Genomic DNA, 115,343 nt, shown 5'->3' on the forward strand with positions numbered 1-115,343 from the left:
AGAAACAAATTGATATCAAGCAAAAGATTATAAATAAATTTCATGAAGTCCAAAAACAAGGTGCGATATCCTTAGTTGAAGAAAATAAGGAAGATGATACATTATATGCTTTACAGCAACAATTAAATTCTCTTAATAATACTATCATAGAAAAAAAATTAGATTTAGAAAAGTTTCATAAATTAGATGAAGATACGAAAATTGATCTTCAATTAAAGAAAAATGAATCAGATAAAGAAACATTAATGTTATTACAACAGTTTAATAATTATATTGCAAGAAAAGAAGATATTATTTATGCACCTTTTGATGGAAAGGTTATTAATTTTGTAAAAAAGAATAATGATTTTATTAATGCTGATGAAGAAATTATGACTTTAAGTTATAAACAGTCACATAACCAAATTATTGCTTTTTTACCTATTACAAAAGCAGGAAGAGTAAAACTGAATAGTCAGGTAACAATTTATTTTAGCTCTTATAATTTTCACCGTTATGGTGTTGGAAGAGGGATTGTTAAAGAAATATCAATGTATCCTTATTCACCTGAAAGTATCTATCAAAAATACCATTTAAAAAACTCAGAACCAATATATGAAGTAATTATTAAGCCAACTAAAATACCAGAATCTATTTCAATTATTCCCGGTATGAATCTTAGTGTTGCCATTCCAGAAGAAACAAGAACATTAATTCAATGGTTTTTCTCCTCTTTATTTGAAACTAATTTGCAATTGACGCTTTAATCATTATATGAAAGAAAATAAGAATCTATCATTATCCCTTTTCCGTTCAGTCCCTATGATTTTTCAAAATAGTGCTGCTGATTGTGCTATTTCTTGTGTTATGATGATTGCGAATTATTATCAGAAATATATTACTTATGAACGAATAAAACAAATTATTCCTAATTATAAACAAGGTTGTTCGATTAATGATATTATTCAATTACTTGAAAAATTAGAATTAACAGCTTTTCCTTTTAGTTTAGAACAAGAAGAAGTCCAACAACTGAATTTACCCACTATCTTACATTGGGATCACAATCATTTTGTGGTTTTGGTTGCGATAAAAAATAAAAAATATATTATCCATGATCCAGATAAAGGAATATTAAAATTAAATAAATCTAAGTTTAATCAACATTTCTCTGGTGTTGCAATTAATATTACTAATAATACGCATTTAAAATTTATTGAAGATAAGAAAGAAAAAACACGATCTGTATTTCATTTTCTAAAAGGGATAAAAAATATTAAACCAACATTATCCTTTATACTTATTCTTCTTTTTATGCTTGAATTTATTAATTTAACTTTACCGCAATTAACACAAATAACTATTGATCAAGTACTGACAACTAATGATGAAAATTTACTTTATGTCGTAACCATAGCTTATTTTTTATTACTTTGTTTCCAATTATTATTTACAATTACCAGAGATTGGGGAGTAATATGGATAAGTGCCAATATTAATCTTGATTGGAGTATAAGTATATTTCGTCATATTCATTCTCTCTATGCAAGTTTTTTTAATACTAGAAGTATTGGAGATATAATCTCACGCATAAACTCTCTAGAGAAAATTAAAGATATAATTACAACACAATTTGTATCAGCAATCTTAGATAGCCTTATTGTTGTAATATCATTGATTATTATGTTTGCTTACAGTAAATTTTTATCTTTGGTGATCATATTAATTACAATAACATATTTTATTCTTAAGTTATTATATCTAAATTTACTAAGATCATTAAATGTTAGTGTGATAAGAAGTAAATCTAGACAGCAAAGTTTGTTAATTGAGAGTATAAAGAATAATTTAATATTTAGATTATATTCAAATCATACGACATTACATAATAATTATATCAATGCAACGACAGAACTGGTTAATCAGCAATCTCGCTTAGAATTGATGAATATATTTACCCGCAGTATAAATTTATTTCTTGCTGGTATAAGAAATATTGCTATTCTTTTTATTGGAGGAAAAATAGTTATCCATCAAGGTTTAACCATAGGTATGTTTGTTGCTTTTATAGCTTATTCAGAACAATTCTCTGTTCGTGCATCGAAACTTGTTGATTATTGGTTAAAAATAAAAATGATATCAGCCCATATCACACGAATAGATGATATATTAACTTCACCACAAGAGAAAAATAAAACAGGAAATAATAGAATTATTGAACATATTTCAGAAATAGAATTGAGGAATATATATTTTACCAGTGATAATGAACAAAAAAGTATATTGAAAAATATAAATTTACGTATTACATCAGGGCAAACTGTTCTTATCAAAGGATATAGTGGTAGTGGGAAAAGTTCTTTAATTAAACTTATTTTAGGCTTAGTAGAACCGTCCCATGGAGAATTACTTTTTAATGGTTTGGATTATTCCCAGATAGGTAAGGATCAAATTAGAAAAATAGCAGGTGTAGTTTTACAAGAAAATGGATTATTAACAGGCAATATTTTATATAATATCACTTTAGATACATCATCTACGATTGAAGACGTCATAGAGTTAACTCAAAAATTAGGGATACATTCAATTATTGACAAACTTCCTATGGGATATTTTACTTATATTAGTGATGCGGGAAATATTTTATCTGGAGGACAAATTCAGAAAATAATTATTGCAAGGGCATTATTTAAACAACCTAGCTTACTTATTTTTGATGAAGCAACTAGTAATTTGGATCATCAATCAGAATTACAGGTTAATAATGTCATTATGCAATCTCCAGCAATAAAAATTATTATCAGCCATAAAAATGAAATTGGGATTAAACCAGATATTGTTATTATTATGCACGAAGGGCAGATTGTTAAACTATTCGATAATAATAAAGATAATAGTACAGTAGAATAAGAAAATTAATTAGCTACAAGTAGTATTATTAATAAGATAATAATTTTTGCTTAATAGCTTTTATTTTTTTAAAATCTGTAATTCTAATTTTAAGATCATCTTCAATTGAATTGCCCATAATGACAGGAGAAATCCGTTTCATTTGGCTATTTCGATATTTTTTACCTGATAAATGTAATTCATTTACACCAGTGGTAGTGATTATTTCAACTGCATTTTCGGCATTAACACCTGCTCCAGCCATAATACTAATTCTTCCCTGAGCTTGTTTGACCAATTCAGTTAACATTTTTCGTCCTTTAAATGCATTAATTGCTTGTCCTGATGTTAAGACACGATGACAACCTAAATTAATTAAGTCTTCTAAAGCTTGTTTTGGATCAGCACAAAGATCAAATGCCCGATGGAAAGTGATCCCCATACCGTTAGCGGCTTGAATCAGATGACGACAAACGGTCAAATCTATTTCAGCATTTGATGTTAAAGCACCAATAACAACACCATTCGCACCAAGTTGTTTGGCAATCTGAATATCTTCAAGCATCATTTGAACCTCTAATCGATTAAATAGAAAATCGCCTGATCTTGGGCGAATCATGACATAACTTTCAACCGAAAGGTTTTTTACAACGTATTTAATGAGAGAATAAGCAGGCGTAATTCCACCAACATCTAAAGATCCACAAAGTTCCAGTCGATCAGCACCAGCTTTAACTGCGGTTAAAGCAGATTCAATATTATCAACGCACACTTCAATTTTCATTTTATTTCTCTGTTTTTAAAGACGGTTTAAAAGAGGAATAGAATTGTCATTTTTTGGCAAAAATTACAAGAAAAATTTTATTTCCATGCTACACTTTCCACTATTTTATGCTATTTATGGTTTGAAGGTAGAAGATGGTACGCCGAATTTTTGTGCTTTTAGCATTAGTTTTGTTTTATTCTAATCCAGCGGTATCTGGGCTTTTCTCAAATAAAAGAACAGATTATTTGCCCGTAGAGCAAGCTTTTCAGCTTTCAGCTGAAAGAAATGAAAAAATAGTACAGTTTAATTGGTATATTGCTGAAGGTTACTATTTATATCAAAAAGAGTTAAAAATCACTGAAAATGGTAAAATATTACCTTTAAAAATTCTTTCAAATAGTCAGGAACATCAAGATCCTTACTTTGGAAAAACAGAAATTTTTACACAGCAATTACAGCTACAAGTAGTTCCGACTAATTTATCGCCAAATTCAATACTTGAAGTAAGTTATCAAGGTTGTACGGAAGGATTATGCTATCCCCCTCAAACTGATGTGATAAAAATAACTGATCTACCACAAATATCTAATAAAACACAAAGTAGCAATGAACAAAATAATTTCCAAGATCGTTTTACCACAGAACAACAGAATTTAGCATATAAACTGTTTCAGCATAAATATGCGATTTTATGGTTCTTTTTACTTGGGCTTGGTTTGGCTTTTACGCCTTGTGTCCTGCCAATGTTACCACTGCTATCTGCGATTGTTATTGGTCGCCAAATTCGACCAAATAGTTGGCGAGCCTTGAGTTTAAGTTTTGTTTATGTGCAAGGTATGGCACTTACTTACACCATACTTGGTTTAGTTGTTGCGACTGTTGGCTTACCGCTACAAATTGCATTGCAAAGCCCTTATGTATTAGTGTCACTTGCAATTCTGTTTGTAATTTTATCGCTTTCAATGTTTGGGGTATTTACGCTCCAGTTACCAACTCGCTTACAAACAAAATTAACTCTATTAAGTCAAAAACAACAAAGTGGTGCATATGGTGGTGTATTTTTAATGGGAATGATTGCAGGATTAGTCGCTTCTCCTTGTACGTCTGCCCCACTTTCTGGCGTTTTGCTTTATGTTGCACAAAGCGGAAATTTATTGATTGGTGCGATAACGTTATATTTATTGGCATTAGGAATGGGAACACCACTCATTTTAGTGACTTTGTTTGGGAATAAAATTCTACCTAAATCAGGTGTTTGGCTCAATAATGTTAAAATTTCCTTTGGTTTTGTGATGTTAGCTGTACCTATTTTCTTACTTTCTCGGATTCTTCCATTTGAATGGGAAGCGTTATTATGGTCTGGCTTAGCAGTGGCTTTTTTTAGTTGGGTAACCTTAAAAGTATGTAGAGATAAATGGTGGTTACAAATAATAGGATTAATCTTAATAATAATGAGTAGTAAACCTTTATTAGATTGGTTTTGGCAACCGCAACCTAATCAAGTGATTTCCCATCTTCAATTTGAGAAAATCAACAATTATGACCAGTTACAACGTACTTTAACACATAATTCTAAGCCTTATGCAATGGTAGATTTTTATGCTGATTGGTGTGTCGCTTGTAAAGAATTTGAAAAATATACTTTCAGTGATCCTAAGGTACAACTAGCTTTAACTGATTTTAAAGTCATTCAAATTGATATGACAAAAAATTCATTAGCAAATAAAGAGATTAGTGAAAAATTAAAAATATTAGGTTTACCAACTATTTTATTTTTTGATCGAGATGGAAAAGAAATCCCTAATAGTCGTATTACAGGTTTTTTAGATGCGAAAGAATTTTTACAAAAATTGAAACAACTACAGTAGCCAGATTATAAGTATAAAACTTACGACTTAATATAGAATTTTTGATGGTGCCAGTGGTCGGACTCGAACCGACACGCTTTTAAGGGCGGCGGATTTTGAATCCGCTACGTCTACCAATTTCGTCACACTGGCAAAAGATTGGTTAGGCAATTATACGAGAGTTTTAGTTGTATGCAAGTAAAAATCAAATAACCCTGTTTTATTCGTTGCTATTTTAAACAGATACTTGGTGAATAAAAATAAAAGATTACCACGTGACTTTCAATGGTAATCTTTTTACGAAGAAGTTTATATTTTTTACTTTTTATGTCGAAATAACCATAAGGTAATAGTTAGAAATAACACGCTAGGGAGTAATGCACCGAGTAATGGGGGAAGGTTATAAACAAGGCTGAGAGGGCCAAATATTTCATTGGTAATATAGAAAATAAATCCAAAACAGATGCCAGTGACTATTCTTGCTCCCATAGTGACACTGCGTAAAGGTCCGAAAATAAAAGAGAGGGCTAGTAACATCATAACGCCAACTGAGAGTGGTTCGAAAATTTTTCGCCAGAAATTGAGTTGAAAACGGCGAGCATCTTGTCCTGTTTCTTGTAGGAAACTAATGTAATCGGCTAAACCTGTAATAGATAAGGTTGAAGGTTCTGTTGCAACTATACCTAGTTTATCTGGGGTTAAATTTGTTTTCCACGGAAAGTTAAAATAGTTATTGGTTTCAATATGATCTTTATTAATGGTGGATTGTGACATTTGGCTAAACCACCACTGTTTGTTGCGATATTCAGCTGAATCTGCATGTAATTGGGTAATTAATTGGCGTTTTTGATTAAATTGGTAAACATAGATATTTTGTAATTTATCTTTATCAGTAACCTTTTGGATATAGATAAAATTATTGCCATCTTTTGCCCATACACCATTTTGAACAGACAGGAGTGATGTACCACGAATGGCTTTATAGCGAATTTCTTTAGCGGTTTGTTCGCTATGAGGAACTAACCATTCCCCAGCTATCATCATTAAGATAATAAGAGGGATTGACGTTTTCATTACTGCAAGTCCAATGCGTAAGCGTGAAAATCCTGCCGCTTGCATTGAGATAAGTTCGCTTCCTGAGGCTAATGATCCTAATCCAATTAAAGCTCCAATTAATGCAGCCATAGGAAACATGATTTCAATATCTTTTGGGATTGAAAATAAGGTATAGGCAATGGCTTGCCATATATCATAGGTTCCACGCCCAATAGAACGGAATTGTTCAACAAAGCGAATAGTGGTAGATAAGCCAGCTAATAATAACAGTGTGAAAAAAATGGCAATAACAATGGTTTTACCGATATAGCGGTCTAATACCTTAAACATTAGAGGATCTCCTGTTGTTTATTTAGACGACGATTAAACCACCATTGACGGATACGTAAGTGGTATTGTTGGCTATTTAAGCCGATTGCTATCAGTAAGAAGATAACATTGACAAGTGGTAATAACCATTGTGTATCTGCACGACCATTAACACCAGCCGATTTTAATGAGCTTTGGAGTAAGAAAAAGATCAAATAGAGCAATAATGCTGGTAACAGTTTTGCGAAACGCCCTTGACGAGGATTAACTCGACTGAGTGGTACGGCAATTAATGCCATAATAGGTACTACCAGAATTAGTGTTATCCGCCATTGTAATGCGGCTCTTGCGATTGGTGAGTGATCTTGTAGGAGTTTATCAATCGGCAGTAGTGTTGGATCATCATGAGTAACTTGTTGATTTTTAAAACCTATATTCGCTTGATATTGGTCGAAATGGGTGATTTTAAACTCGGGTAAAATTGAATTACCTTCGAAACGTTGACTATTATTTAAGGTTAAGCGTTGGTTACCATTATCTTGTGCTGTTACCGTTCCATTTTCTGATACCATAACAGAAGGTTTGACATTACCTCGTTGGCGAGTTTGAAAAAGATAAATGCCTTCAATACGATTGCCTGTAATTTTATCAATGAATAAAACAAAGTTACCATCTTCTGCTGAAATAAATTGCCCACTACTAAGGGCAGCAACATTCGGATTAGCTTGAGCATTGGTGAGAATTTCAATTTGTTTATTTAAAGCCCAAGGGTTAATCCAAATTGAGTTAATACTGGCTAAAATTGTTGTTAATAAAGAGAGAATTAAGACAATTTTGATTAATAATCGTTGCCCAACACCACAGGCTTGCATTACTGTAATTTCACTTTCAGCATAGAGTCGTCCAAAGGTAAGCAAAATGGCTAAAAAAAGACTTAAGGGTAACATCAGTTCTGCCATTGTCGGCATTCCAAGAGCGAGTAATGGCAGAATTAAATCTGTTGGGACATTACCATTTACCGCTGAACCTAGCACACGTACTAATTGTTGGGCAAAAAAGATAATAAGGAGAATAAAAAGAATCGCTAATTGGCTTTTAAATACTTCTCGTGTTAAATATTTGGTTAAAATCACTCTGTCAACCTATGTTTTACTTGCTTTAGCTTGCTTTTTTTGTAAAAAACGCTAGTTTAGCAGCATTAAAGAATTAGACTGCCTAGCGGATTAAATTAGAGATTAATGAAAAAGACTTTATTTATTTTGGGGCGTATCATACCTTGATTTCCCCGATCATACCAATAGAAATCATAGAGGAATTGAAAATGCAATTTAACATTATTCAGGCTAAACAAAATGTTGTGCCTAGCTTTGAGTTACAACCAAATGCGGTTATTGTTGTTGGTATTTGGCAAGATCGTCAATTATCTAGCGTAGCGAGAGAATTAGATCAACTCAGTGGTGGTGTTTTAAGCCAGATAGTTACACAAGGGAGTATTGAAGGGAAAGAAGGTGAAAGCCTTTATTTACCATTAGTTCCAAATTTACCTGTTAAAGGTGTTTTGTTAGTTGGTTGCGGAAAAGAAGATGAACTGACAGAAAGACAATATAAAAATATTATTCAAGCCACAGTAAAATGTTTGACTAAAAGTAATGTTGAAAGTGCAATCTATGCCTTAACTGAAGTGAAACTGAAAGCAAGAAGTAATTATTGGAATATTCGTTTTGCAATAGAAACAATTGCTGAAAATGTATATTGCTTTGACCAGTTTAAAAGCAAAAAAACACCCGTTGTAAAACTTGAAAATATTTTCTTTTGTCAGGCAGAAAGTGGTGTTGAACAGGCTAAACTAGCAGTGGCTCATGCTCAGGCAATTATCAAAGGTATCAAAGAAACAAAAGATGTGGCAAATTGCCCGCCAAATGTTTGTAATCCTGCATATTTAGCGGCGAAAGCACAAGAGTTAGCGGAGACTTATACTCATATTGAGACAACGGTTGTCGATGAAAAGCAGATGGCGGCATTAGGCATGAATGCCTATTTAGCGGTATCTCGAGGGGCTGAAAATCCTGCCTTTATGTCGATTATTGAATTTAAAAATAATCCAAATCCAGAGGCGAAACCAATAGTATTAGTCGGCAAAGGATTAACCTTTGATTCAGGTGGTATTTCAATTAAACCATCAGCTGCTATGGACGAAATGAAATATGATATGGGTGGTGCAGCAGCCGTTTATGGGGTGATGAAAGCGGTCGCTGAATTAAATCTTCCGTTAAATATTATCGGTGTTTTAGCTGGTTGTGAGAATATGCCAGATGGTAATGCTTATCGTCCCGGTGATATTTTAACTACAATGTCAGGATTAACTGTTGAAGTGTTGAATACTGATGCGGAAGGGCGTTTAGTTTTATGTGATGCTTTAACTTATGTTGAGCGTTTTGATCCTGAATTAGTGATTGATGTAGCAACATTAACTGGCGCTTGTGTGGTTGCATTAGGAGCACACAATAGTGGTTTAATTTCTCCAGATGATCAGTTAGCAATTGAATTACAACGTGCTTCAGAACAAGCAGCGGATCGAGTATGGCGTTTACCTATGGGAGAAGAATATCAAGAACAGCTACATTCTAACTTTGCAGATCTTGCCAATATTGGCGGACGTTGGGGCGGAGCAATTACTGCAGGTTGCTTCTTATCTAATTTTACCCAAAAATATACTTGGGCTCATCTTGATATTGCGGGTACAGCTTGGAGAGAGGGGGCGGCTAAAGGTGCAACTGGTCGTCCTGTTGCTTGTTTAGTCCAATTCTTACTACAACAAGCTAAGCAAAATATTGCATAGTTGACTATTATTTTTTTAGTATTGCCATTAGAGATTGAAGATCAATCTTTAATGGCATTTTAATGTTGATTACATTTCAAAATATTTAAAATGAAATTTGAGATGTTCTTCAATGAAACTGGCAATAAAGTAATAACTATGATCGTAACCTTGTTGCATTCGTAGCTGAATTGGATAGTTATTTCTTTTTGCTGCTTGAATCAAATTTTCAGGAAGTAGTTGCTTTTCAAGATAAAAGTTATCATCAGAACCTTGATCAATCAGAATGGGTAAAGGTTGACTTGTGTCTGCTTTTTGAATTAATTGGCAGCTATCATATTCCTCCCATAATTTTGGATTATTTCCTAAATAGCCAATAAAAGCCTTTTTTCCCCAAGCACAATTAATTGGATTAGTAATAGGACTAAAAGCTGATACCGAGCTAAACATCGTTGGGTTTTTCAGTGCAATAGTTAAAGCACCATGTCCTCCCATTGAATGTCCTGCTATTGCTCGTTGTGTTGTGACTGGAAAATTATTTTCTATTAACTGTGGTAGTTCCTTCACAATATAATCATACATGTGATAGTGCTGATCCCAAGGTGATTGAGTGGCATTGAGATAAAATCCAGCCCCTATTCCGAAATCATAACTATTATTTGGATCATCAGGAATATTGTCACCACGAGGACTAGTATCTGGTGCAACGAGAGCCATACCTAACTCACTTGCTATACGGCAAGCCCCGGCTTTTTGCATAAAATTTTCATCAGTACAAGTTAATCCAGAAAGCCAATAGAGGACAGGTACTTTTTGATTCATCTGGATTTGAGGCGGTAAATAAATTGCAAATCGCATATAACAATTTAATGTGTTTGAATAGTGGTGATATTGTTGATGCCAGCCATCGAAACATTTATTACTACTAATTTTTTTTAAATTCATTTTATATCCTACCTGTAAAGCATTAATATAAAAAAACAGTGTGTTTTCACACTGTTTATGTTGCTGAATAAGTTTATTTATTGTAATGAATCACTGTTCTAATACTTTCACCTTGATGCATTAATTCAAATGCTTGATTAATATTCTCTAAGGGCATTGTATGAGTGATAAATTGTTGTAGCTCAAACTCACCAGCCATATAACGTTCAACTATTTCAGGCAGTTCAGAGCGACCTTTTACGCCGCCAAATGCTGAACCACGCCATATACGCCCTGTTACTAGTTGAAATGGACGAGTTGATATTTCTTGACCTGCTCCAGCAACACCAATAATAATAGATTCACCCCAACCTTTGTGGCAGCATTCCAATGCAGAACGCATGACATTGACATTACCGATACATTCAAATGAATAATCAACACCTCCATTAGTCATTTCAATGATCACTTCTTGGATCGGTTTATTATATTTTTGTGGATTAATAAGATTTGTTGCACCAAGTTGTTGTGCTAATTTGAATTTTTCTTCGTTAATATCTATCCCTATAATCTGACTTGCTCCAGCCATTTTAGCACCGATAATGGCTGAAAGCCCAATACCACCTAAACCAAAGATAGCGACAGTACTGCCTTTTTCAACTTTAGCCGTATTTAAAACTGCCCCCATACCAGTTGTAACACCGCAACCTAATAGACAAATTTCTTCTAAAGGCGCTTCTTTGTTAACTTTTGCTAAAGAAATTTCAGGAAGAACCGTGTACTCAGAGAAAGTAGAACACCCCATATAGTGGTAGATAGGTTTTCCATCTTTATAAAATCTTGTTGTACCATCGGGCATTAATCCTTTTCCTTGAGTTTCTCGTATTGCCTGACATAAGTTGGTTTTACCTGAAAGACAGAATTTACATTTTCCGCATTCTGGAGTGTAAAGAGGGATAACATGATCGCCTACAGCAACACTTGTTACGCCTTCCCCTACCATTTCAACAATACCAGCACCCTCATGTCCTAATATTGCTGGAAAAATCCCTTCAGGATCATTACCAGATAGTGTAAAAGCATCAGTATGGCAAACTCCAGTAGTAATAATTCGAACGAGAACTTCCCCTTTTTTGGGTAACATTACATCAATTTCTTCAATTGACAGTGGTTGATTGGCTTCCCAAGCAACAGCGGCTTTAGATTTAATAAATTTATCTGACATGATGATTTCCTATTTATAATAAAATCAAAGGTTGTGATATTATATTTATTTCTTATTTGGTGATAATTGCCTATTTATGTAAATTACTTTTTCTATATAGTAATAATTGGAGGGGTATGTATTTGTGGGAAGGAATCAATGAGTTTGTTGCGGTAGTTGAAAAAGAAAGTTTTACTTTAGCTGCAAAACAATTAGGTATTTCAGTGGCTCAAGTTAGCCGACAGATTAATATGTTAGAAAATCGTTTAAATACTAAACTTTTTTATCGTACAACCAGACGAGTGTCTTTAACTGCAGAGGGAAGTATTTATTATCGCCATTGTCGTCAGTTGGTGGACGGGTTAGAAGAAGCTGAAAGAGCTATTTCAAATTTACGTGATATTCCCCAAGGTTTGATAAAAATGACAGCACCAGTTACTTATGGTGAGAAGTATATTGTGCCTTTGGTAAATGATTTTATGCAACAGTATTCAGAGGTAAAGGTGATAGTGAATTTAACCAATCTTCAATTAGATCTTGTTGAAGGGGGGTATGATCTTGCAATTCGCTTAGGACGATTAGAAAATTCTTCAATGATTGCTAAGCGTTTGAGAAACAGAACTATGTATCTTTGTGCAGCACCTAAGTATTTAGATCGGTTTGGAACACCGAGTAGTTTAGAAGAATTATCTAATCACAATTGCCTAGTTGGTAATAATCCATATTGGCGTTTTCAAGTTCAAGGAAAGGAACGAATGATTAAACTCTCAGGTAGCTTTGTGTGTAATAGTGGGTATGGATTAAGAGATGCCGTATTGAAAGGACTTGGTATTGCTCAATTACCTGAATATTATGTTGATCAAGATTTAATGAATGGAAAGTTAGTTTCATTATTAGAGCAATATCAAGAACCAGAGGAAGGTATTTGGGCGTTATATCCACATAATCGTCATTTATCTCCTAAAATTCGTCTGTTAGTCGATTTATTTGCAAAAGAATTACCACAAAAATATTTATCTTCTAATTAGTTTTTCATTTTTCGTTCTAGATAAAGCAGCATTTGTAGAGCAAGATCGAGCTTAGTGGTTTGTTCAATTAATTCTAATCCCGGACTGGCGTTGACTTCTAAAACGAAGGAACCCATATTCGAACGAATCAGATCGACACCTGCAATATCTAATCCAATCGCTTTAGTTGCTTTGATTGCTAGTTGTATTTCTTCGGAAGTGAGTTGTACGTTAGTAGCCGTGCCGCCTCGATGAAAGTTAGCTCGAAATTCTCCATTTTGTCCGTGGCGTTGCATCGCAGTGATCACTTTTTCTCCAATCACAAAACACCGTAGATCTGTCCCTCGAGCTTCACTGATAAATTGTTGTAATAAAACAGGCACTTCAGCCTGTTGCAAGGTTTCTAGCATACTAATTGCACTGTCAGTTTGTTCAGCCAGAATAACACCAACTCCCTGAGAACCATTTAAGGTTTTTAAAATGGTAGGAGAACCACAATAATGTACGGCTATTTTGCTAGAAGTGTCACAACCATTGAATAGGCTTTCAGGAACAGGAATACCACAGCGTTTGAGTTGATATAGGCTTTTCCATTTGTTACGTGCCAGTTCAATACTATCGGCAGAATTGAGGACTGGGATACCGAGATCTTCAAAGTAACGTAAAAGTCGGCAACCTTGTTCAGTGCTGGTTGTTCCAAAACGAGGAATAACTCCAGCAATATCAAGAGGAAAAGGAATAGCTTGGTGGTGATTAGGGGCTTGGTAAAACAGTCTTGGTTCTTGGTTTAAACGTAAGATAAAGCGATTAGGATCAACAATATCAAGTTGGTAGCCTGATATTTCCGCAACCTCTTTGAGACGTGTGCAACTATATAACCAAGGTGCTCGGCATAATAGTAAAAGTTTCTTTTTCGACATGGAAGCCGAGCTGTTATTTAACATTTTGCAAATCCTTGTTGTAAATAGGCTAAAACATCTGGACGGATAGGTTTAGTCATAATTTTTACCAATGTATTTTGTTGTGTTGCTAGATTATTAATATTCATAGTAGTGAAAAATTAGGTAAATTAATATAGCATAAGCGGTGATAGTAATGCACTGTTCCTTTGGTATCTGCTGGTAAAAGTGTAATACTTTGGATAGAATGTTTCAGTTTTTAAGGTATTTTATAAACTAAGAGGAATAAGATGTTTGTTGTAATTTTTGGTCGTGCGAGTTGCCCATATTGTGTACACGCAAAAGCATTAGCGAAAAAGTTAAAACAGAATTTGGACGGAATGGATTATCGTTATATTGATATAGTGGAAGAAGGAATTAGTAAAGCTGATTTATCTATTTCTGTGGGGAAGCCCGTTGAAACTGTACCGCAAATTTTCATTGATGAACAACCTATTGGTGGTTTTACTGATTTTGCGGCATTAGTCAAAGAAAAATATAATATTGTTCTCTAAATTTTGTCGTGTTTAATGTTTTAATGCAAAAGTAAAAGATTTAGCGGTCGTATGACCGCTTTTTTTATCTTAACTTCATTGAAGTCGTTTATTCTTCAACAATAAAACAGGCAATTTTAGTACCATTTGGATAAGTCTTTAATTGGGGTTGTTCACTACGACATTTTTCAGTAGCAAAACGGCAGCGAGCATTAAAAGCACAGCCGAGAGGTGGATTAAGCGGGCTAGGTAATTCACCACTTAACTTAATTCTTTCTCGTCTTAGATGAGGAGAAAGACGAGGTGTCGCAGAGAGTAACGCTTGAGTATAAGGATGGCGAGGATTAGTAAAGATTTGTTCGGTTGTGCCTTGTTCAACGCAACGTCCTAAATACATGACCATCACTTCATCTGCAATATGTTCTACCACTGAGAGATCGTGAGAAATAAAAACATAAGACAAGCCTAGTTCTTGTTGGAGATCCATCATTAAATTCAGCACTTGTGCTCGGACTGAAACATCTAAGGCGGATACGGGTTCATCAGCGATGACAATATCGGGATTTAGCATTAAGCCTCGAGCAATTGCAATTCGTTGTCTTTGCCCACCAGAGAACATATGTGGATAACGATCATAAAACTCTGCTCGCAAACCAACTTTTGCCATCATATCTAATACTTTTTGTTTCCGTTCTTGTTTTGTCAGCTTAGTATTGATTAGTAACGGTTCTTCTAAAATTGTGCCAATTTTTTTACGAGGATTTAATGAAGCATAAGGGTTTTGAAAGACAATCTGAATTTTTTGTCGGCGTAATTTTTGTATTTCCTTATTCTGTTGGAGAAAATTTTGTCCTTGATAGTAGAGTTCACCACTAGTTGGCGTTTCAATCATAGTGAGTAAACGCCCTAGAGTCGATTTACCACAACCAGATTCTCCAACAACAGCTAATGTTTTTCCACGTTCTAAACGGAAAGAAACACCGTCTAATGCTTTGACCATTTGGGTTGGTGAAAAAAGACTTTTTTTCACTGGGTAATATTTTTTTAAGTTTAACGCATCAAGTAATACTGTTTGATCGTTTGCTGATGCTTGAGAATTTAACTTAGACATTACTAGGTTTTCCTTCTGCGTTAAGTGGTGTGTGGCATTTTACTTGCCGATTCCCAAGAGTGCGGAGTTCAGGTTCTTGTTGACGACATAATTCTGTTGCATAAGGACAACGAGGATTTAATAAGCAACCTGTCGGGCGATCATATTTGCCGGGTACAACACCGGGTAGGGATTGTAAACGGGATTTTCCTTCAGCAAATTCAGGAAGAGAACGTAATAGTGCTTGAGTATAAGGGTGTTTAGGTTGGCTGAAAAGTTCTGCAGCTTTTGCTTCTTCAACTATCTGTCCCGCATACATCACAATAATCCGATCAGCCGATTCAGCCACTAACGCCAGATCGTGAGTGATGAGGATTAATGCCATATTTTCTTTTTTTTGTAAGGTTAGCAACAAATCAATGATTTGTGCTTGAATGGTAACGTCTAACGCAGTGGTCGGTTCATCTGCAATTAAAAGTTTGGGTTTGCAGGCAATTGCCATTGCGATCATAACTCGTTGACTCATACCACCTGAAAGTTGATGAGGATAGACATCAAGGCGAGATTCAGGATCTGGAATACCCACTAAACGTAATAATTCAATGGTGCGTTGACGGCGTGTTTTTCGATTACCACCTTGATGAACTTTTAATGCTTCCATAATTTGAAAGCCGACAGTATAGCAAGGATTGAGGCTAGTCATTGGATCTTGAAAGATCATTGAGATTTCTGCGCCCACTAAATGTTGTTTTTCTTTTTCATCAAGTTTTTGCAGATCGATATGGTTAAATTCTAATTTTTCAGCTTGGACACGTCCCGGATAATCAATTAATCCCATCACTGCTAATGAGCTGACTGATTTGCCTGAACCAGATTCTCCTACAATACCTAAGACTTCACCTTGTTCAATTTGGTAACTAATGCGATCAACCGCTTTAAATGGTGTTTCTTCATTCCCAAAGTGGACTGATAATTGATTGATTTCAAGTAATGCCATAATGTCCTCTTTATTGTTTTAATTTTGGATCAAGGGCATCGCGTAAACCGTCCCCCATAAGATTAAAGGCTAAAACAGTGAATAAGATTGCCAGCCCCGGAAATGTTACCACCCACCAAGCACGTTGTATAAATTGTAATGAATCTGCCAACATTGCTCCCCATTCTGGTGTTGGGGGTTGTGCACCTATACCTAAAAAGCCTAATGCTGCAAGATCCAAAATAGCATTAGAAAATCCCATTGAAGTTTGTACGATGAGTGGTGCAAGGCAGTTTGGTAAGATGGTAATTAACATTAGTCGTAACGCACTCGCACCAGCGACTCGGGAAGAGGTAACATATTCTCGGTTGACTTCATTTAAAACAGAAGCACGAGTTAAACGCACATAGCTCGGGAGGGAGACAAATGCAACAGCAAAAGACGCATTAATTAAAGAAGGACCGAGAATAGCCACAACTGCAATGGCTAAGAGTAAACTTGGCAATGCGAGCATAATATCAATAATTCGCATAATAAAAATATCAATAGCACCACCGAAGTATCCAGAAATTAATCCAAGAGTTACGCCCAGAATAAAAGAGAGTGTTACGACTAACAGCCCTGTGAAGAGAGATAATCTGGCACCGTAAATTAAGCGTGATAGGATATCCCGTCCGATATCATCGGTACCAAGAATATAATGCCAAGATCCACCTTCTATCCAAGCGGGTGGTAATAAAAGTGCATCACGATTTTGTTCAATTGGATTATGAGGGGCGATGACGTTTGCAAAAATACTAATGATTAAAATAAAAACGATGTAAGCCAAACCTATTACCGCACCTTTATTCTGGCTAAAATTATGCCAAAATTCTTGAATTGGGGTTTTCGGAATGGGTGGAGAAATCACATTAGACATAAATTTATTCCCACATTTAAAATTTAATTTATAAAACTAAAAAAATAAATAGATAAATCAATTATTTATGATGTCTTATCCGAGGGTTTACAATACCATATAATAGATCAACACAGAGATTAATCACGATAATAATCGTTGCGATAATTAATACGGCTCCTTGGACAACAGGGTAATCTCGCTGCCGAATGGCTTCAATGATCCATTTGCCGATACCCGGCCAAGAGAAAATGGTTTCAGTTAAAATTGCACCTGATAAAAGTTGCCCTACAATTAAACCTACAACAGTAATGACGGGAATTAAGGCGTTGCGTAATGCGTGAACAATGATAATTCGCATTGGTGCAAGCCCTTTGGCTCGGGCGGTACGAATATAGTCCTCACCTAAAACTTCTAGCATTGATGAGCGTGTCATACGAGATATAACCGCTAAAGGGATAGTTCCTAGTACAATAGAAGGTAAGATTAAATGGGATACAGCAGATTTGAATGCACCGGGATCGTCAGAATACCAGCTATCGATCAACATAAATCCAGTGGTATTGTCGATCCAATATTGCACATCAATTCTCCCATCAATCGGTAGTAATCCCCATTTGGCTGAGATGAGAAGAACTAACAACGATCCCCACCAAAAAATCGGCATTGAGTAACCGGTTAATGAAATCGCCATTACGGAATGATCGAATATCGAACCTCGCTTTACTGCAGCAATAATCCCTATTGGAATACCTATTACCACCGCAAATAAGATAGCAAAAAAGGCTAATTCAACTGTGGCAGGAAAAAGGGCTAAAAATTGATCTATAACAGGGATATTATCTTTATAAGAATTGCCAAGATCCCCTTGAACTATTCCTTTCATATAATCTAAATATTGGGTAGATAAAGGTTTATCTAACCCTAATTGGTGCATCATTTGTTGATGTAATTCTGGGCTAAGTCCCCGTTCTCCCATCCGAATTTCAATCGGATCGCCCGGAATAAGATGAATTAAAGCAAAAGTTAGTAAAGTAATACCTATAAAAGTAGGAATAACCATTGCCACACGTTTTAAAATAAATTGAAACATAAAAAGCTCGCTAATAATTATTATTCCCGACCAATATTATGATTGATCGGGGGAATTATGTTTTGCAATTTGCAAATTATTTTTGTAGATCAACTCCATAGAAAGAATGTAATCCAAATGGACTAACGATATAATTTTTTACTTCTTTACGAATTGGTAAATAAGTAGTGGAGTGAGCTATTGTGACCCAAGGAGCTTGTTCTTTAAATACCTCTTGAGCTTGTTTATAAAGTGCAACTCGTTGGTCGTAATCGGTAGTTTGAGCTGCTTCTTTTACTAATTTATCAAATGGTGCATAGCAGAATTTAGCATAATTTGAACCTTGATCTTTTGCTGCACAGCTTAATAAGGCTGCTAGGAAATTATCAGGATCGCCATTATCACCAGTCCATCCCATTAAGCCTGTTGGACTCTCTCCATTTTTCATTCGTTGTAAATATTCGCCCCATTCGTAACTGACTATTTTAGCATTAACCCCTACTTTCGCCCAGTCTGCTTGAATGATTTCTGCCATTCGTCTTGCATTAGGGTTATAAGGCCGAGCAACAGGCATTGCCCAGATCTCTGTGGTAAATCCATTAGGATAACCTGCTTTTTTTAATAATTCTTTTGCTTTTTCTGGATTATATTCATAGTCTTTTACGTCATCGTTATAACTCCACATTGTTGGTGGAATAGGATTTTTAGCAACTTGTCCACCACCTTGATAAACAGCATTGAGAATAGCTTTTTTATCAATCGCATAACTTAATGCTTTGCGAACATCCAGATTATCAAATGGTTTTTTCTCTAGGTTAAAAGATAAGTAGCCAATATTTAACCCCGGTTTGGTTAAGATCTCAATATTAGGATCTTTTCGCATTTGATTAATATCCGCTGGATTTGGATAAGGAATGATTTGGCACTCATTTTTCTTCAGTTTTGCATAGCGAATAGTTGCATCTGGTGTGATCGAGAAAACTAAACGATCAATTTTAGCTGGACCTCGCCAATAATTTTTAAAGGCTTTATAACGTAAATTGGCGTCTTTTTGATAAGAAATAAACTCAAAAGGACCAGTGCCAATAATCTCTGTATCTAATTTAGTTGGTGTGCCAGCTTTTAATAGTTGATCTGCATATTCTTTTGAATAAATCGAGGCAAAATCCATTGCTAAATTAGCGAGAAAAGGAGCATTAGGTTGTTTAAGTGTTATTTTTACTGTGTAATCATCAACTTTCTCAATTTTATCTATGATATTTGGCATATCCATACCAATAAAATATTCATAATGTCCCCCAGAAACTTTATGGTATGGGTGATGAGGATCGAGTTGTCGATTAAATGAAAAAATAACATCATCAGCATTCATATTTCGAGTTGGTTTAAAAATTTTATTAGTATGAAACTGTACGCCTTGACGTAAATGAAAGAGATAGGTTTTTCCATCAGGTGAAATATCCCAACTTTCTGCTAAAGAAGGAATAATTTCTGTTGAACCCGGCTTAAATGCTATTAAACGATCAAAAACTTGAGCACCACCAGCATCCAAAGATGCACCATCTGTTGCTAGAACAGGACTAAGATAAGAAGGAGAAGCTTCAGAGCAGTAAACTAAAGTTTTTGGACTAGCTAAAGCTGATGTTGAAATAATCAAGCCTAAAGTGGCAAGTGAAAAACGCAAAGTCGATTTCATACTATACTCCATACTATGTTGTGTTTAAATAGATTGTTGTTGTAATTATTCGTTAGATTGAGGAATAGCTCTATAATTTGCGGATAGAATCAGTTTCTGTCAATATTTTTTGTATAAGAAAAAATTAATGATTTTCTTTATATTCATAATTTTGATTGCTTTACAGGTGACTTAGAAAAAACTCTGAAAGCTATTTTATCCGCCACTTTGTTAATTAGTTCATTAATTTACTTTTTATTGTTGACTTTGATACTTGGCATTTATATTATTTTCTCAAGCTATCAGAAAGCGATAACGTAACTTCCTACCTGAAAAGGTTTGATACTTTAATATTGTGATATTAAGCTAGTATCACTGATAGCCCACCAAATTATTCCATTCTTTAACTCTAAATAATCTACACATTTCCTTTCCATTGTTGACTTTAATGCTCAGCATTTATATTATTTCCTCAAGCTATCAGAAAGTGAAGGTGTATATCGCCCTACCTGAAAAGGTTTGATACCTTAATATTTTGATATTAAGCAAGTATCACTGATAGCTCGCCAAATTATTCCATTCTTTAACTCTAAATAATCTACACATTTCCTTTTCGTTGTTGGCTTTAATAGTCGATATTTTTATTATTTCCTTGTGCGGTTAGAAAAGCGATGAACTCTGCCGATCGCAGCCTGCTAATTTTTGAATTAGTGTCCGAGAGCGTGTGTGGCTTGGCAGTACCACCTAACCGTTTCACCCCCATTGTTTTTCACTAACCAACCTCAAAGACTGAATAAAAATTTCTTTTCTCAATATTTTTATCATTAATTAATTTATAGATCTGATATGTGTTTTCAGTATGCTGAATAATCTTAGATTGCGAGCTTTGCTTAAAGCGTTATTTTTAACTCGTCTTTTAATTCATTTAAAATTGGAATTAATGGTGTGGGTAATAAATTAGCACCTTAGGTTAGCTTAATGTATATCTTTATGATAGTTAATCTAACCTAAGGTGCTTCATTGAATTAGCTGTTCTGAGTATAAATTTCAATGGTTTGATCAAATTTTTCAGCTATTTTGGGATCTGTAGGTGAGAAAATTGAAGAGGTTAAGGTAACAAATGAGCAAGCTAAAAACCCCGGGATTATTTCATAAAGATTTTTTAAATCTGTCCAATTCCAATAGGTCATTAGCGGTTTCCAGACGACAACAGTAACTGCACCCGTAATCATTCCGCATAATGCAGCATTTGCACTGATATTACGGTTAAATAGGGACAAAATAACAAGAGGACCAAAAGCAGCGCCAAAACCAGCCCACGCATAGGAAACTAACCCCATCACTCGAGACTCTGGATCTTGTGCAATGATAATAGCAATAATAGCAATCGCTAACACCATAAAACGCCCTAACCAAACTAATTCCGTAGTTGATGCTTGTTTACGAATAAAGCCACGGTAAAAGTCTTCTGTCAGTACCGCAGAACACATTAAAAGTTGTGCAGATAAAGTACTCATAATAGCGGCTAAAATACCTGAAAGAACGATACCAACAACCCACGGGTTAAAAATCATTTTTGATACTTCAATAAAGACTGATTCTGGGTTAGCTAAAGTTAAGTGATGGGCTTCAAAATACGCCAAACCAAAATACCCTACTGCACAAGCCCCCGCCAAGCAAAGCAGCATCCAAGTAATGCCTATACGGCGAGCTTGATTGAGTGCGGAAACAGAATCCGCAGCCATAAAGCGTATTAAAATATGAGGTTGACCAAAATAACCTAATCCCCAAGCAAGTGCTGAGATAACACCAATGCCAGAGACATTATATAACCAATTTGAATATGGGATACCAGTGATGGCTGATTTAGTGGCTAAAACCGTTGTGATTTCTCCCCATCCTAGATGCAATAAGATAATTATAGGTGCTAGTAATAGTGCAAAAATCATTAATGTTGCTTGGATAGTATCACTCCAAGAAACGGCTAAATAACCGCCAATAAAAGTATAGGTAATAGTTGCTAACGCCCCTAACCATAAAGCTTGTTGATATTCTAATCCTAATAAACTTTGGAATAACTTTGCACCAGCCACGACGCCCGAAGCACAATAGATGGTGAAGAAAAAGAGGATAACAGCTGATGAAAGTACTTTTAATTTTGTTTTCTGCTGTGGAAAACGTTCAGCAAAAAAGTCTGGTAAAGTTAATGCGTTATTATACTGCTCGGTAAATATACGTAATCTGCCTGCAACAATGCGATAATTTAAGTATGCACCAACGGTTAAACCAACCGCAATCCAAGCTTCAGATAGCCCAGTAATAAAGATTGCACCGGGTAAACCAAGTAATAACCAGCCTGACATATCCGAGGCACCCGCTGACATTGCAGTAACAAAACTGCCCATTTTTCGCCCACCTAAAATATAATCATCAAAGTTTTTAGTTGAACGATAGGCATAAATACCGATACCTAAAATAATGAGTAGATAGAAAATAAATGCCACATAAATTTGGTATGTTTGCATAAATTAACCCCTTGTTATAGTTAAAATTATCCCTTCATTAACTACGACCAATGAAGGCTTACCACCTGTGGCGGTTATATTTTCACTACACGAAAATATATGAAATAGTTGATTAAGTTTTAATTCTTTCACCCAACTGCATAAAAATAAATTATTATTGGGTGTGTTTAATTTAATTTTTTGCGTAAAGATTTTGACCTTTCTCTATTTAGAGAAGGTCGGTAAGTCTATCATCATTACATATAATCCTCCAGTTTCTACAACCAAATTTGTATTTTATTGCTTAAACTGCCTGTGCGGCAGTGAAGTATCAATAACAACATAAAAACCGATCTCCTGATTTCTAAGCTGCCTGTGCGGCAGTGAAGCGCAGAATTAGAGCAAAAGAGCTAGATAGTGCTTTCTAAGCTGCCTGTGCGGCAGTGAAGCTGAAGTAATGTCTGGTAACTCATCTAAAAAATTTCTAAGCTGCCTGTGCGGCAGTGAAGCTGTTGCTCAAGTAGTCGAAATGGCGAAATCTTTTCTAAGCTGCCTGTGCGGCAGTGAAGTGGATATACGGACTCGCATATATTATGTGCATTTTCTAAGCTGCCTGTGCGGCAGTGAAGAGCGTTAGTTGAAGCTGCAGATCGAGGCGATTTTTCTAAGCTGCCTGTGCGGCAGTGAAGAATTGATTAATAAATTCACTTTCTATGGAACTTTTCTAAGCTGCCTGTGCGGCAGTGAAGCGTGCAGCTTTAGCTATTGTTGCTCCTCCTAATTTCTAAGCTGCCTGTGCGGCAGTGAAGCCGCCAAAATCAGAAAAACTATTTGGCTCTAATTTCTAAGCTGCCTGTGCGGCAGTGAAGGTTAGATGCTATGTTTCCTGAGTTGAACCCGTTTTCTAAGCTGCCTGTGCGGCAGTGAAGTTTTTAACATTTCTACTATTCCTTTATCCGTATTTCTAAGCTGCCTGTGCGGCAGTGAAGTAACAGTAAAGGAAATTGTAAAAGTGGTTAAATTTCTAAGCTGCCTGTGCGGCAGTGAAGATCATACAAAAGCTAGAGTATGTGCTGTATGCTTTCTAAGCTGCCTGTGCGGCAGTGAAGAGTGGTATAGTTTGCCGTACTCAAAACGGTAATTTCTAAGCTGCCTGTGCGGCAGTGAAGTAAGTATAACATTAAAGATAGCAAATGGACGTTTTCTAAGCTGCCTGTGCGGCAGTGAAGTATCAGTACAGTTTTTTATAGTTTCATCTAACTTTCTAAGCTGCCTGTGCGGCAGTGAAGAAATCCCACTGTACTAACAACAGTCAGTACAGTTTCTAAGCTGCCTGTGCGGCAGTGAAGTGTTACGAAAAAATGAATGGTAAAATGAATACTTTCTAAGCTGCCTGTGCGGCAGTGAAGTCTCACCACCATTGCAAACTAAATACCCGTCTTTTCTAAGCTGCCTGTGCGGCAGTGAAGTGGGTAAAAGCTCTAAGTTAGCGAAATTTAACTTTCTAAGCTGCCTGTGCGGCAGTGAAGGTCGACCAAAATTAGGATCTTTGCAATCTAAATTTCTAAGCTGCCTGTGCGGCAGTGAAGTGGCTTGTCTTGCTGTAATTTGCCCTCAATCTTTTCTAAGCTGCCTGTGCGGCAGTGAAGAAGTCATCTACAACGAACATAGATCTAGTAAATTTCTAAGCTGCCTGTGCGGCAGTGAAGTTAATTCACCGCCAAAATCAGAAAAACTATTTTTTCTAAGCTGCCTGTGCGGCAGTGAAGATCGTGTCCCGAACTTTTTTGTTCCCGAGCATTTTCTAAGCTGCCTGTGCGGCAGTGAAGTAGTAGTGTTAATACCATTTTCAACCTTAACATTTCTAAGCTGCCTGTGCGGCAGTGAAGTTGAAACGAGGTATTAAATGAAAAAAGATAAATTTCTAAGCTGCCTGTGCGGCAGTGAAGTTCCGAAGCAATGGAGCATTTGACAGGTAAATTTTCTAAGCTGCCTGTGCGGCAGTGAAGAAAACATTTAAACCTCAAAAGTGGAAAACTATTTTCTAAGCTGCCTGTGCGGCAGTGAAGTAAAAATGCTGATCTATGGCGGGGCTGGAACATTTCTAAGCTGCCTGTGCGGCAGTGAAGTATGTTACGAAAAGAGCGTTTTGATTGTGTATTTTCTAAGCTGCCTGTGCGGCAGTGAAGTTACCTTTTTCTTTTCGTAATCATCGTTATGCTTTCTAAGCTGCCTGTGCGGCAGTGAAGTCCTTCTTCTAATCGTAGAGAGCCACGTAAGTTTTCTAAGCTGCCTGTGCGGCAGTGAAGTAAAAAACGTGGAAATATCTTGTTCTTGGACTTTTCTAAGCTGCCTGTGCGGCAGTGAAGTTTATGACGCCTTAAGTTTTTTGGGTACCTCTTTTCTAAGCTGCCTGTGCGGCAGTGAAGCAAGATAGTGATTATTGGTCTTATCACGGACATTTCTAAGCTGCCTGTGCGGCAGTGAAGTTCACCTCTAAAAACTAACTGATTTAACTTCTTTTCTAAGCTGCCTGTGCGGCAGTGAAGAAAGTAGTGGTTATACGATTACTGGTGCAAGTTTTCTAAGCTGCCTGTGCGGCAGTGAAGGGGAACAAGCACCGTTAGGGATTTTTTCTGCTTTTCTAAGCTGCCTGTGCGGCAGTGAAGCCTTGTTCCGCACCCTGTCAAGTACAGGCTTATTTCTAAGCTGCCTGTGCGGCAGTGAAGTAAGCCGTGCTGCAGTAGTTAAATGGCTAAACTTTCTAAGCTGCCTGTGCGGCAGTGAAGACGCAGCACTAAACTTATTAGAGGTGATATCCTTTCTAAGCTGCCTGTGCGGCAGTGAAGGAGAATGATAGAAAATCACAATTTCAGAATCATTTCTAAGCTGCCTGTGCGGCAGTGAAGATCGTGTCCCGAATTTTTTTGTTCCGGAGCATTTTCTAAGCTGCCTGTGCGGCAGTGAAGTGTAATAGTTTATATAATAAATCCATATTTTTAAAGAACTTAGATAAAATTTATTAGATTTCCCCTTTTTTCTTGGCTGAAAATTTATCATTTAAAATCAATAGGTTAAAAATAGCCTCAAAAAAAAGGGGTGAGGGCTAGAACCACGGGATTGTGGTAGTGCGACTAAGTCCATAACTGGAGAATTTTCCTGGTGTTGGAGTTGAGGAAAGCTCACCAAGTTGGATATAAAGTCGTATAACTTGTTTAGTCGAGAGACTTTGCAACTGAATAAAAGGTAAGTTAAGAAACTCTTGACTTTCATCAGGGAATTTTTTTAGGGCTTCCTCTGTATTCATTTTACCTTTGTTAATGACCCGTTTGCGTAGGTTATGTGGGCTTTTTTTCTGTACACGATATACGTTACGGTAGTGAGTAGGGTTTGGAATAGCTCGAATTGGACTGACTTGCGTGTAATCACGTAAGCCTTTAAGCCAAGTTTGTTCCATTAATCGTGATAAAGCTTGTTCACTGCCGTGTAGGCGCAAAATTTTACCGAGATATTTACCATATTGTGGAAAGCTGACCCCAATTTCACCTGTACAATGTTGGGAGATAGCTCGATGTAATTTTGCAAAGAGGTTATTTAATAAAGTTTGGGCTGATATTTCAAGATCTGGCTCAACTTTAATTTCAAGGTAGTAGTCCATATTATTTTTCTCTAGATTTTTATTTTTTAGATTTTCCAAATATACCACCACGGATTAACATTGCGATGACATAATGTAATTGTTCGTCTTCTAAATCTCGATCTTTTAATAGCCAACTATCAAGTAGAGTATAGAAGTCAGATTTGTTTGCAGGTTTACGGTAGGCTATTCCACGATTAGTTACACTACCATAAGGTTCTATTGCGATTGGACCATATTGTTCAGCATCTGGATACCAAGTATCAATAGTGCGTAATGCGTTACCGATTTTTTGTGAGTGCATTGCAGCTTGTTCATTTAATTGATAGAGGTATTTACTTTTACCATTTTTTTTATCATTTTTTTTATCATCTTTTTCGTTATCTTTTTCGTTATCTTTTTCGTTATCTGTTTGAACGAATTCTTGTGATGGGAAGACAGTTTGCCCTTCACCAAGTTGAACAAAGGCTTCAACAGTTAATAGTGTTGGTTTTTCACCTTTTAAGCCTTGTGCAATAATTTCAGCAATAGGTTTGATTTGTTCTATTTGATCAAAATTTCTTAATGAATAATCTAGAGCATTGAAAACCCAGACTTGGTCTTTGTGTCGAATACGAGTGGTAATTTGTTCTGCTCCTACTCGGTTACGCCATAGAAAGCGCCCATTAACTAAGTTTAACGCATAGCGTTGGGATAATTCTTGAAAGCCATATTGGTCAATATAATTATTAATTTTAGTCGCTAAAGCTTGTTGGTATTCAGGGCTATTACAGGTTGATGGAGTAGTAAGGTTGCCTAATACTCTTAAAGAGAATGTGACTTTTAGGGTATCGGTATCAAAACTTAATGCAGCGTTATCGACGGTTTGTAAATTGGCTTGTTCAATTTTAATATCGGTGCGACTTGAGTGTGTTCCTCGTATTCCTTTTTCTTTCACCTTGATTGGTTGCCATTTGCGGTTATCATCGAGGTCTTGCCAGTTACCAGCAAACATAATTGCATCTGAACAAGCTAACTTTGCTTCAAAAGCTAATACTGAAGGGGTTTGTAATTTCGACATGATTATTTCCTTGAGTTAATTAATAAGTATCATCAGCATTTTCTAATACTGTGGTGGGTGGGGGTAAGTCTTGTTTACAGCAATGACAGACATAAAATGGTGCAGCATAGTGATACGTCCATAAAATTTGTGCCATTGAAGTAATTCGACTTGGTGAACCAACCCATTCAGCTATGCTATGAATTGCTTCGACAAAGGTTACTGGGGTGGTTTGATCTCGACTATTGGCAACTTGATTAGCGGCATAAGTTTGGCTAATTGCTTTATAGCCGATTTGAATTGGTACAAGATAACCTTGTTTTTGTTCTTGTCGCCATTCAATTTTTTTCTTTTTTTCTTTTTTCTCACTCTCTTGTTCGGTCGTATTATTTTCCTCAATAATTTTGTGGGCATTAAATTTCAATGCTGAAAAAGAGAGCCACTGCTTAAGTTTATCGGTTTGTGAAGTTTGGGCTAGCAGATCGGAACGATCAACAAGGATAAATCCCGGTAGCAATGAACGTAAGATTTTTGTAGGTTGATCGTTGGTGATATGTGAACAAAATTGAATCGAATTGATAGTACCACCTGCAAGTTTTTGTTGTTCTGCTAATGCTTTAATTTCTTTACATTTTTCTTTAACTCCTTCTTCAGAAGCGGCATTAATTCCAGTTACTTTAATAATTAAAGAAACTTCTAAATACATCTTCCCTTCTTCATTAATTGAATCTGGTTTTCCATCTTTTTTTAATGGATTACGAGTTAAGGCAAAACGGTATGGTTTATAATTATTCTCACGATAAGCATGAATTTGGGCTTGGTGGCATAGAATGGCAGTATCTGATAGGGTTATTCCTTGACCTTGAAGTTTACGAGATAAGGCATGAACATAACCTAAAAAGTGTGTAACAGCGGGAAAACCATAGGTAAAACCAGCAATTGCATTGGCATTGCTTACTTTAATCCGCTTTAAAATTAAATATTCCATTATGTCATCTCCCATATATTATATTCCGCAAAACGATTTTAAATTTTGAACTACAAAAATCTCTCATCTTTTTATCAAGGGTTAATTTATTTTTTGTTTTGGTATTGATTTGATACACCAGCCAACAGCCAAAATCTTGACTAACAGCTTGTATCCAACCATCTTTATAGATTTCTTTTGGGCTAAAATTATTATTTGGGTCTAGCCAATAGCGTTGATGAACTGGTAATTCTGAGTTTTCACTCCAACCAGCTGGTAATTCCTGCCATAACCCAGCTTGATTAAGTACATGGTCGATAACTTCTTGTAATAGTTTAATGGTTCGTTTTGTTATTTTCCTTGAGGTTGGTGTTTTTTTTTCATTTAATTTGATTAGATGTTCGACTATCGCCTGAATGGTCTTTTTTGCTGCCCTATTTATTTTATAATGGTTAAATATGTTCTCTGTATTTAATGGGGGTTTTACGACGTCTTGCCATTGTGGTGGTGCCGCACGGAAAAAATAAGTAATTCCGTTACGGTGAGATTTAGTATTAAGCAGTGAAACATTTTGAGGCTGAATACCACCAGCAACAGTAATGGCTAAATTTGGATAAGAAACGAGAGTCTCTTCACAAAACTGCTTATTTTTTCTTGCATCACGAATTTGCTTCATCTCTTGGCTATAATGGCAGCGTTGGATTTCGTTATAAATTTCTTGAGAAAGAGAAGATGAATAAAGTGGGATTAATAGGTGGTATTGATTTTCTGCAATTGGAAAATAAATTTGTTTACCCAGCGTATGGCTACTTGGATTACTGGTTGTTAACGCTTGGCTTAAACCATTGTGCCATTCTTCTAGTTGTGCATGGTTTGTGGCTAAAGGTGCCAGAGGGCTAAGATCATTTTGTTCTAAATAGCTAAGTAAAGATTTATTATTTTGATCAGTTAATTGAAGAAATCTTGCGACATCAAGAGCCGCTGCATTACCAACCGCATCAAAAGTGATATTTTCTAGACTTTGGGTATCCAAATAATGCGTAGACGTTCCCAATTTTTGATCAATTAAATTTGTTCCTTTGGCTGAACTGTGGATAAATTTAACTGCGTGAGATGCCATGCTAATTTGATTAGCTCGAGTAGCGGCATTATCGATCCAGTTAGGAATTTTATATTGATGATTAAGTTTGACAAGTTTTTCAGTATGGGTTTGTTGCAATAGATCAAGTCGCTTTTGATCGGTAGTTTGATTTTTACTTTTTTCAAACTCTTTATTTAAGGTTGCAAGTTTATCTTGATAACGCTCTTGAATAAATGTTTGAATGTTTTCAGTGAGAGTTATAGGCATAAATTTTTCTTATCTATTTAAAGCTACCTTACGGTAGTGTAAAAAGAAAAATTTCTTAACTAAAATAATTTCTAAACTACAATAAGGTATGTAGTGTTTATATATTCTACTAATGTAGAATTAAAGATCAACAAATTAGTGAAAAAATAATCTGTTGATCGCTGATTATTTATTTTTATTTCCGATAAAAACCTAAATGGGGGTGGTAATACCACAAATAGTTTCCTTCAGGTAAGCTGATCTGTGCAAAACGCAGATAAGTTTCTTCTAAACTTAAATTAAATTGATCGGCAAGTTGTTCAATTTCTTGTTCTAACAGAGGGCTTCCCCAGATTGAAATCCGTTTAGCTAGAGGTAAATTATCTGGTTCTTGATAAGTTAAATTAATACTACTTTCAATCCATTCTTGAGATGCAGGTTCCCACTCTTTCAGTGTTAGGTCATCATCAAGGAGTTCTACTATATAGTTTCGAGTTGGCCTACTTTGGCGAAATTCAGTTTGCTTTTGAAATTCGGCAAAAAGGTGGGCGTAATTTGATTTCCACCAATTTCTTAAATAATAGCTTAAATAATTTTTTAAAGCTCGATGCTCAATGTCAATTAATCCTTGATCTTCTACCTCTTGAATTCGTGGTATAGCGTTGATAGGTTGGAAATAGTCAGCTAAAGCAGATAAAGATAAGTCATGGTTAGGTAGTTTGACTTCTTCCCTTTTTTCAGTTTCTTTACATTCAAAGCCTGGATCAGTATAACAAATAACTTCTCCTTTTATTGCTTTGATATTTTTGTTTAAAATGAGAATGTTATCTAACTGTGGTGGTAATTGGCGGTGGCGTTGAACTCGTCCAACAAGCTGAATGATGGATCGCATTGAGCTTGGTTCAATGATTGCCCAATCATAATCGTGATCTCGTCCAACTTCTGCAACAGGTGTAGCAAGAACCACAAAAATATGATGTTGTTCAGGAAATTGTTGTAGGCGTTCAACCACTAATTCTTTCTCAAAAATATCTTGTGGATTTTGTCGATCTCGTTGTAACAAGGCATCAAGTTGATTTTCGATTGCTGAACGTGTCGCAAGTGGGTGTTGGCTATGGTAGATACAGTAGTGAATGCATGTATTTTCAGCTGCAGGGAGATTAAAGAGTGCTTTAGCAACAGCAACCAGAGGATTGATATTGGCGATACGGATAATACCAGTGGAAACACTTTTTCCCTGATAGCGAGTTTGAGTGGATACAGTACGGTGTTGTGTAGCGAGTTGAGTGATACCTTGATAAAGGGTTTGAGCTAATGCAGGATAAAGATCTTTTTTCGAGATATGATTAACCATTAGCCAGTTGCCTAAATGTAAATTTAGGTTCTCTTTTTTTAAATTCTCTACTCGTTTTTGGATAAATTGCTTGTGTTGCTCCTCAAATTGTTTTAAATCACAATTTATAGCTTGCGAGCTAAATTCATCAAACCATGCACAACAAATATCCGTTTCTGCTCGCTGTCCTGTTACTTGATTAAATTGTTTTCGACCAGTGTAATAACTCGAAAAAAGTTGTTGAACAAGATAAGGTGGTAGTGTGGCAGATGAGAGCAAGACTCTTGAACCTAATAAACCCGCAAAATAGACTAAACGCCCTAATGCAGGCAGATCTTCTAATGAAAAGTCATCGGGTTCATCTAGCACTAAATCACTGGTGAGTAAGCGTAGCATTGGTGCAATTTGCTGACCGCCTGATGTGCCTTCGCTCGCAGGTATTAGGTGGTCAATGGTGCTGACTGAAATTGGTGAACTTACCAGTTTTAGGATTTTATTTTGGTTTTTTAACCAGCGATTTAGGTAGTTATTTTCAATTTCACCTTCATAGCGAACATAATAGTGTTCAGCAAAATGTTGTTCGGACTCACTGCCTGTATTTTTATCATGAGTAGCCGGTATTTTTTGTTGGCTTTCAAACAAAGCTTTAATTTCTTGTGAACCGATTTGTACGGCAACATCATCGTTATCTAAATGAAGGCGGTGTTGTAATGCTTCACCAGTTTGTAATGTAAGAGTACGTAAACCTAGTGCAATACTAAAACGACAACCTAATTGTGGGTTTGCTAAGGCATAGCAGATCCGAGCATTAGCAAAGGTTTTTCCTTTTCCTGTTGATGCCATATTGATCCCAAAAAAGCCTTGTTCTTGGCTCTGTTCTGTAAGATTATAAGCACAATCATAAGCTTTATCTTGCCAGCGGAATTTATCATTCTTACTCCGCCGTTTAAAATCTTTATGCTGTGTAATTGCTGGCATTGATTGGCGTAACTTAGGAATCGTTAAGGCGAGAAGATAGGCATTATGTGCGACACCGATACAGTGTTCATCTAAATGTTGTTTCGGTTCTTTCGTTGTTTTATCCGTATTCGCAATAGCTTTATAATGTGGATCTTGCCAATGTGGGTGAGGCTGATCGGCTGAATAGTTATGATCGGCAAGCATTAATGCTAAGCGAGCAATGTGCAAGGGAAATGCCATTTCTAAATGAGCATATTCACTAAAATTATGTAATTTTAATGCCCTTTTAGCGATTTCTTTTGCTTTCTTTTGCCACGTTTTACTGCGAATAGGGGTCCCTAATTTAAAGGTGAGATTGAGAGGAATTTTGTTACTTTCGCAATTTTCGTGGTTTAACGCATTCCATTCAACACCAAGTTGTGTCAGCCAAGATGTGATGGAATTTGAATCTAATGTTATATCGGAATTAAGTTTTTTAGGTAAACGGTGGTGCGATAAAATTAACCAAGCAATACATTGTGCAATCGGTGGTAATTGTGTGAAATCGAAGGTTTTTTTCTCTGTTAATTGTTTTTCAATGAGATCTGGCGATTTATCAGAGATATTTGCTAACCGAGTCAACCACGTTTGATCATCAAGGTAAACGACCTGTTCGGAGCTTGATTTTTCTTGATCTTTAATAAATTCAGCAAAGAGTAATAGAGATAACCATTCGTGGCGGTAGGGTTCAAAATTCGAGGTTTTAGTCTTAGGAGTTAATTTATTTTGAAAAAGTTGATTTGCTTTACCAAAATCGTGAAATAGTCCAGCTAAACCAGCCAAAATTGCAGAAGTATGAATGCTGTTAAAATTATTTTCATCTTGGCTGCGTAAAATATCTCGTTGGGTCATATTAGTTGGTACGCTACCTTCTAAATTAAATTTACGTCTGTTGCCGACAATCCAAAGTAATTCCGTTTGATTTTTAGCTCTAATCCAATAGCAGGCGACTGCGGTATTTTTACGGGCAGTTTTCTTCAGCAACATTCTTAGTGTTTTTAGCCCTTCAAATGTAATAGGTGTTTGCCAAGTCCGTTGTCCTTTACGTTCAGCGAATTGATCTAGTACACGGCGAGTTTCGACTAACGCTTGTTTGCTACATTCTGAAATTAACAATATGTTCATTTATTTTCTCGCTAAAGTGGTTGCTGTAGTTTGTAGAGTTTCAATCATTGTATCTAAGGCATTAGTTTTTCTAAATTGTTGTAAGCACTGTTGGCGAAATTCTTGTTCATCATCACCTGCCATTGCTGAAAGAAAAGCCTGTGGGAGGATAACCGCATCTTTAACAATATCTGCGACATCAAAAACTAAGCCACCACGACGAGTTTTACCGTGTAATACCGCTAAGCCATGCGGTAAACCTAATACCCAGCAAGCGGTGGCTGCTAAGCCATAAGCCAGATAATTACCGTGATCTAAATAACGGTTAGCAATATCATTACTATTTCCTCGTTCAGAGCGAGTGAAATCACCATAATTAGTTGCATTACAAGCAAGTTTATACAGGCTTTTTGTGGTTGTCGCCTCAAGTGATAATAGATCTTGGGTGGTATTACAATCCGCTAGTTTTTTTCTAAAGCGTTCTAAGGTTGAAGTTAATTGTTCAGCATTATAGTTAAACGCTTGTTGTTGGCTGAGCTTTTGCCATTGGTTTTCAATTTGTTGTAGACGTTGTTGCTGAAAATGTTTAGCGGCTTCAAGTCGTTGTTGATCGTCAAACCAAAAGCTTACCCATTGTTGTAAATACTGTGTGGGACGGTATTCAGATTGAGGTTGAAACCACGAGACAGCGAGTTCAGCTTCGTTGCCAGCAAATAGAGGCGTTCCACCACCGCCACAAAAGCCAATTAAGACTCCAGCTTTGGCTAGTTCTCGTACGGCGGCTTGAGTAATTGAAGTGCCAGTTCCAAGCATAATTGCAGTGGTGTTCGCAATGGGAATATTCCAGTAGAGGCTTTCTTTGCCTTGATCGGTAACATATTCAACCCGTCCATTATTTACTAATACTCGGCAATGTTGTAGATAATAGAGATTGGCTCGCTTGGAATGAATGATAGTTTTTAGGTCAGTTGGTGAGAAAACATCAGGCATAAGACACTCCTTTGTAGAAGTTAGACGGCTAGGAATCAATTTTAGATAAAATGCTTTTTCGGTGGTAAAGGGGAAGTTGTGAATTTTTCAGCTTCCCTATTTATTGCAAGTTGTTATACCTAATTCTTTAAAGGCGGTTAGAGTCTAACCGCTTTTTTAAAAGTCGATTAAAGTAAGTTTAAAAGACTTTTTTAAAGGGTTTAATAATCACTTCCGCATAAACACCAGCTTCTACATAAGGATCAGCATCAGCCCATTCACGAGCCTGTGCAAGTGAGTCAAATTGAGCAATAACTGTAGAGCCTGTAAAGCCTGCTTCCCCCGGATTTTCATCATCAATTGCAGGATTTGGACCTGCAGTTAATAATCTGCCTTCATCAGCGAGTTGTTGTAAACGAGCGAGATGTTTTTCTCGAACAGCTAAACGTTGTGCTAAGGTATTTGGTATATCTTGAGCAAAAAGAACATAGTACATTATGCACCCCTTATCAATTGGTTGTCAGTGATATTTGAACGGTGAAGTTTATTGTGAAAGAGTAGGTGAGTGATGTCAATCTTGTTCTTGCAGAATTAGTTGATATTTAACAATGAGATATTGATAACTAAAAGCCCTAGTCAATTCTAGGGCTTTTAACGATGTTTAACAATTTTGAGAGGAATAATCTGCTAACGCTCGTTCTAATTCGTGATTATTTTCCTGAGGAATTGGACGAGGACGACCATTTTGATCGACTGCAACGAAGGTAAAAATAGCATCAGTTACACAATATTTTTCACCGATAGGCTCTTTAGAGACTTTTTTTGCCCATACTTCAACGTGAATTTTTATTGAAGTGCGACCGACAGCTAAACATCGTCCATAGCAGCAAACAACATCTCCAACACTGACGGGACGTAAAAAATTAATTTTATCTACACTGGCAGTAACGACACGTCCGTGAGCAATTTCTTTTGCTAGAATAGCTCCACCCATATCCATTTGAGACATAATCCAACCGCCAAAAATATCACCGTTTGCGTTGGTATCTGAAGGCATGGCAAGTGTCCGCAGTAATAGACTTCCTTTATTAGGAGGTTGTTGTGTTCTATTGTCAGTTTTGTTCATTGTTATCCTTTTTTTGTTCTTGTTGAGAAATATAGGGGTAGAGATAAACACCAGTGATTAGTGTAGCAATTAGTGTTAAACCAAAAAAGCCAAAAGATTTAAAATCAACCCAAATATTATCAGAGAGATAAGTACTAACATATAAGTTAATCACTAAACAGAGCAGAAAAAATATTGCCCAACCTAGGTTTAAACGTTGCCAAACTTGTTCTGGCAAGTGTAATTCTTTTGCAAGCAGATGTTTAATAATAGGTTTATTAAAGCCATATTGGCTAACTAAAAGAATGATGGCGAATAATCCATAAATTAAGGTTACTTTCCATTTTAAAAATTGAAGATCGTTAAAATAAGCGGTTAAACTGCCAAAAAAGATCACGCTAATTGCAATAACCCATTGAGATTTCTCAATTTTTCCATACATTATTTTGACAATAATAAATTGAATAATGGTGGCAATAACGAGCGTAATGGAGGCAATTTGTACGCCATAGAGTTTATATGCCGCAAAAAATAGAATAAGCGGGATAAATTCAAGTAGTTGTTTCATGCTTTACTCCAATTAGCTTGTTGGCGAAATAAAGTATAAAAACGGTAGGTAAGGACTAATGAAAATAACTCTAACCCATTGATAACAGGAATAATAATTAGTGTAGGAATACCACTTTTAGCTAAACTAAAATTTAAGGCGTTTGGTAAGAAAAACGCAAGAATAAAAAATAAAAAAAGTGATGAAAAATGTCCTTTACTATGTTCCCATAATTTTTTAAATAATTGACTAAGCCGTTCATTTTCAATTAGATAAGCGTATGGAAATAAGCAGAGGCGAATTAAAAAGAATAGCGTGAAAATTAAACCAATAATAAGAAAAAAAGAAAGTTGCCCTGTAGATGATGTAACCACTAAGCTTGATGAGGCAAATAATGTAACAGGGAAAAAAGTGATGAGATATATTAATAAGAATGTCGGTAATTTTTTTAATGCTGTCAAAAATAATTGTTGAAAAGTATGTTGACGACCAACACTAGTATTATCAACACTTAAGAAAAAACAAAGATTAAGCAATAGTGAAAATAAACCAGAAAATAGGGAAAGATAGAGTATGCCTAAAGCAGGGCTTTGCATTTCTTGAGAATTAGTCAGCTGTTGTTGTAATTCAGTAATTGAGCTATCACCGAAAAATTGTTGCATTATAAATGATGTACCAAGTTGAACAAGGCTAGTTAAAATCAGAAAAAAGAGAAATTGTTGTTTTTGATTGCGAATGAAGTTCCAACTATCTGTTAAAATTTGAACAAAATTGAATGGCATAACTGTTCCTAAAATGAAAGTTAATCAAAATGGTATAGAGTATAGCAATTCTTGGGTATAAATTCAGTAAAGAAAGTGATGAGAAAGAAAAAACCTATCCTTGATTTAAGATAGGTTTTTTCTTTTTAATTAAAGTTTGAATTAAAGTGATAAAACACTAAATTCCCAGTTTTTATCTTTATTCAAAATAAGTCGATGCGTATGATGAGACAGTAAGGTTGAACGATGCCCGACACTAATAATGGTGCTGTTTGGCAATTGTTGATTAATCAGTTGATACATTTCATATTCTAACCCTTCGTCCATACTAGCGGTTGCTTCATCAAGGAAGGCTACTGCAGGTTTGCGTAACAGTAAGCGAGCAATAGCAAGACGTTGTTGTTCTCCCGGTGATAAGGTGCGATTCCAGTCGTTTGACTCTAGAAGATTTTCTGTTAGATGAGCAAGATGAACCTGTTGTAAAGTTTGTTTCGCTGATGAGATCAGATTGTCATCAGTTGGAATTTCTTGTGGATAATATAGTGCTTCAAGTAAGCTGCCTTGTGGTAGGTAAGGTCGTTGAGAAAGGAAAAGGCGATCTTCAGGACAGTAGATGGTACCATCTGCATATTGCCATAATCCAGCAATCGCTCTTAACAGTGTTGTTTTTCCAGCTCCAGAAGGACCTTGGATTAAGACTTTTTCACTTGCTTGAATAGTTAAATTTAATGGTGTTAATAGTTTTGAACCATCAGGTTTTCTTAATTGAACCTGTTCAAAAATAATGGCATCAGTATTTGGGTGGTGTTCTAAATTCCCTGTTTGGTGTGAATCATTGATTGCATTTACGAAGCCAGCTAGACGGTGTAATGTTGCACGGTAGGCGGTAAATTCATCATAACTATTACGAAAGAAGGAGAGTGATGAATGTACTTGTCCGAAGGCTTGGGCAGTTTGTACCATATCCCCTAGGGTAATTTGTTTTGAGAAAAAACGGTTTGCCTGAATAAGGAATGGAAAAATAACGGAGATTTGCGAAACAATAACGTTAAAGCCTGAAAGTTTCAGGGTTCGGAACACTAATTTCCAAACGTTATCAATAATTTTAGCAAATTGAGAATTAAGCAAAACTCGTTCTACTTTTTCCCCTCGATAAAATGAAATACTTTCAGCGTATTCTTTCAAACGAATGAGTGAGTAACGGTAGTTAGCGTTAAATTTTTCATTATCAAAATTTAATTGAATCAGTGGACGACCTAGTTTGAAAGCAAAAACGCTGGTAATTAACACATAGATAAAGACTAAAAAGACGAGTAAGTGCGGAATTTCAATTCCTGCAATTTGCATTGAGCCTGATAAGTTCCAAAGAATCACGGTAAACGCAACTAGAGAGACAAGGGAGGAAATCACACCAGTCGAAAGACTGAGAGAGTTATTTACATAACTTTGGATATCTTGTTGAATACGTTGATCTGGATTATCAAGCTGATCGTTACTGTATTGAATTTTATAATAGGCATTATTTTCTAACCATTTATCTAATAAATTATCATTTAACCATTGTCGCCACTGAATGAGAAAACGTTGTTTAATATAATAAATAAACAGAACATTGGCTAAATTAATACCTGCGATAATGGCAAACCAGATCATTTGTTCCCAAAATTTATTTTCATCAAGTTTTTGGAGTGCATCATACATTGTGTTGTACCATTGAGAGAAAATAACATCAATGCGAACTGAAAATAAAGTGAGAATTAAAATAAAGCTGAAACCTAATAATGGGCGTAAACTACGTTTAGGCGAAAAATAATCTTTTCCTAATCACCAAAATTGTTTTCCCCAATCGGTAAGTTTAATTACAAAATAACCTGCAATACCACTACAAATTAGGGTAATAATAAAGGCTTTTGCAACCCAGATGGTAGATGTTAGTGCTTCTTGTGTTAAATTCATCGTATTTCCTTGAATTATACTTGAGTAAATCACTTAGGTATTCTTTTTATCATAAAATTTTTTATAAAGATAATCTTTTTATAAAAAATTATCATTCTTAATAATGTAAATATATGTAACATAATAATTGAGCTAATCTGTTTCAGGCGAAGATAAATATTAAGAATATATCTAAAATTTAAGTGTTCGATATTTTGTTCGAATAATTCCTAAAGTCTAAATAATTGAGTAAATTTAATTATTTTCTAAATCAAAGAATGGGTGGTGAGTATAATGTAAAATATAATAGAGATTATAGGTTTTGGATAGTAAAATTTTATTATTGTTTATTTGATGAGTTTTTTTAAATTATTTTCTTTTCACCTTATAAATTTAAAATATAAATAAATGCTTTACATAATTTTCAAATAAATTTTTAAATGATTTGGTTTTTATGAAATTTAATGAAATAGTATTGCTCAAATTAGTTAAAGAATATTAATAGCTTCAATATGATTGAAAATCAGAAAGCGTAACTTTACTTTTTAATGCTTTCTTTGCCCTTAGCGTAAAGAGATTTTACGGCGTATTCCTCTTAAAATTAAGAAAACCCACGGCCAAACAGAACCACTGACGATTGAGCCTATTAATTCTTGAGAGTGAAATTTGGCATTATGTACAAATAATTCAACTAGAAATAAGCCAAAACGAATGACAGCAATAAATAAGATGACTAGCAAACTTTGTTGCCATAAAGATAAATTTCTGAGGATTAAATAGTTATTATGGGTTGCGAGGAGATAGACAAAAACAGATAAAATCAGTGCGTGAAGCCCTAATAAGGAACCAGAAACCAGATCCCAGCTTAAACCAAGGAGAAATGCTGTACCGATATTTACTTTGTTAGGTATAGCCATAACCCAATACATTAACACCATAATTAACCACGCTGGGCGGTAGCCTTGTAATTCGACTGGCCAAGGAAAAACTTCACAAACTAAAGCAAGAAGGAAGGTTAAAAATACCACAAAATATTGAAAGAGAGAGTGAATTTTCATTGTATTTTTGTCCCTTTGAGTTGAGATTTTGGTGCTAGCGGTGTAGCAATTTCTTCTGGGGTATCATCTTGGCTGTCATTAATTGGATTTTCATTGAGTAAAGGGATATTTTGTAGATTTTCTTCAATGTTATCAATCTCTGCTTCACTATTTTGTAAGTTAAGTGGCTGTTTGGTATCAATCTTAGGTTTAGATAAACGTTGTTTGACGGCTTCTCTAACCGCTTGAGGAGAGAGAGTACCAGCTTGATGTAATTCTTCGTTGGTTGGCCATAAAAGCAGTAAATAGCGTAACCGATCGAGAGAAGCGAGTGGTTTGGCTGTAATGGTTGCAAAATAGTTATTATTATTTCGGCTGATCTTATCAACTATTGCAACTGGATAGCCTTCAGGGTAACGTCCCCCTAAGCCTGAAGTAACGAGGAGATCGCCTTGTTTTACATCAATTGTACGAGGGACATTATCTAAAGTTAATTCATCATAACGTCCAGTACCTGATGCAATAAGACGAACGTCATTGCGTAATATTTGTAGTGGAATAGAGCTACTGCTGTCAGTTATTAGTAGCACACGGGCAGAGTGTAACCCTACCGCAATGATTTGCCCAACAATGCCTTTTTCATCAATAATAGGTTGACCAATATAAGCACCGTCTTTTTCACCTTGATTAATTACGACTTGCAGACGATAAGGGTCGGTATCCGCTGAGAGGACTTCTGCCACTTTTTTATATTCATCTTGGCGTAGGGGCGAATTTAATAACAGGCGTAAGCGTTGATTTTCAACTTTCAGTTGATCAAGCAACAATAAATCCGCATTTTTTTCTCTTAGTTGATCTTTCAATACTTTGTTTTCAATTTGTAGTTTTGTGGTATCTACAAGATTTTCTGAAACGCTATCAAGTAAAGTACTGGGGGTATTTGCTAGATAGTATATACTACCAGCAGCAGTTTCAAAGAAAGAACGGACTTTGCCTAGAGTAGGGTTTTGTTCATCAGTGAAGATGAGTGCCATTGATAGAAAAACAGCAATAACTAGCCTTATGCCTAATGGTGGTGGACGATTAAAAATTGGTTTCATCGTATCCACCAACTGGCTTGATTTGAGTGAAGTAAAAAGTGTGAAAAGTGTTTTCAGTGGTAGTGTTACTACCACTGTATTGTGTTTGAAAATGAGGATTTTTTTGCGGTACTACAATACTTTTCACAGTTAACCCAGATTAAGACGAGGGTTAAAGATCATCGCTACAAATATCGTTACCATGGCGATCGATCATATCTAATGCTTCACCACCACCACGAGCAACACAAGTGAGAGGATCTTCAGCGATAATAACTGGAACCCCTGATTCTTGTGAAAGTAGAATATCAATATTTTTCATTAATGCCCCACCTCCTGTTAGCACCATACCACGTTCAAAAATATCAGCGGCTAATTCAGGAGGGCATTGTTCTAGTGCTGTACGTACAGCAGCAACGATACCATTTAATGGTTGTTGAATTGCTTCTAATACATCTTTGGTATTGAGTGTGAAACTACGTGGGGCTCCTTCAGCTATATTATGACCGTGTACTTCCATTTCCATAATTTCATCGCCTTCTGCAATGTAAGCACAGCCTAATTCTTTTTTAATGCGTTCTGCGGTGGTTTCTCCAATTGCTGAACCAAAAGTGCGACGTACATAAGCAATAATCGCTTCATCAAAACGATCTCCCCCAATACGTACAGAGGAAGAATAAACTACACCATTGAGAGAAATAACGGCAACTTCGGTGGTACCTCCTCCAATATCAATAACCATTGAGGCAATAGGTTCAGAAACGGGTAAGCCCGCACCAATTGCAGCAGCCATTGGTTCTTCAATTAAATAAACTTCTCTTGCACCAGCACCATAAGCAGATTCTTTGATAGCTCGACGTTCAACTTGAGTTGCACCAGCGGGTACACAAACTAAAACTCGAGGGCTTGGACGAATGAAATTATTTTTATGTACTTGTTTAATGAAATATTGCAACATTTTTTCTGTAACAAAAAAGTCTGCAATAACACCGTCTTTCATTGGTCGGATTGCAACAATGCTTTTAGGGGTTCGACCTAACATCATTTTTGCTTCTTGCCCAACAGAGGCGATACTTTTTAATGCTCCACTACGGTCTTGACGTATTGCGACAACAGAAGGTTCATCAAGTACAATACCTTTTCCTTTAACATAGATTAGGGTATTCGCTGTACCGAGATCGATTGAAAGGTCATTTGAAAAAAGGCCACGAATTTTCTTAAACATAATAGTGCTGCTCACCTAGGTTGAATACTGTTCAATTTAATATTTGAATTTTAGCCAAAAAATTTGGCTAAATTTATCAAAAAAATTGCCTTTTTAACAGTAAAGAAACGGCTTTTTTCTTGAATTTACTCGAAAGAGGGAGAACAGAGAGAAAAAAGGCGAGGTATATCTCGCCTTTTCGTATTATTTAATCAGAAGGTTAGCTTATTTACTGCCATCTTCAAGGGGTGTTTTTTCTATAAATTCTGGTAATGGTTTATGTTCACTTGCAAGCATTTCATAAATTACTGGCAAGATTAATAACGTAAATAAGGTACCAATTGCCAAGCCAGCAACAATGACTACTCCAATACTGAAGCGAGATACTGCACCAGCCCCTGTGGCATAAAGCATAGGAATAAGACCCGCAATCATTGCAGCGGTTGTCATTAAAATTGGACGTAAACGAATTACCGCTGCATGGAAGATGGCTTCACGGCGATTTTGCCCATAATGGAGTTGTTGTTCTTTCGCAACTTCACACATCAGAATACCGTGTTTGGTAATTAAGCCTACGAGGGTGATTAAGCCTACTTGTGAGTAAATGTTTAAGGTACTTCCTGTTACACCGAAGAAAGCGAGTAGATTAAGAACAAGTAAAGCACCACTGACAGCTAATGGAACAGCAATAATAATCACCATTGGATCACGGAAGGATTCAAATTGGATTGCAAGCACTAAGAAAATTACGATAACTGCTAATGCAAAGGTAATGGTTAGGCTATTTCCTTCTTGTACAAATTGACGAGATTCGCCTTTGAAGTCAAAGTTATAGCCTTTTGGTAATAAGGTATTAGCCGTATTTTCAAACCAGTGAACCGCATCACCCACTGAGCTTCCCGGTGCAGGAATAGCGCTTATAACCGCAGAATTTAGCTGATTAAAACGGTTTAAAGAGGAGGGTTGCACTGTTAATTTCATTGTAATCAGGTTACCAAGTGGAACTGGTGTACCATTTGCAGCAATAACATAGAATTTATCTAGATCGTTTGGATTAAGGCGTAAATCTCTCGGTACTTGTGAGATCAATTTGTATGAGCGACCATCGATCCCAGCCCAAGAAATCGTACCACCTGAGAGGTAACTACCTAGGACGGTACTGATTTGTTGCATATCAATACCATAGGTACCTGCTTTTTCTTTATCCACTGTAATTTCCATTTGTGGAGTATTAAATTTTAGATCTAAGCTGTTAAAGACAAATTTCCCCGATTTTTGTGCTTTTTCTAACACTTGTTGTGCAATATCGGCTAATTTAGCTGGATTGTCTGCCGTAGTGATAACAAAAGCGACTGGCGTACCTTGTTCACCCGTATCAATCGGTGAAAAACCAAAGCCATTGATATTCGCTTCAGGAATATTTTTGGCTGCTTTATTTAGTATATCTGTAATTTCAGCTTGGCTACGATTTCGTTTACTCCAATCCACTAAGGTGGCGATAACTAAAGATTTATTAGTACTAGGTACACCAGAGAGTACCAGTGAAAACTCTACTTCAGGTATTGTTTTCAATATTTTATTGTATTCTTGCATCGCTTCTTGGATATAGTCCACATTCGTATTTTCAGGTCCAGAACCTAAAGATAAGATCGCTCCTTGGTCTTCTTGTGGGATTAATTCACTTGAGAGATCTTTGATTAGAAACGGTAAGCTACAAAAGATCAGTAATGAAAAGGTTAAGACTGATTTTTTATTATTGAGCATAATAGTTAACACTTTGCTGTAAAAATTAGTAACTTTTGTTAAGCTATTTTCAATAATAGTTTCAAATTTTGTTGGGTTAGCGTGAGGTTTGAGTAGTTTACTACACATCATCGGCGATAGAGTTAGAGCAATAATCCCAGAGATAAAGACAGCCCCTGCAAGTGTTAAGGCAAATTCTTTAAATAATGCCCCTGTGATTCCACCAATGAGTCCCATCGGTGCGTAAACAGCACAAAGCGCTATTGTCATTGAAATAACGGGAACGGCAATTTCTCGTGTGCCGATAATCGCTGCTCTAAATGGGGTTTCACCTTCTTTAATATGGCGGTCAACATTTTCTAATACGACAATAGCATCATCAACTACTAAACCAATCGCAAGGATGATAGCGAGTAAAGTCATTAAGTTGATTGAAAAATCAAAAAGTTGTAAGAGTAATACCACCCCGATAAGTGAAATTGGAATAGTAATAATAGGCACAATAACCGCACGTAATGATCCTAAAAAGAGTGTGATCACTACTAATACAATGACCGTTGCTTCAACAATTGTTTTGATAACATCGTGGATAGAGCTATTGATAGCGATTGTTTTATCATATAGCACTTTAGCATCGATATCAGCAGGTAAATTTTTGACGATATTATCAAAAAGAGGGTAGATATTTTTAACTACGGTTAAAGGATTTGCATCTGATGCAGGTTCTATTGAAACGATAACCGCATTTTCACCATTAGCAGTGGCACGAACATTATCGCTGGCTTTCCCGAGATCGACTTTTGCGATATCGCCTAAACGCACAAGGTTGCCATTTTGATTGCGAATAACTATATCACGTAATTCTTCGGCAGAACGAGCCGTGCCTTCTACTTTATTTTTATAAACAACATAGTAGCCATTAACATTACCAGCAGCAGTTTGCACGTTATTGCGTGATAAAGCACCAATAACTTCGGTTGCGGATAATCCTTGAGCCGCCATCTTGGCAGGATCTAACCAGATGCGTAGTGCATAAGGTGAACCATAAACATCAACTTTAGCAATACCATTAATGGTATAGAATTGTGGTTTGATGACTCGTTCGATGTAATCTGTTACTTGGCTAGAATCAAGGGCATCAGAGGTAAATCCCATATACATAATACCTGAACCACCACTGGAGGAAGTAATGGTTGGATCTTCAATCCCTTTTGGTAAATCAGAACGAACAGAGTTTACCTTTGCCAAAATATTTGCTAGTGCTTCATTTGGGTTGGTGTTTAGCTTCATCTTAACTGTAATTGTTGATGAGCTTTCCTGACTAGATGAAGACATATAGTCAATATTATCAGCTTGAGCCACTGCTTCTTCAAGTTTAGACGTGATAAAGGCTTGAATCAGGTTTGCATCAGCACCGGGATAAACAGTGGTGATATTAATAACAGTGGTTACGAGTTTTGGATATTCTCGTACAGGTAATTTAGTGATCGCTTGTAATCCAAGGATAACTAACATTAAGCTAATAGAAATTGCCAATACTGGACGGCGAATAAAAATATCGGTAAATCGCATTGTTTTGCTCTCCGTTTAGTAATTGGAAGTCTCAGCTGGTACGTTAGCACCAATAATTGGTTTATCTATGACTTCAACATAAGTACCATTACTTACATTTTGTAATCCCCCTGTGAGGAAGTAACTACCAGCGGTTAAGTGTTTATTTGCTTTTAATAAAGCATCGGTACCTCGCCGTTTAAGGGTTTCTACGCTAATTTGTTTTGCTTTAAAAAGGCGTGAAAGATTAACTTCTTGCTGGCTAAACAGTTGTTTTTCTTGTTCTGTTAACGGCTCAAGAATATACGCACTTTGTCCATACATATTGTAAGTAATACCAATTTGAGGAACGACAATTTGGTTATGTAAGGTTGGTAATTCAACTTGTAAGCGGGTGAACATTCCTGATAGAAGTTTATTTTCTGGATTATCAAAAGTGGCTTCTAGTTCAATTAACCCTGTATTGCGATTAATTGCAGGTTCAATCGCACTAACAGTCGCAACAAAGGTTTCATCTGGATAAATATCTGTGGTTGCCAGTACTTTTTGTCCTAATGCAAGTTTTGGTAATTCATCTTGTGAAAGTGCAAAGGTAACTTTCATCGTACTGTGGTCTTCAATTCTGACCATTTCAGTACCTACATTGACATATTGCCCAACGTTAACCCGTACAATCCCAGCAATACCATCAAAAGGTGCATAGATTTGGCGACGAGCAATACTGGCTTTTAAGGCTTCGATATTGGCGACTAATGATTGATAGTTTGCGGTAGCGTTATTTAGTTCAACTTGAGAAACACTTTTAGTTTTATACAGTGCTTGATAGCGTTGATAAATATTTTTAACGCTAGGCAGTTTTGCTTCAGAGGCTTGTAATTGTGCTTTTTCGACACTGCTATCTAATTCAATTAACAGATCCCCTTTTTTGACTTGTTGTCCTGAAACGACATTAATTTTTTTTACCACTCCCGAGGCTTGAGAGCTAAGTACCGCACCTTGTTGTGGGCGAATTAAACCTGTACTACTTAAGGTTGGAGTCCAATCAGTTGGCTGAATTTGGATTGCTGTTACTTTATAAACAGTAGGTGGTAAGTGGGCAAGATATTGGTTGATTTTATCTTGTTTAAACCACTGTAAAAACAGCACTCCTCCAAATGCAAGTAAAAATATGATTAGCACGACTTTCATCATAATATTTGATGATCTAGACGTTTCTTGCATTGCTTTCATATAAAAATCTCCATATAAAATAATCAGTTATTGTTATTTTAAGGTAAAATAAGGTTAATTATCGTAAGGTTTTGAGATACTAAAATCTGAACGTATTCTATCCTCTTAAATTAATAAGTCAATAAAGTAACTTGCGTGATAATTTAAAAATTTATCAAATAAGAGAATGTTCTAGGATTAATTAGCTTATTTATCAATCGGATAGTAATTTTATCGTAAAAATTGACTAGATATTGTTGGTTTTATCGTTAAAGTATTCTTTTTCTCTTCTTTTTTCTGAATGAAGATTAGCTCAAATAGCGTTGCCAAATTTGTTGAATAAATTGACGTTCAGCGACAAATTGTTGATCTGGAATAATTGCTTTTTTGTCATCTAAATTTAAGTGATGAATTTGATTGCGTAGTGCAATGTAGCTGGTTTTTAATCTTTCTCCTATATCTTGAGGTAAGATCTGATACTTCACCATATCATCAAAAATTCTGACATTATCAGACCACTGAGTTAAAGCGGGTTGTTGTGGGGCATAAGCAAGGACTAAATATTGGGCGATAAATTCAATATCGGTGATTCCACCTTTGTCTGTTTTAAGGTTAAAATAGCCAGATTGTGTATGGGGAAGATGTTGATACATTTTTTCTCGCATTTGGCGGACGTCATCTTTAAGTTGAGTTTGAGCTTGAGGGGAGGATAAAACGTGCTGGCGAATGTGATTAAATTGTTGTTGCATTGAAGGATCACCAAAAATGGCTCTCGCTCGCACTAAAGCTTGTCGTTCCCAAGTCCATGCTTCATTATGTTGATAGTCATTAAAAGCTTTGACTGTACTCACGAGTAAACCTGCACTTCCTGAAGGGCGTAAACGCATATCAATTTCGTATAAAATACCAGAGCTTGTTTTGATATTAAAAATACTGATAATTTTTTGGGCAAGACGTAAATAGAACTGACTGCTATCAATACTGCGTTTACCACCGATAGTTTGCCCTTGAGGTGGTGCATTATGCAGGAATACGAGATCTAAATCGGAATGATATCCCAACTCAATACCACCTAATTTTCCATAGCCAATTACAAGAAAACCTTGTGGGTACAGGCTTGATTCTAAATGATCGGGCGTACCATAACGTTGAGTTAATTGTTGCCACGCTAAGGTTACAACAACCTCAATAATCGCTTCTGCAAGATAAGTGAGATGATCACTAACTTTCATTACTGGTAATGCCCCTAGAATATCTGCACTAGCAATCCTTAATTGGGTTGCTAATTTAAATTGCCGTAAGGTGTCGATATGATGTTCTTCATCATCTTGTGGTATTCGCATTAGATAGCGTTGTAATTCAGCTTTGTATTCGGTGAATGGTGGTGGATTGAGTAAGGTATAAGGGTTAAGTAATTCATCTAATAAAAGCGGATAACGTGCAATTTGTTCAGCAATAAAAGGGGAGGCGGAACAGAGTTTAAAGAGTAATGCTAGAGAGTTTGGATTTTCATAGAGTAGTTCTAAATAGGCAGTACGAGTTGCAATTTTTTCTAAAATATTAAAAATGCGTGGAAGTAAAATACTCGCATTAGGTTGGATAAGTAGCTGATCTATTGTGGTTGGTATCAGCCGTTCTAATACATCTTTTCCCCTTACTCCGATTGATTTTTTCAGCATAACTTGCCGAAATTGAATAAGCTCGGTTAATAATGTCTTTTGTTGCTCAGGATCGTTTAAATGAGGAATAGCTTGTAACAGTTTTTGCATATCGTCTAAATTAAAATCTACGCCAAAGAAATCTTGCCATTCAGACAGGCTAGGCTTAGTTTGTTCCTCTTTTTCACCGATCAGATGCTGAAAAATATGGTGGACTTGTTGTTGTAGCTGGTGTAGATATTGATAAAAATCTTGCCAATTTTTGATCGGTAGCTTGATTAGTTGCTCTTGGTTATTTTTATTAAGAATCTTAAAGGTTTGGCTTGCAATTACCAGTCGTGTTTGATCTAACGGATCGGTTGGTAGTAATTGCGTTTGTTTATCATCTATTGCTTGTAAGATATTTTCAATTCGTCTGAGAAAGAGATAAGCAAAATGGAGTTGTTGGCATTCTGCCTCAGTCAAAAGATTTAATGATGAGAGCTGTGGGAGTATGTTTAATAATGATTGTTGTTGTAAATTTCTTTCTCGCCCACCACGAATGAGTTGAAAAATCTGTACAATAAATTCAATTTCTCTAATTCCACCTGTACCGAGTTTTATATTATCAACAATCCCACGCCGCCGTACTTCAATCGTAATTTTTTGTTTCATTTCACGCAATGCTTGAATAGAACTAAAGTCTAGATAACGGCGATAGATAAAAGGGTGGAGTAATTGGCGAAGATAAGCTTGATGCGGATCATTGTCGTCTTGTCCTAGAATACGTGCTTTGATCATCGCATAACGTTCCCAATCTCGCCCTTGTTCTTGATAATAATCTTCCATTGCTGAAAAACTTAAAACTAAAGCCCCCGCTTCTCCAAAAGGACGGAGTCGCATATCGACTCGATAAACAAAACCATCAATGGTAGATTGAGTTAATGCCTTAATGAGTTGTTGGGCGAGACGAGTAAAAAATTGGGCGTTATCAATCGAACGCCTTGCACCTTGGGTTTGCCCGTGTTCAGGATAGGTAAAAATCAGATCAATATCTGAAGAAAAATTGAGTTCAAAGCCACCTAATTTTCCCATTCCTAATATTAAGAGTGTCTGTTTTTCACCTTTTGTATTGACTGGTGTGCCTAGTTCTGAACAGAGTCTAGGATAAAGCCAATCTCTCGCTTCGATCACTAAGGCTTCAGCCAGTTCTGATAAATGCCTAAAGACTTGTTCGACAGTCATTAAATTTAAACTTTGACAAAGGCTAAGTTTTGCCATTTCTTGATGACGAAAATGTCGTAGTATTGCATAGAAAGTTTGCTCTTGTTCAATACTCTTTAAATGGGAATGTAGCTGTTGACGATAAGGCGTGGACAATGGAATAGAATTCGCACTGGTTTTATCGTTACAAGCAAGCCAACATTCTGCAAAAAAAGCAGGAGATTTTTGCCAAAAATTAAGCACAAAATCTGACAAGTAGCTTGAAATTGTTATTGATTTTAATGGCTCGGGGTGTTGTGCAAGAGGTTGCTTGAGTAATTGCTGATAGGTTGCCTTTTCTGGAATTGAAAGAGAGTGAATTAATTCAGTTAATATTTCAATTTGGCGAGAGGATAGGTATAGATTTTTTAGGGAAATATCAGCAATATTCGTCATAGCAAGCCCCATCTGAGAAAAAATTATCAAATAACCTTATCATAAGGTGGTGATTTTGTGAATGCTATGGGTATGTATATATAAGAATACTAGAAAATGAAAAAAATTAGATATTAAGTGGTGGGCGATACCGGGTTCGAACCAGTGACCCCCTCCTTGTAAGGGAGGTGCTCTCCCAACTGAGCTAATCGCCCACTTAATTTATTTGAGAGATAATCTTCTAATCAGAAATTGGTGGGCGATACCGGGTTCGAACCAGTGACCCCCTCCTTGTAAGGGAGGTGCTCTCCCAACTGAGCTAATCGCCCAATTAATGATTAAGATTAACAGACGGTTACCTTAAGAATTGGTGGGCGATACCGGGTTCGAACCAGTGACCCCCTCCTTGTAAGGGAGGTGCTCTCCCAACTGAGCTAATCGCCCGTCTGTTGTGTGGTGGCATTATAATTATAATCTTCTAACGGTCAACTCTTTTTTACACCTTTTTGCTTGGTTGCGGCAAAAATAAACATTATTACGGATTTTTCACTGTAAATTAGAGAAAGTCATAGTAGAATAACCGTTTATCAAAATAATAATGGGCGTTAAATTTTATTGCTATCTTATTAGTTAAAGGCAACATAATGAACAAAATTGAAACTTTATTTCCAATCGATCCAACTATAAAAGTGCGTACTCGTTTTGCACCAAGTCCAACGGGATATTTACATGTAGGTGGTGCAAGAACAGCACTTTATTCGTGGCTTTATGCTAAACACCATCAAGGTGAGTTTGTTTTGCGAATTGAAGATACCGATTTAGAACGTTCAACGCAACAAGCTGTTGATGCGATTTTAGAGAGTATGGCGTGGTTAAAATTGGAACATAATCACGATGTGTACTATCAAACAAAACGTTTTGATCGTTATAACCAAGTGATAGATCAGATGTTAGGACAGGGATTAGCTTACCGCTGTTATTGTACGAAAGAACGTTTAGAAAATTTACGTCAGCAACAAGAAGAAAATAAAGAGAAACCACGTTACGATCGCCATTGTTTGGAAAATCACCAGCACGATCCAAGTCAACCGCATGTGGTGCGTTTTAAAAATCCAACAGAAGGTTCGGTGGTATTTCATGATGCTATTCGTGGCAAAATTGAAATTAGTAATAGTGAGTTAGATGATTTAATTATCCGCCGTACAGATGGTTCACCAACTTATAATTTTTGTGTGGTCATTGATGATTGGGATATGGCAATCACGCATGTTATTCGTGGAGAGGATCATATTAATAATACGCCACGTCAAATTAACATCTTAAAAGCATTAAATGCACCAGTCCCTGTGTATGCTCACGTTTCTATGATTCTAGGTGATGATGGTCAGAAATTATCAAAACGTCATGGTGCAGTAAATGTGATGCAGTATCGTGATGAAGGTTATTTGCCAGAAGCCTTATTAAATTATTTAGTTCGTTTGGGCTGGGGACATGGGGATCAAGAGATTTTTTCACTTGAAGAAATGATTCAATTGTTTGATCTCAGTTCTGTGAGTCGTTCGGCGAGTACGTTTAATACAGAAAAATTACTATGGTTAAATCACCATTATATTCGAGAATTGTCGGTTGATTATATCGCACAACAACTCCAATGGCATATGGAACAGCAACAGATTAATTACCATCAAGGTCCAAAATTAACTGAAATTGTTACTCTATTAAGAGAACGTTGTAAAACTTTAAAAGAAATGGCACAAGCAAGCAGATATTTCTATCAAGATTTTGATTCTTATGAAGAAAATGCTGCGAAAAAACACTTAAAAGAGGCAGCATTAGCACCGTTATCTACTGTATTAGCTAAATTAAGTGCATTATCTGAATGGCAAGCAGAAGCTATTCATCAAGCAATTGAGCAAACAGCGACTGAATTAGAGATTGGTATGGGTAAAATTGGTATGCCGTTGCGTGTTGCGGTAACGGGTGGTGGACAATCCCCATCATTAGATGTAACACTTGCTGCAATTGGACGTGAAAGAAGTTTAGCTCGAATTGAAAAAGCAATTCTTTATCTTAAACAACAAGCAGCATAAGTGTTCTAAAATTAAGCAGTTAAACTAAAAGCCTTGCTTTTTTTCAGTTTAATATTGACATCATAAGTGGCGATAATTAATATTACCGCCACTTAAAGCCAGTCTTTGGGGATATAGCTCAGTTGGGAGAGCGCTTGCATGGCATGCAAGAGGTCGTCGGTTCGATCCCGTCTATCTCCACCAAATTTTTTAATCTTATCAATTATTTAGTGTTGATAAGATTTTTTGTATTTAGTGCTGTGCCAATTTTGTGCCAGAAAGTTGAACATTGTTAACGTGACTATGTAAATGCTCAATAGATAGGTGTGCATATTTTCGTACAGTATCTGTTTTGCTCCATCCGCCAAGTTCTTGCAGTACATATAAAGGTGTTCCCAATGCTATTTCCTGTCTTTGATTCGTCCGAGTTTACCCAAGCAAGTTTTTTCGGCAAATCAATTTGCGACCACTTTAATTGAGTTATATTCGACATCCTTAACCCAGTTAAAATTGCAAATTGTACGATGGTTTTTAAATGCTCTGGCAGTTCCTGCATTAACCTCATTTCTTCGATTTCCGTCAGCCAGCGAATGCGTCTCTTAGGTTCAGGCAAGAGTTTTATTGCAGGGCATTTATCTAGCCAATCCCATTCGACCGCAGCTCTAAGTATCACTCTAATCTGTTGCAAAATCGCATTAATAGTTCTATTTTTAACCCCCTCTTTTCTTGAGAGAGATGATTTGACGTGACATAAATTCTCCTTATGTCCCATCTCTTGTTCGGGGCGATTTTGACTATTTTTTACAAAAAATTCAAGCTCTTTAGGATCAAACTTCCAATACTTACCAATTTTATAAGCAGGTATTTCTTTCTTACCAGCTCTTTCCCTCACTGTTGTTGGATGCATATTAAGGGTTTTGATAAAATGTTCCGCTTTTTTTCTGGGTAACTGTTCAATGCTTTGAACACCATAGTATGCAAACGCTTTTTGGATATCGGTATTTGTTAGTTCAATGAGCTTATAAAGATTTTCGATTTGCTCTGTTGTGGCTAATTCTGTTACTTGAACTTCAATCACATTTGGCTTTGGCGTAACATTAATTGGTTGGCTATTCTCGGTAATACGCTCTGCTTCATCTTGATCGTAAATACCTGTGAAACCAAATGCTAGCCTTGCACATTGGATCATTGCCTTGTGGCGTAGCATTCGTTTTGGGTGAGATTTCCAAGCTGGTGAGTTATCCCTAAAACATTCCGTCATATATTCTGTCACTTGAATAGCTCGTGAGCGGTCTTTGCGATAAATTTTACAAGTGCATTTTTCATCATCAAGATCAAACTCAATGCCATCAAACTGTGGATTTTCGTTTAAGATACGAGACCAGCCGTCCACGCCGACAATTGGCACAATGCCGTTGTTGCGATCTGGGAAAGCGTAAATCTCTTTCGTCCATGGGTTGAGTGAATACTGATTTGCTACAATCAGTAAGGCGGTCATTTGGCTATCGGTTACATTACCTTTAAAGGCGGTTTGTTTTAAGGTTTCAATAAGATTTGAGCCGTCGCTAATTTCAAAGCGATTAGCGAGTTTTTGGGTTAAGGTTTGAAGTGCTGTTGTCATTTTATTTTCCTTTGTTTGCGATTAAATCTGTTGTTGTTCTGCAATAATTCCTGTCACAGTCTGGACTTAAATCTAATTCGTAAGCACACCGCAACAAGCTGATAATCATTAAAATTCTGAACATAATTTCATCTTTTTGCTGAATTTAAGGTAAGAAAAACCGCCACACGGTTCTCGGGGAAGTGCGGTCGGTTTTTGTTAGAATTTTAAACGTCGATTTTTACGGCTTTTGGATCGAATTGGCATAGGTGCTTTAATACACGCCAGTTGGTCATTGGGTCAGCTTCAAATTTTTGAGTAATGCGGTTTAGTGTTTGGTTTGTGGCACGTAGTACACTGAGATAGTCATAAGCTTGTCCGTAGATTTGCCCTGCCATATCTGACCTTAACATTTTAAAGATTTTGTGAATATGTTGGGATATTCCCACGCCACGTTTGAAAGCAAACCACAGCCAAGCCATTTGTTGGAGTTCGTACTCGGTGAATTCAAAAGTATATTTTTTCTCTGGTTCGGGTAGGGCGAGTTGTTTTGGTTGTTGTAAGGCTTTGCGTTCGCACTCGATGAAGTATTTGCGAACTTGTCGCCCTTTTTCGTTGCGTTCGACCATTGCAAGTTCTTTGCCCATATCAAGGGTGATGTGATATTCCTTGCGAGGTCTGCCGTTAGTGCGTTGGGTGACGATGATGTAGTCTTCGTCTTGAACAAAGCCGTAGTCGGTTATGCGATCTTTGATCCAGTCGCCATATTGTCGTTTACTTCCTACAAATGCGTGTAGTTCACGAGCATTACAGAGTTGTACTGTTTGATTTGCAATTAAACCGTTGAAGACTGGAATTAAATTTGAATTTGTCTTACCGCTCTTTGAGGATTACGGCGTCCTTTCGGACTTCCACCTAGCTCATCATTGGGCTTTTTGATAAATTTGTCAAAAAGGTTGATTTAGGCTTTTCGTAAAATTTTACGAAAACTTGATTTGCTGGGTTTCGGCTATAAAAAAGCCACCATTTAGGCAGCCACTTATTTACCGCCTCAAAGATATTCAGGAGACCAATCCCGACTTTCGTTTGAAAGTAAAGGTATCCTAATCCGTGTTAGCGGTTTTTGTCAAATAAAAAAGCCTGTTGTGTGAACAGCTTTGAATTTTATGCATCTTCTTTTTTATTTTTTATAGGACATAATTTTTCAAGTACTGTTTCAAATGGAGAGTTTTTTACATTTTTATCAAATAAACGAACAGGATCGTCCCCCATATTTTTAATAGATAATTCCAATAAGAGTTTTTTCAAATCTCTATCTTCTGTTTCGTCAACTTTGCGTTGATACCCTTCAAATGCAGTAGCAACTGCAGCTTTATATGCATATTCTTCCTGCACTCTAACTAAGTGATTGTTGCGTTGGGCATTCGTCCAAACTAACCAGATAAGAGGTAAAGACAATGGTAGGCGAGATAGAAACCTTATGTAGTCAAAAGTATTAGAAAATTCGAAATATAAAAGAGCGCTAATACCAGAAAATAAAAGGATTAGGCCTAGGTTTCTCCAAAAGGCAGACCAATAGATTGGTTTATATAGCTCTTTTTTTCTATCTAGGAAAGCTTTCGCCATACTCGCCATATTGGCTAGCCCTAAAATATCTTTTATTTTTTCTTTTTCAGTCTCTAATTCTTCCCGTAACTCTTCTAATTCATTTGAGTTATTAGTTTTTATCTCTCTTATTTCACTTTTTAATTTTTCAATTTCTTGCTCTTTTTTTGTTATGGATAATATGAGTTCATCATATTTTGTTTTTTGTTCTGTGTAATTATTTTTTGCTGTTTTATATTCAGCCTCCATTGTAGTAATGGAGTTGCCTAAAGTTGTTGCATTTTTATGTATGGTTTCAATGGCACTAGAATTTGTTTGAGCCTGACCTAGAGCAGTTTGAAGAGATGTTAATTTATTAGAAAACTCAGTATTTTTTTTATTAAATGCTTCATCATATTCTTCGATTTTTTCGTTAAATGAATCAGTTAGATTTTGTTCTAACTTTTTAAATAATGGGGTTTTTGATACGAATGAGTGATATAAGGTTTCACATGAAGAATATAAGTCCACAAAATCACCGAAACACTTTTCTAAATTGATATTACCATCATTAGAATCAATTTTATTTTTTATTCTCTTTAGTAGGGGAGCTATTTTTTTATTTTCATAGGTTCTACATAGTAATGACTCAAAGTCGGATAAATGCTCTAGTTGAGATATTGTGTGATTAAGTAGTATGGATAAATATTCATCAGTTTTGATTTCATCTACAATTACTTTTAGGTCCTTTGCAAGTTCAACAGCACTCATTACTTTCACCTCTAATTAAAATTAGAGCGATATTTTATCAATTTACTTTCTGAAGTTCTCCTGTTTTTTTATCCATATTACAATAGCTCCAGCTCTCCATTTGGCACTAAGACAGTTATCCTCCTTGATTACAGGAATTGGGAAATCAGGTGCTGAGGCTATTTTTGTGATAAAATCAGAGAGTGGTATTTGCATAAATTTGCTTATATCGTGTCCATTCCAAAGCTCATTAGATTCTTCATTAATATAAGCAAATCGAATATTTTGGTTCTGCACAATGATTGATCAAATTTCTTCGATTTTAGTTAGTTTGTTGATTATTAGTTTTTCCATTTACGTTACCCTTATAAAAAAGCCCACCTATTACAGTGGGCAACCTTAGGAGTATGTCTGCACGGGGTTTAACGCCTTCCGTGTGGGCGTAATGAGTTTCTCCTATTTCTCATTCAGAATCGCACTCAAAGCTGATAAAAAAGGTTATAGACTGAAAAAAACATTTGCTAAGAATGCAGTTTTGAATGATGACTGTGATTATTTATGCTTGCCACAGTCAGCAAGTTAACTTCAGTTACTCACTTGTGTCTCAATGTACACGACCAGTTTTCGCCTAAACATACTGCTAGTTCACGTCTGATCCCATTATTTTGGGCGTGATCTGTTGTAGCGACGGGTCTATATGGTCTTCCGTACTTTTACTAACTACTCACCATTGGTAGCAGTATGTTTTATTCAAATTGTTAAAGAGCGTTGAGATGTGTATCTCGTTTTGATGGATATAATTTAGTAAATACTAAATATTTAGTAAATGGCTTGTTTAGTTTTATTTAGTAAAAATCTTTATTTATTTAGTAAATAACTGTTTTTTAAAAGGTATTTAATTTTAGGGGAGGTGTTTAATTGATTATTTTTTATTCATTCAAGGGTGGCAATGCGTTATATTTCTGAAAGTTAATAGGAGATGAATAGATAAAGCAGATATAGCTATTACAGTTAACAAAATAGCTGTATTCAAGATAATGTTTTAGGTTATTTGTTGTGGTTTCAATAAGTTAGTGTTAGAAATTCAGTTTTTATTAGATGAGAATTCAAGATAATTAGTGTTGTTTGATGCCATTTTCGTGGTTTCATGAAAATGATTAGGGGATTTTAGGTAAAAGAAAACCACCTCTATGGGTGGTTTAATTGATATAACAATATGATTGTGGTGGCGTCCCTGATGGCAATATTTCTGATATTTTTAATGGCTCGTCATATAGATGAAACGAATCAATCTCAAATGCGTGAGCCAAGGTTCTTGACGAAAAATACTCATCAAAAAATTTTTTACTAATTCCCGAAAAATCTTTTGTTTTTTCCCACAATGATTCAGGTTCATGTGTGTAAGTTGCTTTTACTTTAAATTCCCCGATTACCTTTCCGACTGGCATTGTGGAATAAACTACAACTGTAGTTATACCTTTCTTCTTCGGTAAAGACTTTCTAAACTCAAATTTTTTTTCACCAGAGATTATTTTCTCCACAAACTCAGGTTTAATTGACAATAAAACTTTCATTAGCTTGAGATAACCTTAATATAGATTGAAATACATTATCAGAGATTGGCTCTAACACTATTCTAGTGTGATCTCCGATTAAGTTATTGTCAAGGAGTTCGCGTCTATTTATTCTTTTTGGCAAAGCCATATTATAAGTAAATCGAATAACGTAAGGGTATCGTCTTTCTCGATAAAATGAGGATAATTCTGATGAGGTGAAAACACTAAATTTGGTGCAATATTGCAAATATTCATCTTCGGATAGGAACTCAGAGGTATGTTTTACCTCTTCAACGAGACATATAGAAGATACGACCGCTCGGTGGTATGCTGGTCCATTACCGTCTCCAGTTCGATATATAACAAGAATATCCCCTCTTCTTAATATATTGGCATTGTAAGCCGCGGAGATATAGATTTTATGAATGCTATTGGAATGAGACACATCTTGAACTATGTCCGGTGATTCATTAAATAATCTAGATTCAGGAAATAGCCTTGTGTGATATGAAGGATGGATCGCCAACAAGAATTTATTTGTTGTAGAAGGAATATAAGGGTAATCAAGTAGGATATCTCCAACCGTAAGACGCATATTTCTTGCATAAACATATTCTACACCATTAGATGTTTGCTTTTGACCTGCTTCAGAAAACCTATATTTCGTAAATAAATTAATCAGGTAAGTATGTTTTTTAAAGACGGTTAAATAAACTAGTTCTACACGATTTGCAATGGCTATATCAAGAATCTTTTTGATAAAACGCTGACCTCTTAATGTGCCTTTAGGGTTAAATTTAAATGTCCCCACTTTTAAAATATGTTTGTTATAGATTGGCGGAACAATATCTGTTACTTCATTCTCAAATTTGAGATATAAAAAACCATCTATACCATCTTGCCCGTATAGAACATAAGCATAATCATTATTCTTTCGGTGAAACCAAGCAGAAAACTCTTCGTAATCTGATTTTAGACTGTCAAAGAAAAGGTCATCTAAATTAATATTTTCAAATTTAGTATAAATCAAATTTTCCATAAGGACTCCTGTTTTAGAACAATAATATCTACATCGTCGCCTATATTTAAAGGATTTTTTTAGTTAAATGTTTCTATTAATTGTGTAGCAGTTTCTTTTCCTTTAGGGAGATATAAGGTTTTTTTTAGTATATATTTAGGAAATTTGGTTTTTAAATAGCAATTTCGGAACCATTGTCTAAATTCTGACAAACTATTTTCTGGATATGCGTTGATTTGTTGAGGGTTCGATTTAAATTGAGAGAAGTCTTCTGGATAATAATGCGAACAAAACACAGACTTACCAAATTTACTTTCAAGATTATTATCTTTCCAATATTTAGACCAAGCAATTCCGACACTTATGTCAGGAACGGTATGTTGATTTATTAATAACCCAGCATTAATTAGATCAACAATCATACCCGCTATTTCATTGAATATAATAAAGTAGCCTTCTGGAACACTTCCCATATTTTTTAGAATGGATACTCTATTATGATAATGTTTCCAAGGATCATCAGGAATATATCCTGTAGTTTTGTAGATGTATTCTTTCAGTCCAAATTTGGCGAGTTCTCTAAAAGATTGTAGAGCAATTGTATTATCAATACGCTTAGATTCAAAAGCATAAAATTCAATAATGGCCATACAAACAACATCTGGATAGGCATAATGTATACTTCCATTTTTTATTACTTGTATAAACAGCTTGGTCTCATTAAATCCTTGAGCAGAAAGATAATTAGAAAGAAAAATAGTCCGTTCTGTAGAATACACCCCTTTTTGGGCAGACTCTTCCCACTCAGTAGATAATGCTTGAAGTGTAATTCTAGAGATACCACAGGCATTTGCTAAGCCTGTTTGGGTGAGATATGGTACGCCATTTCCTAGTACTCCCATACCGATGCCATTTACTTCAATTTCTTTTTCAATTGATATATCTAATACCCCTTGACTAGGTGCTATCAAATAGTTTTTATTCATAATTAACTCCTTGATTAATAAGGGTAAATAGGGTGCTACATGTCTGTTCTACAATGTGGGATTATTATCCCCTACAACCACTACCTACTCTTAATCCCTAAAGCAAAACTGAGTACCAAAACACTTTCCCTAAAACTGAGATTTCTTGTAAATTGGTGATTTCATCGTCGTATTCTTCGCTGTTGTAACTTCTTATTCTTACTTGATTGTTTGGGAGATTATAAAGTAGTTTTATTCTTAATAATCCGCCGTGATTAATTGCATATATCTTCCCATCACGGATAACTTTATTTCCTAAATCTATCCCTACGGTTGTTCCATCTGGAATAACGGGTTCCATAGAGTTACCATCAGCAACCACACAAACCGCATTTTCATATTGAACACCTTGACGTTTTAGTGTTGCTTTAGAAAAACGTAATTTAAAGTTATTGTAATCATTAATATCATCAGCAAAACCATTTCCTGCAGCAAATCGAATATCACGATAAAAAGGTACGGCAAATTCATCATCACTTATCGGAGTATTGCGATCCCACAAATCAAATGACCCAATCTCTTTTATATTAGAATCTAATTTTGACTCTTCATTATGAGATGAATCTAAATAAAACTTTGGCATGCCATTTTCTGACTCTAGTCGTCTAGCTGCTTTTTCACCAAATGATGGTGTTTTCCCGCTGATTAGCTGAGATACGTAACTTCTATCTTTTTCAGGCACAACTTTATCTGAAAACCAACGTTTCAAATTTTCTCTTCTAATTTTTGTAAGCGTTTCTCTGTCTAGACTCATAAAAACTCCTTAAATTTTATCAATGATATTTAGTAATGGCTAAACTGGCAAAAACTAAATATATTTACTTTTGTTTTTAGTCAATACTAAACTATGTTTAGTTTTTAATTGGAGGCGTAATGAATCTAAAAAAATATTTATCCAATCGTCCCCGTGGGTTTAAGTCTGAATTTGCTAAAAAGTTAGGTATTTCAAAGTCTTTTTTACGACAAGTAGAAACTGGTTATTCAAAAGCACCAATTTATTTGGCTAAGAAAATTGAAAAACTAACCAACAAGGAAATAAAAAAATCAGACATTCGCCCTGATGTATGGGGTTAATTTATCAGTATTTTATGTAAGAAAAACCATAAAAAACCAAAGGAAATTATGATTATGAAAAAAATCATTATTGGAATGATAGAGAAATGTCAAGGCGGTAAGTCAGCTGTTGCGGGCTTTCTTGGAATGACAGAGCAAGCATTAAACAACCGCTTATATCAAACAAAAGGACAACGTTTTACTTGTGAAGAGTTGATCGCTATTGAGGTTGAATACGGTGTGAGTGATTGGTCCGACGAAATTAATCGCCGTTTAGGGAAAGTAAGTTTTAGTGTACCTAAATCAACAGATACTGATCTTGTTGAACTTTCACAGTTACAACTACAAGAACTTGCTGAACGTGGAATTTTGTTTGCCAAACTGAATGAATTTTTAAGTGATGGCGTGCTAACTGAGGAAGAACAAGACGTGCTGCATAAGTTATTACACAAATCTCAGCAAACAACAGCAAAAGCGATTGAAGTCGCTATTGCGATTCATAAGCAATAAAAAACCACCGTTACAGCGATGGTTAATTAATATCGGAATAAAGTATGGATAAATTATCAATTATTTCAGGACAAAATGCAGGCATAAAAATCGACAGTGGTGAGATTGCAGAATTGCGCGGGAAACGACACGGCAATGTATTAAAGCTCGTGTGTGATTTGATTAAAGATGAAGTGTTGATGAAAGCAAATTGGAATAGTGAATTTACACAAGATAAGGTGGTGGGCTATGAGTTTTAATGCAGTTGCAAAAGCGGTTGATATTCCGTTATCAGGTAATCTCAAACTTGTATTTATTTTAATGGCAAACTACGCCGATGAAAAAGATTGCTGTTATCCAAGTCAGCAAACTTTGGCAAGACAAGCTGGATTATCAGTAAAAACGATTCAGCATGTTATCGAAAAATTAGAAGAACTTGGTTTTGTTAAAACCTTGAGAAGAGGCACGGGGAATATGCTTATTACGAAAAAGTGAACCAGTTATTTAATCGGAAATTCTCATTTAAAACACCGTGTCCGCATTGCATAGCGGAAAAAATCTCAAAATTGGAAAGTGATATTCAAGCTGTAAAATCCATTGAAACTGAGCATTTAAAAAAGTTTCAAATGTTCCTGTGCGTTTTTCTCATTGTGCTTTAAGTAACTATGAACCAGTAAACGGTATGCAGACAAATGGCTTGATCGTTTTGCAAAAGGGAGCGGGCTTGTATTTTGTGGTAAACCGGGTACGGGGAAAAATCATTTAGCTTGTGCGATTGCTAATAGCATCATTGAAAATCATCAGGCGAAAGTTTTTATTTCAACGGCTTTGCAGATTGCTCGAGATATAAAAAACTCTTGGAGTAAAGACAGCCAGATTAGCGAAGAAAAAGTAATTAAATTCTATACGGATAAAGATTTGCTGATTATTGATGAAATTGGCGTTCAGTTTGGCAGTGAAGCAGAGAAAATCATTCTTTTTGAAATCATCAATACATGTTATGAGCAGATGAAACCCACTATTTTAATCAGTAATTTATCTGAACAAGAGCTAGGGGATTATATTGGTGAACGAGTATTAGATCGGATGATGGAAGGGCAAGGTGCAATTATTGCATTTGATTGGGAGAGTTACAGAAAATGACCGTGCAACAATTTGATAGAGATATTTGGAAGTGCGATGGGTATAGAAACTAAACAACGCTTTTTCTTGCGTAACGCACGCATACAAGCAAAATGCGATTAGGGTAATACATTCCCTTGTCTTAGATGAAAAAAGCCCCGTAGTGGTCGAAATAAAGCCTTTAACGCATACGTTAGCACAGAATGCCAAATTACACGCAATATTAAGTGATATTGCAAGACAATGCGAATTTCAGGGGAAAAAAGCGAGATATTGAAAAGTGGAAAATGATTATGGTATCCGCTCATAAAATCGCAACGGGTGGACAAGCAGAAATGGCAATCGGGCTAGAGGGTGAAGTGATTAACTTGCGTGAAAGCACGGCACAAATGGGTGTAAAGCGGTTAGCTAGTTTAATTGATTATATTGAAGTGTGGGCGGTTAATCAGGGCGTGAGGTTTTCCGACCGTACGGGATTTTATGGATATTAAAAAACCGCACTTCGGTGCGGTTGGTTTTGGGAGATTTTTAGCGGTCGATTTTTACGGCTTTTGGATCGAATTGGCGTAGGTGCTTCAATACACGCCAGTTTGTCATTGGGTCGGCTTCAAATTCTTGAATAATGCGGTTTAATATTTGGTTTGTGGCACGCAGTACACTGAGATAGTCATAAGCTTGTCCGTAGATTTGCCCAGCCATATCTGACCTTAACATTTTAAAGATTTTGTGAATATGTTGGGATATTCCGGCGCCACATTTAAAAGCAAACCATAACCAAGCCATTTGTTGGAGTTCGTACTCGGTGAATTCAAAAGTATATTTTTTCTCTGGTTCGGGTAGGGTGAGTTGTTGGGGTTGTGAGCTAATACCGTTAATGATGAGCGTAAAGATAAATAAAGGCAAGGACTGCAACGCTACAGGCTATGGTTAATCGTTGGTAAGTTGGATCAAAAATATAATTTCTTATTAGCCAAGCTGCTGTGAAAGGTAATAAACATTGAATGGAGGTGAGTGTGAGAAAGATCAATTCTTCTTTTTCGTATTTTTTGTTGGTGGCGTATGTGGTGTTTTTTCTTTCACTTTAAAGAAATGCCTACGCTTGACAAAGGAGAATGTCAAGCACAGGGGGAATTAAAGTGCAAAGGCAACGTTATTTGCGATTTGTACTTTCTCAAGGCTTTGTTGAAAGCGTGGGTTGTTGTTGAGTTCCCATAAATCCACGTTGTTTTGCAAGTTGAGCCAGAACTCAGGTGTTGTGCCAAAGGCTTTAGAGAGTTTTACCGCCATTTCAAGGGTAACACGAGAGCTATTATTGACAAGGCTACTTGCGGTATTGCGATGAACATTAAGAATTATCGCTAAATCACCAATTTTAAGGTTTAACGGCTCAAGAAATTCAGCTTGTAAGATTTCTCCTACTGGGGTGGGTTTGCGTTGCATAGCTAACATAATGAACTCCTATACATCATAACGATGGGGATCTAAATATAAATCGGCAATCTCGCCGTTTTCAAATTTGAAAATCAGGCGGTATTGCTTATTAACACGAATTGAATAGCGTTTGTTGTCTTTGGGCTCAAGCAAATCAAGTCGATTTGCAGGTGGCACACGTAAATCGTTGAGATTTTCAGCCACATTGATCATATCCAGTTTGCGTGCCAGCACATTAGTTAAATTTGAGGGAATTTTACTGTGTGCCTCACCATATTGGAAAAAACGATACAGGTAATTATCACGAAAATGTGCTTGTGTAAGGTTAAACATTGTCTGTTCTTATGTATCAATATGGAGCTATTTTATTGTAAATATCTGCACAGTGCAAGTGTGTAATTGAGGGGTAATGAAAAAAAAGTTTAAGAGAAAATGTAAGATTTGTGGTGAACGTTTTGAAACCTACGACAGTTTTCGCCAATGGTGTAGCCCTGAATGTGGGGTAACACTAGCAAAGCAGAAGCAAGCAAAACAGCGTGAAAAAGCTGAACGTGAAAAAGTGCGATCGGAAAAAGCGAGAATTCGAGCGGTGAAAGAGGGGTTGAAAACACATAATCAGTTTATCAAAGAGGCACAAAGTGCGGTGAATAAATATATTCGTGTACGAGATGAGAATAAAGAATGTATTTCTTGTGGCACGCCATTGATTAGTGAGAAGTTGGGTGGTGGTTTTGACGCAGGGCATTTTCGTAGTCGAGGTTCAGCCCCGCATTTGCGGTTTTATACGTTAAATATTCACGGTCAATGCAAACGCTGTAATCGGTGGTTAAGCGGAAACTATCACGAATATCGCATTGGATTAATTGAACGCTTGGGGATTGAAAAGGTGCAAACTATCGAAAGCGACCAACGCCCACGGCATTATAGCGATGATGATTTAAGGCGGATTAAAAGAATTTTTGAGCGCAAAACGAAGTGGTTAGAAAAGCGAGGTAAGTAATGGAAGTAGTTTTCAATGATATTAAAAAAATCTGCATACAATGGGGTTATTGGGCCACCACACCACGATTAGGTACAGAATATCCTTGCCTTTCGGTAAGCATACCTGTACCACCTGATGAGAGTAAAAGACGGGTTGATCCAATCAGTGAGCTACTCGCTGAAGAAATTGAGCGTTGCGTGCTAGTGATGCGTAAAATTACACCTGAGCTTTATGAGTTATTTATGGCAACCTATGCTTATCGATTGCCAGTTTATACCGAATATGATCGTAATCGTGTACCAGTCAGAATCGGAATATTGGAAAGGTTTGGGATAAGCAAGGCTCAATATTTTAATCAAATTAAGATTGCTGAAATGTCATTAAAATTAATGTTAAGCCAGAATAAATGCCTCTTTTTAGCTTAGTATTAAAATTAGTTACAAAAGGTATTGAAACATTCTATTTTAGTAACTATGATTAGTACCATAAAATAAGGGAAAGACATATATAATGGGCAAATCAGAAAAATTATTAGAAAAACTCGCAAATGCAAAAACAACCTTTGTATGGGGTGATTTGCTTACTTTACTGGCTCGTTTAGGCTATGAGAAAAAAGAGATGGCTGGTTCCCGAGTGCGTTTTTATAATGTGGAAAAAGATCATTTAATTTTATTACATAAACCGCATCCTGAAAATTATATTAATTAAAGGTGGTGCATTAAAATCAGTTAAAGATGGTTTGAAAGGAGTTGGCTTATTATGACATTTCTAAAATATAAAGGGTATGTTGGCACAATAGAGGCAGATTTAGAAAATAATGTTCTTTTTGGTAAATTGGCGTATTTACGTGATCTGATTACCTATGAGGCGGAAACATTGCCTGAGTTAGAAAAAGAGTTTAGGACCTCAGTAGATATGTATTTACAAGATTGTGAGGAGTTGGGTCGCACACCTGATAAACCGTTTAAAGGTGTATTTAATGTACGTATCAGTGAAGAGCTTCATCGTAATGCAGTGCTCGCAGTGGGTGAATTAAGTTTAAATGCTTTCGTGAGTGAGGCTATTAAGGAAAAAGTCGAACGTTCTCAATTAATTCATAAAACTACTTGATTTGTCTAGACTAAAATACTACCATACTATTTATAGTGCGGTTTTGCATGTTTAAAACGCACGAATGAATTTTTTATAGCCCTGACTGGAAACGGTCGGGGCTTTTTTGTTGCCTCAAAAAGAGGATGCGGAGTATAAAAGTTATGAAGGATATGGGAACGCAAAGTTATATTTGGTCTAGCTTCGGGGGATTTATTGCGTGGCTGGGTGATCAGCAAAATCTAATGATATTAAGCCTTTCAATCGGTATCGTTACTGCACTTACTAATTTATATCAACGTTACTGGGAAGGACGAATAAAAAAACGTGATGAAGAGAGAAAAGAGGAAATTCATCAGCTTACTGTAGCAAGGTTAAAAAAAGGATTGGATATTAAATGAAGCATTTTAAGAAAGTTGCAAACATCTTACATTACAAGGGCATTTTATCTGTCCAAAACTAAGAAAAAGGCAGGAAAAGAATTATTGTTAGCTAATATTTTTGCAATCCCAAACGTACCTGTTGGTGGTAAGGTTAAACAGTGAATTTAATAGATAAGATAGATGGCCGCACAAAAGTGCGGTCATTTTTTAGTGGATTATGATAATTGTATTGTGCACAATTTTGTGACAGAACGTATTTTCTATATTTATTTAATTTCAATCACCAAATCTTCAACTGGGCGTCTAACTTTTTTCATATTAGCAATCCAATCTTTTTTTTCATCGGCATAACCGATATACATTAATGAAACACTTTTTAAGCCTTTTTGTGGCAGTTCAAGAACACGATCAACCAAATCATGGTCAAAACCTTCCACTGGGGTGGTATCAATTTTTAATTCTGCAGCTTGTGCTAAAGCAAGTCCAAGTGCTATGTATGTTTGATGTGCGGCATGAGCGAAATTACTTTCAGGCGATTGAACGAGTACACTTTTTTTCAATTTATCGGTGTAACTATTAAACCTTCCTCTTGGCAAGTCTCTTTCATCTGTGATGTAATTAAACATATCATCAATACGCTTTTCTGTATAATTATCCCACGCAGCAAAAATCATCACGTGAGAACAATCACGCATACAATCAGGATTCAGTGCTGATTCACTTAATTTATCTTTAATCGATTGATTTTCTACTAGGATAATTTTGAAAGGCTGTAAGCCAGATGAGGTTGGAGCAAGTCTCGCAGCCTCAATAATTTTATTGATATGTTCTTGAGAGACTTTTTTCCCTGCTTGATACGCTTTTACTGCATGGCGCCATTGTAAGTTTTTGATTAAATTTGACATATACTTTCCTTTTTTTATTTCTATTATTGAGCTAATTCAAGAATTTGTCTTGATACGGATAAATCATTCTTTTTATGTTCTCCTAAAGCAACCATATTATGTGCTTTTAGTTGATAAATAACATTATCAATATCCATCTCTCCTATATTTAAATTGCTAAAACGAATAGGAAGATCTAATTGAACGAAAAATTCCTCAGTTTTATTAATTGCTTGCATAATACGTTCATCTTCATTTCCATTAGAAATATGCCAAACATTTTTTGCATATTGGAGAAGCTTTTCTCTTTTATCTGCTTTTAGCACTTTCATTAAAGCAGGTAATATAATGGTAAGTGTTCTAGCATGATCGATTTTGTACAAAGAGGTTAATTCATGCCCAATTGCATGAGTGGACCAGTCTTGAGGGACACCAGTACCGATTAATCCATTTAATGCCATTGTTGCCGACCACATAATATTTTTACGTATTTCCATATTATCTGGTTGTGTTCTCACCGCTAATCCTTCTTCTATTAGAATTTTCAGCAAACTTTCAGCATAATGATCTTGTACTTTTGCATTTACTGGGTAGGTTAAATATTGTTCTATTACGTGAACAAATGCATCAGCGATACCATTCATTACCTGTTTCATTGGTAACGTTAAGGTTTTAGTTGGATCTAGTATAGAAAATATTGGATATGCTTTAGGATTACTAAATGAGAGTTTGGCTTTTTTCTCACTATTGTTAATAACACCACCTGCATTCATTTCTGAACCCGTTGCAGGAATGGTCAGAACGGTACCGATTGGAATGGCAGAATGGATCTCTTTTGTTCTATTTAAAAGTGCTTCCCAAGCTTTTGAATGATTGGCATTATCATCTAGCGTTGAAGTTAAAGCAATAAATTTTGTACCATCTAAAACAGAACCACCACCAACGGCAAGTAAGAAATTGATCTTTTCTTTATGTACGATCTCAACGGCTTTCATTAGAGTATCGAATTCAGGGTTTGGCTCAATGCCTCCAAACTCTAAAATATATCTTGATCCATTTTGTTTTAATGCGGTTTTAACTTCATCTAAGGTTCCAGTACGTTTTGCTGAACCACCACCAAAAGTGATTAAGACTCGGGCATCTTTAGGGACTAATTCTGATAATTTTTTGATTTGTCCTTCACCAAAAATGATTTTAACTGGATTGTAATATTCAAAATTATTCATATGGTTACCTACTATAAATTAAACACTGCGAGGCTAACGAGAGCTTTAAGTATATCAAAAATAGACCGTTCGTCTAGTTTTTTTTATTGCGTGATAAGAGGATGAATTGTTTCATGCCAGATATCTTCAAGGGGATGATTAGAATTACTTAATTTCGCTATGATACCTGCACCAAGCCAAGCATAATACCAATGACACGCCATCTTATAGGCATCAATATTGGTCGATATATCTCCAGATTCTTGTGCTTCTTTTATTCTATTAGTGATCCATTGAATAATTTCTTGATAACCAAGGTAAAGGGCGGTTCTCATTGTTTCTGATAGATCAGAGATTTCAGCACTGAGTTTAACAACTAAGCATCTGTTTGTATTGTTTTCAATGGTTTGATTATTTTTCCAAGAGGTAAAATAGTGAATAATTTTCTCTTTGGCACTGAGATCTTGTACTTCTATTTTTGATAGATTTTCTTTATACTTTTTAAAATAATATTCAATGAGCGACTTCCCAAATTCTTCCTTTGATGAAAAATAATGATAAAAAGATCCTTTAGGAATATTGGCTTCTTTTAATAATTGGGTTAGTCCAGTACAAGTAAAACCATTTTTTGAGATTAACTGATAACCAACAGATAAAATATGTATTTTGGTATCAGCAGATTTTTTATGTTTCATCGAAATACTCCAATATAAAATTTTATTTTATAGCATAGATGAATTTATTTGAAAAATAAAGAATTTACTATAGATACGTTTATTTATTGAAAAGTAAGAATAAGATAAGAAAAGATAAATTTAATTTTTTCAGTTAAGTATAATATTAATAAATTACTCACCTAATATTTGTAAAATTTTATAGGAAATAATTACAATAAAATCATTTAATAATATCAGTGTGATTAGAATATAAGGGTATTTCTATATGCTATCTTTGGTACTTTCGTTGAAGCGTGATGAAGAAAGAAGAGAGAAATTTTTTCAGCAGCCTGATGCTAAATCATTTCACGTCTTTTATGCGATAGATGCAAAAACAGAAAAAGGAAAGGAATGTATTCTTAACTATTTTGATTTTGAACAGGCGAAACAATTATATTATCGTGAGATTACATTAGGTGAAGCAGCGTGTACGCTTTCCCATTTATTGATGTATCGTTATTTTTTAGAATATTCACAGGAAGATTATTTAATTGTCTGTGAAGATGATGCCGTATTTAGTCCTGATTACCCCATTTTACACCAAATTATTCAACAACAATCTGAGTTTGATATTATTTTATTTGGTGAATCTAAAACAAATTGTTATCAAAAAGCTTGGGATTATCCATTTATTCAGCCAATACAACAAATTGATCGGTATAAATTAGGGCAATTACATTTTGATTATACAGCAGGTACAGTTGGGTATGTAGTAAGTCGTCGATTTATTGAAAATATCTTAAAACAAAATTTTGTTTATTGGCTGGCTGATGATTTTCAAATTATGATTGATAAAATTACAACGGAGAAGGAGAAATTTAACTTGGGCTATTTATATCCTAAGTTGGTGCTTGAAGATCCTGAAAATAGATCTAATTTAGAGCAAGAGCGATTATTAGCTCAGAAAAAGAATGAAAATTGTATTAGTGAGTTTTATCGTTATCGTAGTGAAAAATTTCTTAAAAAAATTAGCATTATTATTCCTATTTATAAGGCAGAAGATTTTATTGAGTTTACGCTTGAAAGTTGTATTCATCAAACATATAAAAATATAGAAGTCATTTTAGTTGATGATGGTTGTATAGATAATTCACTAAAATTAATTCAGCCTTATCTTACAGATCCTCGTATCAAGTTAATTCATCATCAATATAATCAAGGAACATTTCTAGCAAGAAAAACAGGTATTTTAGCCGCTACTGGTGATAATATTTTATTTTTAGATGCAGATGATATTTTGTTATTAAATGCTTGCGAAGAGTTAATTAAATTTGCTGATAATGATCTCGTTTTATTTAGAATATATTATGAAAGGTATAGGCGACATAATCCAATGAGATATAGCTATAACCTTAATGATTCTATTACAAAATTTTTTATGAATAATCGCTTACATATTGATTATTCATCAGCAGGAAAGTTATATAAACGAGAACTGCTACAAAAAACGATTTTGGAACTAGATTTTATTCAGACAAAATTTACTCTCGCAGAAGATGCTGTCTTATTTTTAGCGGCTATTCAAAAAATTAATAGCATATATTTTCATCAAAAAACTTTATATTTTTATCGGTTTAATCTTAATTCTGAAACAGTAAAAGATAATTTAGACGATAAATTGAAACAATATAGCTTAGCATTAAGCTATATTTTATTGATAAAGAATAAACAAGATAATCCTCAATTAAAAAAAGTATGTGATTTATTTTATTTACATATGGTAAAAGATTCTTATCGAATGAAATTAGGTGTAGAGCGTTATAGACATCGGTTAAATAGATTTTTTATGCGATTATTAAAAAATATAAATTTACCTTACTTAAGCCTAAAGTAAACTATCTTTAATAGCTGATTTTTTATGTTAAAAAACACGCTTAATCATATTATTTAAGCGTGTTTAATCTGTTAATTGAATTGAAGATCTTGGTTCTATTTTTGATATTTTAATTCTCCACCAACCCAACAAGCGGTCACTTCAAACTGATGATTAAATGCAGTGAGATTTGCGACTTTTCCTGCACTAATACTGCCCATTTGCGCATCGACTTTTATTGCTTTAGCAGGGTAGAGATTAGCCATACGTAAGGCTTCATCAAGTGGAATGTTTGCTTCATTGACACAATTTTTGATAGATTCAATCATTGTTACTGACGAACCACCAAGGGTGCCGTTAGCATCATAGCATTTGCCATTTTCTACATAGACTGTTTTGCCGACAAATTGGAAGTGATCAATTTCAGCACCAGCAGCGGCAGTGGCATCAGTAACTAAGCAGAGTTTTTCTTTTTTCGCTGCTTTATCAATCCGTAAGTTAGCATAATCAACGTGCATACCATCGGCGATAATACCGCAATAAATTTCACTTTCTAACACCGCACCAACAACGCCTAACTCACGTCCTGAAGAAATTGGCGACATAGCATTGTGTAAATGGGTGGCAAAACTTGCACCAGCCTTGATCGCCGCTTTCGCAGTAGCATAATCCGCATCGCTATGCCCAATTGAAACAATAATGCCTTGTTCAACAAATTGTGGAATATGGCGAGCCGTAGGGTTTTCAGCGGCTAACGTGATTTTAGTGATAATATCTGCATTTTGGCAGAGAAATTCTAACATTTCGGCTGAGATTTCACGAATATATTCTGGACGGTGTACACCTTTACGAGTAAGGCTTAAATAGGGACCTTCTAAGTGTAGTCCCAACGCTTGATTTTTAAACTGTTTACCTGTGTGATGTTTTGCGGCAAATTCTCGCATCACCTTAATTGCTTGTTTCATTTCTATATCTGGTGCAGTGATGAAGGTGGGTAGAAATGCAGTAGTACCAGATTTGAGATTTGTTTCCTGCATAATTTCTAATGTTTCAACTGATGTTTGATCGTTAAACATTACTCCACCACACCCATTTAATTGAAGGTCAATAAAACCAGCGGTTAAGTTTGCACCTTGTAAGTCAATTTGGTGTAAGGTTGGTGGTAGTTGTGATTGCCGAATGATTGCTTTGATTTGTTCTTGTTCAATAATCACAGCGTGATCGTAGAGAATTTTTTCTCCTGTATAGATAACAGCATTAGTAAGTGCAAAGGTTTTCATTGGATTATACATACTTGAGCCTATTTTATATTAGGATTAATCTTGAATATGAACACTATGAATTGCTCTTTTTTCTAATTCTTTGAAATATTTTACTGTTTTAACTTTTAATTCTTGTGTGGCTGCTTCATCACAGACAAAAATAGCACGCCGATGCATTTGCAATGCACTGATCGTCCATAAATGATTTACTGCACCTTCAACGCCAGCTTGTAGGGCTAGAGCTTTACGGTGGCCTGTAACTAGTAGCATTACCTCTTCCGCATCAAGTAAGGTTCCAACACCAATAGTAAGTGCATATTTAGGTACTTGATTAATATCATTATCAAAGAAACGTGAATTAGCAATTAAGGTATCTTCAGTTAACGTTTTTATGCGAGTTCTGGATGAGAGTGAGGAACCCGGTTCATTGAAAGCAATATGCCCGTCTTCACCAACCCCTCCCATAAATAAATGGATTTTACCGTATTGACGAATTTTATTTTCATAGCGTTGGCATTCTGCATCGTGATCTGCTGTATTTCCATCTAGTATATTAATGTTTTGTGGCTGAATATCGATATGGTTAAAGAAATTGTTATGCATAAAACTATGATAACTTTCTGGGTGTTCTTTAGGTAAACCAACATATTCATCCATATTAAAAGTAACGACATATTGAAAGCTGACATTACCATTTTGGTAATGCTGAATTAATTCACGATAGGTGTCTAATGGTGTACCACCTGTTGGTAAACCTAAAACAAAAGGGTTTTCTGCGGTTGGCTGGAATTGATTAATTTTATCAACGATATATTGAGCCGCCCATTTCGCTACTTGTTTTGCATTATCTAATGGAATTAAACGCATTTTATATCTCTCCTCTAAGATGAGTTTTGATTGATACTATATTATTGTTATTGTTGAATACTTTTTCGCTATTATAGTCTTCTAACATAAAAAGTCTAACAAAAATGAAGTGTTTTTATCATTTTGTTTATTTTTATTGAAGTTTTTCTTGATTTTAATTCTCTAACATTCACAGATTGAGAAGATTAGTGATAGAATACCGCTATTTTTTAATTAGAATTTATTGAGAAAACACGAATAGAAAATATGTCAGTAGGAAATCTTTATATCATCTCAGCACCAAGTGGTGCAGGAAAATCTTCTTTAATTTCCGCATTATTACAGCAACATCCTAGCTATGAAATGCAGGTATCTATTTCACATACCACCCGCCAACCTCGTCCGGGAGAAGAAGACGGCAAACATTATTATTTTGTTACTCATCAACAATTTAAACAATTAATTGCTGAAGGGGCATTTCTAGAATATGCAGAAGTTTTTGGTAATTATTATGGAACATCATTGCCTATGATTAAACGATCTTTGCAGCAAGGCATTGATGTTTTTTTAGATATTGATTGGCAAGGAGCAAGACAGATACGTAAGCAGTTACCACAGGCAAAAAGTATTTTTATCTTACCTCCTTCATTACCTGAATTAGAAAGGCGTTTAATTGGACGAGGACAGGATCAGCCAGAGGTAATTGCTAGCCGTATGGAAAAAGCGATCAGTGAAATTAGTCATTATGATGAATATGATTATTTAATCATTAATGATGATTTTGATCAGGCTTTAACCGAAATTAAGGTGATTTTAAAAGCAGAAAAGTTAAAAGCAGCGAGACAAAAACTTCGCCATCAATTATTAATTGAGCAACTACTAGCGAAAGGGACGAACCTTTAGTATCATATCAACCTTTTAACATTAATAAAATTTACATATTAGACAATATCAACGGAGAAGAAAATGGCAAGAGTTACAGTACAAGATGCTGTTGAAAAAGTGGGAAATCGTTTTGATTTGATTTTAACAGCCGCTCGTCGTGCAAGAGAATTACAATTACATGTTCGTGAACCTTTAGTTGCAGAAGAAAATGATAAGCCAACTGTGATTGCATTACGTGAAATTGAAGCAGGCTTAATTAATAATGAAATTATGGATAATCAAGAACGCCATGATGCTTTAGAAGTTGAAAATAACGAATTACATGCAGTTTCTTTACTTTCAGAAATTGAATAATTGAATTTAGTGATCAGTAATAGTTTTGCTACCACGCCTTTGGGGAATAGTATGTATTTATTTGAACCTTTAAATGTGATAATTCAGGGCTATTTACCTGCCAAACAGATTGAGTTGGTCAAACGTGCATTTGTTGTAGCTCGTGATGCTCATGAAGGGCAAACACGTTCAAGTGGTGAACCTTACATTACTCACCCTGTTGCGGTAGCATCTATTTTGGCTGAAATGAAATTAGATCACGAAGCAATAATGGCTGCATTATTGCATGATGTGATTGAAGATACGCCTTATACAGAAGCCCAGCTTACGGCAGAATTTGGTAAAAGCGTGGCTGAAATTGTAGAAGGGGTTTCTAAATTAGATAAATTAAAATTCCGTACACGTAAAGAAGCGGAAGCAGAGAATTTTCGCAAGATGATTTTAGCTATGACTCAGGATATTCGAGTTGTGCTAATTAAACTGGCAGATCGTACGCATAATATGCGGACGTTAGGTGCATTACGTCCGGATAAACGGCGTAGAATAGCAAAAGAGACATTGGAAATTTATAGTCCTTTAGCTCATCGTCTAGGTATAGAACATATTAAGAATGAACTTGAAGATTTAGGTTTTGAAGCACTCTACCCAAATCGTTATCATGTTTTACAAAAAGTCATTCAAACTGCTCGGGGTAATCGTAAAGAGATGATCCAACGTATTACTGACGAGATTAAAGGGCGGTTAGATGATATCAATATTAACGCAAGGGTTTTTGGTAGAGAAAAGCACCTGTATTCAATTTATCAGAAAATGCGTTTAAAAGAACAACGCTTTTATTCCATTATGGATATTTATGCGTTTCGGGTTGTCGTACAAGATTTAGATACTTGTTATCGCTGTTTAGGACAAATGCACGCTTTGTATAAGCCACGTCCGGGACGGGTAAAAGATTATATTGCCGTACCAAAAGCAAATGGCTATCAGTCATTACATACTTCAATGATAGGCCCGCATGGTGTACCAGTTGAAGTGCAAATTCGCACTGAAGATATGGATCAAATGGCAGAGATGGGGGTTGCAGCACATTGGGCATATAAACAAGGTGGGAAGAATGATCATACTACCGTTCAGATCCGAGCTCAACGCTGGTTACAAAGTATTATTGAATTACAGCAAAGTGCTGGTAATTCTTTTGAGTTTATTGAGAATGTAAAATCAGATCTTTTCCCAGATGAAATTTATGTTTTTACGCCTAAAGGTCGTATTGTTGAATTACCTGCAGGTGCAACACCAGTCGATTTTGCTTATGCCGTGCATACCGATATAGGGCAAACTTGTATTGGTGCTAGAGTTGATCGAGAACCTTATGCACTTTCTCAACCACTACAAAATGGGCAAACGGTTGATATTATAACTGCACCAGCAGCACGTCCGAGTGCCTCTTGGTTAAATTTTGTTGTAACCGCCAAAGCTCGTTCTAAAATTAGGCAAATGTTAAAGTCATTGAAACGTGAAGAAGCGGTAATGTTAGGGCGGCGGCAGTTAGCTCATACTTTATCACCAACTAAATTAGAAGATATTGATCCAAAAATTATTGCGGGATTATTAGAGGATTTAAAACTGCAATCATTAGAGGATTTGTTAGCTGAAATTGGGTTGGGAAATCATCTCGGTGGTGTTATCGCTCATCGTTTATTGGGCGGTATTTTAGAAATAAACACTGACAAGCAAGATAATCATATTGAGACAGAACAAATATTACCAATTAAAGGTAGTGATGGTCTTTTAACTAGCTTTGCGAAATGTTGTCATCCAATTCCCGGGGATTTGATCATCGCTCATGTTAGCCCGGGAAAAGGATTAGTTATTCATCACGAAAATTGTGCTAACTTACGTCATCGCCGAGAAATGTCAGAGCATTATATGGCGGTAGAATGGGATAAAACCGAAGCTAAACTTGATTTTGAAGCAGAATTAAGAGTAGAGATGCTTAATCAACATGGTGTTTTTGCAAATTTAACTTCAGTGATTACCTCGGCAGAGAGTAATATTCGTAGTATCTGGACTGATGAAAGAGAAGGGCGAATTTATCAAGTATTTATTTTATTGACTGTGCGAGATTGCGAACATTTGGCAACTATTATGCGTAAAATTAAAGCAATACAAGGTGTGCTAGAGGTTGTACGCAATATCAATGAATAAGTATGAAAGGACAATGGTTAGATGCTGTACCTCTGACAAGTTTATCTGGTATAGGAGCAAGTACAGCTGAAAAGTTAGCTCGCTTAGGCATTAATAATATTCAAGATCTACTATTTCATCTTCCCTCTCGTTATGAAGATCGAACTTCCGTTACGCCACTAATCCAATTACGCCCAGAAAGTTACGCAACGATTGAAGGGGTTGTACAAATGAGTGAAACACATTTTGGACGCCGACCGATGTTAATCGTGGCACTTTCAGATGGCACTTCTAAAATCACCTTACGATTTTTTAATTTTAATGCAGGTATAAAAAATAGTTTGAGTGTTGGAACGAGGATTAAAGCATTTGGTGAAATTAAACGTGGGCGTTTTATGCTTGAAATGCACCACCCAGAATATCACATCATCAGAAATAATACCCCTTTAAAATTAGAAGAAACATTAACGCCCATTTATCCTACAACGGAAGGATTAAAGCAATCATCTTGGCGAAAATTAACAGATCAAGCATTGCAGTTATTAGAGAAATTACCAGTCGAAGAACTAATATCTTATCAGGCTGATTTTGGGCAATATAGTTTAAAGCAGGCATTAAAATGTTTACATCGACCACCACCTGATATTTCATTAGCATTATTGGAAAAAGGTCAGCATCCAGCACAAAAGCGTTTAATTTTTGAAGAGTTAGTCGCATATAATATTTCAATGCTAAAAGTACGATCAGATACGCAAAAATTTCGTGCAGTACCTTTGAAAACAGATATTGAATTAAAGAAACGTTTTTTAGCGACACTCCCTTTTCAACCAACACAGGCACAAAGTAGAGTTGTGAGTGAAATAGAACAGGATTTGGCTCGATCTTATCCGATGATGAGGTTAGTGCAAGGCGATGTTGGTTCAGGCAAAACTTTGGTAGCGGCTTTAGTTGCACTTACCGCACTTTCTCACTCTAAACAGGTGGCATTAATGGCACCAACAGAGATTTTAGCCGAACAACATGCCTCAAATTTTCAAGGCTGGTTTGAATCATTAGGGATTAAAGTCGGTTGGTTAGCTGGTAAGGTAAAAGGAAAAGCTAAAGAGAGAGAATTAGCACGTATTAAAAGTGGTGAAGTTCAAATGATTGTTGGAACTCACGCACTTTTTCAAGAGAGTGTTGAGTTTGCCGATTTAGGGCTAATTATTATTGATGAACAACACCGTTTTGGCGTACAACAACGTTTAATGTTACGTGAAAAAGGTGCGAAAGCTCAACAATATCCCCATCAGTTGATTATGACAGCAACACCGATTCCTAGAACGTTAGCGATGACAACCTATGCTGATTTAGATATCTCAATTATTGATCAGCTTCCACCTGGCAGAACCCCGATTAAAACGGTTGCAATAGCTGAAGATCGTCGAGGTGAAATTGTTCAACGTGTCCAACACGCTTGTCAACAACAGCATCGCCAAGTTTATTGGGTTTGTACCTTAATTGATGAATCTGAAGTATTGGAAGCTCAAGCTGCTGAAGCAACAGCTGAAGATTTACGCCGAGCATTACCTAGCCTAAATATAGGCTTAGTACACGGTAGAATGAAAGCAAATGAAAAACAAGCCGTGATGGCAGAATTTAAAGATGGCAAGATTGACTTACTGGTAGCAACAACAGTCATTGAAGTTGGGGTTGATGTGCCAAATGCAAGTTTAATGATTATTGAAAATGCAGAACGTTTAGGTTTGTCTCAGTTACATCAGCTTCGTGGACGAGTTGGTCGAGGTAGTACAGCTTCTTTTTGTGTCTTAATGTATAAATCTCCCTTAGGGAAAGTTTCACAAAAACGTTTACAAGTGTTACGTGATAGCCAAGATGGTTTTGTGATTGCTGAAAAGGATCTAGAAATTAGAGGACCCGGAGAGGTATTAGGGATTAAACAAACAGGAATGGTGGAATTCAAAATTGCAAATTTGGTTAGAGATCGCAAATTGATTCCAGCAGTGAAATACTATGCTGAACAATTATTCCAAGAAAATCCTCACCTAGCGGATCAGCTAGTTGCTCGCTGGTTAGCACAAAGGACAATATATAGTAATGCTTAGAAAAGAACTTGAACTGGATTATTATAGAACTTGGTTACAACAAGATGATTGGCAGAGAGAGTTTTCATTTTTGCCCCAAAAGATCAGAGTATGGTTAGAAGAACAAAATTCACTCACGGCGAAATTAAAACTTTATTTTCCTGAATTACAGGTTCACTTGATTTCAGAAGGATGGATTAAAGCCGAAAAAATAAATGCTGATGGTTGGTTAAGAGAAGTGATATTAAAACATCGTGCGAGAAAATTAGTTTTTGCACAAACTTTTATTCCTGAAAAAACAGCAAATTCTGTTGCTAAACCTTTATTAAGTATCGGAGCAAAACCAATAGGTGAATGGTTATTTAAGCAAAAGTTAAGAAGAGAAGATTTGAAATGGAAACAAGATCCCATTAGTGGTAATTATGCGAGAAAATCAAGACTAAAGATATTGGGGCAGCCATTAGAAGTATCAGAAATGTTTTTTAATCTAGAAGATTATTAGGATTATCACACTGAATGATAATATTTAGTGTTTAATTTAAACATAAAGTTTGAAAATTAAACAAAGAAAACAAAATTTTAAAAAATTTATAAAAAAGCCTTGCAAGACAAATAAAAATCTCTATAATGCCGCCTCACGCAACGACGGTAGGAAAACAGTAAAAAAGATTAATTGAAAAATCTTGATTATTGTTTAACTTAGAAAAAGTTTTTATTTTTTTAATTAAACGTTGTTGACAGTGGTAAGGTAAGCAAGTAGAATATGCAACCTTATCTCTCAAGCGAGGCTTGAGATAATGTTCTTTAAAAAGTCATCAGACAATCTGTGTGGGCACTTGGAGGCGTTGAGGCGTCCGAGAGTGCTGAAGAAGAAGTCAGTAAGAGCGGATGTCGATTCAAGAATTGAAAGATTAAAAAGATTAAATTGAAGAGTTTGATCATGGCTCAGATTGAACGCTGGCGGCAGGCTTAACACATGCAAGTCGAACGGTAGCAGGTAAGTACTTGTACTTACGCTGACGAGTGGCGGACGGGTGAGTAAAGCTTGGGAATCTGGCTTATGGAGGGGGATAACCATTGGAAACGATGGCTAATACCGCATAGTATCGAGAGATTAAAGGGTGGGACTTTTAGCCACCTGCCATAAGATGAGCCCAAGTGAGATTAGGTAGTTGGTGGGGTAAGAGCCTACCAAGCCGACGATCTCTAGCTGGTCTGAGAGGATGACCAGCCACACTGGGACTGAGACACGGCCCAGACTCCTACGGGAGGCAGCAGTGGGGAATATTGCGCAATGGGGGGAACCCTGACGCAGCCATGCCGCGTGAATGAAGAAGGCCTTCGGGTTGTAAAGTTCTTTCGGTGATGAGGAAGGTGTATTGTTTAATAGATAATGCAATTGACGTTAGTCACAGAAGAAGCACCGGCTAACTCCGTGCCAGCAGCCGCGGTAATACGGAGGGTGCGAGCGTTAATCGGAATAACTGGGCGTAAAGGGCACGCAGGCGGATGGATAAGTGAGATGTGAAAGCCCTGGGCTTAACCTGGGAACTGCATTTCAGACTGTTCATCTAGAGTTTTGTAGAGAGGGGTAGAATTCCACGTGTAGCGGTGAAATGCGTAGAGATGTGGAGGAATACCGGAGGCGAAGGCGGCCCCTTGGACAAGAACTGACGCTCATGTGCGAAAGCGTGGGGAGCAAACAGGATTAGATACCCTGGTAGTCCACGCTGTAAACGATGTCGATTTGGGGGTTGGACATAGTTCTGGCTCTCGTAGCTAACGTGATAAATCGACCGCCTGGGGAGTACGGCCGCAAGGTTAAAACTCAAATGAATTGACGGGGGCCCGCACAAGCGGTGGAGCATGTGGTTTAATTCGATGCAACGCGAAGAACCTTACCTACTCTTGACATCCTAAGAAGGTCTTAGAGATAAGACTGTGCCTTCGGGAGCTTAGAGACAGGTGCTGCATGGCTGTCGTCAGCTCGTGTTGTGAAATGTTGGGTTAAGTCCCGCAACGAGCGCAACCCTTATCCTTTGTTGCCAGCGATTAGGTCGGGAACTCAAAGGAGACTGCCGGTGACAAACCGGAGGAAGGTGGGGATGACGTCAAGTCATCATGGCCCTTACGAGTAGGGCTACACACGTGCTACAATGGCGTATACAGAGGGAGGCGAAGCTGCGAAGTGGAGCGAACCCCAGAAAGTGCGTCGTAGTCCGGATTGGAGTCTGCAACTCGACTCCATGAAGTCGGAATCGCTAGTAATCGCGAATCAGAATGTCGCGGTGAATACGTTCCCGGGCCTTGTACACACCGCCCGTCACACCATGGGAGTGGGTTGTACCAGAAGTAGATAGCTTAACCGCGAGGGGGGCGTTTACCACGGTATGATTCATGACTGGGGTGAAGTCGTAACAAGGTAACCGTAGGGGAACCTGCGGTTGGATCACCTCCTTACCGAAAAGAGGTCTTTGGGTGCTCACACAGATTGTTTGATGGGAAGTAAAGATAACGATAACCAACACATTGGGTCTGTAGCTCAGGTGGTTAGAGCGCACCCCTGATAAGGGTGAGGTCGGTGGTTCAAGTCCACTCAGACCCACCACTGAGACATTCAGTGAGGAAGCAATGTGGGAATTGGGGATATAGCTCAGCTGGGAGAGCGCCTGCCTTGCACGCAGGAGGTCAGCGGTTCGATCCCGCTTATCTCCACCAATTTAGTTATTGCTAAGCATTTTTGTATTCTATGGTTTTCTTTTTTATGTTTTTCTTTTTTGTGTTTTTTCTAGAAAGAGAAGAAAAAACAAAAAGGTAAAAACAAAAAAATAAAGAAAGAAAACTGAAATTGAAAAAATGAAAAAAGAAGAAAAAGCTTAGCAATAATTAAATGATACGTTGTTATTGTTTAACCTGTTCTTTAAAAATTTAGACACAAGCAAAGAAACGAGAAGAGTACTCAAGCGACCGAGAGGTTGTGAAGTATTTGAGAGAAGAAGTGTTGAAGCGAAAGGCGATACTTCTGATAAGCATCAACCACAAAGGCAAAGTAAATCAAAGCATTTGAGGTTGTATGGTTAAGTGACAAAGCGTACACGGTGGATGCCTAGGCAATCAGAGGCGAAGAAGGACGTGCAAATCTGCGAAAAGCGTGGGAGAGTCGATAAGAGGCGCTATCATCCCACGATATCCGAATGGGGAAACCCGATAGATGAAGAATCTATCATTCCTTTGTGAATCCATAGCAAAGGAAGGCAAACCGGGAGAACTGAAACATCTAAGTACCCCGAGGAAAAGAAATCAACCGAGATTCCGTCAGTAGCGGCGAGCGAACGCGGAAGAGCCGTTAGAGATAATAATAAAGCTAAAAGAAGTGGCTGGAAAGCCAAACCAAAGAGGGTGATAGTCCCGTATTTGAAAGCGTTATTATGGTACTAAGCTAACAACAAGTAGAGCGGGACACGTGATATCCTGTTTGAAGATGGGGGGACCATCCTCCAAGGCTAAATACTCCTGATTGACCGATAGTGAACCAGTACCGTGAGGGAAAGGCGAAAAGAACCGTGGCGAACGGAGTGAAATAGAACCTGAAACCGTGTACGTACAAGCAGTGGGAGCCCCTTTTAGGGGTGACTGCGTACCTTTTGTATAATGGGTCAGCGACTTATATTTTGTAGCAAGGTTAACTGAATAAGGGAGCCGAAGGGAAACCGAGTCTTAACTGGGCGATAAGTTGCAAGGTATAGACCCGAAACCCGGTGATCTAGCCATGGGCAGGTTGAAGGTTGGGTAACACTAACTGGAGGACCGAACCGACTACTGTTGAAAAAGTAGCGGATGACTTGTGGCTGGGGGTGAAAGGCCAATCAAACCGGGAGATAGCTGGTTCTCCCCGAAATCTATTTAGGTAGAGCCTTGAATGAATACCTTTGGGGGTAGAGCACTGTTTCGGCTAGGGGGCCATCCCGGCTTACCAACCCGATGCAAACTCCGAATACCAAAGAGTAATGTTCAGGAGACACACGGCGGGTGCTAACGTCCGTCGTGGAGAGGGAAACAACCCAGACCGCCAGCTAAGGTCCCCAAGTCTATATTAAGTGGGAAACGAAGTGGGAAGGCTTAGACAGCTAGGATGTTGGCTTAGAAGCAGCCACCATTTAAAGAAAGCGTAATAGCTCACTAGTCGAGTCGGCCTGCGCGGAAGATGTAACGGGGCTAAATATAGCACCGAAGCTGCGGCATCAGACGTCTGTCTGTTGGGTAGGGGAGCGTTGTGTAAGCCGTTGAAGGTGAATCGAGAGGTTTGCTGGAGGTATCACAAGTGCGAATGCTGACATAAGTAACGATAAAGGGGGTGAAAAACCCCCTCGCCGGAAGACCAAGGGTTCCTGTCCAACGTTAATCGGGGCAGGGTGAGTCGGCCCCTAAGGCGAGGCTGAAAAGCGTAGTCGATGGGAAACGGGTTAATATTCCCGTACTTGGATAAACTGCGATGTGGGGACGGAGTAGGTTAGGTTAGCGTACTGCTGGATATGTACGTTTAAGTTGGTAGGTGGGTGAACTAGGCAAATCCGGTTCACCGCTAACACTGAGAAATGATGACGAGACACTAAGGTGTTGAAGTAACTGATACCACACTTCCAGGAAAAGCCACTAAGCTTCAGGTTTATCTAAACCGTACTGAAAACCGACACAGGTGGTCAGGTAGAGAATACTCAGGCGCTTGAGAGAACTCGGGTGAAGGAACTAGGCAAAATAGCACCGTAACTTCGGGAGAAGGTGCGCTGGCGTAGTGTGAAGTTCTTCGCGAATGGAGCATGAACCAGTCGAAGTGACCAGCTGGCTGCAACTGTTTATTAAAAACACAGCACTCTGCAAACACGAAAGTGGACGTATAGGGTGTGACGCCTGCCCGGTGCTGGAAGGTTAATTGATGATGTTATCGCAAGAGACGCATCTGATCGAAGCCCCAGTAAACGGCGGCCGTAACTATAACGGTCCTAAGGTAGCGAAATTCCTTGTCGGGTAAGTTCCGACCTGCACGAATGGCGTAATGATGGCCAGGCTGTCTCCACCCGAGACTCAGTGAAATTGAAATCGCCGTGAAGATGCGGTGTACCCGCGGCTAGACGGAAAGACCCCGTGAACCTTTACTATAGCTTGACACTGAACATTGAATTTTAATGTGTAGGATAGGTGGGAGACAATGAAGATGAGACGCCAGTCTTGTTGGAGTCAACCTTGAAATACCACCCTTTAACGTTTGATGTTCTAACGAAGCACCCGCACAGGTGCTCGGACAGTGTCTGGTGGGTAGTTTGACTGGGGCGGTCTCCTCCCAAAGTGTAACGGAGGAGTACGAAGGTTTGCTAATCACGGTCGGACATCGTGAGGTTAGTACAATGGTATAAGCAAGCTTGACTGCGAGACAGACACGTCGAGCAGGTGCGAAAGCAGGTCATAGTGATCCGGTGGTTCTGCATGGAAGGGCCATCGCTCAACGGATAAAAGGTACTCCGGGGATAACAGGCTGATACCGCCCAAGAGTTCATATCGACGGCGGTGTTTGGCACCTCGATGTCGGCTCATCACATCCTGGGGCTGAAGTAGGTCCCAAGGGTATGGCTGTTCGCCATTTAAAGTGGTACGCGAGCTGGGTTTAGAACGTCGTGAGACAGTTCGGTCCCTATCTGCCGTGGGCGTTGGAGAATTGATTGGGGTTGCTCCTAGTACGAGAGGACCGGAGTGAACGCACCGCTGGTGTTCGGGTTGTGTCGCCAGACGCATTGCCCGGTAGCTAAGTGCGGAAGAGATAAGTGCTGAAAGCATCTAAGCACGAAACTTGCCAAGAGATGAGTTCTCCCAGTCTATAAGACTGTAAGGGTTGTTTAAGACTAAGACGTAGATAGGCGGGGTGTGTAAGTGTAGTGATACATTGAGCTAACCCGTACTAATTGCCCGAGAGGCTTAACCATACAACGCTCAAATGTTTTGGGGAGTGGGTACTCTTGAGTAGCTTGTGGCTAAATAACTTAACGAATGTTAAGCCGTTAACTGGTGAGTTTAACGTTATCTTTATCAATAAATAAAGAAAATTAACAAACTCACGACAGAACGAAACAAACAGAGAACAACGAATAACAAACAACAAGATAAAAAGAATTTTCCCGGCGGTCATAATGCAGTGGTACCACCTGATACCTTGCCGAACTCAGAAGTGAAACGCTGTGATGCCGATGGTAGTGTAGGGTCTCCCTATGTGAGAGTAGGGTACCGCCGGGGTTAATCAAATTAGAGAGAAAAAGCACAAACGTAAGTTTGTGCTTTTTTTATAGCTAGTGAATATAATAGAAAGTATTTAATGTAGTTTAATCCAGATTATTTTTATAAATTAGAATAGATCTCTAATATCTTCAATATATCCTTTCTTTTCTCATTTTGTTCAGCTGTGTCTGTTTTTAATTATTTCTTTCCATTCATTTTTAAGTGTTGATTAATCTTTAAGAGTATTCTTTTTAAAATTTAGGTATAATTTTATCTATCTCAATCATTATTTTAAAATACTTTTTCTAGCCATAAAATATTTAAATCTTGGTATTTGTTATGTTAATAAGTACATCAATTCGAAAATTACGCCTTTTTTTACACCACAAAGAACAGCAGACTCGGCGAATTTCTCGTAAGAGTATAGAGTTTATTTGTTTATTGATTGGAACTGGGCTAGTTGCTTCAGGAACTTATACTTTTGCTAAATTGGCAGATTTTGGTTTAGAGTTAAATCGTACTTGGGTACATACATATCCTTATTTAGTTTGGATTGTTTTACCTTTAGGTTTAGCGATATTAGCTTGGTTTACCCAAAAATTTACTCCTTATGTTGCTGGCAGTGGTATTCCACAAGTGATAGCTTCTATTTCTTTACCTTATGGTAATACTAAAGAACGTTTAGTGATGTTAGGGCAGGCTATTTGGAAGATCCCTTTAACTTTTTTAGCAATGTGTATAGGGGGATCGGTTGGGCGTGAAGGACCATCAGTACAAGTAGGTGCTGCTGTGATGCTGGCTTGGGGTAAATTTTGTCGTAAATATAATTTAGCTTTTAAAGGATTAAGTTCAAATGAATTGATGGCAACAGGTGCTGCTGGAGGACTAGCAGCGGCATTTAATGCACCATTAGCTGGTGTGATTTTTGCGATTGAAGAATTAGGTCGAGGAACTGCATTGCGTTGGGAAGGTAGGGTCTTACTGGGGGTAATGACAACGGGGTTTATTTTAGTATTATTACAAGGCAATAACCCTTATTTCCCACGTTATACTGGTGTCAGTATTGTCCCAAATATTTTACTTTGGGTTGCTATATGTGCGGTTATCTGTGGTATTTTGGGTGGTTTTTTTGCACGTTTATTATCAAAAGGATTAGCCGCATATACGCCTTCTAGGTGGCGAGGTTGGGTGCGTAAACATCCTGTGATTATCTCTTTATTTTTAGGATTATTATTAGCAGCATTAGGTACATTTACTCATCATTCTACCTATGGTACGGGTTATCCTGTAGTTACTCAAGCTTTAGATGGACAAGACGTTGCAGCCAATATTGGGTTAAGTAAATTATTTGCGACAGTTTTCACTTATTGGTCAGGAATTGCAGGGGGAATTTTTACACCTGCATTAACAACTGGTGCAGCTATAGGTACGAATATTTGGCAAATTAGTGGCGGATTAGTTGATCAACGTTTTTTAGTTTTATTGTGTATGGCCGCATTTTTAGCTGCTGCAACACAAGCTCCTGTTACTGCAAGTGTGATTGTTATGGAAATGACTGGTGCTCAAACTGAATTAGTGTGGATTTTAGCGACTAGTCTTGTTGCTTCAATTGTATCCCGTCAAATTTGCCCTAAGCCATTTTACCATTTTGCAGCATCACGTTATCGTCAACGGATACAAGAAGAAGCAAAAGAAGAAAGTGATTTAAGTACACAAACCGTAACTCAAGTAGGAAATAAAGTTGGATAAGTTTTATCGAGGGCGTTTTTCAGTAGCCCCTATGTTAGATTGGACGACACGTCATTGTCGTTATTTTCATCGGCAGTTTAGTCGCCATGCTCTACTTTATACTGAAATGGTAACAACAGGGGCAATATTGCATGCTAAATATGATCATTTATATTTTGATCCAGCTGAACATCCTGTTGCATTACAGTTAGGTGGTAGTGATTTGAAGCAATTAGTTGAATGTACAAAATTAGCAGAACAACGAGGTTATGCAGAAGTCAATTTAAATGTTGGCTGTCCTTCTGATCGTGTACAAAATGGTTTGTTTGGGGCTTGTTTAATGGCAAAAGCAGATTTAGTTGCTGAAGCTGTATCAGCTATGCAAGCGGCAGTTAATATTCCTGTTACGGTTAAAACTCGGATTGGGATTGATCATCTAGATAGTTATCAATTTTTATCCCAATTTATTGAAAAATTAGATCAAGCTGGCTGTCAAGAATTTATTATACATGCACGAAAGGCTTGGCTATCAGGTTTAAGTCCAAAAGAGAATCGAGAAATTCCACCACTAGATTATGAGCGAGTTTATCAGCTAAAACGAGACTTTCCACACTTATGGATTAGTATTAATGGTGGTATTAAAACGTTATCAGATATTCAACAACATCTAAAATTTGTTGATGGCGTGATGGTTGGTAGAGAAGCTTATCAAAATCCACAGCTTTTGGGTGAAATTGATCGTGCTTTATTTGATCCCACAGTACCAGTGGTCACCTCAGTAGAAGCAGTCGAAAGAATGTTTCCTTATATAGAACAACAGTTGACCCAAGGTATATACCTTAATCATATCGTAAGGCATATGTTAGGGGCATTCCAATCGTGTCGAGGTGCAAGACAATGGCGACGCTATTTAAGTGAGAATGCACATAAAGTTGGAGCAGGTTTGGAAGTGGTTGAAAAAGCATTATCTTTTGTACGTTAATTCTTTTTAAATTTGTTTTAACGCAGGTTCTAGGTGATTAAACACTTTTTTGAATAAAAAATAGTGTAGAATGAACGAATAATTTTTATCTAACTGATTAGGAGAATGGTAATGGTTTCACGCAGAGATTTAGCTAATGCGATCCGAGTGTTAAGTATGGACGCAGTACAAAAAGCAAATTCAGGGCATCCAGGTGCACCAATGGGAATGGCAGATATTGCAGAAGTATTATGGCGAGATTATATGGTACATAATCCAACCAATCCAAGCTGGGCAAATCGAGATCGTTTTGTGCTTTCAAATGGGCATGGATCAATGTTGATATATAGCTTATTACATTTATCTGGCTATGATCTGTCAATTGAAGATTTAAAACAGTTCCGTCAATTACATTCTAAAACCCCTGGCCACCCTGAATATGGGTATGCACCAGGCGTTGAAACTACTACTGGACCATTAGGTCAAGGAATTACTAATGCGGTTGGTATGGCAATTGCAGAAAAAACTTTAGCGGGGCAATTTAATCGTCCAGGTCATCAAATTATCGATCATCATACATATGTTTTCTTAGGTGATGGTTGTTTAATGGAAGGGATTTCTCACGAAGCGTGTTCATTAGCAGGAACATTAGGTTTAGGTAAATTAATCGCATTTTATGATGATAATAATATTTCGATTGATGGACATGTTGATGGTTGGTTTACTGATGATACTCAAAAACGCTTTGAAGCTTATGGTTGGCAGGTTATTCCTGCAGTAGATGGGCATAACAGTGAAGCGATTAAAGCCGCTATTGAGAGTGCAAAAGCTGAAACTCAAAAACCAACTCTAATTATTTGTAAAACAATTATTGGTTATGGCTCTCCAAACAAATCAAATTCACATGATTGTCATGGTGCTCCATTAGGTGAAACAGAAATAGCGGCGACACGTAAAGCATTAAATTGGGCATTTGCACCATTTGAAATTCCTGCAGAAATTTATGCGCAGTGGAGTGCGAAACAACGTGGTCAAATAGCAGAAGAAAAATGGAATCAGCAATTTAACGCTTATGCACAAGATTATCCTGAATTAGCGGCAGAATTAGCTCGCCGATTAAAAGGTGAGTTACCTGCTAATTGGGCGACTGAATCACAAGCTTTTATTGAAAAATTACAAGCTAATCCTGCAACAATTGCGAGCCGTAAAGCATCACAAAATGCAATTGAAGCATATGCACAGTTGTTACCTGAATTCTTAGGTGGTTCTGCAGATTTAGCAAGTTCTAATTTAACGTTATGGTCAGGTTCAAAACCACTACGTGCAAATGTTGTTGATGGTAATTACATCAATTATGGTGTGCGTGAGTTTGGTATGTCAGCTATTATGAATGGTATTGCTTTACATGGTGGATTCATTCCTTATGGGGCAACATTCTTAATGTTTATGGAATATGCACATAATGCGGTGCGTATGGCAGCATTAATGAAACAACGTACTTTATTTGTTTATACTCATGATTCAATTGGTTTAGGAGAAGATGGTCCAACTCATCAGCCAGTTGAACAAACAAGTGCATTACGTTTAATTCCAAATTTAGAGACTTGGCGACCTTGCGATCAGGTTGAGTCAGCCGTAGCTTGGAAAGTAGCAATTGAACGCCAAGATGGACCAAGTGCATTGATCTTTACTCGCCAAAATTTAACGCAAATGGATCGTAGTACAGAACAATTGGCGAATATTTCACGTGGTGGGTATATCTTAAAAGATAGTGCTGGTACACCAGATTTAATCTTAATTGCTACGGGTTCAGAAGTTGAGTTAGCGATGAAGGCGGCAGCTCAATTAGAAACAGAGGGGCATCAACTACGGGTTGTTTCTATGCCAAGTACAAATGTATTTGATAAACAAGATGATGCTTATCGGGAAGCAGTATTACCAAGTCAAGTGACTAAACGTGTAGCAATTGAGGCTGGTATTGCTGATTTCTGGTATAAATATGTTGGTTTTAATGGACGTATTGTTGGAATGAATAGCTTTGGTGAATCTGCACCAGCAAATCAACTATTTGAATTATTTGGTTTTACTGTTGAGAATGTAGTCGCAAAAGCAAAAGAAATTTTATAATTATTTTAAAACTCAAAACCTGACTTTATTTTTAATATAGAGTCAGGTTTTTTTGCTTAGAGTCCATTCATTAATCGTTGTAATAAACGATCCATTGCACGATAACCGAGAGCTTCAGCTAGATGTTGACGTGAAATTTGTTCTTCTCCAGCAAGATCTGCGATAGTTCGAGCAACTTTTAAAATTCGGTGGTAGGCTCGAACAGATAATCCTAAACAGGTTAACGTTTTTTCGAGAAATTCCGCATCACTCGTTTCTAACTGACAGTATTGATCAATCTCTTTGCTTGTTAAATAAGCATTAATTTTTCCAGCTCTGCTAAGCTGTTTTTCTCGTGTTACTAATACTTTTTGTCGAACTTGTTGTGTTGTTTCACCACGTTCAGCTTGATTGTTTTGTTGTAATGCCCCTTGTGGTAATAGTGGGACTTCAATTGAGAGATCGAAACGGTCTAAAAAAGGACCTGATAAGCGATTGAGGTAACGCATGATTTGTTGTGGTGAAGTGCGATTATGAGCTCCTTGATAATGACCAGTTGGACTAGGATTCATTGCTGCAATGAGTTGAAAACGTGCAGGAAAACGTACTTTAGCATTGGCACGAGAGATAATAATCTCCCCACTTTCTAGCGGTTCTCGCAAGGCATCAAGGACTTTACGTTCAAATTCAGGGAGCTCATCTAAGAAAAGTACACCATTATGTGCTAATGAAATTTCACCCGGTTTAGGGATACTACCACCACCAACTAAAGCCACCATAGATGCACTATGATGTGGCGAGCGAAACGGGCGTTGTTTCCAATTATGTAGATCTAGTCTATTTTGTACTAGACTATTGATTGCGACAGTTTCGATTGCTTCTTGCTCATTCATTTCAGGTAGTAATGAAGTTAAACGGCTTGCAAGCATAGTCTTTCCTGTTCCCGGAGGACCCAAAAAGAGTAGATTATGTTGCCCTGCTGCTGCAATGGTTAAGGCTCGTTTAGCGTGTTGTTGCCCAATAATATCCGTTAATTCGAGGTGTTGTTCAGGTTTAGCTTGGGAGATGGCGTTTTGTTGCTGTGCGATAGGCAGATTATTATCTTGATTGAGAAAATTAATAACCTCTAATAAAGAGGAGGCAATATAAGTTTTTGTATCAGCAACTAGAGTCGCTTCTTTGGCATTTTGTTGTGAAATAATGAGTTCCCTTTGGGCTTTCTTGCCTGCTAAAATCGCTGGAATAATGCCGTGAACGCCACGTAATGATCCTGTTAAAGCAAGTTCTCCAACAAATTCAAAATGGCGTAGGTGATCACTTTTAATTTGCCCTGATGCGGCAAGGATTCCAATTGCTAAAGGTAAATCAAAACGTCCACCTTCTTTCGGTAGATCTGCAGGTGCAAGGTTAATGGTAATCCGTTTAGCTGGGTATTGAAAATTCGCATTAATTAAAGCACTACGGACTCTATCTCTTGCTTCTTTGACGGTGGTTTCAGGTAATCCAACCAGTGTTAATCCGGGTGTACCATTGCTGATATGTACTTCAATAGTAACGAGTGGTGCTTGTACGCCAATCGAAGCTCGGCTAAAAACTACCGCTAATGACATAATAAATTCCTTATATGATTGAAATATAAGTAGTATAGGAAAAAGAGAGTTAGCGTAGGGGGAGATTTAACAGATTTGCGAGTCAGATCGTAAAAGTAAAGTTTTACGATCTGAACAATAGTATTCAATTAAGTGGTAATGTTATTTGATGTAATAAAATGAGGGCTAAACCAGTCATCTAATTTAGAGGCTAGTTTTTCGATACCTATTTTGTTTAAAGAGGAGAAGGCTTCAACTTGAATATTACCTTGGAATGGTAAGATTGCTTCTTTCACCATTTTTACCTGTTTACTACGATTACTTTGGCTTAATTTATCTGCTTTAGTTAGGAGTAAAAGTACAGGAAGATGAGATATTACCGCCCATTCTATCATTTGCTGGTCCAAATCTTTTAAGGGATGGCGAATATCCATTAAAATAATCACACCGCGTAAACATTGCCGTTTTTGCAGATACTCTCCCAAGGCTTTTTGCCATTGTAATTTCATTTTCTCTGGAACTGCTGCATAACCATAACCGGGTAAGTCAACTAATTTACACCCTTCTTCTACTTCAAATAGATTGATTAGTTGTGTTCTTCCCGGGGTTTTAGATGTACGAGCAAGGTTTTTTTGATGAGTTAAGGCATTTAGCGCCGTTGATTTTCCTGCATTTGAGCGACCAGCAAAAGCAATTTCAATACCTTGATCTGCGGGTAGTTGATGGATATTTGCTGCACTTGTGAGAAAATGCGTTTTATGGTAATTCAGTTTTATTGACACATTATTTTCCTTGAATAAATTTAATCGTTTCACCTTTCTTGCCGTAGCAATTTGCTTCTTTACCCGCAAATACACCCCATTCTAGACATAACATTGTTGCTATAAAGACGGGAAAGATAGTCCCTAAGATAAGATGCATTGTGCCTTCAATTTGATGTCCAATAAAATAACATATAATTGGCACAATGAGGATCGATAATGCCATTGCTGAACGTCCACGATCGTGAAGTCGTTTAACGATAATTGCAAGCTGACAATAGGTGATGAGAAGTAAGGGAAGATATAGCCAGAAATTAGTTCCATTTGGTAACTCAAAAGGTAATAGATTTGCAATCAGCAATAGAAGTAGTGAGCAAATTCCTGTCCCAATCCAAAATCCTTGTCGGTTAAGGCGACCTTGAAAACTAAATAGTGCTTGCCAGATGGACATAATGTTTTGTTATTCTCCTTAAAGACTTGGTGGTAGATTAGCGTGATGAAATAAGTTGTTCATATTGCCATAAGTCTGCAATATTTTCTCGCCGTTTAATGAGATAAGTAAGATCACCATCAACAAGTACTTCTGCTGCTTTAGGATGGGAATTATAGTGTGATGCCATACTGGCACCATAGGCTCCAGCAGAGCGTTGTGCTAAAAGATCTCCTTCTGCAATAGCCAGTTGACGTTGTTTTCCTAAGAAGTCGGAGGTTTCACAAATCGGACCAACAACATCATAAAGATGGCTTTCTCGAGTTAGATTACGATCTACTTCAATTATTTCCATATAGGCTTGGTATAGTGCTGGACGGATCATATCATTCATACCTGTATCAACGATAGCAAAATTAATATGTTGATTAAATTTGAGATATTCTACTTTAGTAACCAAAATGCCAGCATTGGCAGCAATGGCTCGTCCTGGTTCAAGAATAATTTCTAAATCTGGATATTGTGCGAATTTTGCCAATAATGCTTGGGCATATTCTTGAGGATGGGGTGGTGTTTCTTGGTGATAGCAAACGCCTAAACCACCACCGAGATCAAGATGTTTTAATTGAATACCGTCTTGTTTGAGTTGATTAAGTAGCACTAATAAACGATCTGCTGAATCTAAAAATGGTTGTAATTCGGTAAGTTGAGAACCAATATGACAGTCAAGACCAACAATTTCGATACCCGTTAAGGTTGAGGCTAGGTGGTAGGTTGCACGAGCTTGTTCAACATTAATACCAAATTTATTATTTTTTAATCCTGTTGAAATATAAGGGTGCGTTTTGGCATCAACATCTGGGTTCACTCGCAAAGAAATAGGTGCTTTTTTTCCCAATTCAGTTGCAATATGGTTGATACGTCGTAATTCCGCTTCAGATTCAACATTAAAACAGCGAATTCCAACTTCTAATGCTCGGCGAATTTCCGCATGGGATTTTGCGACCCCAGAGAAAACAACTTTTTTCGGATCACCACCAGCAACTAATACTCGTTCTAATTCACCACCAGAGACAATATCAAAGCCAGAACCAAGTTGAGCTAATAATTGTAATAGTGCAATATTGGAATTAGCTTTGACGGCATAACAGATTAAGTGAGGGTGATTGCCTAATGCACGATCAAAAGCATGCCAATGGCGTTCTAAGGTTGCACGAGAATAAATATAAAGAGGTGTGCCATATTGTTTCGCTAATGCTGTTACTGCAACATCTTCTGCATATAACTGATTGTTTTTATAGTTAAAGTAATCCATGGTTTGCATCCTGTTATTGTTAGAAAAATTCTTAAGTAAGAATTATTTGATTGTTGAGAGTGAGTTATCGGAGGTTGGTTGAAAAAGTGGTCCTTTTACGCCACAAGCGGTCAGTGAAATAGCAAGTAAACAAAGCACAAATAGTTTTTTCATTGGAAAATCCTTTTCTAGATTAGCATTATTTTAGGTTTGCCCTATTTTTTACCATTAAAATTGCCTTTGTGCTATCACAATCAATCGAAAGTTACTATAATCAGGGCATTTTTTGCGGAGGCTTTTATGAATGTAACAGAATTTCATCAACAGGTTGAAACGGTATGGCAGCATATCGAAAATGAATTAGATCGACAAGATAGTGATATTGATTGTGAAATTAATGGTGCGGTGATGACCTTAACTTTTGCAGATGATAGTCAAATTGTCATTAATAAACAGGAACCATTACTTGAATTATGGTTAGCTAGCCGTTTAGGTGGTCTGCATTTTAAAATTATAAATGGTGAATGGATCAATACCTCAGGTCAAACTTTTTGGCAAGCACTTGAACAAGCTTGTACGGCTCACGGGGAATGTATTTGTTTTGGGTGATAATTTAAACCTACATTTTTAGTAAACACTATTATGCCTGCTTTGATAGAAAATCAACCAATAACATCGGCTTTATCTGTATTGAAGCAGGTTTTCGGCTATCAACATTTTCGTCAAGGACAACAAGAAGTTATTGAGGCAGTTTTACAAGGCAAAGATTGTTTAACCGTGATGGCAACAGGAAATGGCAAATCACTTTGCTATCAGATCCCAGCACTTTGTTTTGATGGAATGACTCTAGTTATTTCTCCTTTGATCGCCTTGATGCAAGATCAAGTTGATCAATTGGCGGCGAATGGGATTGAAGCAGCTTATCTTAATTCCACCCAAGATTTTGCGACTAGACAAGCAGTAGAAAATAGGGCGATTAGTGGACAGTTAAAACTACTTTATCTTTCACCTGAAAAAGTGATGACAACCGCTTTCTTCCATTTTATTCATCAATGTAAAGTGAGTTTTATTGCTATTGATGAAGCACATTGTGTGTCACAATGGGGGCATGATTTTCGTCCTGAATATAGTCAATTAGGTAAGTTGAAGAGCTATTTTACTAATATTCCTGTGATGGCATTAACTGCGACTGCAGATGAAACAACTCGTCTTGATATTTTACATCACTTAAAACTACATCAGCCTTATCAATATATCGGGAGTTTTGATCGTTCGAATATTCGTTATACGTTGGTTGAGAAAGTCAAACCGTTTGAACAGCTAATTAGTTTTGTAAAGTCCCAAAAAGGGAAAAGTGGCATTATTTATTGTAATAGTCGTAGTAAAGTAGAAAAAATCACAGAATTACTCGCTAAAAAAGGAGTTAATGCCGCAGGTTATCATGCGGGTATGGATGCTGTATTGCGTGAGAAAATTCAACGGGATTTTCAACGAGATAATTTGCAGATAGTGGTGGCAACGGTTGCTTTCGGTATGGGAATTAATAAATCAAATGTTCGCTTTGTGTTGCATTTTGATCTTCCCCGTAGTATTGAGGCTTATTACCAAGAAACAGGCCGAGCAGGGCGTGATGATCTGCCTGCTCAAGCGGTACTTTTTTATAATCCTGCCGATTATCTCTGGTTAAAACAAGTTTTAGAAGAAAAGCCTAAGAGTGAACAACAACGGATTGAACAGCATAAATTACAATTAATGGGGGAGTTTGCAGAAGCTCAAACATGTCGCCGTTTAGTCTTATTAAATTATTTTGGTGAATACCGGCAAACACCTTGTGGCAATTGTGATATTTGTTTAGATCCCCCGAAAAAATATGATGCACTGGTTGATGCTCAAAAATTTTTATCTGTGGTATATCGTACTGGGCAACGGTTTGGTTTGCATTATGTCATTGGTGTATTGCGTGGTTTAAATAATCAAAAAATTAAAGACTATCAACATGATAAATTATCTGTTTATGGTATAGGGAAAGAGAAATCAGCGGAGCATTGGATCAGTATTAGTCGTCAGCTAGTTCATTTAGGTTATCTGGTACAAAATATTACTAACCATTCCGCATTACAGTTGACTGAAGCAGCTCGCCCATTATTACGTGGTGATATTAGTTTACAACTTGCGATACCACGTTTTTCTTTAGTAGCAACACCGAAAGTTGTGCGTAAAGGTGGGAATTATGATAAAGATCTATTTGCACGTTTGCGATTTTTACGCAAACAAATCGCAGATAAAGAGAATATCCCTCCTTACGTTATTTTTAATGATGCGGCGTTACAAGAAATGGCTCAATATCATCCAACCTCCAATGCTGAAATGTTAGAAATTAATGGGGTAGGGGAACGTAAATTAGAACGTTTTGCACCAGCATTTTTACAGATAATTAGAGAATATCAGGCAAGATAAATAGGTTGTGTCTATAAGCTAAGATGTTATTTAACTAATTTGGGTTGCTATAACTTATCTCATTGATATTTAACATTATTTTAGATTATAAAAGCATAAAAAAATAGCGAGATAAACTCGCTACTTAGGTTTTTTAATGAACTGCTTTTAACTGTTTAATCATTTCTGCGGTAAAAATATATTTAGCACCACAACATTCACATTGCATATCTAAACTGCTTTTCTCGGCGAAAATCTCTTCAAGCTCTTGATCTGATAGTAGCAGTAATGCTGCTTCTGAACGTTGTTGTGAACAACCACAGAAAAAATGGGTTTCTTGTGCTGGATAGATTTCAACAGTTTCTTCGTGATAGAGGCGATACAGCAATTCTTGTGCAGTTAAACCGAATAATTCATCATCTTTTACTGTTGCCGTAAGCGTTGCTAAATGTTCAAAATCTCCTTCATTGCCAGAACCATCAGGCATTATTTGGACTAGCATCCCCGCAGCAACTGCCTGTCCTTGATATTGACCACTACGAATAACTAATTGGGTTTGGAGTTGTTCTGAACGAAGAAAATAATCTTCTAAGCATTCAGCAAGGGTTGGTTTATCTAGTGCAATAATACCTTGATAGCGTTCTCCAACAGTAGGGTTAATCGAGATGACTAACACGGCTTTTCCCACTAATTGACTGAAAGTTGCGTGTTGCCAAAATTGTGGATCAGTCTCTTCTTTTAAACGGGCTAAGGCACGAAGTTGTTGCTGATCATTACCATTAACTAAAGCAAGCGATAATGCACCGTCACCTCGGATTTGTAAGGTAATATCACCTTTAAATTTTAGAGTAGCGGTCAAGAGGGCTGTCGCCACGAGCATTTCACCTAATAAATTTTGCACCACAGTAGGATATTGGTGAGTATTAAGGCTATCGCTAAAAGTCTGATTTAAACGCACCCACTCACCACGAGCAGCTCGATGTTGAAAAAGGTAGCGGTAAAGTTTGTCGTTATCTTGAATATAATTTTGCATTTTATCTTATCCAAATAGAAAAAAGTTATTGTCACAGAATATGGGTGTAAGAACCAGATTTACAAGAGAAATAGGAAAATTTTTTCTGATTCAATGCGTTGCTAAAGATTTGCTAGGTTATATTATCAGAGAGTTTAAGGCGTATTTCTGTTCCGCCTTCTTGGCGGCGAGAAATATGCAGTTTAGCTTTTAGTTTATTGCTACGTTCGTACATGATATTTAACCCATAATGCCCCTCTGGTTCTTGTAAGGTTGAAATGCCAATACCATTGTCTGTCACAATGAATTCATATTCACCCTCTTTATTAGTATGGGCAATAATATTAATTTGAGTGGCATTTGCGTGTTTAATTGCATTGAGTAATGCTTCACGAATAATTTGTAGTACGTGTACTTGTTGTTGAGCGGTAAATATTTGTGAAGGTAAAGAACAAGTTAAACTAATGGTTGCATTCGTACGATCTTGTAAAGATTCAATGACTTGTTCTAAAGCGAGTTTGAGATTGGCTTCTTGAATAGTGATCCTAAATGTTGCTAGCAGTTCACGTAATTGTGCATATCCATCACGTAATACTTGTTCAAATTCTTTAATAATATTAAAACTTTTAGCTTTAGTTTCCCCTTCTAATTTTTGCATTGCATGTTTTAGTAGAGTGAGTTGAATTTGTAAGAAGGAAAGTTCTTGGGCTAAAGAATCATGTAATTCCCGAGCAATAATTGATCGTTCTTCCATTAAAGCCAGTTGTTGTTGGTGTTTTTGTGTGTGAATAAAATAGACTGCTCGGCCAAGCATTTGCCCAATATTAATCATTAACCGTGGGTCAGGGCTATTTTCTTTACATTGCCAGCGTAAGAGTGCGAGTTTATGGCTACTAAAGGAAATTTCTCGTTCATACCAGCGTAGGGTAGGTTTTTTTTCTCCTGCTTTCAAATCGAAATATTCTGCACTAAACACAATCAGTTCAACACAATAGAGATTCTGATCGTAAATAATGTCGTTTAATATTTCTTCTAATTTTTTTCGATTAATCACTGTGGCGGTAATCTTCTGTGAAATATGATAGAGAGATGATAAGGATTTATTTAATTTATTTAGATTTTGGGTTTTTTCATTAACTTTATCTTCCAACGAAGTATAAAGTTGTTGTAATTCTTGGGACATTTGAGTAAATACAGTGGCAAGAATCCCTAATTCATTTGGACGTTCTGTGGATAGCGGTATATGGTTAAATTGCCCTTGTTGAATTTGACTACTAGCGATCACAAGCCGATGCAGTGGTTTAATTACCTCTAGTTTTAAATATCTTAAAATATACAGAGAGGTCGTAATCATTGATAATGCAGCAATTAAACTAATAATAATTGCAATCATTAATTTATCTTCAATAAAGTCCTGTAATTCATTCACAAAATTATCAACTAATTGAATGTAATTATCTATTTTTCCACGATAACTGATTAAGTCTCGTTGTTGAATATAACCTGACATTATATTCCATTGTTCAATAATGCGGTGGTAGTGATTTTTTATTCTTTGTGGGATTAAAACACTATCCATTATATTCGTTAAATTTTTTGAATATAAACTGGCTTTATATTCTTGTAGGTTATGCTCAATCGTCGTTGGTTCATGTTCAGTTTGATAAATAATTCTATATGCTTGCATACGGAGTGAAGCAGCAGTATTAATTGAATCAGCATTAGACTTACTATCTTGAATAATAAAAATTGAGATTGAAATAATAAGACTAGCGAGTGCAATAATAACTATCAGATATTTTGCTATACGAGTTAAGACAGAGAATTTTCTTTTCACAATAAACTTTCAACCTCGATGTAAAATTAATGTTAAAAAACAGAAAAAATATTATGAAAATGTTAATTATTCATCAAATTTAATCTGGAAATAATTAAAGATTGTAATAATTATATTAATAAAAGTTTGATCTATAACAAGGAACATTGTCTTTTCTTTTAATATACCCATAAATGGGTACTCTTTGTGTGTTTATTCTATCGGATACTTATTAAGATAAATGAATAGGATTATTTCTTAGGTAACTTACATTTGAGATTGCTACTTAGAATAACAGCAAATATGAAATGAGTCAGCTTTTTAAGCTGTTGGAAAAGATAGATGAAAAATACAGTAACAATTGAAAATGCAAAAGAATGGCATGTTTGTAGTTTGATTGTACAGGGATTGCCAACGAAGTTAGCACAAATTAAACAGGCATTGTTAGCTATTTCATTGACTGAAATTTATGCTAGTGATGATCAAAATGGCAAGATAGTGGTAGTAATGCAATCGCACAATCAACGCCAATTATTACAACAAATAGAAGATGCTCGTAATATTGATGGTGTTATTACAGTATCGCTAGTTTATCACCAACAAGATGTAGAGTGATTGAAAATCTCGTGGGGGAGATGGAAATGAATTTAACGCGTCGTAATTTTATTAAATCTAATGCCGCAGCCGCAGCAGTAGCGGCTGCTGGAATGTCTATTCCTGTTAAAATGGTTGAAGCTGCAGAGCAATCAATTAAATGGGAAAAAGCGGTATGTCGTTTTTGTGGTACGGGTTGTGGTGTTTTGGTTGGTACTCAAAATGGTCGAGTAGTGGCATCACAAGCCGATCCAGAAGCAGAAGTAAATCGTGGTCTTAACTGTATTAAAGGGTATTTCTTACCTAAAATTATGTATGGTAAAGATCGTTTAACCCAGCCGTTATTGCGAATGAAAGATGGTCAATATTCAAAAGATGGTGAATTTCAGCCAGTAAGTTGGGATACGGCTTTCACAATCATGGCGGATAAATTTAAAACAGCGATGGCAAAAAATGGAAAAAATGCGGTTGGGTGTTTTACTTCTGGTCAATCCACCATTTGGGAAGGCTATGCTTTAAATAAGTTATTTAAAGCAGGTTTGCGTTCAAATAATGTTGATCCTAATGCTCGCCATTGTATGGCATCAGCCGCAGTTGCCTTTTTGCGTACCTTTGGTATTGATGAACCGATGGGGTGTTATGATGATATTGAGCATACTGATACCATGGTATTGTGGGGATCTAATATGGCAGAAATGCATCCAATTTTATGGTCTAGGATTGCTGATCGCCGTTTATCCCATCCTGAAACAAAGATTATTGTACTATCGACGTTTCAAAACCGTAGCTTTGAATTAGCAGATCACGGCATTGTTTTCACACCGCAAGCAGATTTAGCAATTTTAAATTACATTGCAAATTATATTATTCAGAATAATGCCGTTAACGAAGATTTCGTGACAAAACATGCTGTGTTTAAGAAAGGTGCGACAGATATTGGTTATGGTTTAAGACCAACTGATCCAAGAGAAAAAGCCGCTAAAAATCCGGGTAGCGGTAAAATGGAAGATATGACCTTTCAAGAATTTAAGGATTTTATCTCGGAATATACTTTAGAAAAAGCCCATCAAATTAGTGGTGTGGATAAAGATCAATTGGAATTATTAGCTAAAACTTATGCTGATCCAAATAGAAAGATTATTTCATTCTGGACAATGGGCTTTAATCAGCATAGTCGTGGTGTATGGGTCAACCATATGATCTACAATATCCATTTACTCACAGGTAAAATTTCTCAACCGGGTAGTAATCCTTTCTCTTTAACGGGGCAACCATCAGCTTGTGGTACGGCAAGAGAAGTTGGTACTTTTGCACACCGTTTACCAGCAGATCTTGTTGTAACTAATCCAAAACACCGTGCACATGCAGAAGAATTATGGAAGTTACCTGCGGGCGTCATTTCGGATAAAGTAGGTTACCACGCAGTATTGCAAGATCGTATGCTAAAAGATCAGAAAATGAATGTATTGTGGGTGATGTGTAATAATAATATGCAGGCGGGACCAAATATCCTCGCAGATCGATTAGAAGGTTGGCGAGCACCTGAGAATTTTATTATTGTTTCAGATCCATATCCAACAGTCAGTGCGTTATCAGCAGATTTAATTTTACCAACATCAATGTGGGTGGAAAAAGAAGGGGCATATGGTAATGCAGAACGTCGTACTCAATTTTGGCATCAAATGGTGAAAGGACCGGGAGAATCAAAATCAGATTTATGGCAATTAGTTGAATTTTCAAAGTATTTTACCACTGATGAAGTATGGCCAGCAGAAATTTTAGCGGAAAACCCTGATTACCAAGGTAAAACATTGTATCAGGTATTATTTACTAATGGACAGGTAGATAAATATCCATTAAGTGAGATTGGTGATCATCCGAATGATGAAGCTGCAGCATTTGGTTACTATATTCAAAAAGGATTATTTGAAGAATATGCATCTTTTGGACGTGGTCATGGTCATGATTTAGCCCCTTTTGAGATGTATCATCAAGCACGAGGTTTACGTTGGCCAGTAGTTGATGGTAAAGAAACATTATGGCGTTACCGTGAAGGTTATGATCCTTATGTTAAAACAGGGGAGGAAGTTGCTTTCTATGGGAAACCAGATAAACGAGCGGTAATTTTAGCCGTGCCTTACGAACCACCAGCGGAAGTACCAGATCAAGAGTATGATTTATGGCTTTCTACTGGGCGGGTATTAGAACATTGGCATACAGGAACAATGACTCGCCGAGTGCCTGAGTTACACCGTGCTTTTCCAACTAATGTGCTATATATGCACCCATTAGATGCACAGCAAAGAGGGCTACGCCATGGGGATAGAGCCTTAATTACTTCACGCCGAGGTCAGATGGAAACTGTAATTGATACACAAGGTCGTAATAAACCACCAAGGGGATTGGTGTTTACGATGTTCTTTGATGCAGGACAATTAGTGAACCAATTAACTTTGGATGCGACAGATCCTATTTCAAAAGAAACAGATTTCAAAAAATGTGCGGTTAAAGTAAGCAAAATTAGTTAATCCCATTTATGAAGGGCATTAAATTAATTTTGAATTAAATTCTAATTAAACCGAGATCAATTATTCAGTATGTTTCCATCATTCGGAGGAGTGATAAGATGAATAAAACTATCAAAGCAATATTATTTGCTACTATGTTTGTTGGTATGTCTGCTGTGGCAGCAATTAACCCAAATAATTCTATTTTAGAAAAGAAAGGCGTTGAGTTAGCAAAAGCTTCAGAAAATGTAGCCCCTGCATATCATCAAGTACCAAAATATCAAGAGGAAGATCCCTTAAATTATGTTAATCAACCGCCTTTAATCCCGCATAGTGTTGCAGGAATGCAGGTAACAAAAAATGTTAATCAGTGTTTGGATTGCCATAGTCCTGAAAATTCAAGAGTAACAGGTGCAACTCGAATTAGTCCAACGCATTTTGCTGGGCGAGATGGCGAACTACAAGCAACGACTTCACCACGTCGTTATTTCTGTTTGCAATGTCATGTTCCACAAACTAATGCAAAACCAATAGTTGGAAATGATTTTAAACCTGTATCAGGTTATGGTAAGTAAGGTGAAAATATAGGAAGCGTATATGTTGAATGAGAAAAAACCTAATATTTTCAAAAGAATATGGCATTGGTTTCGTAGCCCAAGTAAGCTTGCAGTGGGAACCTTATTGATAATCGGCTTTATTGCTGGAGTGGTTGGATGGGTAGGTTTTAACTATGGTTTAGAACAGACGAATACAGAAGAATTTTGTGTTAGTTGCCATAGTAAAGATGTCTATCAAGAGTATATCCATACTGTACATTATCAAAATAGTGCTGGGATCAAAGCTTCTTGCCCAGATTGCCACGTTCCTCATCAATTTATTCCGAAAATTGTTCGGAAAATTAAAGCTGCTCGAGAAGTTTATGCTCATTTTATGGGCTATACGGATACCACTGAGAAATTTAATGCTCGTCGTTTGCATATGGCAGAGCGAGAATGGGAACGTTTAAAAGAGAATAATTCACAAGAATGTCGGAATTGCCATAATTTTGAGAATATGGATTTTACACGTCAAAGACCAGTCGCTGCTAGAATGCATCGTTTAGCAATTGAACAAGGTAAAACTTGTATTGATTGCCATAAAGGAATTGCTCATCAATTACCTGATATGCACGGTTTACCGCCTACATTCAGTAATATCAGATCAGAGAAAGAGCAGTAATATCTTTCTTTAAAAGAGAATAAATAAAAGGGCTTTGGTTGTTACTAAAGCCCTTTAATAATACCGGAACATTAATTAACGTTTAAACATACCACCTAAACCGCCTAGGCTACCTAAACCACCACCCATAAGGCCTTTCATTCCTCGCATCATTTTTGCCATACCGCCTTTACGCATTTTTTTCATCATACGTTGCATATCATCAAATTGCTTTAACATACGGTTTAAATCTTGAACTTGTGTACCTGAACCTTGAGCGATACGGCGTTTACGTGAACCCTTGATGATGGCAGGATTTTGTCTTTCTTTGAAAGTCATTGAGTTGATCATTGCTTCCATACGGTTAAAGAGTTTGTCATCAACTTGACCTTTCACATGATCTGGTAGATTTTTCATACCGGGTAATTTGTCGAGCATTGACATCATTCCCCCCATTTTTTTCATTTCTAATAATTGTTCACGAAAATCTTCAAGCGTAAAATCATCTCCTTTCTTGAATTTATTCGCCATTTTTTCTGCTTTTTCTTGATCGACATTACGTTGTAGATCTTCAATCAACGACAGTACATCACCCATACCAAGAATACGAGAGGCAATGCGATCAGGGTAGAACGGTTCAAGAGCATCGGTTTTTTCACCCATACCTAAGAATTTAATGGGTTTACCCGTAATTTGACGGATCGAAAGTGCCGCACCACCTCGAGCATCGCCATCGACCTTTGTGAGAATAACACCAGTTAATGGTAGTGCTTGGTTAAAAGCTTTAGCGGTATTTGCCGCATCTTGACCTGTCATCGCATCAACAGTAAAGAGTGTTTCAATAGGATTTAGCACAGAATGAATTTGCTGGATCTCTTCCATCATTTCATTATCGACATGTAAACGCCCTGCGGTATCAACAATTAATACATCAAAGAATTTTAGTTTTGCTTCATTTAAGGCATTTTTGGCGATTTCGATAGGGTTTTGTGTTGTATCTGATGGATAGAATGTTGCGTCAACAGAATGGGCTAAGGTTTCTAATTGTTTAATTGCAGCAGGGCGATAGACATCAGCAGAGACCACCATAACTTTCTTTTTATGGTGTTGACGTAGGAATTTGGCTAGTTTAGCTACGCTAGTTGTTTTCCCTGCTCCTTGTAAGCCCGCCATTAAGATAACTGCAGGAGGTTGTGTCGCAAGCTCTAAATGATCATTTTTTTCGCCCATCGCTCGTTCAAGTTCTGCTTGAACAATTTTGATAAATTCTTGCCCGGGGGTAAGACTTTTATTGACTTCAACACCGATTGCTCGTTCTTTAACTTTGTTAATAAATTCCCGTACTACTGGCAAAGCCACATCAGCTTCTAACAATGCCATTCGTACTTCTCTTAGTGTTTCTTTAATATTGTCTTCGGTTAAGCGTCCTTTACCGCTGATATTACGTAGTGTTTTGACGAGACGATCAGATAAATTCTCAAACATAAATTGTCCTAAGGTTAGAGACCAACACTGAGATTATGATAAGTTGTGTTGATTTGATGGAGGCTAAAAAATAATGTTCAGCATTATACTAAAATTTCATCTCTTTTCATCATTTTAGCTGGCTTAGGCTAGAAAAATAGGATGAAAACTGCTATTTTGCATATTATTTTCATTTGCATATTGAGAGCGTATTGATATGTTGTGGTTTGTTGGTGTCGCCATTTTTGCCTATTTAGTTAGTATTTTGTCGATTACACCGGTGTTAGTCAAAGCTCAACAAGGTGGACGAGAAAAACCAAGTAAAATGCGTGTTTTTTTTGTGGCGTGGATTGCAGTATTAACGCACTTTGCCAGTCTATATTATCTTTTCTTTAATGTTGCAGGTGGAGATGGACAGAATTTTAGTTTACTAAATGTTGCATCTCTTGTTGTTGCTGTCGTTGCAATGTTAATGACTTTAGCTATTTGGTGGGTAAATACGTTATGGTTTATTTTACCAGTGGTCTATATCTTAGCTATTTTAAGTTTATGTTTTTCAGTATTTATCCCAACAAGTTTTATTAAGCATTTAATTGAAAATCCCGGTTTATTGTTACATATCTTTTTATCGTTAGTTTCCTATGCTGTTTTTTTGATTAGTATGTTATATGCCATCCAGCTTAGCTGGTTAGATTATAATCTTAAAACGAAGCGAACCGCACTTTCACCAGTATTACCCCCATTAATGCGAGTTGAAAAACAGTTTTTTGGTTTAGTATGGTTAGCCGAAAGCTTACTGACTTTTGCCTTAGTCAGTGGTGCAATTTACTTACCAGAATTTTTCTTTGCTGATCAAATTCAGAAAGCAGTATTCTCTTTTGTCGCTTGGATTGTCTTTGCCATTTTATTATATGGGCATCATCTTCTACATTGGCGAGGAAAAAAGGTGCTTATCTATATGGTTTCAGGTATGATCTTGCTTACCTTTGCTTATTTTGGTAGTCGGTTAGGCTTATAATCGAATCGCCTACTTTTGGTGGTGTAGATTTGTTTGTTTCAATAACAACTGCACTGATGATTAATTTAATATAGGACTTTATTTTGGATAATACCCCCCTTAGTAGTTTATTTATTATTTTATTCTTACTTTTGATTCTCTCTGCTTATTTTTCTAGTTCAGAAACCAGTTTATTATCGTTAAACCGTTATCGTATGCGGTTTTTAGCGGATAAAGGACATAAAGGTGCAAAGAAAGCAGAAGTTTTATTGAAAAAAACAGATGTTTTACTAAGTTTCATTTTAATTTTTAATAACTTAGTAAATATTATGGCTTCAGCTATTGCCACCGTAATTGGAATTCGTTTATATGGTGATGCAGGTGTTGCAATTGCCACAGGATTATTAACTTTTGTGATGTTAGTTTTTGCTGAGATTTTTCCAAAAACAGTCGCAGCACTTTACCCTGAAAAGGTAGGTTTCTTTAGTAGCCATATTCTAACACCGTTATTGAAACTCTTTTTACCTTTAGTCTATTTTGTTAATTTCTTTACAAATGGTTTAATGCGATTATTTGGGCTTAAATCAGAAGATAAAGGGCATTCGATTAGTTCTGAAGAGTTACGCAGTATTGTAAATGAATCCGGTAAGTTTATTCCAAGAGCACACCAAGAAATGCTATTGTCTATTTTAGATATGGAAAAAGTTACGGTGGATACAATTATGGTTCCTCGGAATGAGATAGGTTGCATTGATATTGATGATGATTGGAAATCAATTATGCGACAATTAAATCATGCCGCACATAGTCGGGTGGTTTTATATAAAGGCAATATGGATGAAAATATTGTTGGTATGTTACGGGTACGAGAAGCATATCGTTTAATGTTGGATAAAAATGAATTTAGCAAAGAAACGTTGATTCGAGCGGCGGATGAAGTTTATTTTATTCCTGAGGGAACATTATTAAATGCCCAGTTATTGAATTTTCGTAATAATAAAGAGCGAATAGGTTTAGTGGTTGATGAATATGGGGATATTAAAGGTTTAGTTACTTTAGAAGATATTTTAGAAGAGATTGTAGGCGAATTTACTACTTCTAATGTACGTTCGATTGAAGAAGAAATTAGTAAACAAGCAGATGGATCTGTTTTAGTCGAAGGATCAGCAAATATTCGTGATTTGAATAAGATCTTTGATTGGCAACTAAGCACTGATGGTCCGAGAACTTTCAATGGACTGATTTTAGAACATTTAGAAGAGATACCAGCGGAAGGAACAGAATGTCAGATTGATGATCTCTTTATTACAATTCTAGAGGTCAGAGATAATATGATTAAACGTGCTAAAGTAGAGAAACTAGTTTAGTTTTCTTTGGTTATTCTTTTTCTTTATGAGGCTTTTTTGCATATTGTGAAAAAGCCTTATTTTTATGTTAGAAAGTATATTATAAAACCGTATTATGAATATTTTATCTGTATTAAATATTTTAATTTTATTTACAATAAATTGATATTTTCTTGTACATAAATAAACATTTCTTTATTTATTAACTTGTTAGTTTTAAATACTACTTTCTAGGTAATTAAATATAAATATGATTGATAGTAATAGGTTTATTTTTTATATTTTACCTACCTTTTAGGTATTTTGAGGGGTGTTTTTTAATAAAAATAAATTGTTTTTTTATTAAGTAATGAAACACTGGATATATGATCTCTTTTATTATTTTAAGGGTATTTTATGAAAAAATTTTTTATGATTCTATTAGCAATGTTTCTACCTGTTTTATCAATTGCAGATCCAAATATTGTCAGAAAACCAGTACTCACTATTGAGCAAGTAGAAGGTATGATCAATGCTGCACAAAAAGAGGCTAAAAAGCATAAATGGAATGTTACAGTAACAGTTGTTGATGCTTCAGGGGTTATTTTGGGGGTACTTAGAAATGATAATGCAGGGGTTCATACGATAAGAGCGAGTTATAAAAAGGCTTATACGGCAGTTTCACAAAAGAGAACAACGAAATCTATTAGTGATGGCATCAAAGAAGGCAAAATCCCAGCAGGTCTTCAATATTTAAATGAAAACTTTTCATTCTTAGATGGTGGTATGCCGATTATACTTGATGGCGTTGTTGTTGGTGGTATTGGCGTTGGTGGTGCTCACGGTTCACAGGATATTCAAGTTGCCGAGGCAGGCTTAGCATTTTTAAAAAAATAATTAATTTTGATAGTTTAAATATTAATAACAGCGTTATTTTACTAACGCTGTTATTTTTTGATTAATTAGTAGGAGATAAAACACTTAAATTGAATAAAATCCTGAAGAAAAAGGTTTACAGGATTTTTTTGAAGCATACATTATTTTGGTAGATAGTTAATTGGATTAACTGACTTACCTTTATAGCGAATCTCAAAATGCAGTTTTACAGAATTCGTGCCTGAACTTCCCATTTGTGCGATTTGTTGCCCTGCTGTAACACGTTGTTGATCTTTTACTAAGATATTTTCGTTATGGGCATAGGCACTTAGATAATCGTCATTATGTTTAATGATAATTAAGTTGCCGTAACCACGTAGTGCATTTCCTGCATATACCACCTGACCGGGGGCTGTGGCATAGATTGCTTGTCCACGAGAACCTGCAATATCAATACCTTTGTTACCACCATCAGCTGTTGAAAAACCTTGAACAATTTTTCCTTTGGTTGGCCAAGTCCAACGAATTGCGGAATTATTGATTGTAGTTGGTTTTACAGGTGGGATTGTTTTAACTGTTTGTGTTGTTTTGTTAGTTGTAACAGGTTTTGGTTCAGTTTTAACAACAGGTTGTGGTTGAGGGTTGGCGGTATTATTTGCCGCATTTGTTTGTTTGAGTTCTAATACCTGACCAATACTTAGGGAATATGGTGGTTGAATATGGTTTAAGTTGGCTAACTCTTGAACGTCCATACCTGAAATATAGGAAATGAGATAGATAGAATCGCCTTTCTGTACAGTATAAGTTTTGCCTTTGTAGGCACCTTTCTCAATTTTACTATAGTCTGGTTTATTTGTTTCTGGATCACGAGGGATAGTGAAATTTTGTTGCTGATAGTGTATTTCACGTGGTGAAATAGTAGTATTAGCTTTAAAATGATCATTTTCTGTTGATGTTCGCTGTACTTGGGGTTCCCAAGTATTGTTATTATTGTAAACAGGTTGGTATGTTCCCGGTGCAAGGTTACTGTTAGCATTGATGATTGGTGCTGGATTTTGTCCAGTACTACAACCTGCTATCACTAGAGTGACAAAAGGCAAAAGTAAAAATGGTTTTTTCATAAAAGATAAATCCTTATTTAATTAGAAAATAAGCGAATATTGCTAATACTATAACGCTCCAACCAATGATTTCAATAGAATGACGGATTTGAGCTGAAAAGCGTTGCCCACCCCAAGCAGAGAGTTTGGCAACTAATAAAAAACGTAATGTTCTAGATAATAAAGACATTAATATAAAAGGAAGAAATGCCATTTGTAAGGCACCTGCACAGATGGCAAAAATTTTATAGGGAATAGGGGCAAATCCTGCAACAAAGGCGACCAAAATGCCCCATTGTTGAAACCAGCTTACCGCAAGATCCCAAGCAGATTGATATCCCCATTGGTTGAGGTAATCTTTAATTAAATCAAAAGCATAATATCCGATAAGATACCCGACTATTCCCCCTACGGTAGAGGCTAAACCAGCATATAAGCCATAACGGAAAGCTTGATTGGGTTTTGATATTGCCATGGGAATGAGCATAATATCAACAGGTAACGGAAAGAAGATTGCCTCAATAAAACTGACCACGAGTAACCAGAATGTTGCCCAACGGTGCTTTGACCATTGGATTAATTTATCGTAGAGAGAACCAAAGAGCTTCATTCCGTTTCTCCTTTAACGAGAGGTACAAATTTTACTGTTTCTATGTTTTCGACTTGAAATTGCTGTTGATGACGGGTAATTCGCTTTAACATTTGATGATGTTGATCACCCACAGGTAGAACTAAACGTCCGCCATCAGCAAGTTGTTCGAGTAAGGCGTGAGGGATAGAGTTTGGGGCTGCAGTAACAATAATGGCATCAAAAGGTGCATACGCTAACCAGCCTTGCCAACCATCATCGTGTTTTAATGTGATATTGTAAAGATCGAGCTTTTTTAAACGGAGCATTGCTTGCCATTGTAGCTCCTTAATCCGTTCAACGCTAAATACTTGCTTTGCCAGTTTTGCTAGAATAGCAGTTTGATAGCCACAACCTGTACCAATTTCTAATACTTTATCTTGTTTATTTAGTTGCAAGAGAGACGTCATAAGTGCAACGGTATAAGGCTTTGAAATGGTTTGCCCGTGTCCAATGGGTAAGGAGATATTCTTACAGCTTTGGCGAGCAAAAACCGTTTCAATAAAGTTTGCCCGAGGGGTGTCATACATTACTTGTAGGACAGCTTGATCCTGAATGCCTTGAGCATACAGGGCTTCGATCATTTCCCGTTGTTCAACCGTTGACATAATCTTTCTTTATCGCTTATTTATCTAACCATTGTTGTAAATTGGCTAAAGAGTGATGGGCGGTCATATCAGCTTGAATAGGTGTTAATGAAACATAACCATTTGCAACGGCATGGAAATCCGTCCCTTCACTTGTATTTTCTGGTAGTCCAGCTGGACCAATCCAATAAATCACTTCATCACGAGGATCTTTTTGCTTGATAATTTCGCCTGCGGCTGCACGGTAGCCTAAACGTGTAACTTGCAATCCTTTGAGTTGATCATAGGGTAAGTCTGGTACATTAATATTCAAGATTTCTCGTGATTTTAGCACTGAAGTATGTAGTTTAGGGATAAGTTCACAGACCACTTGTGCAGCGGTATCATAATGTTGACGTCCATCAAGTGAAACGGCAATTGATGGTAAACCTAAATGGCGTCCTTCAAAGGCTGCCGCAACAGTACCTGAATACAGCACATCATCACCCATATTACAACCTGCATTAATGCCAGATACGACTAGGTCAACTTGCCCTGCTAAGATTTGATTCAAACCTAAATAAACACAGTCGGCAGGTGTGCCATTTAGACAGTAATCACCATTATCTAAATGACGAGGACGTAAAGGTTCAATCAAGGTCAGAGAATTTGATGCCGCACTGCGATTTCTATCTGGTGCGATAATGGTTACATCGGCAAATTTGCGTAAGTGGTAAGCTAATACTTGAATTCCTTCAGCGTGATAACCATCATCGTTACTTAATAAAATTCGCATAATTTTTCTCCTTCTTTTTTATTGAGTGATTGAATATGTTGTTAAACGATTAAGGCAATTTCACGCACTAAAGCCGTTGCATAACTACCTGTGGGTAAGAAAAACTGTAAGTTTAACCCATCGCTAGTAAATTGCCAGTCTAATTGTTGTGGTAGGCAAAGTGCCGCCCTTCTTGCACTTTTTACTCGTTCAAATTGCATTAATTTTAGCAAATTAGCATAAGGCATCACTAAATGTTGTTCATATTCGGGCAAACATTGTGGGGCATCATCACCGATTAGTGGTGCAGTGATATTCAGATCTTGTTGTTCTAAACGTTGTTGTAATTCGACTAAATTATTTTGCGTTTTATCTGCAATAAACCAACTTTGAGAGCCTTGTAATTGGAGAATATCATTTGGTAATACTTGACGAATTAATCCTTGTTCCAGCCGTGCGGAGAGAAGTTGGTTAAAGACTTCACTGCGTGCTGCGGAAAGATAAAAGCTACGTTTTTTTCGATCTTTAATTTTAATTTCACCTTTTGCCCAACGATAAGCTTGTGCTAGGTTATTGCCATTATGTCCAAAGCGTTGCTCGCCAAAATAATTTGGAAAGCCATAGATTTTGAGCGTTTCTAAACGTTGGACTAATTCTGGGGTAGCACTCAGATCTCTTAAGAGTAAGGAAAACCAATTCCCTTTTAGGCTGCCTATGCGAATTTTACGTTGATGGCGTGTTATAGCTAAAATTTCGATACCGTTTAGATTAAATTGGCTAAAATCGGGTGTTTCTTGTCTGGGTAAGTGTAAGCAGAACCATTGTTCAGTGATTGCGTGCCGATCTTTTAAGCCTGCATAACTGACAGACTTGGCTGGAATACCTGCAAATTGAGCTAATTTCTCGGCAACAAAGAGGGTATTACAATCTGTTTTTCGTACTTTTACTACAACGAATTCACCTTCACCACTAAAGGGATAGCCTAATTCTTCTCGCACTATAAAATCGCTAAATTGAGCTTTTAAACGAGCGGTTTGGCTTGGTTTTCCTTGTAAGTAAGCGAGTTGTTCTAACATTTTTTGCCCTTATTTTGCATTGGCAGGATATAGAAGAACAACTGCTTCACACGCAATTCCTTCACCACGTCCTGTGAAACCTAATTTTTCGGTTGTCGTTGCTTTAACATTAACTTGTTCTAAACTGCAGGTTAAATCCTGAGCAATACAAGCTCGCATTGCATCAATATGTGGTCGCATTTTTGGGGCTTGAGCGATAATGGTTAAGTCTATATTACCTACTTGATAACCTTTTGCTTGTACTTGTCGGTATGCTTCTTTTAATAATTCACGACTATCTGCACCTTTATAAGCGGGATCTGTATCAGGAAATAATTTCCCAATATCTCCTAGTGCCACAGCACCAAGTAACGCATCTGTAAGGGCATGTAGTGCAACATCGCCATCAGAATGGGCAAGTAAACCTTGATCGTAAGGAATTTGTACGCCGCCAATAATTAAAGGGGGAGTACCACCAAAAGCGTGTACATCAAAACCGTGTCCAATTTTTATCATATTTTATCTCGATGTTGTTGGGTTAAATAAAACTCTGCTAGGGCTAAATCTTCTGGACGTGTAATTTTTATATTATCACTTCGTCCGACTATCAATAAAGGTTGTAATCCATATTGTTCGATTGCTGAGGCATCATCAGTGATTTCTAATCCCTGATTTTTTGCTTGTTGTAATGCTTGTTTTAATAGTTTTGCAGGGAAGAATTGAGGTGTCAGAGCATGCCATAACTGATTGCGATCTTCTGTTTGCACAATTTTTTGTGTTAAATTCGAGCGTTTAAGGGTGTCAATCACTGGTGTTGCTAAAATTGCACCACTAGGGTTGGTTATTTTGATTAATTTATCTAGGTCTTGGTGAGTGATACAAGGGCGAGCGGCATCATGTACGAGAACCCAAGCCTTTTCATCTACGTTTTGCAAGGCGTTATAAACAGAGTCAGCTCGGCTATCACCACCTAGCACAACTTGAATTTTAGAATGTGGTAATAGGGTTAAAGTAGATAGATAAGGATCATTTTTCGCAACAGCTAAAATAATAGTATCAATATGAGGATAGTTTAAGAGTTGTTCTAGAGTATGTTCTAAAATCGTTTTATTGTGAATTTTCAGATATTGTTTCGGTTTATTTGCCTGCATACGAGAACCAATGCCAGCAGCAGGAACAATAGCAATAATTTTAGGTAAATTGCTTAGCGTAGAACAAGAAAAATCTGTTTTTAATTTCATTATTGTTTTGAACTAGATATAAGACGATAGAAAATTTCATTGGGCTTAATCATATCATAATTCTGTCTTGCTCGCTCTTCAACAGCACTACCATCTGCTTTTTTTAAGTCCATGATTTCTGCTCGTGAGAATTCATTTTCTTGTTTTAATTTTTCATTGATCACTTTTTGTTGATTAATTTCTTGTTGTACAGCTTGATAAGTTCTATATCCATTTTTACCAAACCATAGGTTATATTGAAACAGCACAAGAATACTCGCAAGTACTAAAATAAACAAACGCATTGTTTAATCCTATTGAATGAAAAATATTTTCTTTTTGAAAAGGGTAAAAGTAAAGGTACTCTGACTGTTAAGAGAAGAGTACGGTTATTATCATAACGATAATAACCGTGTTGATCAAAGATTAAGGATTACGTTTAAATTTACTGAAGTCAGGTTCACGTTTTTGATTAAAGGCGTTACGTCCTTCCTGTCCTTCTTCTGTCATATAAAATAACATAGTTGCATTACCTGCTAATTCTTGTAAGCCTGCTTGTCCATCGCAATCAGCATTGAGTGCAGCTTTAAGGCAACGAAGTGCGATTGGACTATTGCGTAATATTTCACGACACCAACGAACCGTTTCTTTTTCGAGATCAGCATATGGAACAACTGTATTCACTAACCCCATCTCTAAAGCTTCTTGTGCGTTATATTGACGACATAAGAACCAAATTTCACGTGCTTTCTTTTGCCCTACTATTCGAGCCATATATGAAGCACCAAAACCACCATCAAAAGAACCTACTTTAGGACCAGTTTGCCCAAAAATGGCGTTGTCAGCAGCAATAGTAAGATCACAGATCAGATGTAAAACGTGTCCACCACCAATCGCATAACCAGCAACCATTGCAATTACAGGTTTTGGACAGGTACGAATATCACGTTGGAAATCTAATACATTTAGGTGGTGTACACCTTGATCATCTTGGTAACCGCCGTAATCACCCCGTACTTTCTGATCGCCACCTGCACAGAATGCCTTTTCCCCTTGCCCTGTTAATACAATTACACCAATTTTTTCATCGAAGCGAGCATCAGAAAATGCTTGGATCATTTCTTTTACTGTTTGTGGACGAAACGCATTTCTAATATGTGGGCGATTAATGGTGATTTTGGCAATACCATCAGTCGATTTATGATATAAGATATCTTCATATCCTGCGCTATGATCTTGCCATTCAATAGGTGCATATAAAAGTTCTTCTTTTGGATATAGCATAAAAGTTCCTTATTTATTGAGATAATTAGCGGTAAAGCTCCAGTATTCTACGGTAGTTTACTTAAATTGCATATTTCATCTTGATAATCTTTGCAGTTTTTTTCAACTCGCTAACGTTAATGTAATGCCAACGTTAGTAAGTTGTTGACTTTCATTGATTAAATTTTGTTGAATTAATGGATTTTGCCTTAAATAGTCAACATCTACTTTTATTTCCCATTTTGTTGGATTTATACAATTTAATGTAATATTTTCACACCGTTTAGTCGCTTGGCGAGTGGTATTAAATAATACTGATAGACGAAATAAAATGAGAGCGGTAAGTACATCTTGGGAATGATAGCGATTAAAATGGGGAAGGTTATCAAGTTTGAATTCTTTTAAATGATAATGAGCGAATGTGGCAAGTAATTTTTGCTGTTCACTGTCAAAGCCCGGTAATGACATATTTTGGAGCAGATAAGCGGAATGGTATTGTAGATTTTCGTGGTTAATTACTAAGCCAATTTCATAAGTTTTTGCTGCATAAGATAATAGTTGTTCTATTTCAGTGAGAGTTTCAGGTTTTTGCCATTGCGTTACTTGTGGTATTAACTGTTTTAGCGTGTAGTCAACACGTTCACTTTGAAGAGTATCAAGATTAAATTGTTGTATGAGAGCATCAAGGGTACGTTGACGGATATCTTGTACGGCAAATTGTGTTTCAAAGGTATAAATGATCCCTTCACGTAAGGCACCAGATGAGTAACGCATACTCGCAATATTAAAGCAGTCAAAAATAGCCATTAAGATAGCTAAACCCGGAATGAAAACATCTACCCTATTTGGATTTAGCCCTGATAGTTGTAAATCGTTAAAATGTTTAACCTTGGTGGTTTCTTGAATTAACCAGGTTAAACCTTTTGCTGTGATTAAGCCGTCTTTAGCACCATTGGCAGTTAATACCTGACTCACCGTTTTGATCGTCCCAGATGAACCTAAAACATATTGCCAGCCTAATTGACAATATGCTTTTTGTAATGATGATAGTTTTTCTTTTGCTAATAAGTAAGCTTGTTGAAAATGGGTTTGGCTGATACAGCCATTAGTAAAAAAACGTTTCGCAAAACTTACACAGCCCATATGACAGCTTTCTGCTCGTAGTGGTGTAAAATTATCACCAATAACTAATTCTGTTGAGCCACCTCCAATATCAATCACGAATTTTCGTCCTTGTTCGGGTTGAGTATGAGATGCACCTGCATAGATAAGCCTTGCTTCTTGTTGTCCACTAACAATGTTAATTGGATAAGGAAAAACTTGGCTAGCTTGCTCTAAGAACTGTTGTTTATTTAATGCTCGACGTAAGGTATAAGTACCTATTACTTTAACATTTTCAGTAGGAAAGCCTTGTAAGCGTTTTGCAAAGAGTGCAAGGCAAGCAACACCACGATCTATCGCTTCTTGACTTAAAAAACGATCTTGATTTAATCCTTTGGCTAATTGGACTTTTTGTTTTAAGCGAGAAAGAATTTGCACTGAACCATTTACGATACGGGCTATAATCATATGAAAGCTATTCGAGCCTAGATCTATAATCGCAATTTCTCGGATATTATTTTGCATATTTTATCTCCCATAGATATTTTATCGTTCAAATTGATACAGTAAGTCAACAGCTTGATTTGTGCCAGAAACAGATTGAATATAAAGTTGTGGGAATAGGCGATACCGCAGTGTTAATTGTGCTAG

At 36.6% G+C, this 115,343-nt stretch carries 96 protein-coding genes, 7 tRNA genes, 3 rRNA genes, 4 pseudogenes and 1 CRISPR repeat array (2 of these 111 running past the window's edge); of the genes and pseudogenes, 42 read left to right on the forward strand and 68 right to left on the reverse strand.

What is annotated here, in order from left to right; all coding sequences use genetic code 11:
- Positions 1-746, forward strand: the 3' portion of a protein-coding gene (locus CEP47_RS00610) for an HlyD family secretion protein (RefSeq protein ID WP_261919889.1). 472 nt of this gene lie to the left of the window's left edge; the window shows 746 of its 1,218 coding nt (coding positions 473-1,218); its start codon lies off the left edge, out of view; it ends in the stop codon at positions 744-746.
- Positions 747-753: 7 nt separating this feature from the next.
- Positions 754-2,889 carry a peptidase domain-containing ABC transporter gene (locus tag CEP47_RS00615; RefSeq protein ID WP_261919888.1) on the forward strand — a complete coding sequence of 712 codons (2,136 nt, stop codon included), beginning with the start codon at positions 754-756 and terminating at the stop codon, positions 2,887-2,889.
- A 28-nt stretch (positions 2,890-2,917) separates the two neighbouring features.
- Here CEP47_RS00615 and CEP47_RS00620 read toward each other — a convergent pair whose 3' ends face one another.
- Entirely contained in the window at positions 2,918-3,652 is a 735-nt protein-coding gene (locus CEP47_RS00620; protein WP_261919887.1) for a copper homeostasis protein CutC, read from the reverse strand.
- A 134-nt stretch (positions 3,653-3,786) separates the two neighbouring features.
- On the opposite strand from CEP47_RS00620, the gene CEP47_RS00625 reads away from it, so the two are divergent.
- Entirely contained in the window at positions 3,787-5,502 is a 1,716-nt protein-coding gene (locus tag CEP47_RS00625; RefSeq protein WP_261919886.1) for a protein-disulfide reductase DsbD, read from the forward strand.
- A gap of 45 nt (positions 5,503-5,547) precedes the next feature.
- Here CEP47_RS00625 and CEP47_RS00630 read toward each other — a convergent pair.
- The 3 genes from CEP47_RS00630 to lptF all read right to left on the reverse strand — a co-directional run bounded on the left by CEP47_RS00630 (position 5,548) and on the right by lptF (position 7,979).
- Positions 5,548-5,634 (reverse strand) — tRNA-Leu (locus CEP47_RS00630).
- 165 nt (positions 5,635-5,799) lie between these two features.
- Positions 5,800-6,867, reverse strand: a complete 1,068-nt coding sequence (gene lptG / locus CEP47_RS00635) for an LPS export ABC transporter permease LptG (protein WP_261919885.1) — start codon at positions 6,865-6,867, stop codon at positions 5,800-5,802.
- Complete coding sequence (gene lptF / locus CEP47_RS00640) at positions 6,867-7,979, reverse strand: LPS export ABC transporter permease LptF (RefSeq protein WP_261919884.1); 1,113 nt, start codon at positions 7,977-7,979, stop codon at positions 6,867-6,869. Before lptF ends, lptG begins: the two co-directional genes overlap by 1 nt.
- Before the next feature lie 188 nt (positions 7,980-8,167).
- Here lptF and CEP47_RS00645 point away from each other — a divergent pair, with 188 nt between their 5' ends.
- Entirely contained in the window at positions 8,168-9,685 is a 1,518-nt protein-coding gene (locus CEP47_RS00645) for a leucyl aminopeptidase (RefSeq protein ID WP_261919883.1), read from the forward strand.
- Between the two features lie 69 nt (positions 9,686-9,754).
- Here CEP47_RS00645 and fghA read toward each other — a convergent pair whose 3' ends face one another.
- Together fghA and CEP47_RS00655 are read right to left on the reverse strand one after the other, a co-directional pair.
- Positions 9,755-10,609 carry an S-formylglutathione hydrolase gene (gene fghA, locus CEP47_RS00650; RefSeq protein ID WP_261919882.1) on the reverse strand — a complete coding sequence of 285 codons (855 nt, stop codon included), beginning with the start codon at positions 10,607-10,609 and terminating at the stop codon, positions 9,755-9,757.
- Between the two features lie 73 nt (positions 10,610-10,682).
- Complete coding sequence (locus CEP47_RS00655; protein WP_261919881.1) at positions 10,683-11,813, reverse strand: S-(hydroxymethyl)glutathione dehydrogenase/class III alcohol dehydrogenase; 1,131 nt, start codon at positions 11,811-11,813, stop codon at positions 10,683-10,685.
- Positions 11,814-11,929: 116 nt separating this feature from the next.
- Between CEP47_RS00655 and CEP47_RS00660 the strand changes: the two genes are divergently transcribed.
- Entirely contained in the window at positions 11,930-12,820 is an 891-nt protein-coding gene (locus tag CEP47_RS00660) for a LysR family transcriptional regulator (RefSeq protein WP_261919880.1), read from the forward strand.
- Here the strand turns inward: CEP47_RS00660 and CEP47_RS00665 are convergent.
- Positions 12,817-13,743 (reverse strand): ATP-grasp domain-containing protein, encoded by a 927-nt coding sequence (locus CEP47_RS00665; RefSeq protein WP_261919879.1) that lies wholly within the window; start codon positions 13,741-13,743, stop codon positions 12,817-12,819. The genes CEP47_RS00660 and CEP47_RS00665 overlap by 4 nt on opposite strands.
- 245 nt (positions 13,744-13,988) lie before the next feature.
- Here CEP47_RS00665 and CEP47_RS00670 point away from each other — a divergent pair, with 245 nt between their 5' ends.
- A complete protein-coding gene (locus CEP47_RS00670) occupies positions 13,989-14,252 on the forward strand; it encodes a GrxA family glutaredoxin (RefSeq protein ID WP_261919878.1) in 264 nt (87 codons plus the stop codon).
- An 88-nt stretch (positions 14,253-14,340) separates the two neighbouring features.
- Here the strand turns inward: CEP47_RS00670 and CEP47_RS00675 are convergent, their stop codons facing one another.
- The 27 genes and pseudogenes from CEP47_RS00675 to CEP47_RS00805 all read right to left on the reverse strand — a co-directional run bounded on the left by CEP47_RS00675 (position 14,341) and on the right by CEP47_RS00805 (position 49,711).
- Positions 14,341-15,342, reverse strand: coding sequence for a peptide ABC transporter ATP-binding protein (locus CEP47_RS00675; protein ID WP_261919877.1), 1,002 nt, complete (start codon positions 15,340-15,342; stop codon positions 14,341-14,343).
- A complete protein-coding gene (dppD, locus tag CEP47_RS00680) occupies positions 15,335-16,318 on the reverse strand; it encodes a dipeptide ABC transporter ATP-binding protein (RefSeq protein ID WP_265482657.1) in 984 nt (327 codons plus the stop codon). The genes CEP47_RS00675 and dppD overlap by 8 nt, the downstream gene beginning before the upstream one ends.
- A gap of 10 nt (positions 16,319-16,328) precedes the next feature.
- Positions 16,329-17,216: a dipeptide ABC transporter permease DppC gene (dppC, locus tag CEP47_RS00685; RefSeq protein WP_261919876.1), complete on the reverse strand. Its 888-nt coding sequence runs from the start codon at positions 17,214-17,216 to the stop codon at positions 16,329-16,331.
- A 61-nt stretch (positions 17,217-17,277) separates the two neighbouring features.
- Entirely contained in the window at positions 17,278-18,288 is a 1,011-nt protein-coding gene (locus tag CEP47_RS00690; protein WP_261919875.1) for an ABC transporter permease subunit, read from the reverse strand.
- A gap of 76 nt (positions 18,289-18,364) precedes the next feature.
- A complete protein-coding gene (locus CEP47_RS00695; protein ID WP_275979740.1) occupies positions 18,365-19,963 on the reverse strand; it encodes an ABC transporter substrate-binding protein in 1,599 nt (532 codons plus the stop codon).
- A 1,004-nt stretch (positions 19,964-20,967) separates the two neighbouring features.
- The gene (gene putP, locus CEP47_RS00700) at positions 20,968-22,467 is read right to left on the reverse strand and encodes a sodium/proline symporter PutP (protein ID WP_261919873.1); all 1,500 of its coding nucleotides are present in this window, start codon (positions 22,465-22,467) and stop codon (positions 20,968-20,970) included.
- A 280-nt stretch (positions 22,468-22,747) separates the two neighbouring features.
- A CRISPR array of direct repeats spans positions 22,748-25,415; the repeat unit is 28 nt; unit sequence TTTCTAAGCTGCCTGTGCGGCAGTGAAG.
- Positions 25,416-25,552: 137 nt separating this feature from the next.
- Positions 25,553-26,104 (reverse strand): type I-F CRISPR-associated endoribonuclease Cas6/Csy4, encoded by a 552-nt coding sequence (gene cas6f / locus CEP47_RS00705; protein WP_261919872.1) that lies wholly within the window; start codon positions 26,102-26,104, stop codon positions 25,553-25,555.
- Between the two features lie 19 nt (positions 26,105-26,123).
- Positions 26,124-27,143 carry a type I-F CRISPR-associated protein Csy3 gene (csy3, locus tag CEP47_RS00710; protein WP_261919871.1) on the reverse strand — a complete coding sequence of 340 codons (1,020 nt, stop codon included), beginning with the start codon at positions 27,141-27,143 and terminating at the stop codon, positions 26,124-26,126.
- A gap of 19 nt (positions 27,144-27,162) precedes the next feature.
- The gene (csy2, locus tag CEP47_RS00715) at positions 27,163-28,110 is read right to left on the reverse strand and encodes a type I-F CRISPR-associated protein Csy2 (RefSeq protein WP_261919870.1); all 948 of its coding nucleotides are present in this window, start codon (positions 28,108-28,110) and stop codon (positions 27,163-27,165) included.
- Positions 28,111-28,114: 4 nt separating this feature from the next.
- Complete coding sequence (gene csy1, locus CEP47_RS00720; RefSeq protein ID WP_261919869.1) at positions 28,115-29,437, reverse strand: type I-F CRISPR-associated protein Csy1; 1,323 nt, start codon at positions 29,435-29,437, stop codon at positions 28,115-28,117.
- A 175-nt stretch (positions 29,438-29,612) separates the two neighbouring features.
- On the reverse strand, positions 29,613-32,873 hold the full coding sequence (gene cas3f, locus CEP47_RS00725; RefSeq protein WP_261919868.1) for a type I-F CRISPR-associated helicase Cas3f: 3,261 nt from the start codon (positions 32,871-32,873) through the stop codon (positions 29,613-29,615).
- On the reverse strand, positions 32,874-33,842 hold the full coding sequence (cas1f, locus tag CEP47_RS00730) for a type I-F CRISPR-associated endonuclease Cas1f (RefSeq protein WP_261919867.1): 969 nt from the start codon (positions 33,840-33,842) through the stop codon (positions 32,874-32,876).
- Positions 33,843-34,020: 178 nt separating this feature from the next.
- On the reverse strand, positions 34,021-34,317 hold the full coding sequence (locus tag CEP47_RS00735) for a YciI family protein (protein WP_261919866.1): 297 nt from the start codon (positions 34,315-34,317) through the stop codon (positions 34,021-34,023).
- 165 nt (positions 34,318-34,482) lie between these two features.
- Complete coding sequence (yciA, locus tag CEP47_RS00740; RefSeq protein ID WP_261921023.1) at positions 34,483-34,953, reverse strand: acyl-CoA thioester hydrolase YciA; 471 nt, start codon at positions 34,951-34,953, stop codon at positions 34,483-34,485.
- Positions 34,934-35,494, reverse strand: a complete 561-nt coding sequence (locus CEP47_RS00745; protein WP_261919865.1) for a septation protein A — start codon at positions 35,492-35,494, stop codon at positions 34,934-34,936. Before CEP47_RS00745 ends, yciA begins: the two co-directional genes overlap by 20 nt.
- Entirely contained in the window at positions 35,491-36,255 is a 765-nt protein-coding gene (locus tag CEP47_RS00750) for a hypothetical protein (protein ID WP_261919864.1), read from the reverse strand. Before CEP47_RS00750 ends, CEP47_RS00745 begins: the two co-directional genes overlap by 4 nt.
- Before the next feature lie 141 nt (positions 36,256-36,396).
- Positions 36,397-38,190 (reverse strand): annotated as a pseudogene (locus CEP47_RS00755) (ABC transporter ATP-binding protein/permease).
- Positions 38,191-38,732: 542 nt separating this feature from the next.
- Positions 38,733-39,227, reverse strand: a complete 495-nt coding sequence (gene mreD, locus CEP47_RS00760) for a rod shape-determining protein MreD (protein ID WP_261919862.1) — start codon at positions 39,225-39,227, stop codon at positions 38,733-38,735.
- On the reverse strand, positions 39,224-40,306 hold the full coding sequence (mreC, locus tag CEP47_RS00765) for a rod shape-determining protein MreC (protein WP_261919861.1): 1,083 nt from the start codon (positions 40,304-40,306) through the stop codon (positions 39,224-39,226). The genes mreD and mreC overlap by 4 nt, the downstream gene beginning before the upstream one ends.
- Positions 40,290-40,433 (reverse strand): hypothetical protein, encoded by a 144-nt coding sequence (locus tag CEP47_RS00770; protein ID WP_261919860.1) that lies wholly within the window; start codon positions 40,431-40,433, stop codon positions 40,290-40,292. Before CEP47_RS00770 ends, mreC begins: the two co-directional genes overlap by 17 nt.
- Positions 40,434-40,457: 24 nt before the next feature.
- The gene (locus tag CEP47_RS00775) at positions 40,458-41,513 is read right to left on the reverse strand and encodes a rod shape-determining protein (protein WP_275979956.1); all 1,056 of its coding nucleotides are present in this window, start codon (positions 41,511-41,513) and stop codon (positions 40,458-40,460) included.
- Positions 41,514-41,714: 201 nt separating this feature from the next.
- Positions 41,715-44,804 carry an efflux RND transporter permease subunit gene (locus tag CEP47_RS00780; protein WP_261919858.1) on the reverse strand — a complete coding sequence of 1,030 codons (3,090 nt, stop codon included), beginning with the start codon at positions 44,802-44,804 and terminating at the stop codon, positions 41,715-41,717.
- Between the two features lie 15 nt (positions 44,805-44,819).
- Positions 44,820-46,013, reverse strand: coding sequence for an efflux RND transporter periplasmic adaptor subunit (locus CEP47_RS00785; RefSeq protein WP_261919857.1), 1,194 nt, complete (start codon positions 46,011-46,013; stop codon positions 44,820-44,822).
- 287 nt (positions 46,014-46,300) lie between these two features.
- A complete protein-coding gene (glnE, locus tag CEP47_RS00790; protein WP_265482658.1) occupies positions 46,301-49,288 on the reverse strand; it encodes a bifunctional [glutamate--ammonia ligase]-adenylyl-L-tyrosine phosphorylase/[glutamate--ammonia-ligase] adenylyltransferase in 2,988 nt (995 codons plus the stop codon).
- A 118-nt stretch (positions 49,289-49,406) separates the two neighbouring features.
- A tRNA-Val gene (locus CEP47_RS00795) sits at positions 49,407-49,482 on the reverse strand.
- A 38-nt stretch (positions 49,483-49,520) separates the two neighbouring features.
- Positions 49,521-49,596, reverse strand: a tRNA-Val gene (locus tag CEP47_RS00800).
- Positions 49,597-49,635: 39 nt separating this feature from the next.
- Positions 49,636-49,711 (reverse strand) — tRNA-Val (locus CEP47_RS00805).
- A gap of 200 nt (positions 49,712-49,911) precedes the next feature.
- Between CEP47_RS00805 and gltX the strand changes: the two genes are divergently transcribed.
- Positions 49,912-51,357 carry a glutamate--tRNA ligase gene (gltX, locus tag CEP47_RS00810; RefSeq protein WP_261919856.1) on the forward strand — a complete coding sequence of 482 codons (1,446 nt, stop codon included), beginning with the start codon at positions 49,912-49,914 and terminating at the stop codon, positions 51,355-51,357.
- 107 nt (positions 51,358-51,464) lie between these two features.
- Positions 51,465-51,540 (forward strand) — tRNA-Ala (locus CEP47_RS00815).
- A gap of 109 nt (positions 51,541-51,649) precedes the next feature.
- Here CEP47_RS00815 and bet read toward each other — a convergent pair.
- The 7 genes from bet to CEP47_RS00855 all read right to left on the reverse strand — a co-directional run bounded on the left by bet (position 51,650) and on the right by CEP47_RS00855 (position 59,623).
- Positions 51,650-52,957 (reverse strand): phage recombination protein Bet, encoded by a 1,308-nt coding sequence (gene bet, locus CEP47_RS08905; RefSeq protein WP_444860499.1) that lies wholly within the window; start codon positions 52,955-52,957, stop codon positions 51,650-51,652.
- A 206-nt stretch (positions 52,958-53,163) separates the two neighbouring features.
- On the reverse strand, positions 53,164-53,793 hold the full coding sequence (locus CEP47_RS00830; RefSeq protein WP_261921021.1) for an antA/AntB antirepressor family protein: 630 nt from the start codon (positions 53,791-53,793) through the stop codon (positions 53,164-53,166).
- Between the two features lie 307 nt (positions 53,794-54,100).
- Positions 54,101-55,291, reverse strand: a complete 1,191-nt coding sequence (locus tag CEP47_RS00835; RefSeq protein ID WP_261919855.1) for a hypothetical protein — start codon at positions 55,289-55,291, stop codon at positions 54,101-54,103.
- A gap of 1,178 nt (positions 55,292-56,469) precedes the next feature.
- A complete protein-coding gene (locus CEP47_RS00840) occupies positions 56,470-56,844 on the reverse strand; it encodes an ASCH domain-containing protein (RefSeq protein WP_261919854.1) in 375 nt (124 codons plus the stop codon).
- On the reverse strand, positions 56,822-57,865 hold the full coding sequence (locus tag CEP47_RS00845; RefSeq protein ID WP_261919853.1) for an N-acetyltransferase: 1,044 nt from the start codon (positions 57,863-57,865) through the stop codon (positions 56,822-56,824). The genes CEP47_RS00840 and CEP47_RS00845 overlap by 23 nt, the downstream gene beginning before the upstream one ends.
- A gap of 59 nt (positions 57,866-57,924) precedes the next feature.
- A complete protein-coding gene (locus CEP47_RS00850; RefSeq protein WP_261919852.1) occupies positions 57,925-58,830 on the reverse strand; it encodes a hypothetical protein in 906 nt (301 codons plus the stop codon).
- 97 nt (positions 58,831-58,927) lie between these two features.
- Complete coding sequence (locus CEP47_RS00855; protein WP_261919851.1) at positions 58,928-59,623, reverse strand: S24 family peptidase; 696 nt, start codon at positions 59,621-59,623, stop codon at positions 58,928-58,930.
- Between the two features lie 119 nt (positions 59,624-59,742).
- Between CEP47_RS00855 and CEP47_RS00860 the strand changes: the two genes are divergently transcribed.
- From CEP47_RS00860 to CEP47_RS00885, 6 genes and pseudogenes are all read left to right on the forward strand, one after another.
- Entirely contained in the window at positions 59,743-59,943 is a 201-nt protein-coding gene (locus CEP47_RS00860) for a helix-turn-helix domain-containing protein (protein WP_261919850.1), read from the forward strand.
- A gap of 48 nt (positions 59,944-59,991) precedes the next feature.
- Positions 59,992-60,432, forward strand: coding sequence for a YmfL family putative regulatory protein (locus tag CEP47_RS00865; protein ID WP_261919849.1), 441 nt, complete (start codon positions 59,992-59,994; stop codon positions 60,430-60,432).
- Positions 60,433-60,476: 44 nt separating this feature from the next.
- Positions 60,477-60,671 (forward strand): hypothetical protein, encoded by a 195-nt coding sequence (locus tag CEP47_RS00870; protein WP_261919848.1) that lies wholly within the window; start codon positions 60,477-60,479, stop codon positions 60,669-60,671.
- Positions 60,661-60,906, forward strand: a complete 246-nt coding sequence (locus CEP47_RS00875) for a helix-turn-helix domain-containing protein (protein WP_261919847.1) — start codon at positions 60,661-60,663, stop codon at positions 60,904-60,906. The genes CEP47_RS00870 and CEP47_RS00875 overlap by 11 nt, the downstream gene beginning before the upstream one ends.
- A 234-nt stretch (positions 60,907-61,140) precedes the next feature.
- A pseudogene (locus CEP47_RS00880) lies at positions 61,141-61,554 on the forward strand (ATP-binding protein); the annotation flags it as partial.
- A gap of 42 nt (positions 61,555-61,596) precedes the next feature.
- A pseudogene (locus tag CEP47_RS00885) lies at positions 61,597-62,024 on the forward strand (recombination protein NinB).
- Between the two features lie 37 nt (positions 62,025-62,061).
- Here the strand turns inward: CEP47_RS00885 and CEP47_RS00890 are convergent.
- The 3 genes and pseudogenes from CEP47_RS00890 to CEP47_RS00900 all read right to left on the reverse strand — a co-directional run.
- A pseudogene (locus CEP47_RS00890) lies at positions 62,062-62,391 on the reverse strand (P22AR C-terminal domain-containing protein); the annotation flags it as partial.
- Between the two features lie 273 nt (positions 62,392-62,664).
- Positions 62,665-62,982 carry a HigA family addiction module antitoxin gene (locus CEP47_RS00895; RefSeq protein ID WP_261919845.1) on the reverse strand — a complete coding sequence of 106 codons (318 nt, stop codon included), beginning with the start codon at positions 62,980-62,982 and terminating at the stop codon, positions 62,665-62,667.
- Between the two features lie 9 nt (positions 62,983-62,991).
- On the reverse strand, positions 62,992-63,297 hold the full coding sequence (locus CEP47_RS00900) for a type II toxin-antitoxin system RelE/ParE family toxin (protein ID WP_261919844.1): 306 nt from the start codon (positions 63,295-63,297) through the stop codon (positions 62,992-62,994).
- A gap of 76 nt (positions 63,298-63,373) precedes the next feature.
- On the opposite strand from CEP47_RS00900, the gene CEP47_RS00905 reads away from it, so the two are divergent.
- The 5 genes from CEP47_RS00905 to CEP47_RS00925 all read left to right on the forward strand — a co-directional run bounded on the left by CEP47_RS00905 (position 63,374) and on the right by CEP47_RS00925 (position 65,436).
- Positions 63,374-63,964, forward strand: a complete 591-nt coding sequence (locus tag CEP47_RS00905; RefSeq protein WP_261919843.1) for a recombination protein NinG — start codon at positions 63,374-63,376, stop codon at positions 63,962-63,964.
- Entirely contained in the window at positions 63,964-64,371 is a 408-nt protein-coding gene (locus CEP47_RS00910) for a hypothetical protein (RefSeq protein ID WP_261919842.1), read from the forward strand. The genes CEP47_RS00905 and CEP47_RS00910 overlap by 1 nt, the downstream gene beginning before the upstream one ends.
- An 85-nt stretch (positions 64,372-64,456) precedes the next feature.
- Positions 64,457-64,654: a type II toxin-antitoxin system HicA family toxin gene (locus CEP47_RS00915; protein ID WP_261919841.1), complete on the forward strand. Its 198-nt coding sequence runs from the start codon at positions 64,457-64,459 to the stop codon at positions 64,652-64,654.
- A gap of 51 nt (positions 64,655-64,705) precedes the next feature.
- The gene (locus CEP47_RS00920; protein ID WP_261919840.1) at positions 64,706-65,056 is read left to right on the forward strand and encodes a type II toxin-antitoxin system HicB family antitoxin; all 351 of its coding nucleotides are present in this window, start codon (positions 64,706-64,708) and stop codon (positions 65,054-65,056) included.
- A 143-nt stretch (positions 65,057-65,199) separates the two neighbouring features.
- A complete protein-coding gene (locus tag CEP47_RS00925; protein ID WP_261919839.1) occupies positions 65,200-65,436 on the forward strand; it encodes a hypothetical protein in 237 nt (78 codons plus the stop codon).
- 248 nt (positions 65,437-65,684) lie between these two features.
- Here CEP47_RS00925 and CEP47_RS00930 read toward each other — a convergent pair whose 3' ends face one another.
- The 3 genes from CEP47_RS00930 to CEP47_RS00940 form a co-directional block, all read right to left on the reverse strand.
- On the reverse strand, positions 65,685-66,323 hold the full coding sequence (locus CEP47_RS00930; protein ID WP_261919838.1) for a nitroreductase family protein: 639 nt from the start codon (positions 66,321-66,323) through the stop codon (positions 65,685-65,687).
- A gap of 23 nt (positions 66,324-66,346) precedes the next feature.
- Positions 66,347-67,528, reverse strand: a complete 1,182-nt coding sequence (locus tag CEP47_RS00935) for an iron-containing alcohol dehydrogenase (RefSeq protein ID WP_261919837.1) — start codon at positions 67,526-67,528, stop codon at positions 66,347-66,349.
- A gap of 83 nt (positions 67,529-67,611) precedes the next feature.
- Positions 67,612-68,202, reverse strand: a complete 591-nt coding sequence (locus CEP47_RS00940; RefSeq protein WP_261919836.1) for a TetR/AcrR family transcriptional regulator — start codon at positions 68,200-68,202, stop codon at positions 67,612-67,614.
- A 247-nt stretch (positions 68,203-68,449) separates the two neighbouring features.
- Between CEP47_RS00940 and CEP47_RS00945 the strand changes: the two genes are divergently transcribed.
- Positions 68,450-70,057, forward strand: a complete 1,608-nt coding sequence (locus CEP47_RS00945) for a glycosyltransferase (RefSeq protein WP_261919835.1) — start codon at positions 68,450-68,452, stop codon at positions 70,055-70,057.
- A 95-nt stretch (positions 70,058-70,152) separates the two neighbouring features.
- On the opposite strand, the gene nagA is transcribed toward CEP47_RS00945, so the two are convergent.
- Both nagA and nagB read right to left on the reverse strand, forming a co-directional pair.
- Entirely contained in the window at positions 70,153-71,316 is a 1,164-nt protein-coding gene (gene nagA, locus CEP47_RS00950) for an N-acetylglucosamine-6-phosphate deacetylase (protein WP_261921019.1), read from the reverse strand.
- Positions 71,317-71,352: 36 nt separating this feature from the next.
- The gene (gene nagB / locus CEP47_RS00955) at positions 71,353-72,165 is read right to left on the reverse strand and encodes a glucosamine-6-phosphate deaminase (RefSeq protein ID WP_261919834.1); all 813 of its coding nucleotides are present in this window, start codon (positions 72,163-72,165) and stop codon (positions 71,353-71,355) included.
- 246 nt (positions 72,166-72,411) lie between these two features.
- On the opposite strand from nagB, the gene gmk reads away from it, so the two are divergent.
- The 13 genes from gmk to tkt all read left to right on the forward strand — a co-directional run bounded on the left by gmk (position 72,412) and on the right by tkt (position 88,707).
- Positions 72,412-73,047 carry a guanylate kinase gene (gmk, locus tag CEP47_RS00960; RefSeq protein ID WP_261919833.1) on the forward strand — a complete coding sequence of 212 codons (636 nt, stop codon included), beginning with the start codon at positions 72,412-72,414 and terminating at the stop codon, positions 73,045-73,047.
- A gap of 63 nt (positions 73,048-73,110) precedes the next feature.
- A complete protein-coding gene (gene rpoZ, locus CEP47_RS00965; RefSeq protein WP_261919832.1) occupies positions 73,111-73,383 on the forward strand; it encodes a DNA-directed RNA polymerase subunit omega in 273 nt (90 codons plus the stop codon).
- A 51-nt stretch (positions 73,384-73,434) separates the two neighbouring features.
- Entirely contained in the window at positions 73,435-75,564 is a 2,130-nt protein-coding gene (spoT, locus tag CEP47_RS00970; RefSeq protein WP_261919831.1) for a bifunctional GTP diphosphokinase/guanosine-3',5'-bis pyrophosphate 3'-pyrophosphohydrolase, read from the forward strand.
- A 2-nt stretch (positions 75,565-75,566) separates the two neighbouring features.
- Positions 75,567-77,648 (forward strand): ATP-dependent DNA helicase RecG, encoded by a 2,082-nt coding sequence (gene recG / locus CEP47_RS00975; RefSeq protein ID WP_261919830.1) that lies wholly within the window; start codon positions 75,567-75,569, stop codon positions 77,646-77,648.
- Positions 77,641-78,129 carry a chorismate--pyruvate lyase family protein gene (locus tag CEP47_RS00980; RefSeq protein ID WP_261919829.1) on the forward strand — a complete coding sequence of 163 codons (489 nt, stop codon included), beginning with the start codon at positions 77,641-77,643 and terminating at the stop codon, positions 78,127-78,129. Before recG ends, CEP47_RS00980 begins: the two co-directional genes overlap by 8 nt.
- Positions 78,130-78,549: 420 nt before the next feature.
- Positions 78,550-80,087, forward strand: a 16S ribosomal RNA gene (locus CEP47_RS00985).
- 71 nt (positions 80,088-80,158) lie between these two features.
- Positions 80,159-80,235 (forward strand) — tRNA-Ile (locus CEP47_RS00990).
- Between the two features lie 34 nt (positions 80,236-80,269).
- Positions 80,270-80,345: transfer RNA gene (locus CEP47_RS00995), tRNA-Ala, on the forward strand.
- 357 nt (positions 80,346-80,702) lie between these two features.
- Positions 80,703-83,602: ribosomal RNA gene (locus CEP47_RS01000) — 23S ribosomal RNA — on the forward strand.
- A gap of 191 nt (positions 83,603-83,793) precedes the next feature.
- Positions 83,794-83,909, forward strand: a 5S ribosomal RNA gene (rrf, locus tag CEP47_RS01005).
- The 16S, 23S and 5S rRNA genes sit together here with 2 tRNA genes alongside, the layout of an rRNA operon.
- Positions 83,910-84,230: 321 nt before the next feature.
- Entirely contained in the window at positions 84,231-85,640 is a 1,410-nt protein-coding gene (locus CEP47_RS01010) for a chloride channel protein (RefSeq protein ID WP_261919828.1), read from the forward strand.
- Entirely contained in the window at positions 85,627-86,601 is a 975-nt protein-coding gene (dusA, locus tag CEP47_RS01015) for a tRNA dihydrouridine(20/20a) synthase DusA (protein ID WP_407657796.1), read from the forward strand. The genes CEP47_RS01010 and dusA overlap by 14 nt, the downstream gene beginning before the upstream one ends.
- 111 nt (positions 86,602-86,712) lie before the next feature.
- The gene (gene tkt, locus CEP47_RS01020) at positions 86,713-88,707 is read left to right on the forward strand and encodes a transketolase (protein ID WP_261919826.1); all 1,995 of its coding nucleotides are present in this window, start codon (positions 86,713-86,715) and stop codon (positions 88,705-88,707) included.
- A 56-nt stretch (positions 88,708-88,763) separates the two neighbouring features.
- On the opposite strand, the gene CEP47_RS01025 is transcribed toward tkt, so the two are convergent.
- The 5 genes from CEP47_RS01025 to lptM all read right to left on the reverse strand — a co-directional run bounded on the left by CEP47_RS01025 (position 88,764) and on the right by lptM (position 92,934).
- A complete protein-coding gene (locus tag CEP47_RS01025; RefSeq protein WP_261919825.1) occupies positions 88,764-90,296 on the reverse strand; it encodes a YifB family Mg chelatase-like AAA ATPase in 1,533 nt (510 codons plus the stop codon).
- A gap of 128 nt (positions 90,297-90,424) precedes the next feature.
- The gene (yihA, locus tag CEP47_RS01030) at positions 90,425-91,051 is read right to left on the reverse strand and encodes a ribosome biogenesis GTP-binding protein YihA/YsxC (protein WP_261921018.1); all 627 of its coding nucleotides are present in this window, start codon (positions 91,049-91,051) and stop codon (positions 90,425-90,427) included.
- A gap of 7 nt (positions 91,052-91,058) precedes the next feature.
- Positions 91,059-91,487 carry a DUF805 domain-containing protein gene (locus CEP47_RS01035; protein ID WP_261919824.1) on the reverse strand — a complete coding sequence of 143 codons (429 nt, stop codon included), beginning with the start codon at positions 91,485-91,487 and terminating at the stop codon, positions 91,059-91,061.
- A gap of 37 nt (positions 91,488-91,524) precedes the next feature.
- Entirely contained in the window at positions 91,525-92,781 is a 1,257-nt protein-coding gene (gene lysA, locus CEP47_RS01040; protein WP_261919823.1) for a diaminopimelate decarboxylase, read from the reverse strand.
- 42 nt (positions 92,782-92,823) lie between these two features.
- Positions 92,824-92,934, reverse strand: coding sequence for an LPS translocon maturation chaperone LptM (gene lptM, locus CEP47_RS01045; RefSeq protein WP_261919822.1), 111 nt, complete (start codon positions 92,932-92,934; stop codon positions 92,824-92,826).
- Positions 92,935-93,060: 126 nt separating this feature from the next.
- Here lptM and cyaY point away from each other — a divergent pair, with 126 nt between their 5' ends.
- Both cyaY and recQ read left to right on the forward strand, forming a co-directional pair.
- Positions 93,061-93,369 carry an iron donor protein CyaY gene (gene cyaY / locus CEP47_RS01050; RefSeq protein WP_261919821.1) on the forward strand — a complete coding sequence of 103 codons (309 nt, stop codon included), beginning with the start codon at positions 93,061-93,063 and terminating at the stop codon, positions 93,367-93,369.
- Between the two features lie 33 nt (positions 93,370-93,402).
- On the forward strand, positions 93,403-95,217 hold the full coding sequence (recQ, locus tag CEP47_RS01055) for a DNA helicase RecQ (RefSeq protein WP_261919820.1): 1,815 nt from the start codon (positions 93,403-93,405) through the stop codon (positions 95,215-95,217).
- A gap of 133 nt (positions 95,218-95,350) precedes the next feature.
- Here the strand turns inward: recQ and hslO are convergent, their stop codons facing one another.
- Both hslO and narQ read right to left on the reverse strand, forming a co-directional pair.
- Positions 95,351-96,229 (reverse strand): Hsp33 family molecular chaperone HslO, encoded by an 879-nt coding sequence (gene hslO / locus CEP47_RS01060; RefSeq protein ID WP_261919819.1) that lies wholly within the window; start codon positions 96,227-96,229, stop codon positions 95,351-95,353.
- 112 nt (positions 96,230-96,341) lie between these two features.
- Positions 96,342-98,045: a nitrate/nitrite two-component system sensor histidine kinase NarQ gene (gene narQ, locus CEP47_RS01065; RefSeq protein WP_261919818.1), complete on the reverse strand. Its 1,704-nt coding sequence runs from the start codon at positions 98,043-98,045 to the stop codon at positions 96,342-96,344.
- Positions 98,046-98,366: 321 nt separating this feature from the next.
- On the opposite strand from narQ, the gene CEP47_RS01070 reads away from it, so the two are divergent.
- The 4 genes from CEP47_RS01070 (at position 98,367) to CEP47_RS01085 (ending at position 102,343) form a co-directional block, all read left to right on the forward strand.
- A complete protein-coding gene (locus CEP47_RS01070) occupies positions 98,367-98,639 on the forward strand; it encodes a chaperone NapD (RefSeq protein ID WP_261919817.1) in 273 nt (90 codons plus the stop codon).
- Between the two features lie 26 nt (positions 98,640-98,665).
- A complete protein-coding gene (gene napA, locus CEP47_RS01075) occupies positions 98,666-101,146 on the forward strand; it encodes a nitrate reductase catalytic subunit NapA (protein ID WP_261919816.1) in 2,481 nt (826 codons plus the stop codon).
- Positions 101,147-101,244: 98 nt separating this feature from the next.
- Complete coding sequence (locus CEP47_RS01080) at positions 101,245-101,700, forward strand: nitrate reductase cytochrome c-type subunit (RefSeq protein ID WP_261919815.1); 456 nt, start codon at positions 101,245-101,247, stop codon at positions 101,698-101,700.
- A 22-nt stretch (positions 101,701-101,722) separates the two neighbouring features.
- A complete protein-coding gene (locus tag CEP47_RS01085) occupies positions 101,723-102,343 on the forward strand; it encodes a cytochrome c3 family protein (RefSeq protein WP_261919814.1) in 621 nt (206 codons plus the stop codon).
- A 75-nt stretch (positions 102,344-102,418) separates the two neighbouring features.
- On the opposite strand, the gene ffh is transcribed toward CEP47_RS01085, so the two are convergent.
- Positions 102,419-103,807, reverse strand: a complete 1,389-nt coding sequence (gene ffh, locus CEP47_RS01090; protein ID WP_261919813.1) for a signal recognition particle protein — start codon at positions 103,805-103,807, stop codon at positions 102,419-102,421.
- 196 nt (positions 103,808-104,003) lie between these two features.
- Between ffh and CEP47_RS01095 the strand changes: the two genes are divergently transcribed.
- From CEP47_RS01095 to CEP47_RS01105, 3 genes are all read left to right on the forward strand, one after another.
- On the forward strand, positions 104,004-104,804 hold the full coding sequence (locus CEP47_RS01095) for a cytochrome C assembly family protein (RefSeq protein ID WP_261919812.1): 801 nt from the start codon (positions 104,004-104,006) through the stop codon (positions 104,802-104,804).
- An 83-nt stretch (positions 104,805-104,887) separates the two neighbouring features.
- The gene (locus CEP47_RS01100; RefSeq protein ID WP_261919811.1) at positions 104,888-106,150 is read left to right on the forward strand and encodes an HlyC/CorC family transporter; all 1,263 of its coding nucleotides are present in this window, start codon (positions 104,888-104,890) and stop codon (positions 106,148-106,150) included.
- A 375-nt stretch (positions 106,151-106,525) separates the two neighbouring features.
- Positions 106,526-107,005, forward strand: coding sequence for a GlcG/HbpS family heme-binding protein (locus CEP47_RS01105; RefSeq protein WP_261919810.1), 480 nt, complete (start codon positions 106,526-106,528; stop codon positions 107,003-107,005).
- Between the two features lie 140 nt (positions 107,006-107,145).
- On the opposite strand, the gene CEP47_RS01110 is transcribed toward CEP47_RS01105, so the two are convergent.
- The 11 genes from CEP47_RS01110 to tamB all read right to left on the reverse strand — a co-directional run.
- Entirely contained in the window at positions 107,146-108,105 is a 960-nt protein-coding gene (locus CEP47_RS01110; RefSeq protein ID WP_261919809.1) for a peptidoglycan DD-metalloendopeptidase family protein, read from the reverse strand.
- A gap of 13 nt (positions 108,106-108,118) precedes the next feature.
- Positions 108,119-108,694 (reverse strand): YqaA family protein, encoded by a 576-nt coding sequence (locus CEP47_RS01115; protein ID WP_261919808.1) that lies wholly within the window; start codon positions 108,692-108,694, stop codon positions 108,119-108,121.
- Entirely contained in the window at positions 108,691-109,320 is a 630-nt protein-coding gene (locus CEP47_RS01120; protein ID WP_261919807.1) for a protein-L-isoaspartate(D-aspartate) O-methyltransferase, read from the reverse strand. Before CEP47_RS01120 ends, CEP47_RS01115 begins: the two co-directional genes overlap by 4 nt.
- Positions 109,321-109,336: 16 nt before the next feature.
- Entirely contained in the window at positions 109,337-110,074 is a 738-nt protein-coding gene (surE, locus tag CEP47_RS01125) for a 5'/3'-nucleotidase SurE (RefSeq protein WP_261919806.1), read from the reverse strand.
- Positions 110,075-110,115: 41 nt separating this feature from the next.
- Positions 110,116-111,129 carry a tRNA pseudouridine(13) synthase TruD gene (gene truD, locus CEP47_RS01130; RefSeq protein WP_261919805.1) on the reverse strand — a complete coding sequence of 338 codons (1,014 nt, stop codon included), beginning with the start codon at positions 111,127-111,129 and terminating at the stop codon, positions 110,116-110,118.
- 9 nt (positions 111,130-111,138) lie between these two features.
- The gene (ispF, locus tag CEP47_RS01135) at positions 111,139-111,624 is read right to left on the reverse strand and encodes a 2-C-methyl-D-erythritol 2,4-cyclodiphosphate synthase (RefSeq protein ID WP_261919804.1); all 486 of its coding nucleotides are present in this window, start codon (positions 111,622-111,624) and stop codon (positions 111,139-111,141) included.
- Entirely contained in the window at positions 111,621-112,349 is a 729-nt protein-coding gene (ispD, locus tag CEP47_RS01140; protein ID WP_261919803.1) for a 2-C-methyl-D-erythritol 4-phosphate cytidylyltransferase, read from the reverse strand. Before ispD ends, ispF begins: the two co-directional genes overlap by 4 nt.
- Entirely contained in the window at positions 112,349-112,633 is a 285-nt protein-coding gene (gene ftsB, locus CEP47_RS01145) for a cell division protein FtsB (RefSeq protein ID WP_261919802.1), read from the reverse strand. Before ftsB ends, ispD begins: the two co-directional genes overlap by 1 nt.
- Before the next feature lie 121 nt (positions 112,634-112,754).
- A complete protein-coding gene (gene menB, locus CEP47_RS01150) occupies positions 112,755-113,612 on the reverse strand; it encodes a 1,4-dihydroxy-2-naphthoyl-CoA synthase (protein WP_261919801.1) in 858 nt (285 codons plus the stop codon).
- Between the two features lie 102 nt (positions 113,613-113,714).
- Positions 113,715-115,217 (reverse strand): exopolyphosphatase, encoded by a 1,503-nt coding sequence (gene ppx, locus CEP47_RS01155; protein ID WP_261919800.1) that lies wholly within the window; start codon positions 115,215-115,217, stop codon positions 113,715-113,717.
- Positions 115,218-115,238: 21 nt separating this feature from the next.
- On the reverse strand, positions 115,239-115,343 hold the 3' portion of the coding sequence (tamB, locus tag CEP47_RS01160) for an autotransporter assembly complex protein TamB (RefSeq protein WP_261919799.1). It continues 3,804 nt past the right edge of the window; 105 of the gene's 3,909 nt are visible here — the last part of the coding sequence; its start codon lies beyond the right edge, outside the window; its stop codon occupies positions 115,239-115,241.

The sequence above is a fragment of the Mergibacter septicus genome, assembly GCF_003265225.1.
In the GTDB taxonomy this organism is placed as follows: domain Bacteria; phylum Pseudomonadota; class Gammaproteobacteria; order Enterobacterales; family Pasteurellaceae; genus Mergibacter; species Mergibacter septicus.

Coding starts and splice junctions, on each gene's coding strand:
- CEP47_RS00615 (WP_261919888.1), top strand. CDS start 754: ATGAAAGAAAATAAGAATCTATCATTATCCCTTTTCCGTTCAGTCCCT.
- CEP47_RS00620 (WP_261919887.1), bottom strand. CDS start 3,652: ATGAAAATTGAAGTGTGCGTTGATAATATTGAATCTGCTTTAACCGCA.
- CEP47_RS00625 (WP_261919886.1), top strand. CDS start 3,787: ATGGTACGCCGAATTTTTGTGCTTTTAGCATTAGTTTTGTTTTATTCT.
- lptG (WP_261919885.1), bottom strand. CDS start 6,867: ATGTTTAAGGTATTAGACCGCTATATCGGTAAAACCATTGTTATTGCC.
- CEP47_RS00645 (WP_261919883.1), top strand. CDS start 8,168: ATGCAATTTAACATTATTCAGGCTAAACAAAATGTTGTGCCTAGCTTT.
- fghA (WP_261919882.1), bottom strand. CDS start 10,609: ATGAATTTAAAAAAAATTAGTAGTAATAAATGTTTCGATGGCTGGCAT.
- CEP47_RS00655 (WP_261919881.1), bottom strand. CDS start 11,813: ATGTCAGATAAATTTATTAAATCTAAAGCCGCTGTTGCTTGGGAAGCC.
- CEP47_RS00660 (WP_261919880.1), top strand. CDS start 11,930: ATGTATTTGTGGGAAGGAATCAATGAGTTTGTTGCGGTAGTTGAAAAA.
- CEP47_RS00665 (WP_261919879.1), bottom strand. CDS start 13,743: ATGTTAAATAACAGCTCGGCTTCCATGTCGAAAAAGAAACTTTTACTA.
- CEP47_RS00670 (WP_261919878.1), top strand. CDS start 13,989: ATGTTTGTTGTAATTTTTGGTCGTGCGAGTTGCCCATATTGTGTACAC.
- CEP47_RS00675 (WP_261919877.1), bottom strand. CDS start 15,342: ATGTCTAAGTTAAATTCTCAAGCATCAGCAAACGATCAAACAGTATTA.
- dppD (WP_265482657.1), bottom strand. CDS start 16,318: ATGGCATTACTTGAAATCAATCAATTATCAGTCCACTTTGGGAATGAA.
- dppC (WP_261919876.1), bottom strand. CDS start 17,216: ATGTCTAATGTGATTTCTCCACCCATTCCGAAAACCCCAATTCAAGAA.
- CEP47_RS00690 (WP_261919875.1), bottom strand. CDS start 18,288: ATGTTTCAATTTATTTTAAAACGTGTGGCAATGGTTATTCCTACTTTT.
- CEP47_RS00695 (WP_275979740.1), bottom strand. CDS start 19,963: ATGAAATCGACTTTGCGTTTTTCACTTGCCACTTTAGGCTTGATTATT.
- putP (WP_261919873.1), bottom strand. CDS start 22,467: ATGCAAACATACCAAATTTATGTGGCATTTATTTTCTATCTACTCATT.
- cas6f (WP_261919872.1), bottom strand. CDS start 26,104: ATGGACTACTACCTTGAAATTAAAGTTGAGCCAGATCTTGAAATATCA.
- csy3 (WP_261919871.1), bottom strand. CDS start 27,143: ATGTCGAAATTACAAACCCCTTCAGTATTAGCTTTTGAAGCAAAGTTA.
- csy2 (WP_261919870.1), bottom strand. CDS start 28,110: ATGGAATATTTAATTTTAAAGCGGATTAAAGTAAGCAATGCCAATGCA.
- csy1 (WP_261919869.1), bottom strand. CDS start 29,437: ATGCCTATAACTCTCACTGAAAACATTCAAACATTTATTCAAGAGCGT.
- cas3f (WP_261919868.1), bottom strand. CDS start 32,873: ATGAACATATTGTTAATTTCAGAATGTAGCAAACAAGCGTTAGTCGAA.
- cas1f (WP_261919867.1), bottom strand. CDS start 33,842: ATGCCTGATGTTTTCTCACCAACTGACCTAAAAACTATCATTCATTCC.
- CEP47_RS00735 (WP_261919866.1), bottom strand. CDS start 34,317: ATGTACTATGTTCTTTTTGCTCAAGATATACCAAATACCTTAGCACAA.
- CEP47_RS00745 (WP_261919865.1), bottom strand. CDS start 35,494: ATGAAACAACTACTTGAATTTATCCCGCTTATTCTATTTTTTGCGGCA.
- CEP47_RS00750 (WP_261919864.1), bottom strand. CDS start 36,255: ATGCCATTCAATTTTGTTCAAATTTTAACAGATAGTTGGAACTTCATT.
- mreD (WP_261919862.1), bottom strand. CDS start 39,227: ATGAAAATTCACTCTCTCTTTCAATATTTTGTGGTATTTTTAACCTTC.
- mreC (WP_261919861.1), bottom strand. CDS start 40,306: ATGAAACCAATTTTTAATCGTCCACCACCATTAGGCATAAGGCTAGTT.
- CEP47_RS00780 (WP_261919858.1), bottom strand. CDS start 44,804: ATGCGATTTACCGATATTTTTATTCGCCGTCCAGTATTGGCAATTTCT.
- CEP47_RS00785 (WP_261919857.1), bottom strand. CDS start 46,013: ATGAAAGCAATGCAAGAAACGTCTAGATCATCAAATATTATGATGAAA.
- glnE (WP_265482658.1), bottom strand. CDS start 49,288: ATGACGAATATTGCTGATATTTCCCTAAAAAATCTATACCTATCCTCT.
- gltX (WP_261919856.1), top strand. CDS start 49,912: ATGAACAAAATTGAAACTTTATTTCCAATCGATCCAACTATAAAAGTG.
- bet (WP_444860499.1), bottom strand. CDS start 52,957: ATGACAACAGCACTTCAAACCTTAACCCAAAAACTCGCTAATCGCTTT.
- CEP47_RS00835 (WP_261919855.1), bottom strand. CDS start 55,291: ATGAGTGCTGTTGAACTTGCAAAGGACCTAAAAGTAATTGTAGATGAA.
- CEP47_RS00840 (WP_261919854.1), bottom strand. CDS start 56,844: ATGAAAGTTTTATTGTCAATTAAACCTGAGTTTGTGGAGAAAATAATC.
- CEP47_RS00845 (WP_261919853.1), bottom strand. CDS start 57,865: ATGGAAAATTTGATTTATACTAAATTTGAAAATATTAATTTAGATGAC.
- CEP47_RS00850 (WP_261919852.1), bottom strand. CDS start 58,830: ATGAATAAAAACTATTTGATAGCACCTAGTCAAGGGGTATTAGATATA.
- CEP47_RS00855 (WP_261919851.1), bottom strand. CDS start 59,623: ATGAGTCTAGACAGAGAAACGCTTACAAAAATTAGAAGAGAAAATTTG.
- CEP47_RS00860 (WP_261919850.1), top strand. CDS start 59,743: ATGAATCTAAAAAAATATTTATCCAATCGTCCCCGTGGGTTTAAGTCT.
- CEP47_RS00865 (WP_261919849.1), top strand. CDS start 59,992: ATGATTATGAAAAAAATCATTATTGGAATGATAGAGAAATGTCAAGGC.
- CEP47_RS00870 (WP_261919848.1), top strand. CDS start 60,477: ATGGATAAATTATCAATTATTTCAGGACAAAATGCAGGCATAAAAATC.
- CEP47_RS00875 (WP_261919847.1), top strand. CDS start 60,661: ATGAGTTTTAATGCAGTTGCAAAAGCGGTTGATATTCCGTTATCAGGT.
- CEP47_RS00895 (WP_261919845.1), bottom strand. CDS start 62,982: ATGTTAGCTATGCAACGCAAACCCACCCCAGTAGGAGAAATCTTACAA.
- CEP47_RS00900 (WP_261919844.1), bottom strand. CDS start 63,297: ATGTTTAACCTTACACAAGCACATTTTCGTGATAATTACCTGTATCGT.
- CEP47_RS00905 (WP_261919843.1), top strand. CDS start 63,374: ATGAAAAAAAAGTTTAAGAGAAAATGTAAGATTTGTGGTGAACGTTTT.
- CEP47_RS00910 (WP_261919842.1), top strand. CDS start 63,964: ATGGAAGTAGTTTTCAATGATATTAAAAAAATCTGCATACAATGGGGT.
- CEP47_RS00915 (WP_261919841.1), top strand. CDS start 64,457: ATGGGCAAATCAGAAAAATTATTAGAAAAACTCGCAAATGCAAAAACA.
- CEP47_RS00920 (WP_261919840.1), top strand. CDS start 64,706: ATGACATTTCTAAAATATAAAGGGTATGTTGGCACAATAGAGGCAGAT.
- CEP47_RS00925 (WP_261919839.1), top strand. CDS start 65,200: ATGAAGGATATGGGAACGCAAAGTTATATTTGGTCTAGCTTCGGGGGA.
- CEP47_RS00930 (WP_261919838.1), bottom strand. CDS start 66,323: ATGTCAAATTTAATCAAAAACTTACAATGGCGCCATGCAGTAAAAGCG.
- CEP47_RS00935 (WP_261919837.1), bottom strand. CDS start 67,528: ATGAATAATTTTGAATATTACAATCCAGTTAAAATCATTTTTGGTGAA.
- CEP47_RS00940 (WP_261919836.1), bottom strand. CDS start 68,202: ATGAAACATAAAAAATCTGCTGATACCAAAATACATATTTTATCTGTT.
- CEP47_RS00945 (WP_261919835.1), top strand. CDS start 68,450: ATGCTATCTTTGGTACTTTCGTTGAAGCGTGATGAAGAAAGAAGAGAG.
- nagA (WP_261921019.1), bottom strand. CDS start 71,316: ATGAAAACCTTTGCACTTACTAATGCTGTTATCTATACAGGAGAAAAA.
- nagB (WP_261919834.1), bottom strand. CDS start 72,165: ATGCGTTTAATTCCATTAGATAATGCAAAACAAGTAGCGAAATGGGCG.
- gmk (WP_261919833.1), top strand. CDS start 72,412: ATGTCAGTAGGAAATCTTTATATCATCTCAGCACCAAGTGGTGCAGGA.
- rpoZ (WP_261919832.1), top strand. CDS start 73,111: ATGGCAAGAGTTACAGTACAAGATGCTGTTGAAAAAGTGGGAAATCGT.
- spoT (WP_261919831.1), top strand. CDS start 73,435: ATGTATTTATTTGAACCTTTAAATGTGATAATTCAGGGCTATTTACCT.
- recG (WP_261919830.1), top strand. CDS start 75,567: ATGAAAGGACAATGGTTAGATGCTGTACCTCTGACAAGTTTATCTGGT.
- CEP47_RS00980 (WP_261919829.1), top strand. CDS start 77,641: ATGCTTAGAAAAGAACTTGAACTGGATTATTATAGAACTTGGTTACAA.
- CEP47_RS01010 (WP_261919828.1), top strand. CDS start 84,231: ATGTTAATAAGTACATCAATTCGAAAATTACGCCTTTTTTTACACCAC.
- tkt (WP_261919826.1), top strand. CDS start 86,713: ATGGTTTCACGCAGAGATTTAGCTAATGCGATCCGAGTGTTAAGTATG.
- CEP47_RS01025 (WP_261919825.1), bottom strand. CDS start 90,296: ATGTCATTAGCGGTAGTTTTTAGCCGAGCTTCGATTGGCGTACAAGCA.
- CEP47_RS01035 (WP_261919824.1), bottom strand. CDS start 91,487: ATGTCCATCTGGCAAGCACTATTTAGTTTTCAAGGTCGCCTTAACCGA.
- lysA (WP_261919823.1), bottom strand. CDS start 92,781: ATGGATTACTTTAACTATAAAAACAATCAGTTATATGCAGAAGATGTT.
- lptM (WP_261919822.1), bottom strand. CDS start 92,934: ATGAAAAAACTATTTGTGCTTTGTTTACTTGCTATTTCACTGACCGCT.
- cyaY (WP_261919821.1), top strand. CDS start 93,061: ATGAATGTAACAGAATTTCATCAACAGGTTGAAACGGTATGGCAGCAT.
- recQ (WP_261919820.1), top strand. CDS start 93,403: ATGCCTGCTTTGATAGAAAATCAACCAATAACATCGGCTTTATCTGTA.
- hslO (WP_261919819.1), bottom strand. CDS start 96,229: ATGCAAAATTATATTCAAGATAACGACAAACTTTACCGCTACCTTTTT.
- CEP47_RS01070 (WP_261919817.1), top strand. CDS start 98,367: ATGAAAAATACAGTAACAATTGAAAATGCAAAAGAATGGCATGTTTGT.
- napA (WP_261919816.1), top strand. CDS start 98,666: ATGAATTTAACGCGTCGTAATTTTATTAAATCTAATGCCGCAGCCGCA.
- CEP47_RS01080 (WP_261919815.1), top strand. CDS start 101,245: ATGAATAAAACTATCAAAGCAATATTATTTGCTACTATGTTTGTTGGT.
- CEP47_RS01085 (WP_261919814.1), top strand. CDS start 101,723: ATGTTGAATGAGAAAAAACCTAATATTTTCAAAAGAATATGGCATTGG.
- ffh (WP_261919813.1), bottom strand. CDS start 103,807: ATGTTTGAGAATTTATCTGATCGTCTCGTCAAAACACTACGTAATATC.
- CEP47_RS01095 (WP_261919812.1), top strand. CDS start 104,004: ATGTTGTGGTTTGTTGGTGTCGCCATTTTTGCCTATTTAGTTAGTATT.
- CEP47_RS01105 (WP_261919810.1), top strand. CDS start 106,526: ATGAAAAAATTTTTTATGATTCTATTAGCAATGTTTCTACCTGTTTTA.
- CEP47_RS01110 (WP_261919809.1), bottom strand. CDS start 108,105: ATGAAAAAACCATTTTTACTTTTGCCTTTTGTCACTCTAGTGATAGCA.
- CEP47_RS01115 (WP_261919808.1), bottom strand. CDS start 108,694: ATGAAGCTCTTTGGTTCTCTCTACGATAAATTAATCCAATGGTCAAAG.
- CEP47_RS01120 (WP_261919807.1), bottom strand. CDS start 109,320: ATGTCAACGGTTGAACAACGGGAAATGATCGAAGCCCTGTATGCTCAA.
- surE (WP_261919806.1), bottom strand. CDS start 110,074: ATGCGAATTTTATTAAGTAACGATGATGGTTATCACGCTGAAGGAATT.
- truD (WP_261919805.1), bottom strand. CDS start 111,129: ATGTTAGAACAACTCGCTTACTTACAAGGAAAACCAAGCCAAACCGCT.
- ispF (WP_261919804.1), bottom strand. CDS start 111,624: ATGATAAAAATTGGACACGGTTTTGATGTACACGCTTTTGGTGGTACT.
- ispD (WP_261919803.1), bottom strand. CDS start 112,349: ATGAAATTAAAAACAGATTTTTCTTGTTCTACGCTAAGCAATTTACCT.
- ftsB (WP_261919802.1), bottom strand. CDS start 112,633: ATGCGTTTGTTTATTTTAGTACTTGCGAGTATTCTTGTGCTGTTTCAA.
- menB (WP_261919801.1), bottom strand. CDS start 113,612: ATGCTATATCCAAAAGAAGAACTTTTATATGCACCTATTGAATGGCAA.
- ppx (WP_261919800.1), bottom strand. CDS start 115,217: ATGCAAAATAATATCCGAGAAATTGCGATTATAGATCTAGGCTCGAAT.